The 113,597-nt window shown below is 72.1% G+C and carries 97 protein-coding genes and 6 pseudogenes (1 of these 103 running past the window's edge); 55 read left to right on the plus strand and 48 right to left on the minus strand.

All coding sequences use genetic code 11. From position 1 onward, the window contains the following. Window positions 1-494: the 5' portion of an ATP-binding protein gene (locus AB0E85_RS10920; RefSeq protein ID WP_361925044.1), read on the minus strand. It extends 13 nt beyond the left edge of the window; 494 of the gene's 507 nt are visible here — the first part of the coding sequence; it begins with the start codon at window positions 492-494; its stop codon lies beyond the left edge, outside the window. 218 nt (window positions 495-712) lie between these two features. On the opposite strand from AB0E85_RS10920, the gene AB0E85_RS10925 reads away from it, so the two are divergent. Then, window positions 713-1,468 carry an enoyl-CoA hydratase/isomerase family protein gene (locus AB0E85_RS10925; protein WP_361924824.1) on the plus strand — a complete coding sequence of 252 codons (756 nt, stop codon included), beginning with the start codon at window positions 713-715 and terminating at the stop codon, window positions 1,466-1,468. On the opposite strand, the gene AB0E85_RS10930 is transcribed toward AB0E85_RS10925, so the two are convergent. Continuing rightward, a complete protein-coding gene (locus AB0E85_RS10930; protein WP_361924826.1) occupies window positions 1,455-2,090 on the minus strand; it encodes a DJ-1/PfpI family protein in 636 nt (211 codons plus the stop codon). The genes AB0E85_RS10925 and AB0E85_RS10930 overlap by 14 nt on opposite strands. 32 nt (window positions 2,091-2,122) lie before the next feature. Beyond that, entirely contained in the window at window positions 2,123-3,082 is a 960-nt protein-coding gene (locus AB0E85_RS10935) for a GlxA family transcriptional regulator (protein ID WP_361924829.1), read from the minus strand. Between the two features lie 114 nt (window positions 3,083-3,196). Between AB0E85_RS10935 and AB0E85_RS10940 the strand changes: the two genes are divergently transcribed. The 4 genes from AB0E85_RS10940 (at window position 3,197) to AB0E85_RS10955 (ending at window position 7,424) form a co-directional block, all read left to right on the plus strand. Then, a complete protein-coding gene (locus tag AB0E85_RS10940) occupies window positions 3,197-4,072 on the plus strand; it encodes a hypothetical protein (RefSeq protein ID WP_361924831.1) in 876 nt (291 codons plus the stop codon). Window positions 4,073-4,138: 66 nt separating this feature from the next. Then, entirely contained in the window at window positions 4,139-4,270 is a 132-nt protein-coding gene (locus AB0E85_RS10945) for an LPFR motif small protein (RefSeq protein ID WP_252100478.1), read from the plus strand. A 99-nt stretch (window positions 4,271-4,369) separates the two neighbouring features. Then, window positions 4,370-6,763, plus strand: coding sequence for a Tex family protein (locus AB0E85_RS10950; protein WP_361924834.1), 2,394 nt, complete (start codon window positions 4,370-4,372; stop codon window positions 6,761-6,763). A 112-nt stretch (window positions 6,764-6,875) separates the two neighbouring features. Then, a complete protein-coding gene (locus AB0E85_RS10955) occupies window positions 6,876-7,424 on the plus strand; it encodes a putative glycolipid-binding domain-containing protein (RefSeq protein ID WP_361924836.1) in 549 nt (182 codons plus the stop codon). On the opposite strand, the gene AB0E85_RS10960 is transcribed toward AB0E85_RS10955, so the two are convergent. After that, window positions 7,421-9,061, minus strand: a complete 1,641-nt coding sequence (locus AB0E85_RS10960; protein WP_361924838.1) for an ABC-F family ATP-binding cassette domain-containing protein — start codon at window positions 9,059-9,061, stop codon at window positions 7,421-7,423. The genes AB0E85_RS10955 and AB0E85_RS10960 overlap by 4 nt on opposite strands. Before the next feature lie 29 nt (window positions 9,062-9,090). Beyond that, window positions 9,091-10,113, minus strand: coding sequence for an oxidoreductase (locus AB0E85_RS10965; RefSeq protein ID WP_361924840.1), 1,023 nt, complete (start codon window positions 10,111-10,113; stop codon window positions 9,091-9,093). A gap of 66 nt (window positions 10,114-10,179) precedes the next feature. Between AB0E85_RS10965 and AB0E85_RS10970 the strand changes: the two genes are divergently transcribed. After that, the gene (locus tag AB0E85_RS10970) at window positions 10,180-11,130 is read left to right on the plus strand and encodes an FAD-dependent oxidoreductase (protein WP_361924842.1); all 951 of its coding nucleotides are present in this window, start codon (window positions 10,180-10,182) and stop codon (window positions 11,128-11,130) included. Window positions 11,131-11,199: 69 nt separating this feature from the next. On the opposite strand, the gene AB0E85_RS10975 is transcribed toward AB0E85_RS10970, so the two are convergent. The 3 genes from AB0E85_RS10975 to AB0E85_RS10985 form a co-directional block, all read right to left on the minus strand. Next, a complete protein-coding gene (locus tag AB0E85_RS10975) occupies window positions 11,200-12,924 on the minus strand; it encodes a BCCT family transporter (RefSeq protein ID WP_361924845.1) in 1,725 nt (574 codons plus the stop codon). A gap of 85 nt (window positions 12,925-13,009) precedes the next feature. Continuing rightward, window positions 13,010-14,284: a M14 family metallocarboxypeptidase gene (locus AB0E85_RS10980; RefSeq protein ID WP_361924847.1), complete on the minus strand. Its 1,275-nt coding sequence runs from the start codon at window positions 14,282-14,284 to the stop codon at window positions 13,010-13,012. Further along, complete coding sequence (locus tag AB0E85_RS10985; RefSeq protein WP_361924849.1) at window positions 14,281-16,263, minus strand: Xaa-Pro dipeptidyl-peptidase; 1,983 nt, start codon at window positions 16,261-16,263, stop codon at window positions 14,281-14,283. The genes AB0E85_RS10980 and AB0E85_RS10985 overlap by 4 nt, the downstream gene beginning before the upstream one ends. 250 nt (window positions 16,264-16,513) lie before the next feature. On the opposite strand from AB0E85_RS10985, the gene AB0E85_RS10990 reads away from it, so the two are divergent. Together AB0E85_RS10990 and AB0E85_RS10995 are read left to right on the plus strand one after the other, a co-directional pair. Continuing rightward, entirely contained in the window at window positions 16,514-18,052 is a 1,539-nt protein-coding gene (locus AB0E85_RS10990; protein WP_361924851.1) for a M1 family metallopeptidase, read from the plus strand. A 647-nt stretch (window positions 18,053-18,699) separates the two neighbouring features. Further along, window positions 18,700-19,587, plus strand: coding sequence for an arginase family protein (locus AB0E85_RS10995; RefSeq protein ID WP_361924853.1), 888 nt, complete (start codon window positions 18,700-18,702; stop codon window positions 19,585-19,587). Window positions 19,588-19,666: 79 nt separating this feature from the next. On the opposite strand, the gene AB0E85_RS11000 is transcribed toward AB0E85_RS10995, so the two are convergent. Beyond that, complete coding sequence (locus AB0E85_RS11000; protein WP_361924855.1) at window positions 19,667-21,133, minus strand: amino acid permease; 1,467 nt, start codon at window positions 21,131-21,133, stop codon at window positions 19,667-19,669. Window positions 21,134-21,351: 218 nt separating this feature from the next. Here AB0E85_RS11000 and AB0E85_RS11005 point away from each other — a divergent pair, with 218 nt between their 5' ends. Continuing rightward, complete coding sequence (locus tag AB0E85_RS11005) at window positions 21,352-22,077, plus strand: MerR family transcriptional regulator (RefSeq protein ID WP_361924857.1); 726 nt, start codon at window positions 21,352-21,354, stop codon at window positions 22,075-22,077. On the opposite strand, the gene AB0E85_RS11010 is transcribed toward AB0E85_RS11005, so the two are convergent. From AB0E85_RS11010 to AB0E85_RS11025, 4 genes are all read right to left on the minus strand, one after another. Then, window positions 22,063-24,258, minus strand: a complete 2,196-nt coding sequence (locus tag AB0E85_RS11010) for a 3-hydroxyacyl-CoA dehydrogenase NAD-binding domain-containing protein (protein ID WP_361924859.1) — start codon at window positions 24,256-24,258, stop codon at window positions 22,063-22,065. The genes AB0E85_RS11005 and AB0E85_RS11010 overlap by 15 nt on opposite strands. Before the next feature lie 34 nt (window positions 24,259-24,292). Beyond that, on the minus strand, window positions 24,293-25,507 hold the full coding sequence (locus AB0E85_RS11015) for an acetyl-CoA C-acetyltransferase (protein WP_361924861.1): 1,215 nt from the start codon (window positions 25,505-25,507) through the stop codon (window positions 24,293-24,295). Window positions 25,508-25,518: 11 nt separating this feature from the next. Continuing rightward, window positions 25,519-26,664: a CaiB/BaiF CoA-transferase family protein gene (locus AB0E85_RS11020; protein ID WP_361924863.1), complete on the minus strand. Its 1,146-nt coding sequence runs from the start codon at window positions 26,662-26,664 to the stop codon at window positions 25,519-25,521. A gap of 110 nt (window positions 26,665-26,774) precedes the next feature. Then, window positions 26,775-27,155, minus strand: coding sequence for an MmcQ/YjbR family DNA-binding protein (locus tag AB0E85_RS11025; protein WP_361924865.1), 381 nt, complete (start codon window positions 27,153-27,155; stop codon window positions 26,775-26,777). A gap of 91 nt (window positions 27,156-27,246) precedes the next feature. Here AB0E85_RS11025 and AB0E85_RS11030 point away from each other — a divergent pair, with 91 nt between their 5' ends. Next, window positions 27,247-28,425 (plus strand): saccharopine dehydrogenase NADP-binding domain-containing protein, encoded by a 1,179-nt coding sequence (locus tag AB0E85_RS11030; RefSeq protein WP_361924867.1) that lies wholly within the window; start codon window positions 27,247-27,249, stop codon window positions 28,423-28,425. 15 nt (window positions 28,426-28,440) lie between these two features. On the opposite strand, the gene AB0E85_RS11035 is transcribed toward AB0E85_RS11030, so the two are convergent. Next, entirely contained in the window at window positions 28,441-28,587 is a 147-nt protein-coding gene (locus AB0E85_RS11035) for a hypothetical protein (RefSeq protein ID WP_361924869.1), read from the minus strand. Window positions 28,588-28,769: 182 nt separating this feature from the next. On the opposite strand from AB0E85_RS11035, the gene AB0E85_RS11040 reads away from it, so the two are divergent. Beyond that, window positions 28,770-28,964 (plus strand): hypothetical protein, encoded by a 195-nt coding sequence (locus AB0E85_RS11040; protein WP_361924871.1) that lies wholly within the window; start codon window positions 28,770-28,772, stop codon window positions 28,962-28,964. On the opposite strand, the gene AB0E85_RS11045 is transcribed toward AB0E85_RS11040, so the two are convergent. Then, window positions 28,952-29,644, minus strand: coding sequence for an endonuclease V (locus AB0E85_RS11045; RefSeq protein WP_361924874.1), 693 nt, complete (start codon window positions 29,642-29,644; stop codon window positions 28,952-28,954). The genes AB0E85_RS11040 and AB0E85_RS11045 overlap by 13 nt on opposite strands. 62 nt (window positions 29,645-29,706) lie before the next feature. Here AB0E85_RS11045 and AB0E85_RS11050 point away from each other — a divergent pair, with 62 nt between their 5' ends. Beyond that, window positions 29,707-30,000: a YciI family protein gene (locus AB0E85_RS11050; RefSeq protein ID WP_361924876.1), complete on the plus strand. Its 294-nt coding sequence runs from the start codon at window positions 29,707-29,709 to the stop codon at window positions 29,998-30,000. A 10-nt stretch (window positions 30,001-30,010) separates the two neighbouring features. On the opposite strand, the gene AB0E85_RS11055 is transcribed toward AB0E85_RS11050, so the two are convergent. Both AB0E85_RS11055 and AB0E85_RS11060 read right to left on the minus strand, forming a co-directional pair. After that, complete coding sequence (locus tag AB0E85_RS11055; RefSeq protein WP_361924878.1) at window positions 30,011-30,334, minus strand: plasmid stabilization protein; 324 nt, start codon at window positions 30,332-30,334, stop codon at window positions 30,011-30,013. Window positions 30,335-30,404: 70 nt separating this feature from the next. After that, window positions 30,405-31,499 carry an oxidoreductase gene (locus AB0E85_RS11060; protein ID WP_361924880.1) on the minus strand — a complete coding sequence of 365 codons (1,095 nt, stop codon included), beginning with the start codon at window positions 31,497-31,499 and terminating at the stop codon, window positions 30,405-30,407. 258 nt (window positions 31,500-31,757) lie between these two features. Here AB0E85_RS11060 and AB0E85_RS11065 point away from each other — a divergent pair, with 258 nt between their 5' ends. Continuing rightward, window positions 31,758-32,174 (plus strand): SsgA family sporulation/cell division regulator, encoded by a 417-nt coding sequence (locus AB0E85_RS11065; RefSeq protein ID WP_031135075.1) that lies wholly within the window; start codon window positions 31,758-31,760, stop codon window positions 32,172-32,174. A gap of 326 nt (window positions 32,175-32,500) precedes the next feature. Here the strand turns inward: AB0E85_RS11065 and AB0E85_RS11070 are convergent, their stop codons facing one another. Continuing rightward, the gene (locus tag AB0E85_RS11070; protein ID WP_361924883.1) at window positions 32,501-33,145 is read right to left on the minus strand and encodes a GPP34 family phosphoprotein; all 645 of its coding nucleotides are present in this window, start codon (window positions 33,143-33,145) and stop codon (window positions 32,501-32,503) included. A 307-nt stretch (window positions 33,146-33,452) separates the two neighbouring features. On the opposite strand from AB0E85_RS11070, the gene AB0E85_RS11075 reads away from it, so the two are divergent. From AB0E85_RS11075 to AB0E85_RS11090, 4 genes are all read left to right on the plus strand, one after another. Beyond that, window positions 33,453-35,078: an ABC-F family ATP-binding cassette domain-containing protein gene (locus AB0E85_RS11075; protein WP_361924885.1), complete on the plus strand. Its 1,626-nt coding sequence runs from the start codon at window positions 33,453-33,455 to the stop codon at window positions 35,076-35,078. 10 nt (window positions 35,079-35,088) lie between these two features. Further along, window positions 35,089-37,368 carry an excinuclease ABC subunit UvrA gene (locus tag AB0E85_RS11080; protein ID WP_361924887.1) on the plus strand — a complete coding sequence of 760 codons (2,280 nt, stop codon included), beginning with the start codon at window positions 35,089-35,091 and terminating at the stop codon, window positions 37,366-37,368. A gap of 224 nt (window positions 37,369-37,592) precedes the next feature. Next, a complete protein-coding gene (ddaH, locus tag AB0E85_RS11085) occupies window positions 37,593-38,369 on the plus strand; it encodes a dimethylargininase (RefSeq protein ID WP_361924889.1) in 777 nt (258 codons plus the stop codon). A gap of 191 nt (window positions 38,370-38,560) precedes the next feature. Next, window positions 38,561-39,538 carry an acyl-ACP desaturase gene (locus tag AB0E85_RS11090; RefSeq protein WP_361924891.1) on the plus strand — a complete coding sequence of 326 codons (978 nt, stop codon included), beginning with the start codon at window positions 38,561-38,563 and terminating at the stop codon, window positions 39,536-39,538. A 105-nt stretch (window positions 39,539-39,643) separates the two neighbouring features. Here AB0E85_RS11090 and AB0E85_RS11095 read toward each other — a convergent pair whose 3' ends face one another. Continuing rightward, entirely contained in the window at window positions 39,644-39,889 is a 246-nt protein-coding gene (locus AB0E85_RS11095) for a WhiB family transcriptional regulator (RefSeq protein WP_180989751.1), read from the minus strand. A 224-nt stretch (window positions 39,890-40,113) separates the two neighbouring features. On the opposite strand from AB0E85_RS11095, the gene AB0E85_RS11100 reads away from it, so the two are divergent. Next, window positions 40,114-40,899 carry a VOC family protein gene (locus tag AB0E85_RS11100; RefSeq protein WP_361924894.1) on the plus strand — a complete coding sequence of 262 codons (786 nt, stop codon included), beginning with the start codon at window positions 40,114-40,116 and terminating at the stop codon, window positions 40,897-40,899. Between the two features lie 345 nt (window positions 40,900-41,244). Here AB0E85_RS11100 and AB0E85_RS11105 read toward each other — a convergent pair whose 3' ends face one another. Further along, window positions 41,245-42,282, minus strand: a complete 1,038-nt coding sequence (locus tag AB0E85_RS11105; protein ID WP_361924895.1) for a LacI family DNA-binding transcriptional regulator — start codon at window positions 42,280-42,282, stop codon at window positions 41,245-41,247. A gap of 94 nt (window positions 42,283-42,376) precedes the next feature. Further along, window positions 42,377-43,420, minus strand: coding sequence for a multicopper oxidase domain-containing protein (locus AB0E85_RS11110; RefSeq protein ID WP_361924897.1), 1,044 nt, complete (start codon window positions 43,418-43,420; stop codon window positions 42,377-42,379). A 189-nt stretch (window positions 43,421-43,609) separates the two neighbouring features. Between AB0E85_RS11110 and AB0E85_RS11115 the strand changes: the two genes are divergently transcribed. Both AB0E85_RS11115 and AB0E85_RS11120 read left to right on the plus strand, forming a co-directional pair. After that, complete coding sequence (locus AB0E85_RS11115) at window positions 43,610-46,090, plus strand: ThuA domain-containing protein (protein WP_361924899.1); 2,481 nt, start codon at window positions 43,610-43,612, stop codon at window positions 46,088-46,090. 44 nt (window positions 46,091-46,134) lie between these two features. Beyond that, on the plus strand, window positions 46,135-48,279 hold the full coding sequence (locus AB0E85_RS11120; protein WP_361925046.1) for a family 16 glycoside hydrolase: 2,145 nt from the start codon (window positions 46,135-46,137) through the stop codon (window positions 48,277-48,279). Here AB0E85_RS11120 and ligD read toward each other — a convergent pair. Next, window positions 48,266-49,297 (minus strand): non-homologous end-joining DNA ligase, encoded by a 1,032-nt coding sequence (ligD, locus tag AB0E85_RS11125; protein WP_361924901.1) that lies wholly within the window; start codon window positions 49,295-49,297, stop codon window positions 48,266-48,268. The genes AB0E85_RS11120 and ligD overlap by 14 nt on opposite strands. 73 nt (window positions 49,298-49,370) lie before the next feature. Here ligD and AB0E85_RS11130 point away from each other — a divergent pair, with 73 nt between their 5' ends. Beyond that, a complete protein-coding gene (locus AB0E85_RS11130) occupies window positions 49,371-50,435 on the plus strand; it encodes an ATP-dependent DNA ligase (RefSeq protein ID WP_361924903.1) in 1,065 nt (354 codons plus the stop codon). Window positions 50,436-50,447: 12 nt separating this feature from the next. Here the strand turns inward: AB0E85_RS11130 and AB0E85_RS11135 are convergent, their stop codons facing one another. Then, window positions 50,448-51,638, minus strand: a complete 1,191-nt coding sequence (locus AB0E85_RS11135; RefSeq protein WP_361924905.1) for a zinc-dependent alcohol dehydrogenase — start codon at window positions 51,636-51,638, stop codon at window positions 50,448-50,450. A 205-nt stretch (window positions 51,639-51,843) separates the two neighbouring features. Between AB0E85_RS11135 and AB0E85_RS11140 the strand changes: the two genes are divergently transcribed. Further along, complete coding sequence (locus tag AB0E85_RS11140) at window positions 51,844-52,824, plus strand: DUF3048 domain-containing protein (RefSeq protein WP_361924907.1); 981 nt, start codon at window positions 51,844-51,846, stop codon at window positions 52,822-52,824. 22 nt (window positions 52,825-52,846) lie between these two features. On the opposite strand, the gene AB0E85_RS11145 is transcribed toward AB0E85_RS11140, so the two are convergent. Continuing rightward, window positions 52,847-53,311 carry a MarR family transcriptional regulator gene (locus AB0E85_RS11145; protein ID WP_184852193.1) on the minus strand — a complete coding sequence of 155 codons (465 nt, stop codon included), beginning with the start codon at window positions 53,309-53,311 and terminating at the stop codon, window positions 52,847-52,849. 206 nt (window positions 53,312-53,517) lie between these two features. Here AB0E85_RS11145 and AB0E85_RS11150 point away from each other — a divergent pair, with 206 nt between their 5' ends. The 8 genes from AB0E85_RS11150 to AB0E85_RS11185 all read left to right on the plus strand — a co-directional run bounded on the left by AB0E85_RS11150 (window position 53,518) and on the right by AB0E85_RS11185 (window position 60,863). Beyond that, window positions 53,518-54,273: a CoA transferase subunit A gene (locus tag AB0E85_RS11150; RefSeq protein ID WP_033307676.1), complete on the plus strand. Its 756-nt coding sequence runs from the start codon at window positions 53,518-53,520 to the stop codon at window positions 54,271-54,273. Beyond that, complete coding sequence (locus AB0E85_RS11155) at window positions 54,273-54,917, plus strand: CoA transferase subunit B (protein ID WP_361924910.1); 645 nt, start codon at window positions 54,273-54,275, stop codon at window positions 54,915-54,917. Before AB0E85_RS11150 ends, AB0E85_RS11155 begins: the two co-directional genes overlap by 1 nt. Further along, the gene (locus AB0E85_RS11160) at window positions 54,914-56,116 is read left to right on the plus strand and encodes a thiolase family protein (protein WP_361924912.1); all 1,203 of its coding nucleotides are present in this window, start codon (window positions 54,914-54,916) and stop codon (window positions 56,114-56,116) included. The genes AB0E85_RS11155 and AB0E85_RS11160 overlap by 4 nt, the downstream gene beginning before the upstream one ends. An 87-nt stretch (window positions 56,117-56,203) precedes the next feature. After that, complete coding sequence (gene pcaH / locus AB0E85_RS11165) at window positions 56,204-56,977, plus strand: protocatechuate 3,4-dioxygenase subunit beta (protein WP_361924914.1); 774 nt, start codon at window positions 56,204-56,206, stop codon at window positions 56,975-56,977. Window positions 56,978-56,983: 6 nt separating this feature from the next. Next, window positions 56,984-57,589, plus strand: a complete 606-nt coding sequence (gene pcaG, locus AB0E85_RS11170; protein WP_361924917.1) for a protocatechuate 3,4-dioxygenase subunit alpha — start codon at window positions 56,984-56,986, stop codon at window positions 57,587-57,589. After that, a complete protein-coding gene (pcaB, locus tag AB0E85_RS11175) occupies window positions 57,586-58,878 on the plus strand; it encodes a 3-carboxy-cis,cis-muconate cycloisomerase (RefSeq protein WP_361924919.1) in 1,293 nt (430 codons plus the stop codon). Before pcaG ends, pcaB begins: the two co-directional genes overlap by 4 nt. After that, entirely contained in the window at window positions 58,875-59,993 is a 1,119-nt protein-coding gene (pcaD, locus tag AB0E85_RS11180; RefSeq protein ID WP_361924921.1) for a 3-oxoadipate enol-lactonase, read from the plus strand. Before pcaB ends, pcaD begins: the two co-directional genes overlap by 4 nt. A gap of 78 nt (window positions 59,994-60,071) precedes the next feature. Next, on the plus strand, window positions 60,072-60,863 hold the full coding sequence (locus AB0E85_RS11185) for an SDR family NAD(P)-dependent oxidoreductase (protein ID WP_361924923.1): 792 nt from the start codon (window positions 60,072-60,074) through the stop codon (window positions 60,861-60,863). 1 nt (window position 60,864) lies between these two features. On the opposite strand, the gene AB0E85_RS11190 is transcribed toward AB0E85_RS11185, so the two are convergent. Further along, window positions 60,865-63,549: an AAA family ATPase gene (locus AB0E85_RS11190; protein WP_361924925.1), complete on the minus strand. Its 2,685-nt coding sequence runs from the start codon at window positions 63,547-63,549 to the stop codon at window positions 60,865-60,867. A gap of 333 nt (window positions 63,550-63,882) precedes the next feature. Between AB0E85_RS11190 and AB0E85_RS11195 the strand changes: the two are divergent. After that, window positions 63,883-63,999 (plus strand): annotated as a pseudogene (locus AB0E85_RS11195) (DUF2510 domain-containing protein); the annotation flags it as partial. 588 nt (window positions 64,000-64,587) lie between these two features. Then, window positions 64,588-65,400: pseudogene (locus AB0E85_RS11200) on the plus strand (hypothetical protein); the annotation flags it as partial. 156 nt (window positions 65,401-65,556) lie between these two features. Here the strand turns inward: AB0E85_RS11200 and AB0E85_RS11205 are convergent. After that, the gene (locus AB0E85_RS11205; RefSeq protein WP_361924927.1) at window positions 65,557-66,165 is read right to left on the minus strand and encodes a TetR/AcrR family transcriptional regulator; all 609 of its coding nucleotides are present in this window, start codon (window positions 66,163-66,165) and stop codon (window positions 65,557-65,559) included. Window positions 66,166-66,332: 167 nt separating this feature from the next. Between AB0E85_RS11205 and AB0E85_RS11210 the strand changes: the two genes are divergently transcribed. Both AB0E85_RS11210 and AB0E85_RS11215 read left to right on the plus strand, forming a co-directional pair. After that, entirely contained in the window at window positions 66,333-67,175 is an 843-nt protein-coding gene (locus AB0E85_RS11210; protein WP_361924929.1) for a phosphatase PAP2 family protein, read from the plus strand. After that, window positions 67,172-68,123 (plus strand): annotated as a pseudogene (locus AB0E85_RS11215) (hypothetical protein). Before AB0E85_RS11210 ends, AB0E85_RS11215 begins: the two are co-directional and overlap by 4 nt. Here AB0E85_RS11215 and AB0E85_RS11220 read toward each other — a convergent pair. Beyond that, a complete protein-coding gene (locus tag AB0E85_RS11220) occupies window positions 68,113-70,164 on the minus strand; it encodes a phosphocholine-specific phospholipase C (RefSeq protein WP_361924931.1) in 2,052 nt (683 codons plus the stop codon). The pseudogene AB0E85_RS11215 and the gene AB0E85_RS11220 overlap by 11 nt on opposite strands. A 168-nt stretch (window positions 70,165-70,332) precedes the next feature. Between AB0E85_RS11220 and AB0E85_RS11225 the strand changes: the two genes are divergently transcribed. Next, window positions 70,333-71,616: an MFS transporter gene (locus AB0E85_RS11225; protein WP_361924933.1), complete on the plus strand. Its 1,284-nt coding sequence runs from the start codon at window positions 70,333-70,335 to the stop codon at window positions 71,614-71,616. Here AB0E85_RS11225 and AB0E85_RS11230 read toward each other — a convergent pair. The 3 genes and pseudogenes from AB0E85_RS11230 to AB0E85_RS11240 form a co-directional block, all read right to left on the minus strand. After that, window positions 71,595-72,458, minus strand: a complete 864-nt coding sequence (locus AB0E85_RS11230) for a hypothetical protein (RefSeq protein ID WP_361924935.1) — start codon at window positions 72,456-72,458, stop codon at window positions 71,595-71,597. The two genes, AB0E85_RS11225 and AB0E85_RS11230, sit on opposite strands and share 22 nt — an antisense overlap. 311 nt (window positions 72,459-72,769) lie before the next feature. Next, window positions 72,770-73,021, minus strand: a pseudogene (locus tag AB0E85_RS11235) (peptidoglycan-binding protein); the annotation flags it as partial. A 36-nt stretch (window positions 73,022-73,057) separates the two neighbouring features. Next, a pseudogene (locus tag AB0E85_RS11240) lies at window positions 73,058-73,363 on the minus strand (LysM domain-containing protein); the annotation flags it as partial. Between AB0E85_RS11240 and AB0E85_RS11245 the strand changes: the two are divergent. From AB0E85_RS11245 to AB0E85_RS11275, 7 genes are all read left to right on the plus strand, one after another. Beyond that, a complete protein-coding gene (locus AB0E85_RS11245) occupies window positions 73,362-74,432 on the plus strand; it encodes an aromatic ring-hydroxylating dioxygenase subunit alpha (protein WP_361924937.1) in 1,071 nt (356 codons plus the stop codon). The pseudogene AB0E85_RS11240 and the gene AB0E85_RS11245 sit on opposite strands and share 2 nt — an antisense overlap. Continuing rightward, window positions 74,429-74,611, plus strand: coding sequence for a hypothetical protein (locus AB0E85_RS11250; RefSeq protein WP_033307662.1), 183 nt, complete (start codon window positions 74,429-74,431; stop codon window positions 74,609-74,611). The genes AB0E85_RS11245 and AB0E85_RS11250 overlap by 4 nt, the downstream gene beginning before the upstream one ends. Beyond that, a complete protein-coding gene (locus AB0E85_RS11255) occupies window positions 74,608-75,543 on the plus strand; it encodes a PDR/VanB family oxidoreductase (RefSeq protein WP_361924940.1) in 936 nt (311 codons plus the stop codon). The genes AB0E85_RS11250 and AB0E85_RS11255 overlap by 4 nt, the downstream gene beginning before the upstream one ends. A 142-nt stretch (window positions 75,544-75,685) precedes the next feature. Next, entirely contained in the window at window positions 75,686-76,654 is a 969-nt protein-coding gene (locus tag AB0E85_RS11260) for an ABC transporter substrate-binding protein (protein WP_361924942.1), read from the plus strand. Next, window positions 76,651-77,424: an ABC transporter permease gene (locus tag AB0E85_RS11265; protein ID WP_361924945.1), complete on the plus strand. Its 774-nt coding sequence runs from the start codon at window positions 76,651-76,653 to the stop codon at window positions 77,422-77,424. The genes AB0E85_RS11260 and AB0E85_RS11265 overlap by 4 nt, the downstream gene beginning before the upstream one ends. Before the next feature lie 23 nt (window positions 77,425-77,447). Next, window positions 77,448-78,239, plus strand: coding sequence for an ABC transporter permease subunit (locus AB0E85_RS11270; RefSeq protein ID WP_361924947.1), 792 nt, complete (start codon window positions 77,448-77,450; stop codon window positions 78,237-78,239). Window positions 78,240-78,259: 20 nt separating this feature from the next. Beyond that, window positions 78,260-79,030 carry an ABC transporter ATP-binding protein gene (locus AB0E85_RS11275; RefSeq protein ID WP_361924949.1) on the plus strand — a complete coding sequence of 257 codons (771 nt, stop codon included), beginning with the start codon at window positions 78,260-78,262 and terminating at the stop codon, window positions 79,028-79,030. Window positions 79,031-79,049: 19 nt separating this feature from the next. Here AB0E85_RS11275 and AB0E85_RS11280 read toward each other — a convergent pair whose 3' ends face one another. The 7 genes from AB0E85_RS11280 to AB0E85_RS11310 form a co-directional block, all read right to left on the minus strand. Next, a complete protein-coding gene (locus AB0E85_RS11280) occupies window positions 79,050-79,721 on the minus strand; it encodes a GntR family transcriptional regulator (protein WP_361924951.1) in 672 nt (223 codons plus the stop codon). 38 nt (window positions 79,722-79,759) lie between these two features. After that, a complete protein-coding gene (locus tag AB0E85_RS11285) occupies window positions 79,760-80,761 on the minus strand; it encodes a proline racemase family protein (RefSeq protein WP_361924953.1) in 1,002 nt (333 codons plus the stop codon). A 5-nt stretch (window positions 80,762-80,766) separates the two neighbouring features. Next, on the minus strand, window positions 80,767-81,657 hold the full coding sequence (locus tag AB0E85_RS11290) for a dihydrodipicolinate synthase family protein (RefSeq protein WP_361924955.1): 891 nt from the start codon (window positions 81,655-81,657) through the stop codon (window positions 80,767-80,769). Further along, the gene (locus tag AB0E85_RS11295; RefSeq protein ID WP_361924957.1) at window positions 81,654-83,018 is read right to left on the minus strand and encodes an NAD(P)/FAD-dependent oxidoreductase; all 1,365 of its coding nucleotides are present in this window, start codon (window positions 83,016-83,018) and stop codon (window positions 81,654-81,656) included. Before AB0E85_RS11295 ends, AB0E85_RS11290 begins: the two co-directional genes overlap by 4 nt. Further along, window positions 83,008-83,349 (minus strand): (2Fe-2S)-binding protein, encoded by a 342-nt coding sequence (locus tag AB0E85_RS11300; RefSeq protein WP_361924959.1) that lies wholly within the window; start codon window positions 83,347-83,349, stop codon window positions 83,008-83,010. The genes AB0E85_RS11295 and AB0E85_RS11300 overlap by 11 nt, the downstream gene beginning before the upstream one ends. After that, window positions 83,346-84,509 carry an FAD-binding oxidoreductase gene (locus tag AB0E85_RS11305; RefSeq protein WP_361924961.1) on the minus strand — a complete coding sequence of 388 codons (1,164 nt, stop codon included), beginning with the start codon at window positions 84,507-84,509 and terminating at the stop codon, window positions 83,346-83,348. The genes AB0E85_RS11300 and AB0E85_RS11305 overlap by 4 nt, the downstream gene beginning before the upstream one ends. 71 nt (window positions 84,510-84,580) lie before the next feature. Continuing rightward, window positions 84,581-85,240, minus strand: coding sequence for a hypothetical protein (locus AB0E85_RS11310; protein WP_361924963.1), 660 nt, complete (start codon window positions 85,238-85,240; stop codon window positions 84,581-84,583). 238 nt (window positions 85,241-85,478) lie between these two features. On the opposite strand from AB0E85_RS11310, the gene AB0E85_RS11315 reads away from it, so the two are divergent. The 3 genes from AB0E85_RS11315 to AB0E85_RS11325 all read left to right on the plus strand — a co-directional run bounded on the left by AB0E85_RS11315 (window position 85,479) and on the right by AB0E85_RS11325 (window position 87,088). Next, complete coding sequence (locus tag AB0E85_RS11315) at window positions 85,479-86,138, plus strand: helix-turn-helix transcriptional regulator (protein ID WP_361924965.1); 660 nt, start codon at window positions 85,479-85,481, stop codon at window positions 86,136-86,138. 32 nt (window positions 86,139-86,170) lie between these two features. Then, window positions 86,171-86,701, plus strand: a complete 531-nt coding sequence (locus AB0E85_RS11320; RefSeq protein ID WP_102912969.1) for a toxin-antitoxin system, toxin component — start codon at window positions 86,171-86,173, stop codon at window positions 86,699-86,701. A gap of 162 nt (window positions 86,702-86,863) precedes the next feature. Next, on the plus strand, window positions 86,864-87,088 hold the full coding sequence (locus AB0E85_RS11325; RefSeq protein ID WP_361924967.1) for a hypothetical protein: 225 nt from the start codon (window positions 86,864-86,866) through the stop codon (window positions 87,086-87,088). Window positions 87,089-87,689: 601 nt separating this feature from the next. Here the strand turns inward: AB0E85_RS11325 and AB0E85_RS11330 are convergent. Further along, on the minus strand, window positions 87,690-88,346 hold the full coding sequence (locus AB0E85_RS11330) for a 4'-phosphopantetheinyl transferase superfamily protein (protein ID WP_361924969.1): 657 nt from the start codon (window positions 88,344-88,346) through the stop codon (window positions 87,690-87,692). Continuing rightward, on the minus strand, window positions 88,343-89,203 hold the full coding sequence (locus tag AB0E85_RS11335; protein ID WP_361924971.1) for a metallophosphoesterase: 861 nt from the start codon (window positions 89,201-89,203) through the stop codon (window positions 88,343-88,345). The genes AB0E85_RS11330 and AB0E85_RS11335 overlap by 4 nt, the downstream gene beginning before the upstream one ends. Before the next feature lie 257 nt (window positions 89,204-89,460). Between AB0E85_RS11335 and AB0E85_RS11340 the strand changes: the two genes are divergently transcribed. After that, a complete protein-coding gene (locus AB0E85_RS11340; protein WP_361924973.1) occupies window positions 89,461-90,597 on the plus strand; it encodes an ATP-grasp domain-containing protein in 1,137 nt (378 codons plus the stop codon). Window positions 90,598-90,601: 4 nt separating this feature from the next. Here AB0E85_RS11340 and AB0E85_RS11345 read toward each other — a convergent pair whose 3' ends face one another. From AB0E85_RS11345 to AB0E85_RS11365, 5 genes and pseudogenes are all read right to left on the minus strand, one after another. Beyond that, window positions 90,602-91,165 carry a cupin domain-containing protein gene (locus AB0E85_RS11345; RefSeq protein WP_361924975.1) on the minus strand — a complete coding sequence of 188 codons (564 nt, stop codon included), beginning with the start codon at window positions 91,163-91,165 and terminating at the stop codon, window positions 90,602-90,604. Between the two features lie 187 nt (window positions 91,166-91,352). After that, window positions 91,353-91,484: pseudogene (locus AB0E85_RS11350) on the minus strand (alpha-L-fucosidase); the annotation flags it as partial. 4 nt (window positions 91,485-91,488) lie between these two features. Beyond that, on the minus strand, window positions 91,489-94,530 hold the full coding sequence (locus AB0E85_RS11355; protein ID WP_361924977.1) for a glycoside hydrolase family 38 C-terminal domain-containing protein: 3,042 nt from the start codon (window positions 94,528-94,530) through the stop codon (window positions 91,489-91,491). 70 nt (window positions 94,531-94,600) lie between these two features. Then, window positions 94,601-95,941: a 6-phospho-beta-glucosidase gene (locus tag AB0E85_RS11360; RefSeq protein WP_361924979.1), complete on the minus strand. Its 1,341-nt coding sequence runs from the start codon at window positions 95,939-95,941 to the stop codon at window positions 94,601-94,603. Window positions 95,942-96,131: 190 nt separating this feature from the next. Beyond that, window positions 96,132-96,896, minus strand: coding sequence for a DeoR/GlpR family DNA-binding transcription regulator (locus tag AB0E85_RS11365; RefSeq protein WP_361925048.1), 765 nt, complete (start codon window positions 96,894-96,896; stop codon window positions 96,132-96,134). Between the two features lie 149 nt (window positions 96,897-97,045). Here AB0E85_RS11365 and AB0E85_RS11370 point away from each other — a divergent pair, with 149 nt between their 5' ends. The 9 genes from AB0E85_RS11370 (at window position 97,046) to AB0E85_RS11410 (ending at window position 109,727) form a co-directional block, all read left to right on the plus strand. Continuing rightward, window positions 97,046-98,098, plus strand: a complete 1,053-nt coding sequence (locus AB0E85_RS11370) for a carbohydrate kinase family protein (protein ID WP_361924981.1) — start codon at window positions 97,046-97,048, stop codon at window positions 98,096-98,098. A gap of 46 nt (window positions 98,099-98,144) precedes the next feature. After that, window positions 98,145-99,422 (plus strand): extracellular solute-binding protein, encoded by a 1,278-nt coding sequence (locus tag AB0E85_RS11375; RefSeq protein ID WP_361924983.1) that lies wholly within the window; start codon window positions 98,145-98,147, stop codon window positions 99,420-99,422. A gap of 124 nt (window positions 99,423-99,546) precedes the next feature. Beyond that, complete coding sequence (locus tag AB0E85_RS11380; protein ID WP_361925050.1) at window positions 99,547-100,431, plus strand: sugar ABC transporter permease; 885 nt, start codon at window positions 99,547-99,549, stop codon at window positions 100,429-100,431. Continuing rightward, the gene (locus tag AB0E85_RS11385; protein WP_361924985.1) at window positions 100,428-101,276 is read left to right on the plus strand and encodes a carbohydrate ABC transporter permease; all 849 of its coding nucleotides are present in this window, start codon (window positions 100,428-100,430) and stop codon (window positions 101,274-101,276) included. The genes AB0E85_RS11380 and AB0E85_RS11385 overlap by 4 nt, the downstream gene beginning before the upstream one ends. Before the next feature lie 161 nt (window positions 101,277-101,437). Further along, window positions 101,438-102,307, plus strand: coding sequence for an alkaline phosphatase family protein (locus AB0E85_RS11390; RefSeq protein ID WP_361925052.1), 870 nt, complete (start codon window positions 101,438-101,440; stop codon window positions 102,305-102,307). Next, window positions 102,304-105,237, plus strand: a complete 2,934-nt coding sequence (locus AB0E85_RS11395; protein ID WP_361924987.1) for a glycoside hydrolase family 2 TIM barrel-domain containing protein — start codon at window positions 102,304-102,306, stop codon at window positions 105,235-105,237. Before AB0E85_RS11390 ends, AB0E85_RS11395 begins: the two co-directional genes overlap by 4 nt. Before the next feature lie 47 nt (window positions 105,238-105,284). Beyond that, complete coding sequence (locus tag AB0E85_RS11400) at window positions 105,285-107,120, plus strand: LamG-like jellyroll fold domain-containing protein (protein WP_361924989.1); 1,836 nt, start codon at window positions 105,285-105,287, stop codon at window positions 107,118-107,120. 25 nt (window positions 107,121-107,145) lie between these two features. Further along, the gene (locus AB0E85_RS11405; RefSeq protein WP_361924991.1) at window positions 107,146-108,846 is read left to right on the plus strand and encodes a PHP domain-containing protein; all 1,701 of its coding nucleotides are present in this window, start codon (window positions 107,146-107,148) and stop codon (window positions 108,844-108,846) included. 53 nt (window positions 108,847-108,899) lie between these two features. Continuing rightward, window positions 108,900-109,727 (plus strand): PaaX family transcriptional regulator C-terminal domain-containing protein, encoded by an 828-nt coding sequence (locus tag AB0E85_RS11410; protein WP_361924993.1) that lies wholly within the window; start codon window positions 108,900-108,902, stop codon window positions 109,725-109,727. Here the strand turns inward: AB0E85_RS11410 and AB0E85_RS11415 are convergent. The 4 genes from AB0E85_RS11415 to AB0E85_RS11430 are packed head-to-tail and all read right to left on the minus strand — an operon-like array spanning window position 109,718 to window position 113,499. Then, window positions 109,718-110,173: a MaoC family dehydratase gene (locus tag AB0E85_RS11415; protein WP_361924995.1), complete on the minus strand. Its 456-nt coding sequence runs from the start codon at window positions 110,171-110,173 to the stop codon at window positions 109,718-109,720. The two genes, AB0E85_RS11410 and AB0E85_RS11415, sit on opposite strands and share 10 nt — an antisense overlap. Then, entirely contained in the window at window positions 110,170-111,684 is a 1,515-nt protein-coding gene (locus AB0E85_RS11420) for a long-chain fatty acid--CoA ligase (protein ID WP_361924997.1), read from the minus strand. The genes AB0E85_RS11415 and AB0E85_RS11420 overlap by 4 nt, the downstream gene beginning before the upstream one ends. Window positions 111,685-111,694: 10 nt before the next feature. Then, complete coding sequence (locus AB0E85_RS11425; RefSeq protein WP_361924999.1) at window positions 111,695-112,570, minus strand: amidohydrolase family protein; 876 nt, start codon at window positions 112,568-112,570, stop codon at window positions 111,695-111,697. An 11-nt stretch (window positions 112,571-112,581) separates the two neighbouring features. Beyond that, the gene (locus tag AB0E85_RS11430) at window positions 112,582-113,499 is read right to left on the minus strand and encodes an SDR family oxidoreductase (RefSeq protein WP_361925001.1); all 918 of its coding nucleotides are present in this window, start codon (window positions 113,497-113,499) and stop codon (window positions 112,582-112,584) included. Window positions 113,500-113,597: the final 98 nt, after the last annotated feature.

The following is a 113,597-nucleotide window of genomic DNA, read 5'->3' on the forward strand; positions in this document are numbered from 1 at the left end:
GCGGGTTTGAGCGGCAGGGCGGCCCAGATCACCTTGCCGCCGCTCGCGGTGTACTCGACCTCGCACACGCCGCCCGCCTCCCGGGTGACCTCGCGCACCAGGAGCAGTCCGCGGCCCCCGGTCCGGCCGTGGTCGGCCTCCAGGGCCGTGGGGCGGTACGGGTGGTTGTCCTCCACGGACACCCGGAGCCACTCGGCACCCACGGCCAGCTCGACGGCGATCGTCGGTGACAGCACCGCCGCGTGCTTGACGGCGTTGGTCACCAGCTCCGAGACGATCAGCAGCAGTCCCTGGGCCAGGTCGTCGGGTACCGGTACGCCCTGACGCAGCAGCAGGTCCCGTACGGCGTGCCGCGCCTGCGGGACGGAGGCGTCGACCGCCGGTGCGGTGAACCGCCAGACCCCTTCGTACGGCAGCGGATCCGCGGGCCCTGGACCGAGGGGCGCCGCGCCGCCCTCTGGGCGCGGACCGAACCCACGCCCGTCGTCGTCCATCGTCCGGTCGCCACCCTCGCGCTCGATTGTCGCCACACCCCGAGTGTTGGTAACGATGCGCCTCGGACCCCGGGACTGAACAGAAGTCAGCAACTATCGAGCGCTTCTGACCGTTGGCGTATGACACGGTCAGTTGTGGGACTGGTCCTGTCCCTGTTGTGCCGTCTCGGCGAACTATTCGGGTTGTACGGGTTTGGCATCCGGATAGCATCCGGCGCATGGAGCCGCAGCTGGAGCACCGCGTGACCGATTCGGTCGCGACGGTCGTCATACGCCATCCCGAGAAGCGCAACGCCATGACGGCCGCGATGTGGCGCTCCCTTCCCGTCCTGCTGGAGGAGCTCGCGGGGAAACCGGATGTACGGGCGCTGGTGCTCACCGGTGAGGGCGGCACGTTCTGCGCCGGGGCCGACATCTCGACGCTGCGGGGCTCGCCCGAGCAGGCGCAGGGGCTGGCCGTGCGGGCCGAGGAGGCGCTGGCCGCGTTCCCGAAGCCGACCCTGGCCGCGATCCGGGGCCACTGCGTGGGCGGCGGGTCGCAGCTGGCGGCGGCCTGTGATCTGCGGTTCGCCGAGCAGGGGGCGCTGTTCGGGGTGACGCCGGCCAAGCTCGGCATCGTCTACCCGGCCTCCTCGACCCGGCGGCTGGTGTCCCTGGTGGGGCCGGCCACCGCCAAGTACCTGCTGTTCTCCGGTGAGCTGATCGCGGCGGAGCGTGCGCTGCGCAGCGGGCTCGTCGACGAGGTGCTGCCCGAGGGCGAACTCGGCGAGCGGGTCGCCGAGTTCACCCGGGTCCTGGTGGCGCGTTCGCAGCTGACCCAGGCGGCGGCCAAGGAGTTCGCGGACGGGCGTACGGACCGGGACGAGCACTGGGCCGGGCAGGCCCGCGCGAGCGGCGACACCGCCGAGGGTGTCGCCGCGTTCCTGGAGCGCCGGCAGCCGCGGTTCGGCTGGAGCGTGCCTACGTCAGGGTGAGGTCGAGGTCCGACCGGAGCAGCTCGACGAGGTGCGCGGGGGCCTTCTCGGGTGACCCGGCGTCGTAGGGCGGCTGCGGGTCGTACTCGGTGGCGAGCTGGACGAGCCGGGCGTGGTCGTCTCCGGCGATCCGGCCGAGGAGCGTCAGGCCCATGTCGATGCCGGAGGAGACGCCGGCGGCGGTGACGTACTTGCCGTCGGTGACGACCCGTTCGCCCGTCGGCTCGGCGCCGTGGCGCTCCAGCTCCTCCAGGGCCAGCCAGTGGGACGTCGCCCGGCGTCCCTTGAGGAGTCCGGCGGCGGCGAGCAGCAGGGAGCCGGTGCACACGGACGTCGTCCAGGTGCTGGTCACGTCGGCCGTGCGCAGCCAGGTGAGCAGGGGGCCGTCGGCGGCCAGCGGGAGGGGGCCCGGGCCGCCGGGGACCACGATGATGTCGGGGCGGGGTACGTCGGCCAGGGCCCGGTCGGCGGTGAGCGCGAGGTTTCCGGAGTCGTTCCGCACGGGGCCGGCCTGCTCGGCGACGAAGACGGTCTCCGCGCCGGGCACCCGGCCGAGCGTCTCGTAGGGTCCGACGGCGTCGAGGGCGGTGAAGCGGTCGTAGAGGACGATGGCGATCTGCACGGGGTCCCTTCGGTCGGCTGGTGTCGATGCGTTCAGGCTGTGGTGGCGGGGCGGAAGCGGCGGCGGTACTCGGCCGGGGGCGTCCCCAGGGTTCTGACGAAGGCACGGCGCATGGACTCGGGCGTGCCGTAGCCGCTGGTGCGGGCGATCTCCTCGATGCCGTCGGCGGTGTCCTCCAGCAGGCGCCGGGCGTGTTCGAGGCGGACGCGGTCCACGTAGCGGCCCGGTGTCATGCCGGTCTCGGCGCGGAAGGCGCGGGCGAAGTGACGGGGCGAGAGGCGGGCGCGGGCGGCGAGGGTGTCGACGCAGAGGTCCGCGTCCGGGTGGTCGGAGATCCAGCGCTGGACGTCCCGAAGGGGCTCGCGCTGTGCGGTCTGGGCGGCGAGCTGGGCGCTGAACTGGGCCTGGTTGCCGGGGCGGCGCAGGAACACCACCAGGTGGCGGGCGATGGTCAGGGCGGCGTCCCGGCCCAGGTCCTCCTCGACCAGGGCGAGGGCGAGGTCGATGCCGGCGGTGACACCGGCCGAGGTGGTGATGTGCCCGTCGCGCACGAAGACGGGGTCGGGGTCGATCTCGACGGCCGGGTGCTCGCGGGCGAGCCGGTCGCAGTAGGCCCAGTGGGTCGTGGCGCGGCGGCCGTCCAGCAGGCCCGCCGCTGCCAGCACGGCCGCGCCGGTGCACACGGAGACCAGGCGGCCGGCACGCGGGCCCCGCTCACGCACCCAGGCCACCAGACGCGGGTCGGGCCGCAGGCTGCCCGTTCCGCCGGGGACGAGGAGGATGTCCGGGTCAGCCGCGGTGGTCAGGGACCCGTCGGGGACGAGGGTCAGGCCGCTGGTGGTCCGCACGGGCGCGCCGTCCAGGGACGCCGTGCGGATCTCGTACGCGCCCGGGGCGAGCAGCTCCGCGCCCGCGAAGACCTCCACGGGCCCGGTGACGTCGAGACTCTGAAGGCCGTCGAAGAGGACGGCGAGAACCGTGCGCTGGACCATGGTGTCGATTCTTGGCGGGAGCCCAGTAAGGCGGCAAGGACGAGTACCCCACCTTTCCTGCCACGGGGCGCCGGGGCATGGAGGACATACCAAGCGGTTGGTAACCTGCCGGGCATGACGACTGCCGCCCTGGAGCCGCGCGCCGGCCGACGCTGCCACAACATGCTCAACTCCCTGCACGCGACCCACTACTTCTCGCCCGACCTCGGGCGGGAGCTGGGCGCCGTCGGGGTCACCGACCCGCGTGCCGTGAACTTCGCCGTGCGGGCCGCCGCCCTCGGACCCGTCGGGGCCGGGGCCGTCACGGCGGCCTTCTACAACTACAAGTACGAGCTCGTGGCCCGGCACGTGCCGGCGGTGTGGGAGACCGCCGCGCCCGGGCAGGTCCTGGCGGCACGCGCGCGTGCGGTCGACGCGACGCTGCGCCGTCTGCTCGGCGAGGAGGCCGTGGCATCTGCGGAGATGACCGAGGCCGGACGGCTCGCGCTGCGCGCCGCCGAGGCCTGCTCGCGCGAGGCCCGCCCGCTGTACGCCGCCCACGCCGATCTGCCCGTCCCCGAGGAGCCGCACCTCGCCTACTGGCACGCGGCGACCCTGCTGCGCGAGCACCGGGGCGACGGGCACCTGGCCGCCCTGATGTCCGCGGGGCTGGACGGGCTGGAGGCGATGGTGACCCACACGGCGACGGGCAAGGGCATGCACCCGAAGTGGGTGTGCGCCACCCGGGGATGGAGCCGGCAGGAGTGGGAGGCGGCGGTGGAACGGCTGCGCGGGCGGGGGCTGCTGACGGCGTCCGGCGAGCTCACCGACCGGGGCGTCGCGCTGCGGCGGGACATCGAGGAGGAGACGGACCGCTTGGACCGCGCCCCGTACGAGCACCTCGGCCCGGAGGGCGTGGCCCGGCTGACCGAGCTGGGCGGGGTGTTCGCGCACGCCGCACTCGTGGCCGGGGCGTTCCCCGCGGACCTGATCGGAAAGGGTGACGCATAGTGACGCGCTGGTGAGGTACCCGCTCTCCACCGGCCGGCGCGGCCGGGAGTGAGAAAGGGGATTTCCGTGTTCCGTGCTATCGCAGACGTGCTGCGCCAGATCGGCGGGGCCATCGCCACCGTCGTCACGCTGCCCTTCCGGGCACTTGCCCGGCTCTTCGGTGGGGCCTCGTCCTCCACCCGCAGCCGCAGGGCCTGACCGGAATCCCGACCTGCCGGGTGCCGCCCTGATCCCCGGGTGTCCGTGTCACCTGCCACAATTGCCGCGCAACCTCAGCGGAGAAGGCGGTACGGGATCGTGACGACACCCGGGTCCATCGGGTCCATCAGCACAGTGTCCATCGAAGGCAGGATCGCCGAGGAGCTCGGCGTACGGGAGCGGCAGGTCAGGGCCGCCGTGGAACTGCTCGACGGCGGTTCCACGGTGCCCTTCATCGCCCGCTACCGCAAAGAAGCGACCGAGATGCTCGACGACGCGCAGCTGCGCACCGTCGAGGAGCGGCTGCGCTATCTGCGGGAGCTGGAGGAGCGGCGGACGGCCATCCTGGAATCGGTGCGCGAGCAGGGCAAGCTCACCGACGAACTGGAGGCGAGCATCCGGGGCGCCGAGACGAAGGCACGCCTGGAGGACATCTACCTGCCGTACAAGCCCAAGCGGCGCACCAAGGCGCAGATCGCCCGTGAGGCCGGCCTCGAACCGCTGGCGGAGGGCCTGCTCGGCGACCCGGGTGTCGAGCCCCTCGCCGCGGCCGCCGCGTTCGTCGACGCGGACAAGGGCGTGGCCGATCCGCAGGCCGCCCTCGACGGCGCCCGGGCGATCCTCACCGAGCGCTTCTCGGAGGACGCCGACCTGATCGGTGAACTGCGCGAGCGCATGTGGGTGCGCGGGCGGCTGGCCGCCAAGGTACGGGACGGCAAGGAGGAGGCGGGCGCGAAGTTCGCCGACTACTTCGACTTCGCCGAGCCCTTCACCGAGCTCCCCTCGCACCGCGTCCTGGCGATGCTGCGCGGGGAGAAGGAGGAGGTTCTCGACCTCGTCCTGGAACCCGAGGAGCAGACGGACGGGCCCTCCTCGTACGAGGGGATCGTCGCCCACAAGTTCGGGATCGCCGACCGGGGCCGCCCCGGCGACAAGTGGCTGAAGGACACCGTCCGCTGGGCGTGGCGCACCCGCATCCTCGTCCACCTCGGCATCGACCTCAGGCTGCGGCTGCGCACGGCCGCCGAGGACGAGGCGGTGCGGGTGTTCGCGGCCAACCTGCGCGACCTGCTGCTCGCCGCCCCGGCGGGCACGCGCGCGACGCTGGGCCTGGACCCCGGTTTCCGTACGGGTGTGAAGGTCGCCGTCGTCGACGCCACCGGCAAGGTCGTCGCCACGGACGTCATCCACCCGCACGTCCCGGCCAACCGCTGGGACGAGGCCATCGCCAAGCTGGCCCGGCTCGCGAAGGAGCACGCGGTCGAGCTGGTCGCCATCGGCAACGGCACGGCGTCCCGCGAGACCGACAAGCTCGCCGGGGAGCTGATCACCAAGCACCCTGAGCTGAAGCTCACGAAGGTGATGGTGTCCGAGGCCGGCGCGTCCGTGTACTCGGCGTCCGCCTTCGCCTCGCAGGAGCTCCCCGACATGGACGTGTCGCTGCGCGGCGCCGTGTCGATCGCCCGCCGGCTCCAGGACCCGCTGGCCGAGCTGGTGAAGATCGACCCGAAGTCCATCGGCGTCGGCCAGTACCAGCACGACCTGTCCGAGGTGAAGCTGTCGCGTTCGCTCGACGCGGTGGTGGAGGACTGTGTGAACGGCGTGGGCGTGGACGTCAACACGGCGTCGGCCCCCCTGCTCGCCCGGGTCTCCGGCATCACCTCCGGGCTCGCCGAGAACATCGTGGCGCACCGGGACCAGAACGGGCCGTTCAAGGCCCGGGGCGAGCTGAAGAAGGTGGCGCGGCTCGGCCCGAAGGCGTACGAGCAGTGCGCGGGCTTCCTGCGGATCCGCGGCGACGACCCGCTGGACGCGTCGAGCGTGCACCCCGAGGCGTACCCGGTGGTGAGGCGCATGGTGAAGAGCACCGGGCAGGAGGTCGCCTCGCTCGTGGGCAACACGGGAGTGCTGCGCTCGCTGAAGCCGCAGGACTTCGTGGACGAGACGTTCGGTCTGCCGACGGTCACGGACATCCTGAAGGAGCTGGAGAAGCCCGGCCGCGACCCGCGCCCGGCCTTCAAGACGGCCTCCTTCAAGGAGGGCGTGGAGAAGATCTCCGACCTGTCGTCCGGGATGGTCCTGGAGGGCGTCGTGACGAACGTCGCGGCGTTCGGGGCGTTCGTGGACATCGGTGTGCACCAGGACGGCCTGGTGCATGTCTCCGCCATGTCGAAGACGTTCGTGAAGGACCCGCGGGACGTCGTGAAGCCCGGCGACATCGTCAAGGTGAAGGTGCTCGACATCGACATTCCGCGCAAGCGGATCTCGCTGACGCTGCGGCTGGAGGACGAGGCGGCCCAGCAGGGGCAGCAGGGCGGTGGCGGTGAGCGCCGGCAGCGAGGTGGGCGTCCGCCGCAGCAGCGGCAGGGCGGGCGTGGTGGTGGCCGCGGCGGTGGTGGCGGTTCGCGTCAGGCGCCGCCGCCTGCCAACAGCGCGATGGCCGATGCGCTGCGCCGCGCCGGGCTGGCGGATCCCAAGGGCGGCAAGCGCTGACGGCTCCGCCGTGGGGGCCGTGGGAGCTGCGGGGCCGTTGTGGCTGGTCGCGCAGCTCCCCGCGCCCCTGGGAAAGAGGCGCTTCGCGCCCTTTCCGTTCTAGGGTTACTGGATGCGTGCCATCACCTGGGAAGTGTCCGGGAGCCAGGGGTTGGAGACCGCCTGGGTCCAGCTCGCAGAAGCCGTGCTGCGGGCGCGCGGGCGGGCCGTCGGTACCGTTCCGGAGCCGTACTGGATCTCGTACGAGGTGGAGACCGCCGAAGGATTCGTGACCAGGCGGTTGACCGTCACGGCGGAAGCCGAGGCAGGGACCCGCACGCTCGATCTGCTCCACGACGGCCAGGGCCGATGGACCGCGAACGGCGAGCCGCTGTCCGATGTCGCCGGTGCGCTCGACTGCGACCTCGGGCTGTGCCCGCTCACCAACACCATGCCGGTGCTGCGGCACGGGCTCCACCAGGCGCCCGGCGAACGGGAGTTCCTGATGGCGTGGGTGTCGGTGCCGGACCTGGTGGTGCGGCCGTCGCGGCAGACCTACACGCATCTCGGGCCCGGGCGGGTCCGCTACTCCTCCGGCGACTTCCACAGCGACCTGGAGTTCGACGAGGAGGGGTACGTCGTCGACTACCCGCAGCTGGCCACGCGCCTGACGGCCCGTTAGCGCTCGGTCACCTTGCCGTCCGCCACCTCCAGGCGGCGGGTGACGTGTACGGCGTCCAGCATGCGCCGGTCGTGGGTGACCAGCAGGAGGGTGCCCTCGTAGGCGTCGAGGGCGGACTCCAGTTGCTCGATGGCGGGCAGGTCGAGGTGGTTGGTCGGCTCGTCGAGGACCAGCAGGTTGACGCCCCGGCCCTGGAGCAGCGCCAGGGCGGCGCGGGTGCGCTCGCCCGGGGAGAGGCTCGCCGCGGGGCGCAGGACGTGGTCCGACTTGAGGCCGAACTTGGCCAGGAGGGTGCGGATCTCGACCGGTTCGGTGTCCGGGACGGCCGCGCGGAAGGCGTCGAGCAGTGACTCCTCGCCGTGGAACAGCTTGCGGGCCTGGTCGACCTCGCCGAGCAGGACGCCCGAACCGAGCGCGGCGTGCCCGGCGTCCAGCGGGACGCGGCCGAGGAGGGCGGCGAGCAGCGTGGACTTGCCGGCGCCGTTCGCGCCCGTCACCGCCACCCGGTCCGCCCAGTCGACCTGTAGGGAGACGGGGCCGAGGACGAAACCGCCGCGGCGCACCTCGGCGTCCCGCAGGGTCGCGACGACGGCGCCCGAGCGCGGGGCCGACGCGATCTCCATGCGCAGCTCCCACTCCTTGCGGGGCTCTTCGACGACCTCCAGGCGCTCGATCATGCGCTGGGTCTGGCGGGCCTTCGCGGCCTGCTTCTCGCTGGCCTCGCTGCGGAACTTGCGGCCGATCTTGTCGTTGTCGTTGCCCGCCTTGCGGCGCGCGTTCTTCACGCCCTTGTCCATCCAGGAGCGCTGCATCTGCGCGCGGTCCTGGAGGGCGTTCTTCTTGTCGGCGTACTCCTCGAACTCGTCGCGGGCGTGCCGGCGGGCGACCTCCCGCTCCTCCAGGTAGGCCTCGTAACCACCGCCGAAGAGGTTGATCTGCCGCTGGGCGAGGTCGAGTTCGAGCACCTTGGTGACGGTGCGGGTGAGGAACTCGCGGTCGTGACTGACGACCACCGTGCCGGCGCGCAGGCCGCTCACGAAACGTTCGAGGCGCTCCAGGCCGTCCAGGTCGAGGTCGTTGGTCGGCTCGTCGAGGAGGAAGACGTCGTAGCGGGACAGCAGCAGGGAAGCGAGACCGGCGCGGGCCGCCTGGCCGCCGGACAGGGACGTCATCGGCTGGTCCAGGCCGACCTTGAGGCCGAGGGTGTCGGCGACCTCCTCGGCGCGTTCGTCGAGGTCGGCGCCGCCGAGACCGAGCCAGCGCTCCAGGCTGGTGGCGTAGGCGTCGTCGGCGCCGGGCGCCCCGTCGACCAGGGCCTGGGTCGCCTCGTCCATGGTGCGCTGCGCCTCGGCGACGCCTGTGCGGCGGGCCAGGAACGCCCGGACGGTCTCGCCGGGCCGGCGGTCCGGCTCCTGCGGGAGGTGGCCGACGGTGGCGGCCGGCGGAGACAGGCGCAGTTCGCCCTGCTCGGGTGCGGTGAGCCCGGCGAGCATCCTGAGCAGGGTGGATTTGCCCGCGCCGTTGGCTCCGACCAGGCCGATCACGTCGCCGGGCGCGACGACCAGGTCGAGTCCGGTGAACAGGGAGCGGTCGCCGTGGCCGGCGGCGAGGTTCTTGGCGACGAGGGTGGCAGTCATCAGAGCGCCGATCCTAACGGCCGGGCCGCTCAGTGGTTCACGGCCGCCACCAGGACGGTCCCGGCGGTGCGGGCCACGACGAACGACCGCCCCCGGACCGTTTTCGCACCTAGGGCGACGCGGTGGCGGCCCGCTTCGAGGACGCCGTCGAAGACCGCGTGGGTGTGGGTACGGGAGAGCCGGTCGAGGCGGTAGGCGGTGAGGGTGACGCGGCAGGCGGAGGTGACCTCGACGTCCGCACCGCCGTCGGCGACGGTGAGGCCGGTGAGACGGCGGCGGTCGGCCGGGCTGCGGTCCAGGGCGTGTTCGATCTGGGCGACGAGGAGCGGGACGATCGGGGCGAGGCCGTCGACGTGGGCGACCGGGACCCCGGCGCGCTCGAACGCACGGCGGACGGCGGCCCGTTCCCGCTCGCCGGCCGCGTGGCCGAAGGCGACGGCGCCGTAGCCGCGGAGTTCGTCCGGGGGTACGCCGTCGGCGTCATGGGCGATGTCGGCGCCGACACCGATGGTGCGCAGGGCCGCGGCGAGTTTGGCGAGAACGGCGACGCGGGCGCCGATCAGCAGCACGCGGCGCTTGGGGTCGGGCGCGGAGCCGTCCAGCAGGGAGCCCAGCGCCGTGCGGTACTCGGCGCCGCGGAACCGGAACGGGCCGATGCCGTGGTAGCCGTTGAGCTCCAGATCGGCGTGCTGGTCGGTCTGCCAGGCGAAGTCCCGCCAGATGAAGTCCTCGCCGTCGCGTCGGATGACCGCGGTGACGGCTCCGCAGGCCAGGTCCTCGCACTCGGGACAGCCGTAGACGACGTAACGGCCGCCGGGCAACGGGGCCTCGCTCTCCAGGAGCAGGCTGCGGACCTGCGCGGTGAAGATCGCGGGAGGGACGTCGGAGGCGAGCGGGGAGACCGCGTCGAGGTCGGAGAGCTGGAACAGCAGCGGGCGTCCGTCGACGATGAAGTCCACGAAATCCCGGTGGACCTGGTAACCACCGTCGTTGAGGACTCCCCCGGCCCGCATCGCGGGAGCCAGGCCGAAGGTCGCGTACTCGGCACACATGCTGTGAGTATCCCCACACTGCGCGTGATGTGAGCACGGCATGACACATTCCGCTACGGTCCGGGCATGGCAAGTGAGTCGAGTGGCGAGATCGTGGTGGTCGGTGGCGGGGTGGTCGGGCTGACGACGGCCCTGGCCCTCGCCGAGCGCGGGCGGCGGGTGCGGATCTGGACGCGGGATCCCGTCGAGGCGACCACCTCCGCCGTTGCGGGCGCGTTGTGGTGGCCGTACCGGATCGAGCCGGTCGCGACGGCGCGGAGGTGGGCGCTGCGGTCGCTGGAGGTGTACGAGGAGCTGGCCGCGCGGGGCGAGCCTGCCGGCGTACGCATGGTCGAAGGGGTACAGGGCGAGACCCGCCTCGACGAGGCCGACGCATGGCTGGCGGGGCGGGTGCCGGGGCTGCGGGCGGCCACGGCCGGCGAATACGCGGGCACGGGGCTGTGGGTGCGGCTGCCGCTGATCGACATGCCGGTCCATCTGCGATGGCTGCGGGAGCGGTTCGTCGCGGCGGGGGGTGTGGTCGAGACGCACGCGGTGTCCGGGTTCGCGGAGGTGGACGCGGACGTCGTGGTCAACTGCACGGGACTCGCCGCGCGGGAGCTCGTGCCGGACCCCTCCGTGCGGCCGGTACGGGGGCAGCTGGTCGTCGTGGAGAACCCGGGGATCGACACCTGGATGGTCTCGAGCGACGCGGCCGGGGAGCACGCGTACCTGTTCCCGCAGCCGGGCGGGCTCGTGCTCGGCGGCACCTCCGAGGACGACGCGTGGTCGCTGGAACCCGACCCCGCGACGGCCGAGGCGATCGTCCGCCGCTGTGCGGCGCTCAGGCCGGAGATCGCCGGGGCCCGCGTCCTGGAGCACCGGGTCGGTCTGCGGCCCACCCGGCCGGCGGTCCGGCTGGAGCGGGACACCCTGCCGGACGGGCGGCTCCTGGTGCACAACTACGGCCACGGCGGTGGGGGCGTCACCGTGGCCTGGGGGTGCGCGGAGGAGGCGGCCCGGCTGGTGGCCGGCTGAGCGCGACCCCAGGGGAACGGCAAGGGCGGCCCGGGTCGTGGGACCCGGACCGCCCGCTGCCTTTCGGGATCAGTGCTTGCCGATCGGGTCGCCCTCCACGTCCGGGCCGCGGCCCGGGCCGACGCGGAACTCGAACTCGCCGTCGTACTTCTTGTGTCCCTCCATGACGGCCATCTCGACGGCCTCGGAGCCCATCTGCTCACGCACGATCACCGGGTCACGGCGAAGGTCGCGCATCAGGGCGACACACATGAAGATCATCACGATGACGAACGGGGCCGCCGCGAGGATCGTGAGGTTCTGGAGTCCGGTCAGGGCGTCGCCCTGCCCGCTGCCGACGAGCAGCATGATCGCGGCCACCGCGCCGGTGACCACGCCCCAGAACACCACCACGAAGCGGCCGGGTTCGAGGGCGCCCTTCTGCGACAGGGTGCCCATGACGATCGAGGCCGCGTCGGCGCCGGAGACGAAGAAGATGCCGACGAGGATCATCACGAGCAGGCTCGTGGCGGTGGCGATGGGGAACTGCTGGAGCACGCCGAAGAGCTGGCCCTCCGGAGTCGCCTCCTTGGCGAGCTGCCCCTCCTCCTGCATCTTCATCGCCGAGCCGCCGAAGATCGCGAACCAGATCAGGCTGACCGTGCTGGGCACGAGGATGACGCCGCCGACGAACTGGCGGATCGTGCGGCCGCGGCTGATGCGGGCGATGAACATGCCGACGAACGGCGTCCAGGAGATCCACCACGCCCAGTAGAAGACGGTCCAGCTGCCCAGCCAGGCGGCGACGCCCTCGCCGCCGCTCGCCTCGGTCCGGCCGGCCAGCTGGGGCAGGTCGCCGAGGTAGGCGAAGACGGAGGTGGGCAGCAGGTCGAGGACGATGATGGTGGGGCCCGCCACGAACACGAACAGGGCGAGCACCAGCGCCAGCACCATGTTGGTGTTGGACAGCCACTGGATGCCCTTCTCCACACCGGAGATCGCGGACGCGACGAAGGCCAGGGTCAGCACCGCGATGATCGTGACGAGCAGCCCGGTGCTCACCTTGTCCATCCACTTCAGCTCCTGCACACCGGAGCCGATCTGGAGCGCGCCGAGCCCCAGGGATGCGGCGGAGCCGAAGACGGTCGCGATGATCGCGAGGATGTCGATGGCCCGGCCGATGCCGCCGTTGGCGTTCTTCTTGCCGATCAGCGGGGTGAAGACGGCGCTGATGGTCTGGCGGCGCCGCCTGCGGAAGGTGCTGTAGGCGATGGCGAGGCCCACCACCGCGTAGATCGCCCAGGGGTGGAGCGTCCAGTGGAACAGGGTGGTGGCCATGGCCGTCTCCATGCGATCGCCGGAGTCGGCCGGATCGGATCCCGGCGGGGGCGTGCCGTAGTGGGACAGCGGCTCGCTCACGCCGTAGAACATCAAGCCGATGCCCATGCCCGCGCTGAACATCATCGCGACCCAGGACACCGTGCGGAACTCGGGTTCCTCACCCTCCGCGCCGAGGTGGATACGGCCGTAGCGGCTGATCGCGAGCCAGAGGGCGAAGACCACGAAGCCGGAGGCGGCGAGCATGAACGCCCAGCCGCCGTTGTGCATCAGGCCGCTGAGCATGCTGGTGGAGACGTCTTCCAGCGAGTCGGTCGCCGCGGCGCCCCAGACCACGAAGGCGAGGGTGAGCACCGCCGTGACGCCGAAGACGATGCGGTCGGTCTGCGGCCGGTCCTGTCCGGGCAGGCCCGCTTCCGACCCCGGCAGCGCGGCTCCGCTTGGGGAGTCCTTCTCGCTTGGTCGTTCTTGCGTCACAGGCGGCACCTTTCATGTGGGAAAGCAGGGGAGAACCCAGGTCCTCCGTAACGCTGCTACCACGTGTGGCGGAATTTCACCCCTCTCAACATGCGTTTTCGGATGAACCTCCGGTCAGGTGGTACTCGGCCCGGTCGTCGAGCAGCAGCGGCACCAGCGCCCGCATGGGCTGGCGCAGGGGAACGAGCACGCCTTGCCGGTCTTTGCGCACGCGCACGCCGTGCAGGGACAGTTCGTCGCCCACCTCGGCGTACTGGGCGGCGGTGAGCCGGTAGCCGCAGGGTGGGTTCTGGATGGTTTCGACCGGTTCGGGCGGGTCGTTGTTGGCGCCGCCGACGTAGACCGGCCCGGTGTCGGTGTAACCGGCGAGCCGGGCCCCGGTCGTCGCCGTCTCGATCCTGCCGCGGCGCTGGTCGGCGTAGTCGAACAGGCCCTCCAGGGCGTCGAGCTGGGAGGTGACCCGGCGGCGGTTGTTCAGCGCCTCGTCCGCCTTCTCCGCGTCGGTGAGCGGGTCCACACGGCTCTCGATGAGCAGCCCCACGGAGTGCTTCACACCGGACATGTTGCGCAGAATGCGCTCCTGTCCGTCACCGGCGACCTGTCTGACCGGCTCACCGGTCTCCGGGTCGGTCCAGATGCCGTAGGTGCCGGTCGAGTGGCCGGCCAGCCGGGCGGCGGGCCGGACGTACGCCCCCGACAGGGTCCTCGCCTCGTCGTGGACGGCCTCGTGGGTGTTGAGGTTGCGCGGCCACAGGTCGAAGAGGTCCTTGTCGTAGTAGGGCGGGGTGGCGCCGTACTCGTGCAGGTCGTAGACGACGTCGGGGCGCTGGTCGCGGATGAGGGCGGCCAGGGCGCGCCCCTCGGCGGTCTTCAGGGCGAGGTGGTCGCGATTGATGTCGACACCGTCGCCGTTGCCCCGGGTGTTCAGGGCCCGGCCGTCCGGGTTGGCGGTGGGCACGACCAGGACCGTCGTGCGGTCCAGGAAGCGCCGGGTGCGGCTGTCCCGGGCGAGGGCGAGGTCACGGACGGTGGTCAGGCAGGCCTCGCGGCCGGAGGGTTCGTCGCCGTGCTGGCTGCACACGAGCAGCACCTTGCTCTGGCTCGGGCGGGTGCCGATGCGCACCAGCTGGAGCGGGCGGTCCTGCTTCGTCGAGCCGAAACGGGTCAGGGAGACACGGCCGCTGGAGCGGTCGACCGCCTTGAGGAAGTCCTGCTCCTCGGGCAGCGTGGTCCAGCGGGCACCGTTCGACTGTTCGAAGCCGGTGCGCGGCGGGGAGTCCGGGGCCGCCTGAGCCGGTGCGGCGATCAGGGAGGCCGTGAGAGCGGCTGCGGTCAGGACGAGGGCGCCGGCGCGGGTCACCGGGTCTCCCCCGGGACGCGGTGCGTGGTGCGCGGCTCCCGGACGCCGTCCAGGAGCGTGGCGTCGGGGGCGGCGAACGAGGTCCCCGCGGTGGCGCGGGCGAAGGCGGTGGCTCCGCCGGCGAACGGGACGCGCGCCGAGGTACGGGAGAGGTCGAGCGTGAGCTTCGGCTTGTCGGCCGGAGGGTCGATGAGGTCCTTGTCCGTGCCCGCGACGATCAGCGCCAGGCGGTGGCCCTTCGGGACGACGTGGTCGGTGGCCGCCAGGTCGACGGTGATCGTGTACCGCTTGCCCGGGGTGAGCGGGGAGCCCTTGTGGTCGGAGGCGTGGTTGCCGAGGTCGGCCCAGCCGCGGCTGACGACGGTGTAGTCGACGTCGGCGGTCTTCGCCTTCGTCTCCTTGAAGCACGGGCTGTCGCCGGTGGTGGCGGCGCCCCAGCAGGTGCGGTCGGCGAGGGTGGTGATGCCTTCGCCGGCGTCGGCGTAGTCGCGGATGGTGGCGGGGCCGATGTCCACGAGGACGGCGGAGAGGTGGGCCGTCGGGGTGGAGGGCGTCGCGGTCACGGTGACCTCGGAGGAGCCGGACAGGCGCAGGTCACGGGTGAGCGGTCCGGTGACGAACCCGGCCTTCTCCGGTGTCGGCCGGTCGATCCGGGCGGCCCAGTCGGTCTCGCTCAGCTTCGGGTCGTCGGTGAAGCTCTCGGTGCCGCGGCCGCGCTGAAGGCCGAGGGTTCCGACGCCGGCCTGGGCTCCGAGGCCGGGGCGCAGGGTGGCGGCCCGGGTGCCGCTCGGCGGCCAGACGCGGGAGGTGTCCCACCGGTCGGGCGCGCGTTCGATGTCGGCCATGGGCTCACGGTCGATGCCGTTGTCGATGCCCATGAGTTCGTGGTCGAACCAGCGGTGCAGCGTCTTGACCCAGGCGCCGCGCCGGAAGTCGAAGGGGTCGACGTGCCCGGTCTGGGACAGCCAGATCTTGCGCTCGACGCCGTTCTTCGCGAGGGCGTCCCACCACGGGCCTACGTGCTTCATGCGGACGTTGAGGTCCTGCATGCCGTGGACGAGGAAGACGCTGGCCTTGACCTTGCGCGCGGCCTTGACGTAGTCGCGCTCGGTCCACAGCGGGGTCCGGTCGCCGGTGCGCGGGGCGCCGTCGGTGAGCTTCTGCTGGACGGCTGCGCACTTGGCACGGGCGTCGGGGCTGTTGACGTAGTCCGACAGCCACGCGGGGCCGGAGTCGTAGAGGGGGGCGCCCTGCTGGAAGTAGTAGTCGTACCAGGAGGAGATGGCGCTGATGGGGACGATGGTCTTCAGGCCCCTGACACCGGTGGCGGCCACGCCGTTGGCGATGGTGCCGTCCCAGCTCTTGCCGATCATGCCGGTGCGGCCGTTGGTCCAGCCGGCCTGGGCGCGGGTGGCGCCCGTGCGGCTCGTGTAGGCCTTGGCGCGGCCGTTCAGCCAGTCGACGACGGCCTTGGCGGACTGGACGTCGGAGCGGCCGCCGACGTCGACGCAGCCGTCGGAGCGATTGGTTCCGGCCAGGTCGACGCCGACGAAGGCGTAGCCGCGCGGGACGAAGTAGTTGTCGTAGTACAGCGGCATCTGTGCGACACGGCCCTGCGCGTCGTACGTCTTCTTCTGGCTCTCGTTGCCGCGCCCGCAGCAGGAGTAGTACGGGCTGGCGTCCATGATGACGGGGACCCTGCGGCCCTGTCGGGCGGCTTCCCGGGGGCGGACGATGTCGACGGCGACCCGGTCGGTCTTTCCGTCCCGGTCGCCGTCGAGCCCGGTGTCCACCCAGACGGCCTCGCGGACGGCGTTCTCGTAGGAGTAGACGGGTTCGCTGCCGCTCGGGACGGCCGGTGCGGCCGGTGCGGCCGGTGCGGCCTGTACGGCGGCCGGGGTGATCAGGGTGGCCAAGAGGGCGGCCGTGGCCGCCGTCGCGAGCGGTCTCCAGGTCGTGAAGCGCGTGCGTTTCGGCATGCGCCGGACGGTACATCGGTGAACTCCCGTGCAGAAGAGGGCAGCTGACGGACCGGCGTGTCCCGGGGGGCCTTCGGGGCGGGTGTCTCATGTCGGCCGAATGGCGATCGTGTGACAGCGGGGGCCATGGACATGATCAGGGGCACAGGGAGTCAATAGGCTCCGGACAGACCCCGGACAGACCCCGGACAGACCACTGACAGAGACAGACCCCTGACAGACCTCGGCACCCTACGACTTGGAGCCTTGCGTGCACCGCAGAATCATCGCGCCGGGAGCCCTGGCAGCGACCGTTCTCCTGCTGGCGATCCCGGCATCGGCCGCGCCCCACTCCCCCGGCGCGCCGGGCATCGGCGACCCCTACTACCCGGATCACGGCAACGGCGGCTACGACGTCTCCCACTACGACCTCCGGCTGAAGTACCAGCCGGCCTCGGACGAACTGGAGGGCACGGCGACCCTCGTCGCCCGCGCCACGCAGGACCTGTCGAGCTTCAACCTGGACTTCCTGCTGGACGTCGGCGAGGTGCGCGTCAACGGAGTGAAGGCCTCGTTCCGGACCTCGGGCGAGCAGGAGCTGGAGATCACGCCGAAGACCCCGCTGACGAAGGGCGCGCCCGTCACGGTCGTCGTGCGCTACCGCGGAGTGCCGTCGTCGAAGCAGGCCCACGGCTTCACGAGCTGGCACCGCACCCCGGACGGGGGTGTCGCGGCGAACGAGCCCGAGGCTGCCGCCTGGTGGTTCCCGAGCAACGACCACCCGCTCGACAAGGCGACCTACGACGTGTCCGTGCTGGTCCCGGACGGCACCCAGGCCATCTCCAACGGCACGCTCCAGTCGACGAGTTCGAAACTCGGCTGGACCCGCTGGAACTGGCGGTCCGACAAGCCGCAGGCCACGTACCTCGCCACGCTCGCGGTCGGGAAGTTCGACATCACGACCGGCACGACCGAGGGCGGCATACCGGTCCTCAACGCCTACAGCAAGGATCTCGGCGCCCATGCCGGAGCGGCGCGGGCGAGCCTCGAACGGACCGGGGAGATCGCGGACTGGCTCGCCGGGTACTTCGGGCCGTACCCGTACAACGCGCTCGGCGGGTACGTGCCGAACACCCGTACCGGGTACGCCCTGGAGACGCAGACCCGGCCGTTCTACAGCCCTCGGCAGTTCGCGAACGGGTCCAACGTGTCCGTCGTCGTCCATGAGCTGGCCCACCAGTGGTACGGCGACGAGGTGTCGCTCAAGCGCTGGAAGGACATCTGGATCAACGAGGGCTTCGCGCGGTACGCGCAGTGGCTGTGGTCCGAACACGAGGGCGAGGGCACGGCGCAGGAACTCGCCGACTACGTGTACGCCTCCCATCCGGCCGACGACCCGTTCTGGACGGTGAAGCCCGGGGATCCGGGCCCGGAGAACCAGTTCGACATCGCGGTCTACGACCGTGGCGCACTGGCCGTCCAGGCACTGCGCAACAAGATCGGCGACGAGGCCTTCTTCACGGTCCTCAAGGGCTGGCCGACGAAGTACGCCCACGGCAACGCGTCGGTGGCGGACTTCCAGCGGTACGCGGAGGAGGTGTCGGGCAAGCCGCTGGCCGCGCTGTTCGACACGTGGCTGTTCCAGCCGTCGAAGCCGGGGGTGCCGGCGGCTCGGGCCGCGGCGGTGGCCAAGGGGGCGAAGGGAGCGAAGGGCGTTTCCCAGCCCAGGTCGTGGAAGCGGATCGCTGCGACGAACGGGGTGCACTGGCACGGGGAGCACGGGCACGGGCACGGGGCAGAGCGCCGCTGAGGGGCCTCGGGCTTCGCCGAGGGTTGAGGTACATGGGGTGACCGTGCCAGGCGGGTTCGGGGGCCGGGCAGGGCGGGATCCGCTCCGGGGAGGGCAGGGCCGGTCCGCTCCGGGCAAGGCCGGTCCGCTCCGATCAGGGCGGTCCGCTCCGGGAGGAAGCGAGGCCGGTCCGCTCCGGGCAGAGCGGTCCGCTTCGGACAGGGCGGCCCGCTCCGGACAAGGCCGGTCCGCTCCGGGCAGAGCGGTCCGCTTCGGACAGGGCGGCCCGCTCCGGGCAGGGCGGTCCGCTCCCGACGGGGCGGTCCGCTCCGGGGGGGGGGCGGTCCGCTCCGGGGGGGGGAGCAGGGCCGGTCCGCTCCGGACAAAGGGCGGTCCGCTCCGGGCAAGCGGTCCGCTCCGGGCAGGCCGGTCCGCTCCCGGCAGGCCGGTCCGCGCGGAGCGGCGACCGTCCGAACGGGCCACTCGGCAGCCGACAGCACGCCGCTCGGGCGGAACAAACCCGGCGCGGCGCGGCGACGCCCCGCTGCGCCGGGTCGCCCCCGGGGCAGCCAGGCACCACGCGTCCTGCCGCCCCGGGGTCTACGGTTGAGCCCACGCACCGGGCGCGTCCGCCCGGCGGCGTTGCCGGGCTGAACGAGGAGCCGGACGTGCGGAACGTGGCGATCGTCGAGGCACCGTCCGTGCTCGGGCTGCGCCCCACCGGTGTCGAGGAGCTGCCGGCGGCGCTCCTCGGGGCCGGGCTGGCCGAAGGGCTCGGGGCGGTGCGCGCGGGCCGGGTCGGACCGCCGCCGTACGAGCCGGAGCGGGACCCGGAGACGGGGCTCCTCAACCCGGGCGGCATCGCCGCGTACTCCGGCACGCTGGCCGACGCGGTGGGTGGCGTCCTCGACGGGGGCCGGTTCCCCGTGGTGCTCGGCGGGGACTGCAGCGTGCTGCTCGGCGCGCTGCTGGCCCTGCGCCGGCGCGACCGGCACGGCCTGCTCTTCCTCGACGGGCACAGCGACTTCTACCAGCCATCGGCGGAGCCGGCCGGTGAGGTGGCCTCCATGGAGCTGGCCCTGGCCACCGGGCGTGGCCCGCGCGTGCTGGCCGACCTGGAGGGCCGGGGCCCGCTCGTGCGGGACGTGGACGTCGTCGCCCTGGGGTTCCGGGACGCGGAGGAGTCCGCGTCGTACGGGATGCAGCCGCTGCCGTCCGCGCTGCACGCGATGGAGCTGCACACCGTGCGCGCCCTGGGAGCGGCCGAGGCGGCCCGGCGTGCCGTCCGGCTGCTGACCGGTGACGGCTCGGGCGCCGGGTACTGGGTCCATCTCGACGTGGACGTCCTGGACGACACGGTCATGCCCGCCGTCGACTACCGGCAGCCGGACGGCCTGACCTGGCAGGAGCTGGAGACCGTCGTGCGCACGGCGCTGGCCGGCGGCGGGGCGGTGGGCCTCACCGTCGCGATCTTCAACCCCCGCCTGGACCCGGACGGCACCATCGCGCAGCACCTCGTCGACTGCCTGGTGCGCGCCTTCGACAGCCAGGGGTGAGCGGGGCGGGTTCGTGCCCGGGTCTCGCTCCCCGTGCGGGACAAAGCCCCTGCCCCGGCTCCGGACAGGGGCCCGTCCGCTACTTCGTCAGCTGCGAAAGCTCCTGGTCCGCCGTCCGGGACACCCGGCGGCGGATGCCGAACCAGCCCGCGACGAGCATGACCGCGATCAGCGGGATCAGCAGGAGGGTCTTGCGGCCGACCGCGGGGTCGTTCCACATCATGCCGAGGCAGGCCAGCAGGAAGACGATCGTGGTGATCTCCGTGACCGGGCTGAAGGGGAGGCGGAAGGACGGGCGGGTGACCTGGCCGTCCCTGGCACGGCGGACGAAGACCAGATGGCAGACCATGATGATCACCCAGGTGCTGATGATGCCGAGGGAGGCGACGTTCAGCACGATCTCGAAGGCCTGGGCCGGCACGAGGAAGTTCAGGCCGACGCCGAGCACACACACCCCACAGGTCAGCAGGATGCCGCCGTAGGGCACCTGGCTGCGGTTCATGCGGGCGGTGAACTTCGGCGCGGAGCCGGCCATCGCCATGGAGCGCAGGATGCGGCCCGTGGAGTACAGGCCGGAGTTGAGGGAGGACATCGCGGCCGTGAGGACCACCAGGTTCATCACGTCGCCCGCGGCCGGGACACCGATCTTCGACAGCACCGTGACGAAGGGGCTCTGGTCGGCCGAGTAGACCGAACCGGGCAGCAGCAGGGCCAGCAGGACGACCGAGCCGACGTAGAAGAGGCCCACCCGCCACATGATCGAGTTCACCGCGCGCGGGACGACCTTCTCCGGCTCGGCGGTCTCGCCCGCGGCGACACCGACCAGCTCCAGCGCGGCGTACGCGAAGATCACGCCCTGCATGACCAGGACGACTGGCATCACGCCGTGCGGGAAGACGCCGCCGTTGTCGGTGATGACGCCGAGGCCCGGCGTGCCACCGCCGACCTTCTGCTGCGTGACGAGCAGGAAGATGCCGATGAGCATGAAGCCGACGAGCGTGGCGACCTTGATGATCGAGAACCAGAACTCCATCTCGCCGAAGATCTTCACCGAGATCAGGTTCACCGCCAGGACGACCGCGAGGGCGACCAGCGCGAGCACCCACTGCGGAATGTCCGTGAACAGGCTCCAGTAGTGCGTGTAGAGCGCGATCGCGGTGATGTCGGCGATGCCGGTGGTCGACCAGTTGAGGAAGTACATCCAGCCGGCTACGTAGGCGCCCTTCTCACCGAGGAACTCGCGCGCGTACGACACGAAGGAACCCGAGGACGGGCGGTAGAGCACGAGTTCACCGAGGGCCCGGACCACGAAGAAGGCGAAGACGCCGCAGACCAGGTAGGCGATCGCCAGCGCCGGGCCGGCGTTGTGGAGGCGGCCGCCCGCGCCCAGGAAGAGCCCGGTGCCGATCGCGCCTCCGATGGCGATCATGTTGACGTGGCGGGCCTTGAGGTCCTTGCTGTAGCCGGCGTCGCCCGCGTCCGCGGGCATCTGCGCCGCGTCACTGGGGGATGCGGCTGCTGCCGTGTTCACGGCGTCCTTGCTCACGGTGGATCCACTCTCTGGTGCGCCCGAGCGGGTCGCGCTCGGCTTCCGGACGTACATAAGGTCTGCGCCCTCGGTAAAGGCACAGACCAAGGGGCCACCTTCCCCCACGCTGCGCGACTCACGCGGTGGCATACGTCACAGAGCGCTACTTCTCACACGCGTGTCCCCTGGGTCGCCGGAGGTTTCACAGCACTGGTGAGACAGCGATACTGCTGCACATGACGACGACCGACACCGAGGAGCCGACCCTCACGATCGACGAGCTGGCCGCCCGGGCCGGTGTCACGGTGCGCACGGTCCGCTTCTACGGCACGAAGGGGCTGCTGCCCCCGCCGGTGCTCGGTCCGCGGCGCGTGGGCCACTACGGGCGCGAGCATCTGGCCCGGCTGGCGCTGATCGAGGAGTTGCGGCAACAGGGCATGACGCTGTCCGGCATCGAGCGTTACCTGCGACAGCTGCCGCCGGACCTGAGCGCGCACGACCTCGCCATCCACCGGGCCGTGGTGGCCTCCTGGGCGCCGGAGAGCGTCGAGACGGTCACCCGGGCGGAGCTGGAGCGGCGGGCCGGAGGGCCGCTGGGCGACGAGGACGTGGAGCGGCTCGTCGCGATGGGCGTGGTCCGGCCCGCCGACGGCGGGTACGAGGCCGACCTCGGTCTGCTCCGGCTCGGTGCCGGGCTGCTGGACGTGCCGCTCTCCCAGGAGGCGATCTTCGCGGCGCGCAAGGTGCTCGTCGAGCACGCGCGCGCCGCGGCCCGGGAGCTGTCCCGGCTCTTCCGCGGTGAGGTGGCGGAGCGTGACGCGCGGGACGTGCGGTCCCTGTCGGCACACATGCACCCGCTGGTGGTGCAGGCGCTCCTCACCGCCTTTCAGCGGTCACTGAAGGAAGAGCTGGACGCATGGCTCACCGGGCCTTCGGAGTCCGGCGGGTCAGACGCGGGCTGAGTCGCTGAACCGCTCCCCCTTCTCCGCCTTCTCCACCAGCAGCGCGGGCGGGGCGAAGCGCTCCCCGTACTGCTCGGCGAGTTCCCGGGCGCGTGCCACGAAGCCGGGCAGGCCACCTTCGTAGCCGTTGATGTACTGGAGCACGCCACCGGTCCAGCCCGGGAAGCCGATGCCGAAGATCGAGCCGATATTGGCGTCGGCGACGGAGGTCAGCACGCCCTCCTCCAGCAGCCGGACGGTGTCCAGAGCCTCGGAGAACAGCATGCGCTCCTGCATGTCCCGGAACGGGATCCGATAGCCCGGCTTGGTGTAGTGCTCGCGCAGCCCGGGCCACAGGCCGGTGCGCTTGCCGTCGTCGCCGTAGTCGCCGTAGTCGTAGAAGCCTGCGCCGCCGCTGCGGCCGGTGCGGCCGAACTCGTCGACCATGCGGTCGATCACCGCCTCGGCGGGGTGGGCCGTCCAGGTGCCGCCCGCCTCCTCGACCGCCCGCTTGGACTCGGCCCGGATCTTGCGGGGCAGGGTGAGCGTCAGTTCGTCCATCAGGGACAGCACCTTGGCCGGGTAGCCGGCCTGGGCGGCGGCCTGCTCGACCGAGGCGGGCTCGATGCCCTCGCCGACCATGGCGACGCCCTCGTTGATGAAGTGGCCGATGACGCGGGAGGTGAAGAATCCGCGCGAGTCGTTGACGACGATGGGCGTCTTGTTGATCTGCCGTACCAGGTCGAAGGCGCGGGCCAGGGCCTCCTCGCCGGTGCGCTCGCCCTTGATGATCTCGACCAGCGGCATCTTGTCGACCGGCGAGAAGAAGTGCAGGCCGATGAAGTCGCCCTGACGCTCGACGCCTTCGGCGAGGGCGGTGATGGGCAGGGTGGAGGTGTTGGAGCAGAGCAGCGCGTCGGGCTCCACGACGTGCTGGATCTCCTGGAACACCTTGTGCTTGAGGGAGGTGTCCTCGAAGACGGCCTCGATCACGGCGTCGCAGCCGGCCAGGTCCTGGACCTCGGCGGTGGGGGTGATGCGGGCGAGCAGCGCGTCGGCCTTCTCCTGGGTCGAACGGCCCTTGGCAACCGCCTTGGCGCACAGCTTCTCGGAGTAGCCGTTGCCCTTGAGGGCCGCCTCCAGGGAGACGTCCTTCAGGACGACGTCGATGCCGGCGCGGGCGCAGGAGTAGGCGATGCCGGCGCCCATCATGCCGGCGCCGAGGACGGCGACCTTGCGGACCTGGCGGCGTTCGACGCCCTTGGGGCGGTTCGCGCCGGAGTTGACCGCCTGGAGGTCGAAGAAGAACGCCTGGATCATGTTCTTCGAGGTCTGTCCGGCCGCGAGGTCCACGAAGTAGCGGGCCTCGATGACCTGCGCCGTCTCGAAGTCGACCTGGGAGCCTTCGACGGCGGCGGCGAGGATGTTGCGCGGGGCCGGGTAGGGGGCGCCGTTGGTCTGCTTGCGCAGGCTTGCCGGGAAGGCGGGCAGGTTCGCGGCGAACTTGGGGTTGGCCGGGGTGCCGCCCGGGATCCGGTAGCCCGGCTTGTCCCAGGGCTGCTGGGACTCGGGGTTGGCGTCGATGAAGGCGCGGGCCTTGGCGAGCATGTCCTCGGGGCTGTCGGCCACCTCGTCGACGAGGCCGTTCTCCAGGGCGCGGCGGGGGTTGTACTGGGTGCCCTGGAGGAGGACCTTCAGCAGGGCGTCGGCGATGCCGAGCAGGCGGACGGTGCGGACGACGCCGCCACCGCCGGGGAGCAGGCCGAGGGTGACCTCGGGGCAGCCGATCTTGGAGCCGGGCGCGTCGAGGGCGATGCGGTGGTGGCAGGCCAGGGCGATCTCGTAACCGCCGCCGAGTGCGGCGCCGTTGAGCGCGGCGACGACCGGTTTGCCGAGGGTCTCGATGCGGCGCAGGTTCCGCTTGATGGCCATACCGCCGTCGAACAGCTCCTGGGCCGTCTCGGGCGTGACGCGGATGAGGTCGCGCAGATCGCCGCCGGCGAAGAAGGTCTTCTTGGCGGAGGTGATGATGACGCCCCGGATGGAGTCCTTCTCGGCCTCCAGGCGGTCGGTGACGGCGGCGAGGGAGTCGCGGAACGCCTGGTTCATGGTGTTCGCGGACTGGTTCGGGTCGTCGATGACGAGGGTGACGAGGCCGGTGCGGTCCTGTTCCCAGCGGATGGTGGTGGACTCAGTGCTCATGTGGAGGTGCTCCGTGTGATCCGTCGGGAGGGGGTCAGATGCGCTCGACGATGGTGGCGACGCCCATGCCGCCGCCGACGCACAGCGTGGCGAGGCCGTAGCGCTTGTCCTGGCGCTCCAGTTCGTCGACGAGGGTGCCGAGGATCATCGCGCCGGTGGCGCCGAGGGGGTGGCCGAGCGCGATCGCGCCGCCGTTGACGTTGACCTTGTCCAGGGACAGGCCCATGTCCCTGACGAAGCGCAGCACGACCGCCGCGAACGCCTCGTTGATCTCGACGAGGTCGATGTCGTCGATGGTCAGCCCGGCCTTGGCGAGGGCCTTGCGAGTGGCGGGGGCGGGGCCGGTGAGCATGATGGTCGGCTCGGAGCCGGAGACGGCGGCGGAGACGATCCGGGCGCGGGGCGTGAGGCCGTAGCGCTCGCCGACCTCCCTGGAGCCGATCGCGACGAGCGAGGCGCCGTCGACGATGCCGGAGGAGTTGCCCGCGTGGTGGACGTGGTCGATCTTCTCCACCCAGTGGTACTGCTGGAGCGCGACCGCGTCGAAGCCGCCGAGTTCACCGATGTCCGCGAAGGACGGCTTCAGCTTGGCGAGGGAGTCGGCGGTGGTGCCGGGGCGGGGGAACTCGTCGTGGTCGAGGACGACGAGGCCGCTGCGGTCCTTCACCGGGACGACGGACCTGTCGAAGCGGCCGTCCTTCATGGCGGTGGCGGCCCGCTCCTGGGAGAGGGCCGCGTACTCGTCGACGTCGCGCCGGGAGAAGCCCTCGATGGTGGCGATGAGGTCGGCGCCGATGCCCTGCGGCACGAAGTTGACCTGGAGGTTGGTCATCGGGTCGTTGAACCAGGCGCCGCCGTCGGAGGCCATCGGCACCCGGGACATGGACTCCACGCCGCCCGCGAGGACGAGGTCCTCCCAGCCGGAACGGACCTTGGCGGCGGCCAGGTTGACGGCCTCCAGGCCCGAGGCACAGAAGCGGTTCTCCTGCACACCGGCGACGGTGTCGGGCAGGCCCGCGGCGATGGCGGCGATCCGGGCGATGTCCGAGCCCTGGTCGCCGACGGGGCCGACGACGCCGAGGACGATGTCGTCGACGGCGGCCGGGTCCAGGTCCGGGAACCGGGCGCGGATCTCGTGGATGAGTCCGACGACCAGGTCGATGGGCTTGGTGCCGTGCAGGGCTCCGTTGGCCTTGCCGCGGCCGCGCGGGGTGCGGATCGCGTCGTACACATACGCTTCGGTGCTCACGAGGAGGCCTTTCACTGAGGGGTGCGGGACGACGGGAGCAGCCCGGGGACGTCCCAGTCCCGGGCGACGTCCGCCGTGTCGGCGCCCGGCCTGGCCGGGCCGGTGCGGACGGAGGTCGGGGTCGCGGAGAAGCGGGGGGCCGGGGCGGGCTGGGTGATGCCGCCGTGGTCGGTGAAGGTGCCGCGGGCGGCCAGGTGCGGGTGGTGCGGGGCCTCGCGCAGCGACAGCACGGGCGCCACGCAGGCGTCCGTGCCGTCGAAGACGGCCGTCCACTCGTCCCTGGTACGGCTCTTGAAGCGGGCCGCGACCTCCTCGCGCAGTTCACCCCACAGGGTGATGTCCTTCCGCGCGGCGGCCTGGTCCTCGACACCCAGGAGGGCGAGGAACTCCGCGTAGAACTGCGGCTCCAGGGCGCCGACGGCCATGTACCGGCCGTCGGCCGTCTCGTAGGTGCCGTAGTACGGACAGCCGCCGTCCAGGAGGTTGGCGCCGCGTCGGTCCTGCCAGCCGCCGGCGGCGAGCATGCCGTGGATCATCGTGGAGAGGTGGGCGGTGCCGTCGACGATGGCGGCGTCCACGACCTGGCCGGTTCCGCACGCGCGGGCGTGGTGGAGGGCGGCGAGGACGCCGACGACGAGGTAGAGGGAGCCGCCCGCGTAGTCGCCGAGCAGGTTCGCCGGGACCGCCGGCGGCTCGTCCGGGCGGCCGATCATGCCGAGGGTGCCGGTGGGGGCGATGTAGGCGATGTCGTGCCCGGAGCGCTGGGCGAGCGGGCCGTCCTGGCCCCAGCCGGTCATCCTGCCGTAGACGAGACGGGGATTGCGGGCGTGGCAGTCCCCGGGTCCGACCCCGAGGCGCTCGGCGACGCCGGGGCGGTAGCCCTCGACCAGGATGTCGGCGCGGGCCGCGAGGTCGAGCACCTGTTCCGGGCCGTCGGGGGCCTTGAGGTCGACGACCACCGAGCGCTTGTTGCGGTTGGTGACGTCGCAGGCCGGGTCGATCGCGAGGCCGGGGCCGCCCGGACGGTCCACGCGCACGACGTCGGCGCCGAGGTCGGCCAGGAGCATGGCGGCGAACGGGCCGGGTCCGATGCCGGCCAGCTCGACGACGCGCACGCCGGAGAGCGGGCCGTGTCCTGGCGTCCTTGCCGTGGTCATCCAGCCCCCAGTGCTGTGACACATCTGATGTAACACCAGTGATGCTAAGAACGTGTTCCACTCGGCACAAGCCCTGAACGAGCAAGCGCTTAGCAATCTGCCGGACGAGGTCAGTGCCCGTCCAGCACGACTATCAGCCGCTTCGGGGCGATCACCCGGTAGCTCTCCTCCACCCAGTCGCAGAGCACCTCGGCGGCCGGGGCGCCCTGCTGCTCCAGGGGGACGTACACCCAGCCCGCCTTGCCCAGGCCGTATCCGGCGGGCTCGGCGCCGGGGCAGGCCAGCGCGTGGGCGTGCGCCGTCTCGTCGGTGAGCTTCACCGTCACCCCCAGGGGGTAACTGCCGTCCTGGACCCCGAGGAAGACGAACACCTTCCTGTTGACCTTCGCGACCGACTCGCCCCAGGGGAACTCCTCGACGGCGTCCGGCAGCCCCAGTGCGAACGCGCGCACTTTCTCCCACTTCTTCAGGGCATTCCTGGGCACGGGCATCGTCGTCCTCCGGGCTCGTCGTCGGGCTCCGCACTCCTCACGCTAGCCTCGGCCACCGACAGCGGCACGGGCTGCACGACCGAGGGGTGTCATGAGCAGGCAAAGCAGGACGGACCGTCCGTACGACATCGTGCTCTTCGGAGCGACCAGTTTCGCCGGGGCGCTCACCGCGGAGTATCTGGCGGCCCACGCGCCCGAGGGGCTGCGCTGGGCGATCGCGGGCCGCAACGCCGGGAAGCTGGAGCGACTGCGCGAGCGGCTGCCCGCCGGCACCGGCGTCGGGGTGCTGCGCGCGGACGTCTCCGACCCGGCCTCGCTGCGCGACCTCGCGGAGCACGCGCGCGTGGTGGCCACGACCGTCGGCCCGTACGTGACCCACGGCGAGGAACTCGTCGCCGCCTGCGCTGACGCCGGAACCGACTACCTGGACCTGTGCGGCGAGCCGGAGTTCGTGGACCTGATGTACGTCCGGCACGACGCCCGCGCCCGGGAGACCGGGGCACGGCTGGTGCACGCCGCCGGCTTCGACTCGATCCCGCACGACCTGGGCGTGTACTTCACCGTGCAGCAGCTGCCTCAGGACGTGCCGCTGAGCGTCGAGGGCTTCGTGACCGCCGACGCGGCGTTCTCTGGCGGGACCTTCGCCTCCGCGCTGGGCCAGTTCGCGCGGCAGCGGGAGATGGCGGCCGCGGCCCGGGACCGGCGACGGCACGAACCGCGGCTGGTGGGCCGGCGGACGTCGGCCCCGCTGGGCGGTCCCCGGTTCGCCAAGGAGGTCGGCGCGTGGGCGCTGCCGATGCCGACCATCGATCCGCAGATCGTGCGACGCTCGGCGTCGGCCCTCGACCGGTACGGGCCCGACTTCCGCTACCGGCAGTACGCCGCCGTCCGGCACCTTCCGGTCGCCGTGGGCGGGGTCGCGGCAGTCGGCGCGCTGGTCGCGGCGGCCCAGGTGCCCCCCGCGCGGCGCTGGTTGTCGGACCGGCTGAAGCCGGGGGACGGACCGAGCCCGGAGAAGCGGGCGAAGAGCTGGTTCTCCGTGCGTTTCGTGGGCGAGGGCGGCGGCAAGCGGGTGCACACGGAGGTCTCGGGCGGCGACCCCGGCTACGACGAGACGGCCAAGATGTTCGCCGAGTCCGCGCTGTGCCTGGCCTTCGACGACCTGCCGAAGACGGCGGGCCAGGTCACCACTGCGGCGGCGATGGGCAACGCGCTGATCGACCGGCTGCGCGCGGCGGGCATCCGCTTCCGCGTCGCGTCGGCTCGCTGAGGGCCCGCCGGGGGGCTACAGCGGCCACTCGGCGATGGTGTAGATCATTCCGGCGATCCAGCCGAGCCCGGCCAGCACGGCGAGGATCAGCCCTGCGGTGACGGCCCGTTCGACGGTCTGGGTCGGGCCGGCAACTGGCTTGGGGGCGCGGTGCGTCGTCATGCGCCCCAGCCTGCCGTCGGAGGTGGTGGGCGGGCATCCGTACGGGTACTCAGAGCCGGTACTCAGATCCGGCCGCCCGCCCCACTCGCCCATCTCTCCTCCGGCTTGAGACTTTTCGGCGTTCCGCCTCTGGCGAGCGCTCGAAAAGTGCCAACAAGGAGTTCAATGACACCCTTGAAGGTATGAGATTCCAACTGGAAGTTTCCCTGGACGACGCGGCGTTGACGAAGGACCCGACGGGCGAGCTGGGCCGGATCCTCAGGTACTGGGCCGGCAATCTGCGCCACTACCAGCTCGCCCCCGGGGACGAAGCGGCGATCTACGACTCGGAGTACCGCGAGGTGGGCCGCTGGCGGGTGGACGGTCAGGCCGAGTAGGTCTCCCGGAGCGCCTCACGGCACAACGCGTCCGCCCTCCGGGTGGTCTCCGGGAGGCGGTACGCGGGGGTCAGCGCGAGGGTGTGGGCGCAGGCGTCGTCCAGCGTCACCCGGTGGCCGACGGAGACGAAGACCGGCTTGACCCCGGCCCGGGTGCGCAGGGCCCGACCGACCTCCTCGGAGCCGGCGAGGAGCGCGGAGGTGCTGCCGCGCGGAGTGTCCGGGTCGTCGTAGGTGAAGGTGAACGGGTTCTTGGCGACGCCGATCGTGGGCAGGTCGGTCAGGACGCCGAGGTGGCTGGCGAGGCCGAAGCGGCGGGGGTGGGCGAGGCCGTAGCCGTCGCAGACGACCAGACCGGGCGGGCAGGGCAGGGCGTCGAGGGCGGCGAGGACCGTGGGGATCTCGCGGAAGGCGAGCAGTCCGGGCACGTAGGGGAAGGAGACCCGGCCCACGGCCGTGGCCTCGGCGACGACTTCGAGACTCGACGCGTCCAGCACGACCGCCGCCGCGGCGACGACGTCCCGCTCGTCGTCGTACGCGACGTCGACCCCGGTCACCCGGCCCGATCCTGGCGGCGGCCCCGGCTCGCCGAGGATCACACGGGCCCGCAGTTCGTCCTGGACGGCGCGGGCCTGTTCCTCGGTGGTCGGCCAGTCTTCGGGGATGCGTACGGTCGTCATGGTGGCCCGAGCCTACGGGCTCCCCGGCGGTCGGACAGCGGCCTGGGGATAGGCTCCCGGGCATGTTCGTGCTGGAGCTGACGTACACCGCCCCGCTGGAAGCCGTCGACGCCGTGCTGGAGGAGCATGTGCGCTGGCTCGACGAGCAGTACCGGCGGGGGGTCTTCCTCGCGTCCGGGCGCAAGAACCCCCGCGACGGCGGGGTGATCATCGCCGTCGCGGGGGATCGCGCGCGGATCGAGGAGATCACCGCGCAGGACCCGTTCGTCACCGCGGGCGTGTGCGCGTACCGCGTCACCGAGTTCACGGCGACGAAGACGGCGCCCGCGCTGGAGGCCTACCGGGAGACCCTCTGAGGGATCCGCCTCACTTGCCCAGTGCGCGCTGCAACTGGCTCTTGTTCATACCGGAACGGCCCTCGACGCCCTTGCGCTTGGCCTCCTGGTACAGCTGGTCGTAGGTGGGGCCCTGGGAGCCCTGCCCCGACCGCTGGCCGCCGCGCTTGCCGGAGGACATGTCCTTCGTGGAGGTGCGGCTGGCCGTCTTCGACTCGCCGGAGCGGGCGCGTTCCTTGTTCACCGTCCGCGCGGCGATCTCCTTGGCGCGGCCGGTGCTCTCGCCCCGGTCCTTCGCACTTTCCTTGATGTGCTCGTACTGGCGCTCCCGCTTGGAGCTCGAACCGCGTGGCATTCTCGCTCACTTCCTTTCACGATCAGTGAACGAGTACCCACCCTGCCAACGATCAGGGCACCCCGCATGCTCAGTGCTCCAGGCGGGCAACCCGGCCCTTCTCCCCCGCCGCCCAGCACCCGTGGTCCGGGGTGCAGTCGACGGTGTCGTAGGAGCCGGTGTCGACGGTCCGCCAGGTGCGGCCCCCGTCCGTGGTGAGGTCGGTGCCGGTGGGGCCGACGGCGAGGGCTGCGGTGCGGCTGTGCGGGAGCCAGGCGACGCCGGAGCGGTAGGCGGGCGGGGGTGCGGTGGCCGGTCGCCAGGTGCGGCCGCCGTCGGCGGTGCGGGCGCCGGCGCGCGGCGAGGGTTGGTCGGGCCGGTAGTCGCCGCCGACAGCGAGGGCCCGGGTGCGGTCGCGGAAGGCGAGCGCGAAGACGCCGCGGGCCGGGTCGCCCGCCGGGAGGGGCGTATCGGTGGCCGTCCAGGTGCGCCCCCGGTCGGTGGAGTGCAGCACCCGCGCGCGTGCGGCCCCGCCGGTGGCGAGCCAGACGTCCTTCGGCCCGGACGTCACCAGGCACTGGCCGCTCGCCGCGAACCCGGCCTCGCCCTCCTGCGCGGCCGGCATCCCCCGGTCCGGCAGCACCTTCCAGGTCCGGCCGCCGTCGCCGGTCGACAGGATGCGGAACTTCCCGTCCACCGGGTCGCTCATCGCCAGCCCGTGGCGGTGGTCGAAGAAGGCGAGGCAGTCGTAGAAGGCCTTGGGGTCGGTGTTGCGGAAGGACTCCGTCCAGGTCGCTCCGCCGTCGTCGGTGCGGTAGACCCGGGACGCCTCGCCCTCGCCGATGGCCAGGACCACGGCCCGGCGCGCGTCGAACGCCTCGACGTCCCGGAACTGCAACTCCCCCGCGCCGGGCGGTGAGACGTTCCGCCAGGTCGCCCCGGCGTCGGTGGTGCGCAGGACGGTGCCGCCGGTCCCGGCGACCCAGGCGGTGGTCCGGCTGACCGCGGCGAGGCCCCGGAACCGTGTCTCCGGGGTGCCGGTGTCCTTGAGTTCCCAGTGCGGCACCCGGCGCTCCGGTTCGTGCGCCTGTGCCGGTACGGCGGTCAGGGCTGCCAGTGCCGCCGCGCAGGCCGCCAGCGCGGTCGCCCTGCTGCGTGTTCGTCCCGTCCGTAGCGTGCTCCCCATGCGCCTCATGGCGGGGGAAGCTAGCCCACCGTCCGGGTGCCGTCCAGATGGCCTCACCGGCGCTCGGCGTGGTGCGGGGGTTGCCACAAGTGCCCTTCGGGGCACACGAGGAGAGTCACGTCACTCTGGTGCATGAAGAGCGGTGACAGAGGTCACTCGCATTTCGTGTGCACGGATTGGCTGATTCCGTCGTCTCTTCCCATGCCCGGCCTCATCCGCCCGGGAGTGCCCGTCCAGCCGTCACAAGGGAGCAAGGCGTTGTCCATCGTCATCGAGCAGCCCGTGGAGGCCCGCCTCGTCGCTGCCGCGCCGCGTATGCCGAGCATTCCCGCGACGCTGCACTACGACCGGCGTGATCCTTTCGCCGTCCGCATGACCTTCCCCGCCCCGGCCACGCTGGAGGGCGTCGAGGTCTGCTGGACCTTCTCCCGCGAGCTCCTCGCCGCGGGTCAGAAGAACGCCGAGGGGCACGGCGACGTGCGGGTGCGGCCCTACGGCTACGACCGCACCGTACTGGAGTTCCACGCCCCCGAGGGCACCGCCGTGGTCCACGTCCGCTCCAGCGAGATCCGCCGGTTCCTGGAGGCCACGAGCGAGCTCGTGCCCGTCGGTCTCGAGCACCTCCAGCTGGATCTGGACCACGGTCTCGCCGAGCTGATGCGGGACGCGTGCTGAGCTGACGAGCCGGTGCGAGAGGGAAGTTGACCTCACCGTAGGCGAGTGCGTCGGTCAGCGACCCGTGGATCCGCCGGCCCGGCAGCTCCCGGGCGGCCCGGCGGACGGGTGTCGGTCCGGGCGTTGACGGACGGCGGCATACCCGCCGCGTCGGCCGCCGCACGCGGCGGCGATCCGTTCCGCGGCAGGAATCCGACAAGGTGGGCGGCCGGGCCAAGCCTCCCCACCCCCGCCGATACAGCCGCCGACACAACCGCCGACGAGCCGAGCCCCCGGCACCGGCACGGGCACCGGCGCCGGCACCGGCAGATCATCCCTGGCGGGCGTCAGGGCGAGCCGGCAACCGCCGTCCCGGGCGTCACCGCCGTGCTCAGCTCACGCACGATCCAGCGCAGCCCGGGCGTCGCCGCTCCGGCCCGTTCGGTCAGCTCCTCGGCGCGCCGGGCGGGAGTGCCCTCGCCGCAGAGGCCGGCCGCGGCGGCGAGGACGGCGAGCGCGGCGTCCCGCTCGGAGATCTCCGCGACCGGCAGCGGTCCGCGCAGCACCTGCCGGGTCTCCTCCCGCAGCACCTCCACGGCGGCCGTGCGCTCCAGCGCGTACTCCACGGACGGGAACACGCCGAGGACCCGTCTCTTGCCGGCCCGCAGATATCCCTCGGCCACCAGTTGCTCCCGTACGGCGTCGAGGGTCACCCGCGCCCGCAGCGTCACCCAGGTCCGCCAGGGGTGCGGGCACGACTCGCGGACGAGTTCGAGCAGGCCGTCGAGGACCGCGTCCCCCGTGCCGGTGTCCAGGTCTGCCGGTGTGACGATGCCGTCGTCGTCGGTGAGCAGGCCGCGGCGGGCCAGCTCGACGAGGGCGCCGGCCCGCACCGGTCCGGGCCGGTGGGCGGCGCCTCCGGCCGCCGGCCGCGCGGCGTCCCAGGCCAGCAGGCAAAGCCGGGCGGGCAGCGTGAGCGGGCCGTTGGGCACGGGGCCTCCTGGGGGCGGGAGATCGGGTTTCACGTTAATTCGTTGACAGGCTCAGAGGCCCCTCGTACGGTGTAGAGCGTCCCTGTTGCCGCCGATTGGAGAAGGACGTTGCTCGTCTGAGGTCCTGAGACACCGCGTCACACCCACTGGTGTGCGCTGCGTGCGACCTCGGCGTTCGAGCCGTCCTCCGGTGCAGGGCATTTTTCATGCCCGTGGTGTGCCATGGAGCCTCGCCTCCCCCCCTGGTCGCAGGTGTCTCGACACGCGTTTGCCCCCGACCGCTTCGAGCAACCGCGAGTGAGGCCGCATGTCTACCTCCATCACCGTCACATCCCTCTCGTTCACTTGGCCCGACGGCAGCCCCGTCTTCGAGGACCTGGACGTCGCGTTCGGCCCCGGCCGGACCGGCCTGGTCGGCGTCAACGGGTCCGGAAAATCGACCCTGTTGAGGCTGATCGCCGGTGAACTCGCACCGGCCGACGGCACCATCCGCGTGGCCGGCGAGATCGGCTACCTCCCGCAGAACGTCACGCTCGACACCGCCCTGCGCGTGGACGAGGCCCTCGGCATCGCAGGGCAGCGCGCCGCCCTGCACGCCATCGAGGCCGGCGATGTCTCCGAGACGCACTTCGAGACCGTCGGCGACGACTGGGACGTGGAGGAACGCGCCCTGGCCACCCTCGGTGAACTCGGGCTGGGACACGTCGAGCTGGACCGCACCATCGGCGAGGTGTCGGGCGGCGAGTCGGTGCTGCTGCGTCTGGCCGCCCTGCTGCTGCGCCGCCCGGACGTGCTGCTGCTGGACGAGCCGACCAACAACCTCGACCTGTACGCCCGCAGGCGGCTGTACGCGGCCGTCCAGTCCTGGCCTGGCGTGATGGTCGTCGTCAGCCACGACCGTGAACTGCTGGACCTCGTCGACCAGATCGCCGATCTGCGCTCCGGCGGGATCACCTGGTACGGCGGCAACTACTCCGTCTACGAGGAGGCCCTGGAGAGCGAGCAGGAGGCGGCCGAGCGCATGGTGCGCGTCGCCGAGGCCGACTTCCGCAAACAGAAGCGCGAACTGACCGACGCCCAGGTCAAACTGGCCCGCCGCAAGCGGTACGGGCAGAAGATGTGGGACCAGAAGCGCGAGCCGAAGATCGTCATGGGGGCGCGCAAGCGCGCGGCGCAGGAGTCCGCGGGCAAGCACCGCATCATGCACGAGGAGAAGCTCGCCGAGGCCAAGGAGCGGCTGGACGACGCGGTGGAGGCGGTCCGGGACGACGACGAGATCCGCGTCGACCTGCCGTACACGGCCGTGCCGCCGGGGCGTACCGTCCTCACGCTGCAAGATCTCGGGCTCCGCTACGGCGCCCGGGTGAAGGGCGGCCTGGAGCTGCGCGGCCCCGAGCGGGTCGCGCTGGTCGGGCGCAACGGCGCGGGCAAGACCACGCTGCTGCGCACGATCGCCGGGGACCTCGCCCCGGAGGCGGGCGAGGTGCGGGCGCACGTCCCGCTGCGCTTCCTGCCGCAGCGGCTCGACGTCCTCGACGGCGAGCGGACGGTCGCCGAGAACGTGGCGCGGTTCGCGCCGGGCGCCACCAACAACCGGGTCCGGGCGCGGCTGGCGCGCTTCCTGTTCCGGGGCGCCCGTGCCGACCAGAAGGCGGCGACGCTGTCCGGCGGTGAGCGCTTCCGGGCGGCGCTGGCCGCGCTGATGCTGGCGGAGCCCGCGCCGCAGCTGCTCATGCTGGACGAGCCGACCAACAACCTCGACATGGCGAGCGTCCGGCAGCTCACCACGGCCCTGGAGTCCTACGAGGGGGCGCTGGTCGTGGCCAGTCACGACCTGCCGTTCCTGGAGTCGATCGGCATCACGCGCTGGCTGCTGCTGGAGGAGGGAGAACTGCGGGAAATCACGCCAGAAGCTGTCTGGTTTTCCGCCTAGCGTCGGTGGCATGACCGACTTCGCGCACGATGCCATCACCCTGACCGGAGCACGCGAGAACAACCTCAAGGACGTCACCCTGCGCATCCCGAAAGGCCGGCTGACCGTGTTCACCGGCGTTTCGGGGTCGGGGAAGTCGTCCGTCGTCTTCGACACGATCGCGGTGGAGTCGCAGCGCCAGCTGAACGAGACCTACCCCTGGTTCGTCCGCAACCGGCTGCCCAAGTTCGAGCGGCCGCACGCGGACGGCCTGGAGGATCTCACCCCGGCGATCGTCGTCGACCAGCGGCAGGTCGGCGGCCACTCCCGGTCCACCGTCGGCACCATGACCGACGTCTACTCGGTGATCCGGGTGCTGTTCTCCCGGCACGGCACCCCGAGCGCCGGACCGGCGACGGCGTACTCGTTCAACGACCCGTCGGGCATGTGCCCCGGGTGCGACGGCCTCGGCCGGGCGGTACGACCCGACTGGGACCGCATCCTGGACCCGGACCGTTCCCTCGCCGAGGGGGCGGTCCGCTTCCCGCCGTTCGCCGCCGGTACCTGGCAGGGGCAGACGTACACCAACAGCCCCGACCTCGACCCGGACAAGCCGGTGGGCCGGTTCACGGACGCCGAGCGGGAGTTCCTCCTGCGTGGGCGGCCCGGCAGCAAGGTCGCCGTCAGCGGCACGGGCGGCACCTGGACGACGGAGTACGAAGGGCTGGCCGTCCGCTTCGAACGGCTGTACCTGAAGCGGGACCTGTCGGGCATGAGCCAGAAGACCCAGGAGCTGGTGAGCGCGTTCCTGGTGGAGGGCACCTGCCCGGAGTGCCGCGGAGCACGTCTCAACGCGGCGGCCCTGGCGACCCGGATCAACGGCCGGTCGATCGCCGACTGCGCCCGCATGCAGGTCACCGACCTGATCGCCGTGCTGAGGGAGATCGACGACGCGGTCGCGGGGCCGATCGCCTCGGCTGCCGTGGCCGCGCTGGAGCGCATCGAGGCGATCGGCCTCGGCTACCTCAGCCTCGAACGGGAGACGGCCACGCTCAGCGGAGGGGAGGGGCAGCGGCTGAAGACGGTGCGGCACCTCGGCTCCAGCCTGACCGGCATGACGTACATCTTCGACGAGCCGAGCGTCGGTCTGCACCCGCGTGACGTGGGCCGTCTCGGTGACCTGCTGCTGAGGCTGCGCGACAAGGGCAACACGGTCCTGGTCGTCGAGCACGACCCGGACGTCATCGCGCTGGCCGACCACGTCGTCGACATGGGGCCGGGCGCCGGAGCCGGCGGCGGCACGGTGGTGTTCGAGGGGACACCGGAGGAACTGGCCGTGTCCGGCACGCTCACCGGGCGCTGCCTGCGCACCCGCACGGCGGTCAAGGACGAAGTACGCGAGCCCGTCGGCGAGCTGTGGGTCAAGGGCGCGGACCGGCACAACCTGCGGGACGTGACCGTGCGGTTCCCGGCCGGTGTGCTCACGGCGGTGACCGGCGTCGCGGGGTCGGGGAAGAGCACCCTGGTCCGGGAGTTCACCGCGGCGCACGAGGAGGCCGTGGTCGTCGACCAGTCGTCGATCGGCATCTCGGGCCGCTCCACCCCGGCGACGTACCTGGGGATCATGGACACGGTCCGGAAGATCTTCGCCCGTGAGACGGGGGCAGGTGCGGGCTTGTTCAGCTTCAACTCCGGCGGGGCCTGCGGCACCTGCGAGGGGCGTGGCGTCATCCACACCGACCTCGCCTTCATGGACCCGGTGACGACGACCTGTCACGACTGCGAGGGGCGGCGCTTCAAGGAGGAGGTGCTGCGGCTGACCGTGCGGGGCCGTTCCGTCGCGGACGTCCTCGGGATGACGGCCCAGCAGGCGCTCGGCTTCTTCGACGACACGGGTGTGCGGCGCCGGCTGCGCGCCCTGGCGGACGTCGGACTGACGTACCTCACCCTCGGCCAGCCCCTTTCCACCCTCTCCGGTGGCGAGCGGCAGCGCATCAAGCTGGCCACGCGACTGCACCGGACGGGCGCGGTCTACGTGCTCGACGAGCCGACGACCGGCCTGCACATGGCGGACGTGGAGGGCCTCGTCGCTCTCCTGGACCGGCTGGTCGACGCGGGCAACACGGTCGTCGTCGTCGAGCACAACCTCGACGTGATCGCCCGCGCCGACTGGGTGATCGACCTCGGCCCGGACGGCGGCCGGGCCGGTGGCGAGGTCGTCTTCGAGGGGACACCTCGGCAGCTTCTGGAGGCGCGGGGCTCTTTCACCGGGGAGCACCTGCGGCGGGCGGTGCGGCACCGTCGCCCGTGAGCCGGGGTGCAGGAGGAGGCCGGGCCGGCGGGCCGTGTTCGACGGGGCGGGGGCGGGGTACCCGGCGCCATGATCAGCACTCCCGCCCCTCCGGCCCTCCCCAGGGCTGTCCCCACTCCCGTTCGCCCTGCATGATGGCGGCCGACGCCCGATGGGTTTCCGGTCGATCCCGGAGGCCCCGTCGGTGCGGTCCAGACACGTCCATCCGATACGGAGTCACGCTCGTGCCCAGCAAGAAGGCCCTCGTCCGCCGCCCCAGCCCGCGTCTCGCCGAGGGGCTGGTGACCCACATCGAACGGGAGAAGGTCGACCTCGACCTTGCCGTCGAGCAGTGGGAGGCGTACGTGGAGGCCTTGCGCGCGCACGGCTGGGAGACCATCGAGGTGGACCCGGCCGACGACTGCCCGGACTCGGTCTTCGTCGAGGACACGGTCGTGATGTACCGGAACGTCGCGCTGATCGCCCGCCCGGGCGCCGACCCCCGGCGGGCGGAGACCGCCGGGGTCGAGGAGGCCGTGGCCGGTCTGGGCTGCTCGGTGAACTGGATCTGGGACCCGGGCACGCTGGAGGGCGGCGACGTCCTGAAGATCGGCGACACCGTCTACGTGGGCCGGGGCGGCCGCACCAACGCCGCCGGCGTCCAGCAGCTGCGCGCGGCGTTCGAGCCGCTCGGCGCGCGGGTCGTCTCCGCGCCGGTGAGCAAGGTGCTGCACCTGAAGTCGGCGGTCACGGCGCTGCCGGACGGCACGGTCGTCGGGCACATCCCCAAGATGGACACACCCTCGCTGTTCGCGCGTTTCCTGCCGGTCCCCGAGGAGGCGGGCTCCCACGTCGTCCTGCTCGGCGGCGACAAGCTGCTCATGGCGGCGAGCGCGCCGAAGACCGCCGAGCTGTACACCGACCTCGGGTACGAACCGGTCATCGTGGACATCAGCGAGTTCGAGAAGCTCGAAGGATGTGTGACGTGCCTCTCGGTGCGGCTGCGGGAGCTGTACACCTGACCGGACCCGCAGGTTCCCCCTCCGCCCCCTCGACCTGCACGGTCCGGGGAGTTGACGCGCGTACGAGCGACATCGCTGATCAGCGGCCTTTACAGCACCCTTAACCTACGGCCTCGTAACCTACGGCAACGTAGCCTACGATGCCGTAGGTTCACCGCACACCGCTCATACGTTTGTCCCCTGGAGAGTCCATGACGATCACCACTCCCCACCTCGGCAGCCCGGCCGGCGCCTGGACCGACGCCCAGCTGCTGTACGCCCTGGAGGAAGTGGTCGAGAAGGAACTCAACCGGCATCTGAAGGTCGCCAAGGACTGGATGCCGCACGAGTACGTGCCGTGGAGCGACGCGCGCAACTTCCCCGGTCTCTTCGAGGACGGCGAGGCCTGGGGCAAGGAGCAGTCCAAGGTCACCGAGATCGGCCGCATCGCGCTCGTCGTAAACCTTCTGACCGAGGACAACCTGCCCAGCTACCACCACGAGATCGCCTCCCTCTTCGGCCGGGACGGCGCCTGGGGCACCTGGGTGCACCGCTGGACCGCGGAGGAGGGCCGGCACGGCATCGTGATGCGCGACTACCTGCTCGCCTCGCGCGCGGTGGACCCGGACAAGCTGGAAGAGTTCCGGATGTCCCACATGAGCGAGGGCTTCGAGTCGGACAACCGGCACTCGATGCTGCACTCGGTCGCCTACGTGGCCTTCCAGGAACTCGCTACCCGCGTCTCGCACCGCAACACCGGCCACCAGTCCGGGGACCCGGTCTGCGACCGCATGCTGGCGCGCATCGCCACCGACGAGAACCTGCACATGGTCTTCTACCGGAACCTGCTGAAGGCGGCCTTCGAGCTCGCGCCCGACCTGACGATGATGGCGGTGCGCGACGTCATCGTGAACTTCCGGATGCCCGGCCACGGCATGCCCGGCTTCGAGCGCGCCGCCGCGCAGATGGCGATCGGCGAGATCTACAACATGCGCATCCACCACGACGACGTGCTCCAGCCCGTGCTGCGCTTCCTGAAGATCATGGAGATCGACGGCCTGGGCCCCGAGGGCCGCAAGGCGCAGGAGGAGCTCGGTCTGTTCATGGGCGGTCTGGACTCCGAGGCGTCGAAGTTCGACGAGAAGCTGGCCGCCCGCAAGGCCCGCATGGCCGCCCGGGCCGGCGCCTGACACCGCCCCGCACCCCCGTCACGAGGCCCCGGCCGCCACGAGCGGCCGGGGCCTCGTGCGTAGCGGCAGCGGACGGGACGGGAACCGGGAGGCCCCCCGTGGCCTCTACCGCGACACCCGCCGCAGCTCCAGCCGCTCCTTCTCCGAGAGACCGCCCCAGACACCGAAGCGCTCGTCGTTGTCCAGCGCGTACGCGAGGCAGGCCGCGCGGATCGGGCACATACCGCAGATCCGCTTCGCCTCCCGCACCGAACTGCCCGGTTCGGGGAAGAAGAAGTCCGCCCCCGTCTGCGCGCACAACGCCTCTTGCTGCCATTCGAGTTCGGGCGAGGTGATCGTGTCGATGTGCATGACCGGAAGCGTTGCGGGCAGTGAAAAACATTCGATCAACGCGGGATCAACACGGCGTTCCCAGGCCCCCGGCCGCTTCGATGGTGGCCCGCCGGACCGGCCGGCGCACGGCGGCGCGCGGAAACACCGCACAGCCGCCACGGTCGCGCTCCGGCGGCGGATGTCACCCGGCGGTGAAAGACTCGACAGTGCGGACGACGGGCCCCTGCGCGAGGAGGGCGACGATGCTCACCACCCGTTACGTCACCGGCGCTCCGAACTGGATCGACCTCGGCGCCCCCGACATCGACGGCGCCGCCGCCTTCTACGGCGGGCTGTTCGGCTGGCATTTCCAGCCGGGCGGCCCGGAGGTCGGAGGATACGGCCTGTTCCAGCTCGGCGGCAGGACGGCCGCCGGGGGCATGCAGACCACCGCCGACCAGGGCCCGCCGTCCTGGACGGTGTACTTCCAGGCGCCGGACGCGGACGCCACGGCGCGTGCGGCCGAGCAGGCGCGCGGCTCGGTCGCGGTGCAGCCGATGGACGTCCAGGACCTGGGCCGGATGGCGATCCTCGCCGACCGGGCGGGAGTGACCTTCGGTCTGTGGCAGCCGGGCCGCAACGAGGGCCTGGAGGTGGTCCAGGACCACGGGTCGCTGTGCTGGGTCGAGCTGTACACGGCGGACGTCCCGGCCGCGGCCGCCTTCTACCACTCCGTACTGGGTCTGGAGACCTTCGGCGCCGACTTCGCCGGCGGCACGTACACCACGTTCAGCCCCGCCGGACAGAGCGAGGACGCCATGTTCGGCGGAGTCGTCCCGCTGGCCGACGAACCGTCCGAGGAGGAGGCGTACTGGCTGCCGTACTTCGAGGTCGCCGACACGGACGCCACCGCCGCCAGGGCCAGGGAGCTGGGCGGCACGGTCCGTCTTCCCGCCACGGACCTCCCGTCCGTCGGCCGCCTCGCGAAACTCGCCGACCCTTACGGCGCCCGCTTCGCGGTGATCCGGAGCGAGCCGCGGCAGGGGTGAGACGGGCCCGGTCCCGTCATGAAGAGCAGCGCCTGCCGATGCGGCGCCCGGCATCGCACATCGGCCTCCCGCTGTCCGGCCGGCCCACGCTCACCGCTGCCCCGCGCCACCGCGCCACCGCGCCACCGCGCCACCGCGCCACGACGGACCCTGCCCGCCGGCGCGGGGCTGGCGGCGCAGGGCTGCGAAGCTCGCGAGCCGGGCGCCCGGCTCGCGTCCGTAGCGCCGAGCGCACTTCGGCACAGGGGCTCCCGGGCGCCGGGCCGAGCGCCCCCCGACACCACACACGGGGGCCTTCGCCACGATCAAGACCAGCCGGCGTTAACAAGCTCGTGCTCAATACACCTAGGCCGACCCCCGCCGCACCAGCGTCGTCGGCAGCACCACGCTGGAGGGCGTCGCCCCGACGCCCTCCCGGGGGGCGCCACGGTCGAGGCCGCGCAGCAGCAGGCGGGCCATCAGGCGGCCCATCTCCTCTATGTCCTGACGGACCGTCGTGAGCGGCGGGTCGGTCTGTTCGGCGACGGGGCGCATGTCGTCGAACCCGATCACGGCCACGTCGTCGGGAACGCGGCGGCCCGACTCACGCAGGACGCGCAGCGCCCCGGAGGCCATGAGGTCGTTGGCGGCGAACACCGCGTCCACCTCCGGGCAGCGCTCCAGCAGCTCGCGCATCGCCCGCTCGCCCCCGGCCGGCGTGAAGTCGGCCTCGGCGATCAACTGCGGCTCGGCGTCCACCATGACGTCCCGGTAGCCGTCGAGGCGGTCCGCGGCGGAGGTCTGGTCGAGGGCACCGGTGATGTGCGCGATGCGGGTGCGGCCGAGGCCGGCCAGATGGCGGACGGCGTCGCGGGCACCGCCGCGGTTGTCACTGTCGACGTAGACCACCTCGCGCCGGTCGCCGCTCCAGCCGGGCCGGCCGCCGAAGACGGTCGGGACACCCGCCCGCTGGATCAGCTCCGGCAACGGGTCGTCGAGGTGCAGGGAGAAGACGAGGGCGCCGTCGACATGTCCGCCGGCGAGGTACCTGGCGACCCGGGCGTGGTCGTCCCGGCCCTCCGTGAGCAGCAGCACGAGCTGGTTGTCGTGGGCGGTGAGCTCCTTGCTGATGCCTCGCAGCTGGAGCGCGAAGAAGGGGTCGGCGAAGACGCGGGTCTCCGGTTCGGCGACGACGACCGCGACCGCGTCGTGCCGCCGGGTCACCAGGGAGCGGGCGGCCTGGTTGGGTACGTACCCGAGCTCGTCCACGGCCTTGCGGACCCGCTCCACCAGGATGTCCCGCACCCCGTCGCCGCCGTTGACCACGCGGGACACCGTGGCCCGCGAGACACCGGCCCGGGCGGCCACGGCCTCCAGGGTGGGACGCGGGGCTGTGTCGGTCACTTCGGGGCTCCTCACCTGCGGCTGCGGATCAGGATAGCCCTGGTGACGCAGCGTGGTGAGAGCGCTCTCGCAAGCCGCGTGGAACGGTCGCGCGTCAGTGCTCGTGGCCGCCGACGGCCGGCTCCTCCTCGTGCTCGTGGCCGCTGCCCGCCGGCTCCTCCTCGTGCTCGTGGCCGCCGCCCGCCGGCTCGTCGCCGTGCTCGTGCGGCTCGTAGCCCGGAATGGTCCCGTCCGGCTTCTTCACCAGGAACAGCCCCACCATGCCCATGTCGGAGTGACTCTGCACGTGGCAGTGGTACATCCAGGCGCCCGCGCCGACGCCCTCCCCCGCGATCACCTGGAAGCCGAAGGAGTCCGCCGGTCCCGTGATCTTGTTGTCGATGACCTGGCTGGGGTCCTCGGGGCCGGTCAGCATGCCGGTGCGGTTGTCCGCCCAGCGGTGACCGTGCATGTGGAACGTGTGGTAGAACTCGCCGTGTGTGATCACGATGAACTCGACGCGATCCCCCACCGTGGCCTCGAAGTTCGGACCGGAGTGCGGCGGCTTGTTGTTGATCCGCATGTCGTTGAAGACGACCGTGTGTGTCCGGTCGGGCAGGACGTCGCCCTTGCGGCGGACGATGACAGGGCCGAACAGGCCCTTCTGCAACCCCACCGTGCCGTGCTCGGTGCCGACGACGTGGTCGTGGTAGTGCCAGTAACCCGCGCTGCCCGCCCGCCAGGTGCCGTCCTTGCGGCGGCCGGGGGCGTGGGTGCGCCAGGTGTAGGTGCGGGTGCCGCCCGGTTCGACGTGGCTGCGGTTCATCTTCGTGCCGTCGCTGGTGATTTCGTAGTCCAGGCCGTGGACGTGCAGACTCACCGCCACGTCCATGAGGTTCTCGAACTCGACGTGCAGGGTGTCGCCCTCGTTGAGTTCGATCAGCGGACCCGGGACGGACGCCTTGCCCTTCTCCAGTCCGTAGCCCATCTGCCCGTCGGCCAGCTTCTCGGCGTACAGCTTGATGCGTTTCACCTCGCCCCCGGCGGGCGCCGTCTTCGCCGGTCCGGCGGCGCTCACGGCCTCCGGTGCCACGGACAACGATGTCGCGACGGCCGCGCCGCCCAGCAGGACCCGCCGGTTGAAGCTGCGTCTGTCCATGCGGAACTCCCCACCCTGGTAAGGCATTTACGGAGGCGTACCTGTGATGAACCTGTGCGACGGTACCGGCCGCGCTGCCGTTTATCCACACTCAAGACAAAGTTGGTCCCATCCCGGTCATAGGTATTGGCGTGACGTGCAAAGGGGTTTAGCTTCCTTGGCGGTGTTGCTGTGACCGAGGAGGTGCCCATGCACTTACGAGGGTTGAGCAAGTCAAGACGCGTCTGGGCGGCGTCCGTCGCCGCCGGGGTCGTGACCGCCGGGCTGCTGTCGGGTCCTGCCGCGAACGCGCGCCCTTACCCAGAACCCCCGTTGACAACGATGTCGATCAAGTCGCCGCCGGGCGGCGCGAACGTACGGGTGCTGATCTTCCACGGTTCCGCGGCGGCCGGGGAGGAGTCGCCGGTGGTGAACGCCGGGATCGAGGCCATCGAGGACATCGGCCTGTCGGGCCCGGCGAACCGCCGCTTCAAGGTCCAGGCCACCGGTGACGCCTCGGTGTTCACCGACGGGACCAGGCTCGGCCGTTTCAACGCGATCGTGTTCCTGACCGGCGGGGGCGACGTCCTCGACGCGGAGCAGGAGGCGGGCCTGGAGGCCTACATGGAGGCCGGCGGCGGATTCGTCGGCATTCACGACGCGGCGCGCGCGGAGCCGTACTCGGACTGGTTCACCGGTCTGGTGGGTGCCCGTCCGGCCGCGTCGAGCCCGACGGCCGTGCAGCGGGCGACCGTCGAGGTCGGAGACCGCGGGCACCCCGCCACCAAGAACCTGCCGGTGCAGTGGAAGCGCCCGGACCGGTGGCTGAACTGGGTGAAGAACCCGTCGGGCGACGTGCACACGGTGGCCCGGGTCCGCGAGTCGACGTACCAGCCGGGTTCCGGCTCCAACGGCTGGGACCACCCGGTCAGCTGGTGCCGGGACTACGACGGCGGCCGTTCCTTCTACACGGGCATGGGCGGGACGGTCTCGTCGTACGACGAGACCGACTTCCGTGACCATCTGCACGGTGCGCTGCTGTGGACGACCCGTCTGGAGCAGGCCGACTGCAAGGCCACGATCAACGCCAACTACGCGGCGGAGCGGCTGACCAAGCCCAACCAGCCCGGGCGGAACGACCAGATCGGCGAGCCGCACGGCATGGTCACCGCGCCCGACGGCCGGGTCTTCTACATCGGCCGCGGTGGGGCCGACTCTTCGCAGCCGGTGATCACCGACTGGAACAACCCGGACATCGGCAAGGGCAAGGGCGAGATCCACGTCTACGACCCGAAGACCAAGCAGGTCACCCTGGCCGGTGCGCTCACCGTCTTCGGCAACAAGGGCGGCGGCGACGAGCTGATCAAGGTCGAGGAGGGGCTGCTCGGCATCGAGCTGGACCCGGGGTTCGCACAGAACGGCTGGGTGTATCTGCACTACACGCCGCACGAGCGGATCGACCGCGAGAAGCGGATGGCGGAGCGGCGGGTCTCCCGGTTCACGCTCGACCGGACCACGGACAAGCTGGACCTGTCCAGTGAGAAGGTGCTGCTGAAGTGGCCGGTGCAGATCCACAGCTGCTGCCACGCGGGCGGCGGGATGGCCTGGGACTCCAAGGGCAACCTGTACATCGCCACCGGTGACAACAACTCCAGCGGCTTCAGCGCCGGTTACTCGGGCAACAACCCCGAGCCGAACTACAAGGGCGTCTCCTTCGCCGACGCGCGCCGCACCGCCGGCAACACCAACAACCTCAACGGCAAGATCCTGCGCATCCACCCGGAGCCGGACGGGACGTACACCCTCCCCGAGGGCAACCTGTTCACCGGGAAGGAGACGGCCGAGGGCGGCGGCAAGACGCGCGGCGAGATCTATGTGATGGGCGTGCGCAACCCGGCGCGCATCTCCGTCGACACGTCGACCGACGTCCTCTACGCGGGCTGGGTCGGGCCGGACGCGAGCGCGCCCTCGACGACCTGGGGTCCGGCCAAGTACGACACGTTCGCCGCCATCACGAAGGCGGGCAACCGCGGCTGGCCGTACTGCATGGGCAACAAACAGCCCTACCGGGACCGCAATCTGCCGGACCCGTCCAAGCCGCTGGGCTGGTACGACTGCGACCGCCCGAAGAACGAGTCGCCGAACAACGACGGCCTGGTCAACCTGCCGCCGGTGACCGGCAACAACATCTGGTACTCGCCGTCGGGCGGTGCGCCGGACTACCCGAGGGACGCCAGTGGTGTCCCGTCGTACAAGCCGGCGGAGGCCACGTACCGGCTGCCCTGGCTGAAGGGCGGTGGGCAGGCCGCGATGAACGGGCCGGTGTACCGGTACGGCACGGTGGCGGCGGACAGTGCCGTCAAGTGGCCGGCGTACTGGGACGGCAAGTGGTTCGTCGGTGACTTCTACGACGCCGACCAGCCGCGCCACGCGGTACTCATGGACCCGAAGACGCAAGGCGACGGCGGTCTGCCGGTGCACGCGGAGTCGCTGAAGAAGATCGTGCCGGTCGGCAACGACGGCATCAAGAACCTGATGGACTGGAAGTTCGGTCCGGACGGCGCGCTGTACGTCCTCGACTACGGGCGCGGCTTCTTCACCTCGGACTCCAAGTCGGCCCTGTGGCGGGTCACCTACAAGGGCGGCGGGCCCACCCCGGCCGCCGATCGGCTGGCGAGGGGGAGCGAGTGATCCGGCACCGAAGAGTCTGGGCCGCCCTGCTGGCCGCCCTGCTGATGCTGCTCGGCGTGCAGGCGCTGCCCGCCGCCGGGCAGCCCGGGAAGGAGGCCGCCGACCAGGTGCTCACCTGGACGGCCGGCAACGACATCGACAAGTACCTCTCGGCGCCGAAGACGGCGGTCGCCGGTGCCGCCACGATCGTCTTCGAGAACAGCGCGGCCACCGGCAACACGACGGGCATGCCGCACACGTTGACGTTCGTGACCAGCGATCCCGAGTTCAACGGCGACGTGCAGCTCAACATCCTGGCCAATCCGAACGACGCCCAGGGCGGCAAACACACCGCGCAGGTCACGCTCACGCCCGGCCGGTACTTCTACCACTGCACGATCCCCGGCCACGGCCAGATGCAGGGCATCCTGACGGTGACCGAGGGCAGCGGTGAGGACACCACGGCGCCCGAGGCGTCGGCGCACGTCAGCGGCACGCAGAACACGCAGGGCGCGTACGTCGGTTCGGCGAGCGTGGCGTTGCACGCCACCGACGAGGGCGGCTCCGGCGTCGACCGGATCGAGTACGCGATCGGCGAGGCGGGTGCCTGGCAGCCGTACACCGCGCCGGTCGTCGTCGATCAGGTGGGCAGCCATCAGGTCCGTTACCGGGCGTTCGACAAGGCGGGGAACGTCTCCGCCGAGAAGAGCACCGCGTTCACGGTAGTGGCGCCCCAGTCGGACGACACCACCGCGCCGGAGACCTCGGCGACGGTGAGCGGCGAGCGCAACGCCGAGGGGGCGTACATCGACATGGCGACGGTCACCGTCTCGGCCTCCGACACGGGTTCCGGGGTCAACGCCATCGAGTACGCGGTCGGTTCGGGAGCGTGGCAGCCGTACACGGCGCCCGTGATGGTGCACCAGGTGGGCGACCACACCGTCCGCTACCGCGCCACCGACAAGGCGGGGAACGTGGCGGCGGAGAAGAGCGTGCGGTTCACGGTGGCCGCCGCGCCGCCGCAGGACACCACACCCCCGGTGACGGGTGTTTCGGTGGAGGGCACGAAGAACTCCGCCGGGGCGTACGTCAACAGCGCCCGGGTGACCGTCACGGCGACCGACGCGCACGGTTCGGGCGTCGAGAGGATCGAGTACTCGCTGGACGGCGGGCCCTACCTCGCCTACTCGGCGCCGGTGGTGGTCGACCGGGCGGGTGCGCACACCGTGGCCTACCGGGCGACGGACAAGGCCGGGAACACCGCGGCGGCCCGCACGGTGACCTTCACGGTCGTCTCCGGGCAGGTCCCGGCGCCGGACTGCCCCGAGTACGACGAGCGGCTGACGGTGATCGTCGGGACGGTCGACTCCGGGGTGCGCAACCGGGTGACCGACAACCGGTGCCGGATCGGCGAGCTGATCGAGGACGAGAAGGAGTGGACGTCGCAGGCGCTGTTCCTCAAGCACGTGACGTCCGTTCTCGACGCGCTGCTGGAGGAAGGGGTCATCGACCAGCGGGAGTCCCGGGCGATCCGGAAGGCGGCCCGCGAGTCGGGCATCGGCAAGCCGGGACAGACCGAGGGCTACCGCGCGCTGTTCGACGGCACGGCGGACTCCCTCGCCAAGTGGCAGCAGGTGGGCGGCGGTTCGTTCGGGCTGAACCCGGACGGGACGATCACCTCCAGCACCACGACGCCCGGCATGGGCATGCTGTGGTTCCCGCAGCGCAAGTACGGCGACTTCTCGCTGAAGCTCCAGTGGCGTGACGACGCACCCGGCACCGGCAACGCCAACTCGGGTGTCTTCGTGCGCTTCCCGTGGGTCCACGACCACCCCGAGGAGTCCCGCCCGGAGTGGGTCGCCATCAAGTACGGGCACGAGGTGCAGGTGCTCGACCGGCCCGACGGCGACATGTACAAGACGGGGTCGGTCTACGGCTTCGACCGGGTCGGTCTGGCCGGCGCGGGCGTGACACAGAAGGGCACCTGGAACGACTACGAGATCCGGGTGGAGGGCCAGCACTACTCGGTGCTGCGCAACGGTGTGCTGATCAACGAGTTCGACAACACCGGCGGCCAGGAGTTCAGCCCGCCCCGCTCGGACGACCCGGGCACGGACGGGCGGCGGTTCGCCTCCGGCTACATCGGACTCCAGGTGCACGGCACGACGGACGTCGTCTCGTACCGGGACATCAGGATCAAGGAGCTGTAGGAGGCTCCTTCTCCTTGCGGGCCCTGCTCGGCTGTACCCGTCTGGGCTCCCCCGGCATCTTCGGATACTCGGGCGGGTACGGCAGGTCGCCGAGGCCGTGGTCGTGCTCGTCGCGGCGGGCCAGGTCGAGCAGGGCTTCCAGGGAGTAGCGCTTGTCGTCCATGTCCGCGTGCACGTCGCCGAGTTCGGCGAAGCGCGCGGGCATGGACGCGAGGTCGAAGTCCTGGGGGTGCGCGATGCCGACCTCGTCCCAGCGCAGGGGCGCGGAGACAGGGGCGTGCGGGCGGGGGCGTACGGAGTAGGCGGAGGCGATCGTGCGGTCGCGTGCCGTCTGGTTGTAGTCGATGAAGATGCGCTCGCCGCGCTCCTCCTTCCACCACTTGATGGTCACGTGCTCGGGCATCCGCCGTTCCATCTCCCGGCCGACGGCGATGGCGGCGCGCCGGACCTGGGTGAAGGTCCAGCGCGGTTCGATGGGCACGAAGACGTGCAGGCCCCGCCCTCCCGAGGTCTTGGGGAAGCCGCGCAGGCCGCCGAACTCTTCGAGCACCGACCGCAGTTCGTGGGCCGCTCGGGCGGCGTCGTCGTAGTCGGTGCCGGGCTGCGGGTCGAGGTCGATGCGGAGTTCGTCGGGGTGGTCGACGTCGTCGCGGCGGACCGGCCAGGGGTGGAAGGTGAGGGTGCCGAACTGTGCGGCCCACACCACCGCTCCGGCCTCGGTGGGGCACATCTCGTCGGCGCTGCGGCCGCTGGGGAAGGTGATGTGCGCGGTCGGGATCCAGCCGGGCATGTTCTTCGGCGCCCGCTTCTGGAAGAAGTTCTCCCCGGTCACGCCCTCGGGGTAGCGCTCCAGGGTGGTCGGCCGGTCGCGCAGGGCGCGCAGGATGCCGGGGCCGACGGCGATGTAGTAGCGCGCCAGGTCCAGCTTGGTGAAACCGCGCTCGGGAAAGAACATCTTGTCCGGGCTGGACAGCCGTACCGTCCGGCCGTCCACCTCCAGCTCCACCGCGTCACCCATGCCGCCACGGTAGGCGTCGCCCGCATACCTCGCACATCGGGCACCCGGTGGAATATCGGCGCAGAATCGATCCATGGATCTGCCGGTGATGCCCCCTGTCCTGCCGATGCTCGCCAAGTCCGTGGCGGCGATCCCCGCGGGCATGCAGTACGAGGCGAAGTGGGACGGGTTCCGGGCGATCGTGTTCCGCGACGGGGAAGAGGTCGAGCTGGGCAGCCGTTCCGGTAAGCCTCTGACCAGGTATTTTCCCGAGCTGGTGACGGCTGTGCGGGAGCGGTTGCCGAAGCGGTGCGTGGTGGACGGGGAGATCGTGATCGCGCGGGAGGGACATCTGGACTTCGACGCGCTGACGGAGCGGATCCACCCCGCGGACTCGCGGGTGCGGACGTTGGCCGAACGGACACCGGCTTCGCTCGTCGTGTTCGACCTGCTGGCGCTGGGGGACGCGTCGCTGATGGACGTCCCGCTGACCGAGCGGCGGGAGCGGCTGGCCGCTGAGCTCTCCGGAGTGCGGGCGCCGGTGCACCTCGCCCCGGCGACCACCGACATCGAGGTGGCGCGGCGGTGGTTCGAGGAGTACGAGGGGGCCGGTCTCGACGGTGTCGTCGCCAAGCCGTTGACCGTGCCCTACCGGCCGGATCAGCGTGCCATGTTCAAGGTCAAGCACGAGCGGACGGCGGACGTCGTGGTGGCCGGGTACCGCCTGCACAAGAGCGGCCCGGTCGTGGGTTCGCTGCTGCTCGGGCTGTACGACGACCGGGGCACCCTCCAGCACGTGGGCGTGTCCGCCGCCTTCACGATGAAGCGGCGTGCCGAGCTGGTGGAGGAGCTGGAGCCGCTGCGCCTGGACGACGTGACGGGGCATCCGTGGGCGGCCTGGTCCGAGGAGGCCGCGCACGAGACGGCCCGGCTGCCGGGGGCGCCGAGCCGCTGGTCGGGCCGCAAGGACCTGTCGTGGGTGCCGCTGCGGCCGGACCGGGTGGCCGAGGTGGCGTACGACCACATGGAGAACGGGCAGCGCTTCCGGCACACCGCCCGTTTCCGCCGCTGGCGCCCGGACCGGACCCCCGAGAGCTGCACGTACGCGCAGCTTCAGGAGCCGGTCCGCTACGACCTGGCGGAGATCCTCGGCGGCTAGCCGAAGGCCCGGTCAGGGCTGCATCAGGACCTTGACCGCGCCGTCCTGCTTGCGCTGGAACATCTCGTACGCGTGCGGGGCCTCCGACAGCGACACCCGGTGGGTGGCGAAGTCGTCCACGCCGAGGGGGTCCTCGTCGGTCAGGTAAGGGATGATGTCGTCGCTCCAGCGGCGGACGTTGGCCTGGCCCATCCGCATCTGGATCTGTTTGTCGAACAGGGTGAGCAGCGGGAGCGGGTCCGCCATGCCGCCGTAGACACCGGACAGCGAGATGGTGCCGCCGCGGCGCACCAGGTCGATGGCGGTGTAGAGCGCGGCGAGGCGGTCGATGCTGAAGCGCTCGGCGATCGGGGCGCCGACCTTGCGGGGCAGGATCGCGGCGGCGTTCTGCACCATGCGCGCGGCGGCACTGCCGTGGGCCTCGGTGCCCACCGCGTCGATCACGGCGTCGGGGCCCCGGCCGTCGGTCTGGTCGCGGATCGCCTCGACGAGTTCCTTCTCGTCGTCGAAGGACCGCAGGTCGAAGGTCTCCACGCCCCGTGCCTTCGCCCGGCGCAGCCGCTCCGGAACGAGGTCGACGCCGAACACGCGTCCGGCGCCCTGCACCTGGGCGACGCGGCACGCCATGTCGCCGATGGGCCCGAGGCCGAGTACGGCGACGCTGCCGCCCTGCGGGACGCCGGCGTAGGCGACCGCCTGCCAGGCGGTGGGCAGGACGTCGGAGAGGTAGACGAAACGGTCGTCGGGCGGCCCCTCGGGGACCTTGATCGGGCCGAACTGTGCCTGCGGGACGCGCAGGTACTCGGCCTGTGCGCCCGGCACCGCGCCGTACAGGCGGGTGTAGCCGAACAGGGCGGCGCCCATGCCCTCGCCCTGCACCTGCGTGGTCTCGCACTGCGTGGGCAGGCCGGTCAGGCACATCCAGCAGTTGCCGCAGGCGATCTGGAAGGGCACCACGACCCGGTCCCCCACCTGAAGGTCCGGGACGCCGGCGCCGACCTCCTCGACGATGCCCATGGGTTCATGGCCGAGGATGTCGCCGGGGGTCATGAACGGGGTGAGCACTTCGTACAGGTGCAGGTCGGAGCCGCACAGCCCGGTGGAGGTGATGCGGATGACCGCGTCCGTCGGCTCCTGGATGGTCGGATCGGGCACGTTCTCCACCCGCACGTCACGCTTGCCCTGCCAGGTCACTGCCCTCATCGCCTCGCGCTCCCTCCGTCAGCGTGCGCGTCGGTCGTACGGCGGGGCCCGGGTACCCGGACGACCCGCGCTGAACCTTGAGCCGATCGACGGACGCCACCGAGACACTTCTCTGCCAAGAACAATCAACTATGGCCACTGATGTTCAGATAAGCGCACAATCAAGGCAGATCGAATGACATAAGGCGCGGTGGCGACGGTGGGCATGGGACGAGGGACGCGCGGACGGTGCGCCGCGACGAGGGTGGCGCTGCTGGCCGCCGCGGTGACGGCCGCCCTGACGGCGGGCTGCACGAGCCCGGGCGGACCGGGCGACGACGGACGGGGCGCAGCGGAGGAGTCGGAACGGGGGACGTCCCCCTCGGCGACCGGCCCCTCCGCCCTTGCGGTCAAGATCGACAACGCCGCCGCGGCCCGTCCGCACACGGGCGTCGACGCCGCGGACGTGGTCTACGCCGAGCAGGTCGAGGGCGGGCTGAGCCGGCTGATGGCGGTGTACGCGACCCGGCTGCCGGAGACGGTCGGGCCGGTGCGCAGCGCACGCGAGTCGGATCTGGAACTCCTGCGCCAGTTCGGCCGCCCCACGCTCGCCTTCTCCGGCGCGCAGAAGAAGCTCCTGCCGCTGATCGACAAGGCGCCGCTGCGGGCGGAGACGCCCGGCAACGCCGCCGATGCCTTCTTCCGCGGCACCGGCAGGCCCGCCCCGCACAACCTCTACCTGCGGCCCGGGCGGATCGTGCCCGAGCCCCCCGGCCAGGCCGCCCTGACCACCGGTTTCCGCTACGGCCCGGCACCCGAGGGCGGCACGGCGACGGATTCCCGGACGGTGCGCTACCCGGCGGCCCGTTTCACCTTCACCTGGTCGGACTCCCGCGACCGGTGGCTGGTCGGCATGGACGGCACGCCCGCGACGACGGCCGACGGGAAGCGGATGACGGCCGCGACGGTCGTGGTCCAGTACGTGAAGGTGCGCGAGTCCGCCTTCCAGGACTTCCTCGGCAACAACACGCCGTACACCGAGACGGTCGGCTCGGGCAAGGCGACGGTGCTGCGCGACGGGCGGGCCTGGAACGTGGACTGGAAGCGGGAGAAGGCCACGGACGGCACCTCGTTCACCATCGGCGACGGCGTTCCCGTGAACTTCGCCGAGGGCCAGGTGTGGGTGGTGTACTCCGGGACGCCGTGACGACCCGCTCGGGCCGCACCCGTCAGCGGGGCGCCACCAGGGGCTCCTCGGGATTGCGGAGCCCCTCGGCCGCGTCCGCGACCCGCCGGATGAGATCGAAGAACACCGTCCGCTCGTCGGCGGTGAGCGGCGCGAGGAACACCTGGTTCATCCGGGCGGTGCGCACGGTCAGCCTGCGGTGCGTGCGCTCCCCTTCGTCCGTGAGGTGCAGCAGGGAGCGGCGGCCGTCCTGGGGGTCGCGGACCTTGTCGAGCAGTCCGCGCCGGCTGAGCCGGCTGATCACCTCGGCGATGGTGGACCGGTCGAGCCCCACCCGCTCCCCCACCGTGCGCTGGTCGAGGCCGGGCTCGGCGACGAGGGTGTTGAGGACCGCGAACTGGGGCGAGGTGATCTCCTCGGAGACCATCGCGTTCCACAGCAGGTAGTGGGCCTGCTGGAGCCGCCGGGCCAGGTGCCCGGGGTGGGTGGTGAGGTCCGCGGCCGCCATGTGCACCCCTCGGTCGATTTCGTCGGTGCACTGAACAATACGCATCGCACGGGGCCCTGTCTGCTGCGTGCACAGAGGAGCACAGGCGTATTCTCCGAGGCCTTGACGTCTCTCGGTCCCGATGGCAGCGTGAGGGGCATCTCACAGAAATACTCAGTGCCCTGATTAATTCGGTCGGGTCGCTCGGAAGAGATGGGGCTCCTCGGATGGACAAGGTGGTCGCCACCGCTCTGGAGGCGGTGGCCGACGTGCCGGACGGCGCGTCGCTCGCGGTGGGTGGTTTCGGGCTGAGCGGTGTGCCGAACGTGCTGATCGGGGCGTTGTACGAGCGCGGTGTGGCCGGCCTGTCGGTGGTCTCCAACAACTGCGGAGCGATGGAGTCGGGCCTCGCGGTGCTGCTGGCCGCGGGGAGGATCGCCCGGGTCACGGGCTCCTACATCGGCGCCAACAAGGAGTTCGCCCGGCAGTACCTGGCCGGAGAGCTGGAGGTCGAGCTGATCCCGCAGGGCACGCTGGCCGAGCGGCTGCGGGCCGGCGGCGCCGGGATCCCCGCCTTCTACACCCCGGCCGGCGTCGGCACCCAGGTCGCCGACGGCGGGCTGCCCTGGCGCTACGACGGTGAGGGCGGGGTCGCGCTCGCCTCGCCGCCGAAGGAGGTCAGGGAGTTCGACGGCACGGAGTACGTGCTGGAACGGGGCATCCGCACGGACTTCGCCCTGGTGCGGGCCTGGAAGGGCGACCGGCACGGCAACCTCGTCTTCAACAAGTCCTCCCGCAACTTCAACCCGCTGGCCGCGATGGCCGGGCGGGTCACGGTCGCCGAGGTGGAGGAGCTGGTGGAGCCCGGCGGGATCGACCCGGACGCGGTGCACCTGCCGGGCATCTTCGTGCAGCGGGTGCTGGCGCTCACCCCGGAGCAGGCGGCGGACAAGAAGATCGAGCAGCGGACGGTGAGGTCCTGATGGCCTGGACGCGCGAGGAGATGGCCGCGCGGGCGGCGCGGGAGCTGCGGGACGGCCAGTACGTCAATCTCGGCATCGGCCTGCCGACTCTCATCCCGAACTACCTCCCCGAGGGCGTCGAGGTCGTCCTGGAGTCGGAGAACGGCATCCTGGGCACCGGCCCCTACCCCACCGAGGACGCCGTCGACCCCGACCTGATCAACGCCGGCAAGGAGACGGTGACGGTCCTGCCGGGCGCCTCCTTCTTCGACTCGGCGCTGTCGTTCTCGATGATCCGGGGCGGGCACATCGATGTCGCCGTGCTCGGTGCCATGCAGGTGTCCGAGCGGGGCGACCTGGCCAACTGGGCCGTCCCCGGCAAGCTGATCACCGGCATCGGCGGGGCGATGGACCTGGTGCACGGCGCCCGCACGGTCGTCGTGGTGATGACCCACACCGCCAAGGACGGCTCCCCCAAGATCCTCACCGAGTGCGCCCTGCCGCTGACCGGCAAGGCGTGCGTGAACCGGATCATCACCGACCTCGGCGTCCTCGACGTCACCGACGGCGGCCTCGTCCTGGTCGAGACCGCGCCCGGCGTGACCGCCGAGGAGATCGTCATCCGGACCGACGCCGAACTGACCGTGCCGGAGGGCCTGAGGTGAAGGACGTCTACATCGTCGACGCGGTCCGCACGCCGATCGGCCGCTACAACGGCGCCCTCGCGAGCGTGCGTCCGGACGACCTGGCCGCGCACGCCGTCCGCGAACTCCTCGCCCGCACACCGGAGCTGGACCCGGCCCGGGTCGAGGACGTGTACTTCGGCAACGCCAACGGAGCCGGCGAGGAGAACCGCAACGTCGGCCGGATGGCCGCGCTGCTCGCCGGTCTGCCCACGTCCGTGCCGGGCGTGACGGTCAACCGGCTCTGCGCGTCGGGCCTTGAGGCCGTGATCCAGGCGGCCCGGGCCATCGCCCTCGGCGACGCCTCCATCGCGCTGGCCGGCGGCGTCGAGTCCATGACCCGGGCGCCGTACGTGCTGCCGAAGAGCGACAAGGCCTTCCCGGCCGGGCACACCGAGCTGTACTCGACGACGCTCGGCTGGCGGATGGTCAACCCGCGTATGGAGCCGCAGTGGACGATCCCGCTGGGCGAGTCGGCCGAACTCATCGCGGACAAGCACAGAATCGGCCGGGAGCAGCAGGACGAGTTCGCCCTGCGCAGCCATGAGAAGGCGGCGCGGGCGCAGGCCGAGGGCCTGTTCGACGCCGAGCTGGCGCCCGTGCCGATCCCGCAGCGCAAGGGCGAGCCGGTCGTCCTCTCGGCCGACGAGTGCGTCCGGCCGGATGCCTCCCTGGCGGCGATGGCCAGGCTGAAACCGTCGTTCCGCAGCGAGGGCGGCACGGTGACGGCGGGCAACGCCTCGCCGCTCAACGACGGCGCGGCCGCGCTGCTGCTGGTCGACGAGGAGGGGCTGAGGGCGACGGGCCGCGAGCCGCTCGCCCGGGTCCGTGCGACAGGAGTCTCCGCGACCGACCCGCACTACTTCGGGCTGGCGCCCGTGGCGGCGGTCGACCGGGCGCTGGCCAAGGCGGGCAGGGGCTTCGGCGACTTGTCCGTGCTGGAGTTGAACGAGGCGTTCGCCACTCAGGTCCTGGGGTGTGTGGCCGAGTGGCCCGCGTTCGACCCGTCGATTCTCAATCCGCAGGGCGGAGCGATCGCGCTGGGGCATCCGCTGGGGGCGTCCGGGGCGCGTCTGGCCGGGACGGTGGCCCATCAGCTGGCCCGGCGGGGCCGTGGCGTCGGTGTCGCCACGCTGTGCATCGGCGTGGGTCAAGGGCTTGCGCTTGTTCTGGAACGTTAGGCGTTCGGCTGCGGGCCGTATGTGGCCGGTCGCGCAGTTCCCCGCGCCCCTGATGGGGCACGATCCTCAAGTACCTCAGGGACTCCCATGACTCTCACTCAGCACGACATCGACCAGGAGATCGCGGCCCGGCACGCCGCCTACGAGAAGCGCCTGGCCGACGGCGGGCCCGTCGAGCACCAGCCGCGGCGCGACTACGCCCCGTACCGCTCCTCGGTGCTCCGGCACCCCAAGCAGCCGCCGGTCACGATCGACACCGGCAAGGACCCCGAGCTGGTGGAGCTGTTCTCCCCCGCCTTCGGGGAGCGGGACATCACCGAGATCGACAACGACCTCACCCGGCAGCACGCCGGGGAGCCCATCGGTGAGCGCATCACCGTCTCCGGACGACTGCTGGACCGCGACGGCCGCCCGGTGCGCGGTCAGCTCGTGGAGATCTGGCAGGCCAACTCGGCGGGCCGCTACGCCCACCAGCGCGAGCAGCACGACGCCCCGCTGGACCCCAACTTCACCGGTGTGGGGCGCACGCTCACCGACGACGACGGCCGGTACCACTTCACCACCGTCCAGCCGGGCCCGTACCCGTGGCGCCAGCACGTCAACGCCTGGCGGCCGGCACACATCCACTTCTCACTGTTCGGCACGGCGTTCACCCAGCGGCTCGTGACGCAGATGTACTTCCCGAGCGACCCGCTGTTCCCCTACGACCCGATCATCCAGTCCGTGACGGACGACGCGGCCCGGCAGCGGCTGGTCGCGACGTACGACCACAACCTGTCGGTGCCGGAGTTCTCGATGGGCTACCACTGGGACATCGTGCTGGACGGCCCGCAGGCCACCTGGATCGAAGAAGGGCGCTGACCAGCCATGACGAGGATCGACACCAGCCGGCCGGACAGCGTGCTGCCCACCCCCTCGCACACCGTCGGCCCGTTCTACGGCCACGCCCTGCCGTTCCGCGGCGGCGAGGACATCGCGCCCCTCGGGCACCCGGACACCGTCACCGTGCACGGCTACGTCACCGACGGCGAGGGCAACCCGCTGCCGGACGCCCTGATCGAACTGTGGGGCCCGGACCCCGACGGCAACCTGCCGACGGCCGACGGCTCGATGCGGCGCGACCCGGCCTCGGGCGGCTTCCTCGGGCGCAACGGCGTGGAGTTCACGGGCTGGGGACGGATCCAGACGGACGCGAACGGCCACTGGTACGCGCGGACGCTGCGGCCCGGCGCCCGCGGGCGGAACGCCCCGTACCTCAGCGTGTGCGTCTTCGCGCGCGGGCTGCTCGTGCACCTGTACACCCGGATCTACCTGCCCGGCGACGCGGCGGTGCTCGCCGCCGATCCGCTGCTGTCCGGGCTGGCGGACGCCCGCCGCGACACGCTGGTCGCCGCGGAGGAGGGGGACGGCACGTACCGTTTCGACATCCGCCTTCAGGGCGAAGGCGAGACGGTCTTCCTGGAGTTCCTGTGACATCTCCCCCTGGCGACACCGGCCTGCTCGCCCCCGGGTGGGCCGGTTCGGCGGCCGCAGCGGACACCGGCGACCCCGCGTACCTGCGGGCGCTGCTGGACGCGGAGGCCGCGCTGACCCGCGCGCAGGCCGCCCTGGGGCTCGCCCCGGCGGAGGCGGCGACGGCGGTGACCGAAGCGGCCGGCGGCGCCTTCGACGTGGTCTCCCTGGCCGGGCGGGCCCGGACGGGCGGCAACCCCGTCATCCCGCTGGTCGCGGATCTGACGAAGGCCGTGGGCGACGCGTACGGCCCCTACGTCCACCGGGGCGCGACCAGCCAGGACATCATGGACACGGCGACGATGCTGGTCGCCGCACGCGCCCTCGGTACGGTCCTCACCGACCTCAGCCGTACCGAACAGGCCCTCGCCGGGCTCGCCGCCGAGCACCGCGGCACCGCGATGCCGGGGCGGACCCTCACCCAGCACGCCGTACCGACCACGTTCGGGCTGAAGGCGGCCGGCTGGCGGTCGCTGGTGCTGGACGCGCGCGACCGGGTGAAGGCCGTCCGGGAGTCGCTGCCCGCCCAACTCGGCGGTGCGGCGGGGACGCTGGCGGCCTTCGGGGCGTACGGCGCGAGCGATCCGGCCGGGTTGCCGCAGGCGTACGCCCGGGAACTCGGGCTGCGGGCACCCGATCTGCCCTGGCACACCCTGCGGACGCCGATCGGCGACCTCGCCGGGTGCCTGGCCTTCGCCGCCGGTGCGCTCGGCAAACTCGCCGTGGACGTCCTGACCCTGTCGCGCACCGAGATCGCCGAGGTCCTGGAGGGCAGCGGCGGGGGTTCGTCCGCCATGCCGCACAAGTCCAATCCCGTGCGGTCCACCCTGATCGCCTCCGCCGCGCGGCGGGCACCGCAGCTCGCGGCCACGCTGTACGGGGCCATGGCCGCCGAGGACGAGCGTCCGGCCGGGGCCTGGCACGCCGAGTGGGAGCCGCTGCGGGACCTCCTGCGGCTGGTCGGCGGGGCCGCCCGGGACGCCGCCGAACTGGCCGAGGGACTGCGGGTCAGGCCCGAGGCCATGCGCGAACACCTGGACCTCACCCACGGGTTGATCGTCTCCGAGCGGCTGTCCGCCGAACTGGCCCCGGTGCTGGGCCGCGCCCGCGCCAAGGAACTCCTCACCCGGCTGGCCGCGGAGGGGCGCCCGCTCGCCGAGGCGCCGGAACTGGCGGACGCCGACCTCGACCCGACCCACTACACGGGCTCCGCCGGGGCCCTCACCGACCGTGCCCTGGAGCGACGTTGACCCTCCTGAACCACCGCGCCGAAGGTCCCTCCTCCGCTCCCCCGCTGCTGCTCGGCCCCTCGCTCGGCACGTCGTACGCCCTGTGGGACGCGGTGGCGCCCGAGTTGTCCATCAGCCATCGGGTGGTCCGCTGGGACCTGCCGGGGCACGGCGGTTCGGCGGCCGGCCTCATCAAGGCGGGCGCGACGGTCGCCGACCTCGCCGGGCTGGTGCTGGCGCTCGCCGACTCGCTCGGCATCGAGCGGTTCGCGTACGCGGGCGTGTCGCTGGGCGGGGCCGTGGGGCTGCATCTCGCGGCGCACCATCCGCAGCGCCTGTCGTCGCTGGCCGTGATCTGTTCGTCGGCGCATTTCAACGGTTCCCGGCCGTGGGAGGAGCGGGCCGCGCTGGTGCGGCGGGAGGGGCTCGCCGGGCTGGCGGAGAACGCCGACGCACGCTGGTTCGCCGGTGACTTCACCGTGCCGCGCCTGGTCCGGGACCACCGGGACGCCGACCCGGAGGCGTACGCCGCCTGCTGTGACGCGCTCGCCGCGTTCGACCTGCGGGACCGGCTCACGGAGATCGCTGTGCCGGCCCTGCTGATCGCCGGCCGCGAGGATCCCGCGACGCCGCCCGCGCATCTGCGGGAGATCGCCGACGCCGTGCCGGGCGCGACGCTGGTGGAGCTGCCGGGCGCCTCGCACCTGGCCCCGGCGCAGTGCCCCGAGGCGGTGCTGACGGCCCTGCGCGCCCATTTCGGCCAGGGTGCCTCCCGGGGCATGGCGGTACGGCGGGAGGTGCTCGGGGACACCCACGTCGACCGGGCGCAGGACCGGCAGACACCGTTCACGGCCCGCTTCCAGGACTTCATCTCGCGCTACGCCTGGGGCGAGATCTGGACCGACCCGACCCTCTCGCGCCGCGAGCGCAGCATGATCACCCTCACCGCCCTGGTCGCGCACGGCCACTACGACGAGCTGGCCATGCACGTCCGCGCGGCCCGCAGCAACGGCCTCACCCCGGAGGAGATCGGCGCGGTGCTGCTCCAGACAGCGGTGTACTGCGGGGTACCCGCGGCGAACTCGGCGTTCGCGACGGCTCAGCGGGTGCTGGCGGAGGAGGACGGCACCTCTTGAGGGCCGCAGGGTGACCCTGCCGGGCGCAGGCACGGCCAGGTCTCGCACCCGCCTGGGTCCCGTGCCTACCGTGGAGGCATGTCCACGATGCTGCTCACCGGCGCCACCTCGGGCCTCGGCCGTCACCTCGCGTTCGAGCTGGTCCGTGCCGGGCACACCGTCCTCGCCCACGGCCGGGACGAGGACCGGACGCGGCGGCTCGTCGAGGAGCTGCGGGCCGAGGGCGACGCCGAGGGGTTCGTCGCCGATCTCGCGTCGCTGACACAGGTGCGGGAACTGGCGGCGCAGGTCGGCGGAGCCCGTGCCGAACTGGACGTGCTGATCAACAACGCGGCCCTGGGTGCCGGGCCGCCCGGCTCCGGGCGCGAGGTGAGCGCCGACGGGCACGAACTGCGGCTGGCGGTCAACTACCTGGCGCCGGTGGCGCTGACCGTGGCCCTGCTGCCGGTCCTGCGAGCCGGCGCCCCCGCCCGGGTCGTCAACGTCGGCTCGGCCGGACAGGAGCCGATCGACTTCGCGGACCCGGAACTCACCCGCCGCTACACCGGCCTGTCGGCGTACTGCCGCAGCAAGTTCGCGCTCGCAACCCACACGTTCACCCTCGCCGAGGAGCTCGCCGGCAGCGGCGTCGCGGTGAACGTGCTGCACCCCGCGACCCACATGGACACCGCGATGGTCCGCGAGGGCGGCTTCACGCCCCGGCACACGGTCGCCGACGGCGCACCGGGCGTGATCGCGCTGGCCACCCGGGACCTGGGCTCAGGCCGCTACTTCGACGGCACCCGCGCCGCACGGGCGCACGCAGCGGCGTACGACCCCGAGGTGCGCCGACGTCTCGCCACGGTGACCGACCAGCTGCTCCGCGCCTGACCTACGCCGGGCCGACACCGGCCTTGAGGGCGGCGCGCGCCCGGTCGGCCAGCCCGTCGGCCCCACAGGAGACCGCCAGGTCCAAGCCGCGGTGCAGGTCGGCCGCCGAGCGGGCGGCGATGCCGAACTCGATGCGGGCCGCCGCGTGTTCGTACTGGCAGGGCGAGGCTTCCAGGTAGGTGACCGCCTGGGCGTAGAGCCGGACCGCTCGCTGGCCGGTCTCCAGGTCGGCGGCGCAGCGCAGGGCTTCCCCTATCGCCGTGTCCGTGCCGAAGCGCTCCGCCTGGCGGCGGACGTCGACGGCGAGCCGGGCTGCGCGGGCCGGGTCCTCGGTGCTGAGGGCGCGGGCGAGATCGGCCGCCCAGGGGACGAGCACCGGGTTGTGGTGGCCGCGGGCCGCCGCCGCCTTCTCCGCCGCCTCCAGTTCGTTGATGCCTTCCTTGGTGCGGCCGACGGCCAGCAGCAGCCGGCCGCGCACCGAACGGGGATCGGGCAGCACGATGGTGGACGGGTAGGGCGGGGCGAAGCCGTGCTGCTCGGCGACCTCCCAGGCCTGCTCGACGTGCCCGCGGGCGAGCAGGGTGTCGACGAGGCTACAGGTCGCCGACCAGTACAGGGGCAGGCCGCGGCCGACGCGCTCGGCGAGGCGCAGCGCCTCGCGCAGGGACGCCTCCGCCTCCTTCAGACGGCCTCGCCTGCGGTGGCCGATCCCGACGTAGGCGTGGGCCAGGGCGAGGTGGCCGCCGCTCCAGCCGGCCGTCTCGTAGGCGCGCAGCGCTTCGTTGTAGAGGGTCTCGGCGCGGTCGAGGCGGTCGGTGAAGCCGTAGGCGTTGGCCAGCATCAGCAGCAGCTCGATGCCCCACTCGGTGTCGGTCCAGCCGAGTCCGGGGGCGAGGCGGCCGTTGACGAGGGCGCGGTCGCACAGCTCGGTGACCTCCTCGGCGTTCTCGCCGTGCATGAGGGCGTCGAAGCCGCGCAGGATGAGCAGGGCGCGTTCGGAGTTGTCCCGGCCGGTGCACGGGCGGGCGAGGTCGGCGAGCCGCTGGGACCGGCCGGGTGAGGCGGCCTCGCCGGCGTGCAGCCCCTCCCACATGAACTGCGCGGCCTGGAGCCGCATCCGGTCGGGGCCCGGCTTGAGCCGGGCGGCCTCCGCCTCGACCGTACGGACGGCCTCCTCCAGCTGGTCGTTGTGGAGCAGCGCCTGGGAGAGGCGGAAGACGGCGTCGACCCGCTGGCCGCCGTGCAGGCCGGGCATGCCGAGCGCGGTCCGCAGGTGGCCGATGGTGCGGGCGGGCGCGGTGAGGAAGGTGGCCTCGGCCAGTTCGTACAGCACCTGCGGGTGCGACTCGGGCCGGGGCGGTTCCTTCAGAGCGCGCTCCAGGCAGCGGCGGGCCGCGTCGGGGGCGCCGACGGCGAGGTGCTCTCGGGCGGCCTCGCGCAGCTGCCCGACGAGTTCCTCGTCGTCGTCAGGGTGGACCTCCAGGAGATGGCGGGCCGCGGCCGCGGCGCCGTGTCCCTCGTCGGAGACGATCCGGGCGGCGATGCCGTGCATGGCGGTGCGCAGGGCGTCGGGGATGGAGTTGTAGACGGCGGACGCGATCAGCGGGTGGACGAACTCCAGGTCGCCGTCGGCGCTGCGGCCGGTCGCGGGGTCGGGTGCGGTGAGGATGCGGGCGGTGCGCAGCAGTTCGGCGCAGCGGCGGGCGTCGTCCGGGCGCAGGGTGGCGAGTTTGGCGACCAGGTCGGTGGAGATGCCGGTGCCGAGGATGGCGGCGGCCCAGGCGAACCGGGTGGCGTCGATGCCGAGTTCCTCCAGGCGGGCGACGAGGCCGCCGCCGCGGGCCGAGCGGTTCAGCTCGCGCAGTCCGCCGGCCCGGGCCTCGACCGGTTCGAGTTCGCTGTCCTGTACCCGGGCGAGGAGTTCGACGGTCTCGTAGGGGTTGCCGGCGGTGACGGCCCAGACCTCGCGGCAGAACGCGGCGTCGGCGTGTTCCCCCAGGGAGGCGCGGGTGAGCCCGGCCGTGGCGTCCGGTGTGAGGGCGCTCAGCGTCGTCACGGGGCCGTCCGCGGCGGCGGCGACGGTGTCGAGGTGGCGGGCGCTCGCGCCGGAGACCTCCTCGGGGCGGCGGGTGACGACGACCAGGACGGACATCTCGTCGATGCGCTCGGCGAGCCCCGCGAGCCAGTGCAGGGTCTCCTGGTCCGCCCAGTGGGCGTCGTCGAGCATCAGCACCAGCGGCCAGTCCCGGCGGGCGAGCCGGCGCACGGCCGCGACCAGGCCGTCGCACACGCCCTGCGGGTCGGCCTGCCGGTCGCCGGGTTCCGCGATGCCGAGGGCGGGGCCGGCGATGTCGTACCAGTCGCCGAGGTACTCGCGGGCCTCCTCCGGCAGCATCGACACCAGGGCCGGCTGGAGCAGTTGCCGTACCACGTTGAAGGGGACCGACCTGAGGGTCTCGCCGCCGCGCGCCGACCAGACCGTGCAGCCGCGGGCCTCGGCGATGCGGCGGGTTTCGGCCAGCAGGGCCGTCTTGCCGAGGCCGGCCTCGGCGCGGAAGACCAGCAGTCCGCCGGGCGAGGAACGGTCCGTGCACAGGGTCTCGACCGCCCGTGTGACGGCGGCGATCTCCTCGTCGCGCTCCCACAGGGAAGCCGAGGCGGCGGCCGTGGGCCGTACCTCCGTCATCCCGCTACCTCCCCAAGTCGCCCGAACGACGTACAGATGTCGAGCGTAGCCGTCCGATTGCCCGAGTGGAGGGTGGTCGGGCCACCTCTTGCCGTGACGGGTGACACCGGGTGCGGCCGGGCGACGCGCCTGGCCCGTCACCAGCCGCATTTCGGTCAACGGCGGGCAATGTCACGGGAGGTGACGCCCATTCAGCCAGAGCGGGACGCGGCGTCCGCGACCGCTTCGCCGCTTGCCGCCGTGCCGTGTCGCGGCCCCGGCCCGAACTTCCCTGGAACAGTCGGTTCCGGGTCCTCTCATGCCTCTTTCACCGACGCCTCATACGGTGGGGGCATGACGCAGGAGACTCCTCCCGGGTGGTACCCCGACCCCGGACAGACAAGTGACGGGCCCGCCACCGAGCGCTGGTGGGACGGCAGGGCCTGGACGGACCGCGTCCGCCCGGTACAGCCGCCCGCGAACTGGGGTCCCCCGACCGGGCCGGCGAGCGGTCCGGCCGCCGCCCCCGAGGCGCCGGCCGGGACACCGGAGGTCGGACAGCCGACCGGCGGCGACGCCCACGGAGCCGAGCAGCCGACCGACGGCGACGCCCAGGGCCCCGGACAGTCGACCGGCAGCGACGCCCAGGGCCCCGGACAGTCGACCGGCAGCGAGACCCGGGGCGCCGGGCAGCCGACCGGCAGCGACGCCCAGGGAGCCGAAGCGCGAACCGGCAGCGACGCCCTGGGAGCCGGTGTCCCGGCCGGGCCCGGGACGCCGGCCGGGGCACCGGCCACCGGGCAGCCGACCGGTACCGCGGGGCCGGGATCCGCCGGGCAGCCCGACGGCGTCCGGGGCTCGGAAGCCGCCGGATATCCGGGTGCCGCCGGGCAACCGGGGAGCGGAGCGTATCCAGGTGCCGCCGGGCAACAAGGGATACCGGGGGACGGAACGTACCCGTATCCGGGTGCCGCCGGGCAACCGGGAGCCCACGGACAACCCGGGAGCGGCGTGTATCCCGGGAGCGGCGCCTATCCGGGGGCTGCCGGGTATGCCGCCTACCCCACCGTGCCTCCGAGCGGCCGCGGGCGGCGTCTGCGGATAGCCGCGGCCGTCGCGGCTGCCGTGGTCGTGCTCACCAGCATCGGCGTCGGCGTGTACGCCCTGACGGACGACGGTGGCGGCTCGCCCACGTCGCAGGGGCAGCCCGGCGGGCCGGGCGCGCCCGGGGGCCAGGGCGGGCCGGGCGGGTCCGGGGGCTCCGGGGGCGACGGCGGGTCCGGCGGCGACGGCGGATCCGGCGGGCAGAGCCCGGGGCCCGGGCAGTCCGAGCCGCCGAAGATCAGGAGCGGGTCGGTGACCGACGCGGTGAGCGGGATCAGCCTGCCGATACCGAAGGGCTGGTACGGCCAGCAGGCCCGGGCCGGCGCGCAGGTGACGTCCGACGACTCCTACAAGTGCCCCGGCGACACCTCCTCGACCTGCACCAAGGGCGGCGCCTACTCCGCACCGGCCCTGGCCCTCGGCACCAAGGGCGCCACCGCAGAGGAGATCGCCAAGGCGGACATCGGGAGGAACGCCGAGGAGTCCTACGGCGGCAAGTCCTACGGCGGGATCACCTCGCACGACGTGCTGGAGTCCAAGGCCGTGACCGTGGCCGGGCAGAAGGGCTACCTGGTCCGCTGGAAGGCGGTCACGAGCAAGGGCGCCGACGGCATCGTGGAGTCGCTCGCGTTCCCCTCCCCCGCGAACGCGAAGCTGATGGTCGTCATCCGGTTCGGCGTCGACGCGGGAGAGCAGGAGAGCGTGCTCGACGACATCACCAAGGGCATCAAGCCGGCGACGGGCAGCGGCAACGGTCAGGACGTCTGACCGGGAGCGGACACCCGCACACCGGTCGGCCGGGTGGGGCGCCCCTGCCGCTCACAGGGGAACCCCACCCGGCCGGGGGGTGCGCGCCGCCCCCGTCCCCACGGGTCGGCGCGGTCGGGTCACCGTCCGGTCATCCGGCGGACGGCGGCCCGGGTCTCAGGTCAGGCCCAGCGCCGGCAGCACGGCGGCCTCCACGAACCGGACCAGGTAGTCCGGGTCGGCCCACTCGCCCTCCAGGACGGGCCGCACCCGCAGGACGCCGAGCAGCTGCGCCGGGACGTACTCCAGCGCCGGATGGTCGGCCGGCACCTCTCCGCGCTCGACGCCGCGGCGGATGATCTCCTTCAGCGCCGCGATCTCCGGCTCGACCAGCGTCTCGCGCAGCGCGCGCTGCAACTCCGGATCCTGCCCGGCGGCATGGGCGAGCGCCTGGAGGAGCTTGGTGTCCCGGCCCGACAGCTCGCCGGCCGCCCGGGCCGCCTCCCGCAGGTCCTCGGCGAGGGATCCGGTGTCGATGCAGCGCGTCCTGCGGTGCGAGCGCAGCGCCGCCGCCACCAGCTGGGGCTTGGTCTTCCACTGGCGGTAGAGCGTGGACTTGCTGCACCGGGTGCTGGCGGCGACGCCCTCCATGGTGACGGAGTCGTAGCCGCACTCGCCCAGTTGCTCCAGCACGGCGTCGTAGAACTCCTGCTCACGCTCGGGCGTGATCTTGGAGCGGCGCGTGACACCGACCGGCTCGGGCCGGTCCGCAGCCTGCGACGTCATGGTCGGTGCTCCTGGCTTTCGTCGGGCGGCCGGGACATTCCCGGCCGGTGATGTGTCGTACGTCTATCGATACGGCAGTGTACCGGTACGCGGGCGTATCGGTACACTGCCGTATCGGTACGCTCTCGTACCGATAACAGCGCCACCGTCACCGAAGGGGCCGGGGGATGAATGCCCGCACCGAGCCTGCGCATGCGGGGTCCGACGCGATAGCGCGGCCGCCGCTCGTCCGGGAGCTTCTGCTCGTCGCAGGGCTCTTCCTCGTCTACAAGTTCGGCCGGCAGCTGGCCACGGGCCACACCGGAGAGGCGTTCCGCAACGCGCACCGCGTGTGGGACTTCGAGCGGGCGGTCCATCTGCCCGGCGAGGGGGCGGTGCAGTCCCTGCTGCTGCACGGCGACGGCCTGGTGCACTTCGCGAACACGTACTACGCGACCGTCCACTTCCCGGCCACCGCCGCCTTCCTGGTCTGGCTCTACCTGCGCCGCCCGGTGCATTACGTGTGGGCCCGCCGGGTCCTGGCCGCGGTGACCGCCACCGCCCTGGTACTGCACCTGCTGTTCCCGCTCGCCCCGCCGCGCCTGCTGGCCGCGACCGGCCTGGTCGACACGGCGCGGGTGTACGGGCCGTCGGTATACGGCGATCCCGCGACCGACTCCCTGTCCAACCAGTTCGCCGCGATGCCGTCGCTGCACTTCGGCTGGGCGCTGATGGTGGCCGTCGGACTCATCGTCGCGACCCGCTCGCGATGGCGCTGGCTCTGGCTGGCCCATCCGCTGCTGACGCTGCTGGTGATCGTCGGTACGGCGAACCACTACTGGCTGGACGCGATCGTCGCGGCGGCCCTGCTCGGCCTCGCCCTCGCGGTGATCCTCCCCCGGACTGCGCCCGGGGGGACCCCCGTCCCACTTCGCTCGCCGCACCGCACGGCGACGGCGGCCGACCGGGCGCAGGGCAGTCCCGTACCGGCCCAGCGGGACGAGCAGACACTCGCGGGAGCGGGCCGATGACCGCCGTCCTGATCGCCGTCGCCCTGTCGCTCGTCTCCGCCGTCGCCTACGCGGCCGCCGCGGTCGCCCAGGAACGGCTCGCGTCCCGCTCCCCCGGCGCCGGCACGCTGCGCCTGCTCGGCAGCGGCGCCTGGTGGTGGTCGGTCGGTCTGAACGCGGCGGCCGCGCTGCTGCACGTCGTCGCCCTCCGGTACGGTCCGCTGACCGTCGTCCAGCCGCTCGGCGCGCTCACCCTGGTCGCGGCGGTGCCCATGGGGGCGCGGATGGCGGGACGGCACGTGAGCGCGGTCGAGTGGAAGGGCACCGCGCTGACCCTGCTGGGCCTGGGCGCGATCCTGGTCACGGCGTCCGGGCCGGAGCCGGACGATGTGCTGAGTGTCCCCGAGGCGCTGGCGGTGGCGGGCGCCACCGCGGCCCTCATCGGGGTGCTGTCCCGGGCCGGGCGCCCGGCCCGGACTGCGGCACGCGACCGCGTCCGGGCTGGCCTCCGGTGTCGCCTCGGCCCTTACCCAGACCGTGACCGTGGCCGCCACGGACCGGACCGGCCCGGTGCTGAGCGTCCAGGTGGTCGGCGTCGCGCTGCTCGTGGCGGCCTTCGCCGCCGGCGGACTGCTGCTCTCCCAGACGGCCTACCGCGGCGGCCTGGGCGGACCGCTCGCGATGGTGACGCTGGCCAACCCGCTGGCGGCCGCGGTGATCGGCCTGTCGCTGCTGGGCGAACGCCTCCAGGGCGGCCCCGCGGGCGTCCTGCTCGCGCTCGCCGGGGCGGGCCTGGCCTCCTGGGGCGTGGTGCTGCTCAGCCGGGCGGCGCCCGCGGCGGCCGGCCCGGCCGCCGGCGACCATCCGGTGGCCGCGGTCCTGGCCCTGGAGCCCGGCTCGGCCACGGCCGAACCGGCGCTCGTGCCCCGGCCGCACGATCCGGGGCACCTCACTCCCGCTACGCGGTGATGATCGCCGGGTCGCTCACCCCCGGCCGCCCGTTCTCGACGTGCCCGGCGAACCGCCGCAGGAACGCCTCGTCCCCCTCGGCGGTGACGGTCAGGTCGTACCAGCGGCGGCTGCCGGCGAGGTCGACGGTCCGGCACACCCGGGCGCCCGCGCGGACGGTGACGGTCGAGGGCCGGCCGCCGTAGCCGCTCACGAGGTTCAGGCGGGCCGTGCCGGAGCCCTTGTTGGTGAAGGTCAGCTCGATGTCGTCGCCGGTGTGGCGCGCGGTGACCTCGCAGCCGGCCACCTGGTTCGAGCCCTTGAAGACCCGTACGAAGCCGTTCGGGCCGTGCACGGTCAGGTCGTAGGAGCCCCCGGAGTAGGCCGAGTTCCAGGTGTCGGAGAGCGTCTTGCCGGCCTCGGTGGTGTACATCCAGGGACCGTCGGTGCGGTTGCCCGAGGTGATGTGGAAAGCGCCGCCCGCCTTCGCCCCGGAGGCGAAGGTGAGGGTGAGCTTGCCGGCTGCGGCGTCGACCGAGGCGTCCACGTGGGGGGCGTACCTCAGCGGCCGGGAGCGGCGCAGGCCACGCTCCTGCCGGGGCATGCGCGGGTCGGCGGGCGGCGCCGGCCTGTAATCGGGGTGGCGCTCGCGGTCCTGCGGCTCGTACGCGTCGGTGCCGGGCAGCGGGGCGGGGCGGGCGTCCTTGCGGGAGAAGTCGAACGCGGACGTCAGATCGCCGCAGACGGCCCGGCGCCACGGCGAGATGTTCGTCTCGCGCACACCGAAGCGGCGCTCCATGAACCGCAGGATCGAGGTGTGGTCGAGGGTCTCGGAGCAGACGTAACCGCCCTTGCTCCAGGGCGAGACGACCAGCATCGGCACCCGCGGGCCGAGGCCGTAGGGGCCGGCCGTCTTGCCGGCGCCGCCCGGGAAGAGGTCGAGGGAGACGTCGACGGTGGACAGGCCCCGGGAGGCGTCCTTCGGCGGCAGCGGCGGGACCACGTGGTCGAAGAAGCCGTCGTTCTCGTCGTAGGTGATGAACAGGGCGGTCCTCGACCAGACCTCCGGGTTGGAGGTGAGGGCGTCCAGGACCTGGGCGATGTACCAGGCGCCGTAGTTCGAGGGCCAGTTGGAGTGCTCGGAGAAGGCCTCGGGGGCGGCGATCCAGGAAATCTGGGGCAGCTCGCCGGCCTTGACGTCGGCGCGCAGCAGGTCGAAGTAGCCGTCCCCTGCCTTGGCGTTCGTGCCGGTGCGGGCCTTGTCGTACCAGGGGTCGCCGGGCTGGGCGTTCCGGTACTTGTTGAAGTACAGCAGGGAGTTGTCGCCGTAGTTGCCGCGGTAGGCGTCCTGGATCCACCCCCAGGAGCCCTTCGCGTCGAGGCCGTCGCCGATGTCCTGGTAGATCTTCCAGGAGATGCCGGCCTGCTCCAGGCGCTCGGGGTAGGTCGTCCAGCCGTAGCCGAGCTCGGCGTTGTCCAGGACCGGGCCGCCGCCGCTGCCGTCGTTGCCGGTGTACCCGGACCACATGTAGTAGCGGTTGGGGTCGGTGGAGCCGATGAACGAGCAGTGGTAGGCGTCGCAGACGGTGAAGGAGTCGGCGAGCGCGTAGTGGAACGGGATGTCCTCGCGGGTCAGGTACGCCATGGTCGTCGTGCCCTTGGCGGGCACCCAGCGGTCGTACTTGCCTCCGTTGTAGGCCTGGTGGCCGTCGGGCCAGGAGTGCGGCAGGCCCTCCAGGAACTGCATGCCGAGGTCGTCGGCGTCCGGGTGGAACGGCAGGATCTCCTTGCCGTCCTTCTCCTGGTGCCAGACCGGCTTGCCGTTGTCGAGGGCGACCGGGCGGGGGTCGCCGAAGCCGCGGACGCCTCTCAGGGTGCCGAAGTAGTGGTCGAAGGAACGGTTCTCCTGCATCAGGACGACGATGTGCTCGACGTCCTCGATCGACCCCGTGCGGTGGTTCGCCGGAAGCGCGGCCGCGCGCTGGATGCTGGCGGACAGCGCGCTGAAGGCCGTGGTGGCGCCCGCGAGTTGGAGGAAGCGGCGCCGATTGACTTCGGACATGAAGGACAGACCTCTCATCCTGCTGTGCTGGATGGCCGGAACGTGACGGAATCTGCGCGGAAGGAGTGTTTCAGGGACACCAAACGACAAGGAAGGGGCCGGTGACACTCGTGTGAAAGTCGCCGGTACGCCAGGTGTGCCGGGGCGTTCTCAGGGGAGGGTGGGGGCGTGATAGAGACGCAGACGGCCTCCCCGCCGACACAACGGCCCGTTCGCCAGCTCCTCGCCGCCTCCGTGGGCAACGCGGTGGAGTGGTACGACTGGTACGCCTACACGTTTCTGGCCACCTACATCGCCGACCAGGTCTTCCCGAAGAGCGCGGACAACTCGCTGGTGCCGCTGCTGTCCACGTTCGCGGTGTTCGCGGTCGGCTTCTTCATGCGGCCGGTGGGCGGGCTGCTGATGGGCGCGGTCGCGGACCGGCACGGACGGCGGGCCGCCCTCACGGTCACCATCCTGCTGATGGGCGGCAGCAGCCTGCTCGTCGGGCTCACTCCGACGTACGCCACGGTGGGTGTGCTCGCGCCGGTGATCCTGGTCCTCGCGCGGCTGCTGCAAGGTCTGTCCGTGGGCGGCGAGTTCGCGGCCTCGACCACGTTCCTGGTGGAGTCGGCGGGCCCCGGCCGGCGCGGGCTGTTCTCCAGCTTCCAGTACGTGTCGACGACGGTGGGGCAGCTGGCCGCGTCCGGCATCGCGGCCCTGCTGGTGGGCACGCTGGACGACGGGCAGATGAACGGCTGGGGCTGGCGGGTGCCGTTCGTGCTAGGGGCGGTGCTGAGCCTGGTCGGCTTCTGGATCCGGCAGGGCGCGCAGGAGACCCGCAGCGCCGAGCAGCAGCGGGCGCCGCGCCCGGGCCTGTTCGAGGCGCTGCGCCGGCATCCGCGCGAGTCGCTCCTCATCGGCGGCATCACGGCGGGCGGCACGATCGCGTACTACACGTGGACGTCGTACCTGCCGACGTACGCCGAACTCAACGCCGGCATGGAGAAGTCGGACGCGCTGCTCGCGGGCACGATCTCACTGGGCTTCTTCGCGCTGTTGCAACCGCTCGGCGGCCTGCTCTCGGACCGCTACGGCCGCCGCCCCCTGCTGCTCTTCTTCGGCCTGGGCTTCGCGCTGCTGGCCGTGCCGCTGCTGCACACCCTGCGGGACTCGTTCGCCGTGCTGCTGCTCGTACAGTGCGCGGGCATGGTGCTGCTGACCGGGTTCACCTCGATCAGCGCGGCCGTGAACGCGGAGATCTTCCCACCCCGGGTCCGCGCGGCGGGCATCGGCTTCCCCTACTCCCTGACGGTGGCCCTGTTCGGCGGCACGGCCCCGTACGTGGGCACGTTGTTCAAGGAGCAGGGGCACGCGGGGCTGTTCCCCTGGTACGTCGCGGTGATCTGCCTGGTGTCGTCGGTGGTGTACCTGCGGTTGCCGGAGACGGCTCACGCGCCGCTGCGGCGGTGAGACGGCCCGCCGCCGGGGACCGGTTCGCCGTCTCCGTCGGGCCCGTGCGGTTCGTCGTGCGGGCCCGCGCCGTTGGGCGACCCGGGGGCGGACGCCGGCGGTCCCTCCCGGACGGCGACCCGCTCGGGGTTGATCACGGCGTCGGTGGTCCGGCCCACCTCCGACAGCGTCATCTGGGCCCGGTCGTCGACGAGACGCGTGACCAGGTGCTGTGCGGCGCCGAAGGCCGCGGCCCAGGCGAGGACCTGCGCCCTGCTGTCGAGGTCGCTCAGTCCGGGGACGAAGGCGCCCCGGATCAGCAGCAGCCCGAGGAAGGCGGACAGGGCACCGGTGGGCAGCTTCAGCACCGCCGACGCCAGGGGCAGCATGTACGGGGAGTCGGTGCCCCGGATGCGGCGCAGCGACGCGATGACGGTGAGGGCGGCACCGGCGAGTCCGGCGATCGCCACGGTGAGGATGTCCGTCGCTCCGGCCAGCCTGCTCGGGTCCGTGTCGGCCGGCTGGTTGTGGTACTCGGCGGTGGGGCACACGACGGTGACCGTGCTCCCGGAGCCGCCCTGCGGTGAGAAGCACAAGCTCAGCGAACTGGGCGAGAACCATCCGTAGAGGGCCAGGTTCACCACCCCGATCACCACGAGGACCGTCGCGGCCCAGAGGATGTTGCGCAGGCTGCGGACCCGGGCCAGTTCGTCGTCCAGGCTGCAGTAGGCGGCGTCGAGCGCCCGGCTCATGAGGTCCCGGTCGCTCGCGCTGACGTCGCCGGAGATGATGGGGCGCAGTCGCAGAGCGAGCCGGACCCGCCGCGGGTCGTCCGCGTCCAGATGGTCCTTGACCAGCGCCATGACCTCACTGACGCGGCCCGAGGCTTCTTCGTCGGAAACCAGTTGAATCAACAACACCTCGGCGTTGCGGATATTCGAGCAAACGCCCTCACGGGCAGCCGATCCCGACCACAGTTTCCGCCATCCGAAATCTTCGTCCACGGCCGCGCGGGCCTTTTCCAGATGGCCTCGCATTCCCTCGATGAGCGCCGTCCGGTCGCCCGGCGCCGGTCTGCCGCTCTCGTGTTCCAGCTCGGCTTCGAGATAGGCGATACGGGCCCTGGCCCGTGCGCGCCAGGCGGTCCGCGGCGGCCGGCCCGACGCGATGACACTCACTCGAAGACGGCGGGTACGTGAAGCCTCTCCCAGGACTTCCGGCCCGGCGTGCCGTCCGCGTCGCGGCCTGTGAATCCGAGCTTGCGCTGCCACATCGCGTACGACTTCCGGTCCGCCTCACTCCACTGCGAGTCGGGCCCGGCGGCGTAAGCCGAGCACTCCTCCTCGATGAGCCGGAACCCCATGGCCTCGATGACCGGACTCGTCACCGACGACTGGAAGAAGTCGGCGCCCGGGAACGGCTCGAACTCCCCGTGCTCCTGCGGCGCCCTCACGCGGATGCGCTGACCGGGGTGGATGATGTCCGGATTCTCGATCTGGGGATTCCACTCGAGAATCTGGCCCAGCGTCACACCGTGCCTGGACGCGATCTTGTTGAGATTGTCACCGTGCTTGACCACATAGAACTCAGCTGTATTTGCCATATGTCCAGAATAAGTGAATTCCCCAGGAGGGAAAATCGGGAATCCTGTTGCGCTTTCATTCTTTGACGCGGCAACGGCCCTTCCGTCTGACGGAAGGGCCGTTGCGACGGCTGGAGAGCCGCCCCGACGATGACGGCACGACCACAGACGGGAGCCAGCGCCCATGCCTCACATGACCGCCTTCGCCAGGAACCAGTGGTACGTCGCCGCCTACAGTCACGAGGTCGGGCGGGAGTTGCTCGGCCGGACGATCCTCGGTGAGACGCTCGTGCTCTACCGGACGGAGGAGGACGGCACGCCGGTCGTCCTGCACGACCGGTGTGTGCACCGCCGGTACCCGCTGTCCCAGGCGCCGACGCGCCTGGACGGGGACCGGATCGTGTGCGGCTACCACGGCTTCACGTACGACACGACCGGCACCTGCGTGTACGTGCCGGGGCAGAAACGGGTGCCGCGCACCGCCCGGGTCGCCTCCTACCCGGTCGTCGAACAGGACTCGCTGATCTGGGTGTGGATCGGCGACCCGGCGCTCGCCGACCCGCAGACCATCCCCCGGGCCCGGCACCTTGACTCCCCCGGCTGGGTCACCGTGCGCGGCATGGAGCCCATCGACTGCGACTACGGCCTGCTCGTCGACAACCTCCTGGACCTGTCGCACGAGACGTATCTGCACGGCGGTTACATCGGCACCCCCGAGGTCGCCGAGACGCCGATCACCACCGAGGTCGACGAGGGCGCCGGGATCGTCCGGGTGAGCCGGCACATGGACGACGCCGAGTGCCCGCCCTTCTACGCGAAGTCCACCGGTATCGAGGGCCGCATCACCCGCTGGCAGGACATCGAGTACCACGCTCCGTGCCTGTACCTGCTGCACAGCCGTATCGCCCCGGCCGGAGTGCTGCCCGAGGCGGACGGCAGCGATCCGAACGGCTTCCACACCGAGATCACGTACGCGATCACGCCGTCCGGCGACGGCAAGGTGTACGACTTCTGGGCCGTCTCGCGCGACTGGGCCACGGACGACGCCGAGGTCACCGAGTTCCTGCGCGGGAACAACCACACGGTCGTGATGCAGGACGTGACCGCGCTCAACCTGCTCCAGGAGACGCTCGGCACCGAGCGGACCGGCTACCAGGAGCTGAGCATCAACATCGACACCGGCGGCCTGGCCGCCCGCCGCATCCTCGCCCGGCTGGTCGAGCAGGGCGACAAGCCCGTGGAGAAGGTCCTGTGACGGCTCCGACCGGTGAGATCTACCGCATCGACTGGGTGCCGGGCACCGACGTGCTGCACGGCACGTGCCACTGCGGCCGTGAGCACACCGCGCAGGACCCGGTGGAGATGTGGGAGTGGATGCTCGCCCACCCACAGGGGCACGTGAGCGACGACGAACCGCGAGGGGCCGGCTCATGACCGTGTTCGAGGCCGAACTGATCGTCCAGCGAAGGGAGTTCGCCGCCGAGGGAGTGCTCGCCCTGACCCTGCGTCATCCGCTGGGCGAGCCGCTCCCGGCCTGGGAGCCCGGCGCTCACGTCGACGTGCTGCTCGGCCCCGGCCTGGAACGGCAGTACTCGCTGTGCGGCGACCCGGCGGACCGGTCGGCCTGGCGGATCGCGGTGCTGCGCGAGTCCGCCGGGCGGGGCGGCTCCGCCCATGTGCACGAGCAGCTCGGCGAGGACGCCAAGGTGCGGGTGCGCGGGCCACGGAACAACTTCCGCCTGGAACCCGCCCCTTCCTACCGCTTCGTCGCCGGCGGCATCGGCATCACACCCATCCTGCCGATGCTGGCGGCGGCGGAGGCGGCGGGCGCCGAGTGGACGCTGCTGTACGGCGGGCGCACCCGCGGATCCATGGCGTTCGGCGAGGAACTGGACCGCTACGGGGACCGCGTGACGTTCGCACCGGAGGACGAGACGGGCCTGCTGGACCTGCCCTCGGTGCTGGACGACGTGCCCGACGGCACGCTCGTATACTGCTGCGGCCCCGGGCCGCTGCTGGACGCCGTCGAGGCCCGCTGCCCGTCCGGGGTCCTGCGCGTCGAACGGTTCCAGCCGAAGCAACAGGAGACCGGCGGCGACACCGCGTTCGAGGTGGAACTGGCGCGCAGCGGCAGGACGCTCACCGTCGCGCCGGACGTGTCCGTGCTCGACACCGTGCGCGCCGCCGGGGTGGAGGTCCTGTACTCCTGCACCGAGGGCACCTGCGGCACGTGCGAGACCGACGTCCTCGACGGCGAGCCGGACCACCGCGACTCGGTGCTCACCGACGACGAGCGTGCGGCGGGCGAGACGATGCTCATCTGTGTGTCCCGCTGTCGCGGCGGGCGGCTCGTGCTGGATCTGTGACCCGAAGGTGCTGGTTTCAACAAGCCTTCACCGCACGTGCATTGACCATGGCTCCGGACGGGCTCTAGGTTCCCGCTGAGCACTTCCGCACTGCCTGTGCACAGCCTGTCGGAGCACCTCAGCCGGTCCCACAGGGGGAGCCATGCGTCGCCTGCTCGTCGGCCTGATGGCCTTGTCCGTCCTGGCCTCCGTCACCGCCTGCGGCGCGTCCGACTCCGGCGGGAAGGGTACGGCCGGCCCGTCCGGCGGAACCACCACCGTCAAGGTCGGCGTCGTTCCCGTGCTGGACGTGGCGCCCATCTACCTGGGCGAGAAGCAGGGCTTCTACGCCGATCGCGGCCTCGAACTGGAGCTGGTACCGGCCCAGGGCGGGGCCGCGATCGTGCCCGGAGTCATGTCCGGCCAGTTCCAGTTCGGCTTCAGCAACACCACGTCGCTGCTGGTGGCCCGGTCCAAGAACGTGCCCGTCAAGGCCGTGGCGAACGGTGCCGCCTCGACGGGCAGGGGCGGCGCCGACTTCGCCGCCATCACCGTGGGGAAGGGCTCCCCGCTCACCTCCGCCAAGCAGCTCGAAGGCAAGAAGGCGGCGGTCAACACCCTCAACAACATCTGCGACACCTCGATCAGGGAGTCCGTCCGCAAGGACGGCGGCGACCCCTCGAAGGTGGAGTTCGTCGAGATGCCCTTCGACCGGATGCCGGCCGCGCTGGACGGCGGGCAGGTCGACGCTGCCTGCACCCCGGAGCCCGCCCTGGCCACCGTGAAGGCCGCCGGCGGCAAGGAGATCGCCTCCAACTTCCACGACGTGTCACCGGACCTCACCGTCGCCATGTACTTCACCTCACAGCAGTTCGCCGGCAAGAACCCGGAACTGGTGAAGAAGTTCCAGGAGGCGACCGCCGAGTCGCTGAAGTACGCCGACAGCCACCCGGAGGAGGTCCGGCAGATCCTCACCACCTACACGAAGATCCCCACCGCCCTGCTGGAGAAGCTGACTCTGCCGCGCTATCCGGCCGATCCGGACCGCGCGTCGATCGAGCGGCTGGCGGAACTCGGCGAGCGCGACGGCCTGTTCGAGAAGGCGCCGGATCTGGACGAGCTGCTGCCGTGAGGCGCTCCGACGCGGCCCTCGGCGCGGCCGGGTGCGCGGTGTTCGTCCTCCTCGGCGAGGCGGTGCCGCGGCTCGGCCTGGTCGGCGAGGACCACTTCCCGCCGGCCGGCCGCATCGCCGGCGCGCTCGGCCGTGAACTCTCCGACGTGGCCTTCTGGTCGGCGCTCGGCGACACCCTCACCGGCTGGGCGCTGGGCCTGGCGATCGCGGTGAGCACGGGTGTCGTCGCGGGCGTGGTGATCTCCGTGGTGCCGTATCTGCGCGAGGTGACGGCCTCGACGATCGAGTTCCTGCGGCCCATCCCGTCGGTCGCGCTGATCCCGCTGGCGGTGCTTCTTTACGGCACACAACTGCGCTCGGTCCTGCTCCTGGTCGTGTACGCCGCGTTCTGGCAGGTGCTGATCCAGGTCCTGTACGGCATACGGGACGTCGACCCGGTCGCGGAGGAGACGGCCCGCTCGTACGGCCTGGGCACCTGGGCCCGGATCCGGCACGTGCTGTGGCCGACGGCACTGCCGTACGTCATGACCGGGGTGCGGCTGGCCGCTGCTGTGGCGCTCATCCTCGCCGTCACCGCGGAACTGGTCGTCGGGGCCCCGGGTCTTGGGGCGCGGATCGCGGTGGCGCAGACCTCGCAGGCGGTGCCGGAGATGTACGCGCTGATCGTGGTGACCGGGGTGCTCGGGCTGTTGATCAACGTGGGGGCGAGGGCGGTGGAGCGGCGGGCGCTGGCCTGGCACCAGTCGGTGCGCGGGGAGGTGGCGGTGTGATGGGGGTCCCCCCTGGTCGGGCGATGCCGGGAGCTTGGGGGAGGGTCCTGCTTCGGCTGGTGTTCGCGATCGCCCTGCCCGCGGTGCTGGGGGCCGTCTGGTGGGCGGCGTCAGCCGGCAGCACGAACGTGTACTGGCCACCGCTGCGGACCGTCTTCGGTGTCTTCCCTGACGTGTGGACGGGTGAGCGGCTGCGCGGGGACGTGCTGCCCAGCGTGCTGCGGCTCGCGGCGGGTTACACCGCGGCGGCCCTCGCGGGGGTGGCGCTCGGCACCGTCATCGGCTCCTGGCGGCGGGTGCGGGCGCTGTGCGAGCCGGTGCTGGAGTTCCTGCGGGCGGTGCCTCCGCCGGTCCTGGTGCCGGTCATCATGCTGTTCGCCGGGATCGGCGACACGATGAAGATCGCGGTGATCGCGAGCGGCTGCGTCTGGCCGGTGCTGCTCAACACGGTCGAGGGCGTCCGCGCGGTCGACCCGGTGCTGGCCGAGACGGCCCGCTCGTACGGCATCACGGGCGTGGCCCGGCTGCGGGACGTGGTGCTGCGCTCGGCGAGCCCGCAGATCTTCGCGGGTCTGCGGCAGGCGCTGTCGATCGGGATCATCCTCATGGTGATCAGCGAGATGTTCGCGGCGAGCAACGGCCTGGGCTTCACCATCGTGCAGTTCCAGCGGGGTTTCGCCATCCCCGACATGTGGACCGGGATCCTGCTCCTCGGTCTGCTCGGTTTCCTCCTCTCGGTCCTCTTCGGGCTGGCCGAGCGGCGCGTGCTCGGCTGGTACCACGGCCTGCGCGAGTCCGGCCGGCGGTCCCCGTGAACCTCGCGAAAGGGCGGGTCATGCTCGACGTACAGGGCCTGCACAAGGTCTACGAGGGTTCCGGGCGGCGGACCGAGGCGGTGCGCGACCTGACCTTCGGCGTGGCGGCGGGGGAACTGGTCTGTCTCGTCGGGCCGTCGGGCTGCGGCAAGACCACCCTGCTGAAGTGCGTCGGCGGTCTGCTCGCCCCCACGGCCGGTGAGGTGCGGCTCGCGGGCCGCACGGTGGACGGGCCGCCGCCCGGCATGGCGTTCGTGTTCCAGGAGTACGGCCGCAGCCTGTTCCCGTGGCTGCGGGTCGGGCAGAACGTCGAACTGCCCCTGAAGCAGAAGCGGCTGAGCAGGGAGCGGCGCCGCGCACTGGTGGCGGACGCGCTGGCGTCGGTGGGGCTCGCGGACGCCGCCGGGGCCTACCCGTGGCAGCTGTCGGGCGGTATGCAGCAGCGGGTGGCCATCGCGCGGGCGCTGGCGTACGAGCCCGAGGTGCTGCTGATGGACGAGCCGTTCGCGGCGGTGGACGCCCAGACCCGGGCCGAACTGGAGGACCTCGTCCGGCGGTTGTGGCGGGAGCGCGGGATCACGATCCTGTTCGTCACCCACGACATCGACGAGGCCGTGTACCTCGGCGAGCGGGTGCTCGTGCTGTCGGCCTCCCCCACCGTCGTCCAGGAGCAGCTGACAATCGACCTGCCGGCCGAGCGGGACCAGCTGCACACGCGCGTGGACCCGCGCTTCGCCGCGTTGCGGACCCGGGTGTACGAACAGGTCCAGGCGGCGAAGCACGGCCGTTGAACCGGCGGCGTCCGGCTGGTCAGGGTGCCGCCCACAGGCCCCGTACGTGCCCCAGGTGCCGGGTCATGACAGCCCGTGCGGCCTGCTCGTCGCGGGCGAGCAGCGCGTCCAGGATCTCCAGGTGCTCCTCGGCCGACGCCTCCAGCCGCCCCTGCTCGGCCAGGGCCGTCAGACCGTAGAGCCGGGAGCGGCGTCTGAGGTCGCGTACGACGTCGACGAGGTGGCCGTTCCCGGCGAGGGCCAGCAGGCCGAGGTGGAAGCGCAGGTCGGCCTCGACGTAGGCGATGAGGTCACCGGCCGCGGCGGAGGTGACGATCTCCCGGGCGACCGGGCGGAGCGCTTCCAGGGCCACCGGGTCGGCCGTGCGGGCCAGCTCCGCCGTGGTGGGGATCTCGATCAGCGCCCGGATGTGGGTGTACTCGTCGAGCTGCCGCTCGGACACGGCGGTGACCCGGAAGCCCTTGTTGGGCACGGTGTCGACGAGTCCCTCCTTGGCCAGGTCGAGCATGGCCTCGCGCACGGGCGTGGCGGACACGCCGAAGCGGCCGGCGAGGCCGGGTGCCGAGTAGACCTCGCCGGGCCGCAGTTCACCCGCGATCAGGGCGGCGCGCAGCGCGTCGGCGACCCGTTCCCGGTGGCTGGGCTTCCTGCTGCCGAGCACGGGCAGGGCGGGGGTGTGCTGCGCGGCCATGACGGTCGGGGTTCCTCTCTGGTGCGCTGACAGGGTGGCTACAGGACGAATCCCGCCGGGAACGGGTCCTCGGGGTCCAGCAGGTACTGGGCGGTGCCGGTGATCCAGGCGCGGCCGGTGAAGCTGGGCAGCACGGCCGGGTGGCCGGCGATCTCGGTCGTGCCGAGCAGGCGGCCGGTGAAGCGGGTTCCGATGAAGGACTCGTTCACGAACTCGGTGTGCAGCGGGAGTTCGCCGCGTGCGTGCAGCTGTGCCATGCGGGCGCTGGTACCGGTGCCGCAGGGCGAGCGGTCGAACCAGCCGGGGTGGATGGCCATGGCGTGCCGGGAGTGGCGGGCGGTCGAGCCGGGGGCGGCCAGGTAGACGTGGTGGAGGCCGTGGATGGAGGGGTCCAGCGGGTGGACGGGCGGGCCCTCGGCGTTGACGGCGGCCATGAGGGACAGGCCGGCCGCGAGGATCTCGTCCTTGCGGGACCGGTCGAAGGGCAGGCCGAACCGCTCCAGCGGCAGGATGGCGTAGAAGTTGCCGCCGAAGGCAAGGTCGTACGTCACCGTCCGGCCGTCGGCGAGGGTCGCCTCGCGGTCGAGGCCGAGGACGAAGGAGGGCACGTTCCGCAGGGTGACCGACGTGGCTGCCCCGTCCTCGACGGCCACCTCGGCGACGACCGGGCCCGCCGGGGTGTCGAGCCGGATGGTGGTGACCGGCTCCACGACCTCGACCATGCCCGTCTCGACGAGGACGGTCGCCACGCCGATGGTGCCGTGTCCGCACATGGGCAGATAGCCGGATACCTCGATGTAGAGGACGCCCCAGTCGCAGTCGGGCCGGGTCGGGGGCTGGAGGATCGCGCCGCTCATGGCGGAGTGGCCGCGCGGTTCGTTCATCAGCAACTGCTTGACGTCGTCGCGGTGTTCGCGGAACCACAGCCGCCGTTCGTTCATGGTGGCGCCGGGGACGGTACCGATGCCGCCGGTGATCACGCGGGTCGGCATGCCCTCGGTGTGCGAGTCGACGGCGTGCAGGGCGAGTCTGCTGCGCATGGTCCTCAGCCCAGTCCGGCCGCGAGGGCCTTCTCCGTGGCGGCGCGGACCGCCGCCTCCTGCCCGGGCAGCAGCGCGGCGCGGGGCGGGCGGCAGGGCCCGCCGTGGCGGCCGGCGATGTCCATGGACAGCTTGATGGCCTGGACGAACTCCACCTGGGAGTCCCAGCGCAGCAGCGGGTGCAGTTGCCTGTACAGAGGCAGGGCCGTGCCGAGGTCGCCGACGGCGGCGGCGCGGTACAGCTCGGCGCAGGAGCGGGGCAGCGCGTTCGGGTAGCCCGCCACCCAGCCCTTGGCGCCGGCGACGGCCAGCTCCAGCAGGACGTCGTCCGCGCCGATGAGGAGGTCCAGTTCGGGGGCGAGTTCGGCGATCCGGTAAGCACGGCGGACGTCGCCCGAGAACTCCTTCACGCCGCGGATGTACCCCTCGCCGTGCAGCCGGGCGAGCAGCTCGGGCACGAGGTCGACCTTGGTGTCGATGGGGTTGTTGTACGCGACGACCGGCAGCCCCGACCGTGCGACCTCGGCGTAGTGGGCGAGGACGGAGCGCTCGTCGGCGCGGTAGGCGTTCGGCGGCAGCAGCATCACCGCGCGGCAGCCGGCCTCGCCGGCCTGCTCGGCCCAGCGCCGGGCCTCGGCGGACCCGTACGCGGCGACGCCGGGCATCACCCGCTCCCCGCCGATGGCGGCGACGGCCGTCTCGACGACGCGGGCCCGCTCCTCGGGGGTGAGCACCTGGTACTCGCCGAGGGAGCCGTTGGGCACGACGCCGTCGCAGCCGTTCCCGACGAGCCAGGCGCAGTGCTCGGCGTACCTGTCGTAGTCGACGGAGAGGTCGTCGTTCAGCGGGAGCGCGGTGGCGACGAGGACGCCGCGCCAGGGGTGGTGGTCGGTCATGACAGTCCCTCCTGGGGGTGTTGCCGGGCGAGGACGCCGAGCGGTACGGGACGGGCGAACGGACGCTTGGCCGGGGTGGGCGCGCAGCCGGCGAGCCCGGCGATCGCGGTGCCGCACATCCGGCCCTGGCACCAGCCCATTCCGGCCCGGGTGAGCAGCTTCACGGTGCGTTCGTCGCCCGCCCCGAGGTCCAGGGCCTCGCGCACGGCCCCGGCGGTGATCTCCTCGCAGCGGCAGACGACGGTGTCGTCGGTGATCTGCTCGGTCCAGTGCGCGGGGAGCGCGTAGGCGGAGTCGAGGGCGGCCGCGGACCGCCGGAGCGCCGTACGGGCCTTGAGGGCGGCGGGAGCGGGACCGGGGGCGGTGCCGTGCAGGTGGGCGGCGACGGAGCAGCCCGCGATGTGCCCCTCGGCCAGGGAGAGGGCGGCGCCGCCGATGCCGGTGGCCTCGCCGGCCGCCCACACGCCGGGCACGTCCGTGCGCTGCTCGGTGTCGACGGCCACGGCGAGCCCGTCGAGGCGGCAGCCGAGGCTCTCGGCGAGGTCGGTGTGCGGGAGCATGCCGTGCCCCGCGGCGAGGGTGTCGCAGGGCAGGTGCCGTTCGGTGCCGGGCCCGACGTGCCCGTCGGTGTCGAGGGCGGCGACGGTGACACCGGTCAGCCGGTCGTCGCCGTGGGCCCGGACGACGGTGTGCCGGGTGAGGACCGGGACGCGGTGGCGCAGCAGCCCGGCGGCGTGTCCGGCGCCCTCGGCGAGCCTGCCCGCCAGGGCGGGGGCGTGCCTGGCGAGACGCCGGGCGCCGGTGGACTCCACGAGTGCGGCGACCTCGACGCCTGCTGCCGCGAGCCCGGTCGCCACGGGCAGCAGCAGCGGCCCGGTGCCGGCCACCACCGCTCGGCGCCCCGGCACCACGAGCCCGCCCTTGAGCATGGCCTGGGCTCCCCCGGCCGTGACGACGCCCGGGAGCGTCCAGCCGGGGAAGGGCAGCACCTGCTCGTGGCCGCCGGTGGCCAGGAGCACGGTGGCGGCGGACACCTCGACGGACTCCTCCTGCTCCGGCCCGAGCAGGGCGTGCACGGTGAAGCCGTCCGGCGTGCGCTCCACGCACCACACGTGGTGGTCCGTCAGGACGCGTACGGCACTGGCGGCGAGGCCGTCGCGCAGCCGCTCCCAGGTCGGCCACCCGTGGTGCAGCGCCTCGGGTTTCCTGGCGCCGAGGCCTGCGGCGGGCTGCCGGTAGAACTGCCCGCCGGGCTGCGTCGCGGCGTCGAGGACGGTGACCCGTACGCCGCGCGCGGAGGCCGCCAGGGCGGCGGCGAGGCCGGCCGGTCCGGCCCCGATCACGGCGAGGTCAGTCCGCACGGCGCGCCTCCTCGTGCCCCGTCCCGTCCCCGGTCTCCCCGTGGCCGGTGCCCTCCTGCGTGCCGATCTCGTCCCCCGGCCGCACCGGCACCAGGCAGGCCCGTTGGTTGGGGCGGCCGTTGACGGTCACCAGGCAGTCGAAGCAGACGCCGATCCCGCAGAACACCCCGCGCGGACGGCCCTCACGCCGGGTGTCACGCCACGAGGTCACCCCTGCCGCCCACAGCACGGCGGCGACCGTCTGCCCGGGCAGCGCCTGGACCGGCCGCCCGTCGAACGTGACCGTGAACGCGGGGCCGGGCCTGGCCCCGGCAAGTTCCAGCGGGTTCACTCGGCCTCCTCCGTGAAGCGGGTGAAGCGGTCGGGCCGGAACGGGCCGAGGTCCAGATCGGGCGTGCGCCCTGTCAACGCCTGGGCGATCAGATGCCCGGTGCCGGTGGCGAGCCCGATGCCGGCGCCCTCGTGCCCGCAGGCGTGGAAGAGCCCGGGCGCCCGCGGGTCGGGGCCGACCGCGGGCAGGTGGTCCGGCAGATACGGCCGGAAGCCGGCGTACGTCCGCATCGCCCTCACTCCGGCGAGGAACGGGAAGAGCCCGGTCGCCCCGGCCGCGAGCGCGCGCACCGCCGGGAGCGACAGCGACCGGTCGAAGCCGACCCGTTCGCGGCTGGCGCCGATGAGGACCGGCCCGGCCGGGGTGCCCTCCACGACCGGGGAGGTATGCAGCGCCGCGGAGTCGCTCGCCACGTCGGCCACGTAGTCGGCGGCGTACACCTTGTGCCGGATGCGCGGCGGCAGCGGTTCGGTGACCAGGACGAAACCCCGCCGGGGCAGCACCGGCAGCGAGACTCCGGCGCGGGCCGCGACCTCACCGCCCCAGGTGCCGGCCGCGTTGACGACCGCGGGGGCGTGGAGGTCGCCCCGGTCCGTCCGCACGCCGCGCACCGCGCCGCCCGGGCCGCGCAGGACCCCGGTCGCCTCCCGGCCGGTGAGCACCCGGGCCTTCGAGGCGCGCAGCAGGTGCGCCGCCGCGAGGGCGGGCATCACCTGCGCGTCCTGCGGGTAGTGCATGCCGCCCGCGAGGCCGGGGGCCAGGTACGGCTCCAGGTCGGCGAGCCGGTCGGGCGGCACCGGGACGGCCTCGACCCCGGCCGCCCGTTGCCCTGCGGCGAGCTTCTCCAGCCCGGCCAGGGCCCGGTCCGTGCCGGCGACGACGACACCGCCCTTGGCCTCGTACTCGACGGCCTCGCCCAGCCCCTCGCGGGCCAGTGCGGCCCACAGCCGGGCGGACAGCAGGGCCAGTTCGAGCTCCGGACCGGGTTCCTTGTCGGAGACGAGGAGGTTCCCCTCCCCCGCTCCGGTCGTACCTCCGGCCACCGGGCCCCGGTCCACCACGACGGTGTCCAGGCCCGCGCGGGCCGCGTACAGGGCGGTGGCGGCGCCGACGACACCGGCTCCCACCACCACGACATCGCAGGTCAGCGACTCGCTCACGTCAGTACTATGTCACACACCACAGGGTCTGGGAATGGTGCGGCGCCGGCCGGCCGACCGCGCGGGAGCGGTCAGTCGGCCACGGGGACGACCCTCAGGTGGGAGGCGGTGCGGCGCGTGCGGCGCTCCCTGGTCGCGGAGCGGCGCGCCTCGCGCAGGACGAACGTGAGCCGGGCGCAGCCCAGTTCCTCCAGCGTCCTGGACGTCTCGATGACGATCCGGCATTCGGTGGAGCCCCGGCGCGGGTCCGGGTGGAGCAGCGGCCGTACGGCGCCGTCCTGCTCGACGGCGTCCTCGCCGACCGCGCGGATCCAGTGCGGCAGGCCGTGCCGGTAGGCGGCCTCCATGATCGGGTCCTGGGCGATGTCGCGGCGGATGGCCTGGAGGCCGTGGTCCGGGCCGTGATTCTCCACGGTCCGTGCGAAGTGCGCGAGCATCGGCAGGCACCAGCTCGCCTCGTGGTCGCCGAGCACCGCGGGGGCGTCGGGGTGGAAGAGCACGAACCGGAGGAAGTTGTCGCCCGGCATGGCCGTCGGATGCGGGCCGGCCTCACGGAAAAGTGACCGGAAGGCGCTGTTGGTCAGCACCACGTCCCAGGAGTGGTCGACGACGAGCGCGGGGAAGGAGACACCTTCCAGGAGCCCGGCGTAGTCCTCCAGGTAGGCCTGGGCCTCGGGAGTCTCGTGGACGGGCCGCGGTGCCGGCCGCCGCCCTCCTGCCTGATATGCCATCGGGAGGTCACCCCTCTTGCCTGTGCGGCCTTGACGCGGCGCCCCGATCCTGCTGCCCCGGGCTGAGGCGTGTCAACTATCGTGGCATTTCATGCCTGTTGACGGCTGAAATTGGCCACAGTTGTGGCGAGACCTGGATGTGAGTTCGAAGCACCGGCTACGCTCCGGGAAGTTCACGCCGGGGTAGGTCACGGCATCCACTTGTGAGAAGCCTGTGAGATACGTAGGAGATCTGTCGGTGAAGGGTGGCTTCGTCGAGGGTCCGGGCGCCACGCCGACGGCCGTGCTACCGGCCGTCGTGTCCCGTGTCGGCGCGCTCGCCGACCGCCTCGGCGTGCCGCACGCCGAGGTCTTCGACATCGGCCGGCTGTCCGTCGCCTCGGGAGTCCCCGACCCCGTCGTCAAAGCCCTGCTCAGTGGCCGGCCGGCGGGCGAACCCGACGTGCAGGCCCGGTTCCTGCAACGCCTGGACCTGCTGCGCCGGACCCGGCTCAAGCCCAACGGCCGCAAGTACACCCAGCAGGAGATCGCAGACGGTGCGGGCATGTCCCGCCAGCAGGCCGGCGCCCTAATCAACGGCGACCGGCGACCGACCATGGAGCACTGCGACGCCCTCCAGCGGTTCTTCCGGGTGCACGCCGGCTTCCTGACGGCCGAGGACCCCGAGGCGCTGCTGAGCGCCCTCCAGCACACCGAGCAGGAGCTGCTGCAAAAGCTCGCCGACCGCGAGCGGCAGGCGGCCGCGGCGGCGGACGACCCGCTGGAGCGGCTGCTACAGGACCACGGCGTGCGCGGCATCGCCTGGCGGGCCGCGCAACTGCCCACCGACCAGCACCGCGACAAGGTCGCGGAGTGGCTGGACATGCTCCTGGAGAGCGTCAAGCGGCCCGAGTCGTGACCGTGGGGAGAACTGTGGGCATCGGTAAGGAAATGCGCCGTCTGTGCGGCGAGCTGGTCGCGGAGCTGACCCTCCCCGCGCCGGCTCGCCCCGAGGAGCTGTACGCCGCCCTGTGCGACGGCATGAGCAGACGCCGCGGCCGCCCCGTCCGCTTCCGAACGGCCGCGTTCCCGCCCGGGACGGCCAGCGGGCTCTGGCTGGACATGGCCGAGCAGGATCTCGTCGTGATCGAGGAACGCACCGCTCCCGAGCACCAGTTGGTGATCCTGGGCCACGAGCTGTGGCACATGAAGGCCGGGCACTGCTCCCACCACGTCGAGGGCGCCGCCGTCGCGGCCCGGCTGCTCGACGACGGCGCCGACCTCCAGGCGACCGTGCTGAAGGTCGCCGCGCGCACCCGTTTCGACCTCGACGACGAGAAGGAGGCCGAGAGCTTCGGCCTGCTGCTCGCCAGCAAGTGCCGGGCCTGGCTCGCCGGTTCGTCGTCGCGGGGGCCGGTGCAGCGGGATCATCTGGCGGGGCGGATCGAGGCGTCGCTGGGGTATCGCGGACCGCAGGGCTGACGGCCGTCCAGCGCTTCCGCCTCCGCCGAGCGGGCGAACCGGAGGACTGCGGGGCCGGATTGTCAGTGGTGGGCGGCAAGCTGGAGGGGCGCCACCGCTGTGCGGGGCGTGCGCGCCGCGAGGGCGCGGGACCGACGACGCCGACACGGGGAGAGCCGACCGATGCCCACCGCCGTTCTGACCGATCGCGAACGCACCGCCGTCCAGGCCTATCTGCGGCTGCTGCACACCGTCCGGGCCGCCTTCGACGTGGAGGGAGGCCCGCCGCTGGTCCCGCCCACGGTGCTCGCCGAGGCGGAACAGGCCTTGGAACAGGCCGGACTGACCGGCAACGAGGAGGCGTTCTTCCGCCTCCTGGAAAGCTGGTGCCCGGAGCCGAGCCCCTGACCTGCGCACCGGGAGCGGGCTCCGCCTTCGAGGCGGACACGCCGGGCGGCAGACTCGAAGCCGGGCCCGCGCTCCCGCGCAGGGCCCGGACCGCGGGCCGGCCGCAAGGCCCGGACGCCGGCGGACGCCCCAGGCCGCACGCCGCGAGCGGGCCCCGACGCACGCTGAGGTGTCCTGTCCGCCCCCTGGAAGCCGGCCCCGGGGCGGACGGCCCGGCCGCGGACCGCACACCGGCGGACGACCCTGGCCGCAGGCCGGAAGCGGCCCCGGCGGCCGACCGAGCAGCCCAGGCCGCGGCGTAAAGCCCGGGCGAGCCCGACAGGCAAGCCGGGCGCCTGCGGAGGCGGGACCGCGCACCGACGGGCAGCCCGGCCGCAGGACAAAAGCGCCCCCGGCGGCCAGCCGAGCAGCCCAGGCCGCGGCGTAAAGCCCGGGCCAAGCCCAACAGGCAAGCCAGGCGCCTGCGGAGGCGGGACCGCGCACCGACGGGCAGCCCGGCCGCAGGACGGAGACCGGTCCCGGGCGGCCGTGGCCGCCCGGTCGGGTTTTCGGGACGGAAGGAGGCTCCGCCCTGGAGTTGGGAGGAGTGCCGCGATGCGGGTCAGGTGAGGGGTACCGCTATCGCCGTCACGATCAGGCCCCGCCCCGTCGTCCAGCGGCCGTCGAAGTGGCCGACGCGGCGGGTGCCCACCCGTGGGCCGGGGACGAGCAGCGTCGCGCGGAAGGTGCCGTCGGCGGTGAATTCGATGTCGGCCTCCATGAAGTCCAGCCACTTCCCGGTGAGGGGGAACCACGCCTTGTAGACGGACTCCTTGGCGCTGAACAGCAGCCGGTCCCAGTGGATGTCGGGGCGTTCGGCCGCGAGCCCGCGCAGCCGGTCCGCCTCGGCCGGCAGGGACACGGACGGCAGGACGCCCTCGGGCAGCGGGCCGTGGGTCTCGGCGTCGATGCCGAGGGACGCGAGGTCGGTGGTGCGGACCAGGGCGGCTGCGCAATAGTCGTCGCAGTGGGTCATGCTGCCGGCCAGCCCGGCCGGCCAGCGGGGGGCGCCGCGTTCCCCGGGCAGGATCGGCTGCGGCGGCACGCCGAGCTTCTCCATGGCGCGGCGGGCGCAGGAGCGCACGGCGGCGAACTCCCTGCGCCGCTTGGCGACCGCCCGGGTCAGGAGGGCCTCCTCCTCGGGGAACGGAGTGTCCGCGTCCTCGTGGCCGTAGGCCTCCACGGCGACCACGGTCTCCGGCAGCAGTTCCTCGATCACAGCTCCTCGCCCTCTCTCGGCAGGACGCGCCGCAGCCGCCCCGGCGGCCCGGGCCGCTTGCTCCACTCGCGCGGATAGCCCACCGACACCTCCTCGAAGCGCACGCCCTCGTGCCAGGTGGTGCGGGGGATGTGCAGATGGCCGTAGACCATCGCGTGCACGCGGAACCTCCGGTGCCAGTCGGCTGTCAGGTCCGTGCCGCACCACATGGCGAACTCGGGGTGCCACAGGACGTCCATCGGATGTCGGTGCAGCGGGTAGTGGTTGACGGGGATCACCGGCAGGTCGCCGGGGAGTCCGGCGAGTCGGCGTTCGGTCTCGGCGACCCGGGCCCGGCACCAGGCCTCCCGGCTCGGGTAGGGGTCGGGGTGCAGCAGGTACTCGTCGGTGCACACGATCCCGGTCCCGTGCGCGTACTCCAGGCCCTGCTCCTTGGTCGTGCAGCCGGCCGGCAGGAACGAGTAGTCGTACAGGAGGAACAGTGGGGCGACGGCGACCGGCCCTCCGGGTCCATCCCACACGGGGTAGGGGTCCTCGGGTGTCGTCACGCCGAGTTCGCGGCACATCTCGACCAGGTACTCGTACCGGGCGACGCCGCGCAGGGTGACGGCGTCGCCCGGATGGGTCCACAGCTCGTGGTTGCCGGGCACCCACACGACCTTGCGGAAGCGGGCCGCGAGCGTCTTCAGGGTCCAGCGGATGTCCGCCACCGTCTCCGCGACGTCCCCGGCGACGAGCAGCCAGTCGTCGTCCGTCCCGGGGCGCATGTCCTCGACCAGGGCGCGGTTCTCCGGGTATCCGATGTGCAGATCGCTGATGGCCAGCAGTTGTGCGGCGCCACCGGCCGTCGACGTCACCTCTCGCCCCCTCCGCGCGCACCCGGACGTCACCAAGAGATCACATCCGCGCGAGGGGGAGCAAGAGCGGCCAGGGGCCGTGGCCGGAGAATTCCTTCACACGCGCGTTGCACGACGAGGGCTGCCGAAGCCGTATGATCTGGCCCAACACCACCGCTACGAACTTCCCTTTCACAGGGGCGGTTTGGTGTCCCTCCCTTTTCTTGCCCGGGCACGGGTTGCTCAGCCCTGCCCGCGAACCCTGAAAGGCGGCCTGCATGGTCTCTCGCGTACGCGTCTGGCTCAACCGCACGTACGCGGAGAACGTGTTCTTCATGGATCAGCTGCGGAGAAATCCCAGCGACCGGGCCGTCGAGATCCACGCCACCCACGGCGACCCCGACTCCCCGGTGCTGGCCGCAGCCGACACCGCCGAGCTGGAGCCCGAGAACCTGTCCCCCGCCGGGTACGTCGAGTACGCGCTCGACCAGTGCGCGCGGCGCGGCATCGACGTGTTCGTGCCCCGGCTGCACCAGTCGGCGATCGTGGCGCACCGCGCCGAGTTCGAGGCGGCCGGCACCGCGGTGCTGGCGCCGCCGCCCGAGGCCGTGGCCGTCTTCCACGACAAGGTGATCGCCTACGAGGCGGTCCAGGCGATCGGCGTGCCGGTGCCGCCGTGGTACCGGGTCCGCTCGGAGGACGAACTCGTCGCCGCTGTGGAGGCGTTGGAGGCCGGCGGGCACAAGGCGTGCTTCAAGCCGGCGTCCGGGGCCGGCGGGGTGGGCTTCCGGGTGATCACGCGTACGCCCTTCTCGCTGATGCAGCTGAGCGGTTTCCCGAGCCCGTACGTGCCGCTGGACCTGGTGCTGGAGGCGCTGCGGCAGGCGGAGGAGCCGGTCGACTGGCTGGTGATGCCGCGTCTGGAGCAGCCCGAGGTGTCGGTGGACTGCCTGACCGGTCCGGACGACCGGGTCCGGCTCGCGGTCGGCCGCACCAAGAACGGCCGCCGCCGGGGCTTCACCCTGCACGAGCAGTGGCTCGACCCGGCCCGGCGGATCGCCGAGGGCTTCGGTCTGCACTACCTGTCGAACATCCAGTTCCGGATGTTCGGCGACCGGCCGGTCCTCATGGACGTCAACACCCGCCCGGCCGGCGGGCTGCACCAGCTGTCGCTGTGCGGGGTCAACGCCCCGTGGGCCGCCGTGCAGCTGGCGCTCGGCGAGGACCCGGGTGACATGGTGCCGCCGTTCCTGGGCCAGGACTACACGGTGGTGTCGGGACCGCGCCCGCTGCGGCCGGTGTCGCTTCCGCAGCAGCGGCCGGAAGCGGCGGAACCACTGCCCGCGGTGCACGCGCCCACGGCCGCCGAACCGGTCGGCTCCGTCGGAGCGGCGGCCCAGGCGCTGCCCCTCTGAGGCCTCAGGCCCTGGCCGCGAGCGCCTCGCGCCAGACGGGGCTGTCGACGTAGTGGTTGTCGAAGCGTTCGGAGGAGTCCCTGATCTCCTGCGGGTCGGCCTCGCCGCGCATCACCCGGCCCAGCAGCCGCAGATAGTCGAAGCGCCCCGCGCCCGGGGTGAAGACGAACAGCACGTCGGCCGTCGCACCGGGCGCGGCGGCGAAGGCGTGCGGGGTGTGCGGCGGTACGAGGAGGAAGTCGCCGGCCCGCAGCACGGTGATCTCCTCGCCCACCAGCACCTGGAGCGCTCCGTCGATCACGTAGAACATCTCGGACGCCTCGGTGTGCAGATGGGCGGGCGCGCCGGCCGCACCCTCAGCGAACGTCGACCGGTAGGCGGTGAGCCGCCCGCCGGTGTTCCCGGAGTCGGCGAGCAGGGTCATCACACTGCTGGGGTCGCGCGTCGTCTCGGCCTCGGCGGCGCGGGTGAGGACCGGCGCGAAGCCGCTGCTGTTTCCCCTTTCGTTCTGCGTCGTCTCGTTCTGCGCCGTCTCGTTCTGCGTCGTCTCGTTCTGCGTCGTCGTCATGCCATCGACTCTAGGGAGCCGGGCGACCCACGACAGGGGGCATTCCGGCGCCGGAATCGTGGGTCAATCTGGCGATATCAGAAGCGGCCCCCGCCCCTCGGTACAGCTCCAATTCTCCTTCCAGTTCGACGGCCAGCACGGTGGCGTGCGGGTCGAGGTCCGAAGCCGTCGGGGGCTTGATCCTGCGGGACATGTAACGGTCGTGCGGCACGATGTCGTCGTAGAACGACCAGGACTCCTGGACGCCGTCGACGGCGTAGATGCCCCAGTGCACGAAGATGCCGAGCTCGGCGTCCTCGAACCACGGCTGCACGGCCATGAGGTCAGCTCCTGCGCAGCCGGAGGGTGAGGATCTGGAAGGGCCGCAGCGTGACGGCGACGGTGCCGTCGGTGATCTCCGCCTCCTCCAGCGGTCGCTCCAGCAGGTCGGTGACCTGGGCTCCGGCCAGCGGGAAGCCGGTGCGCAGGGTACCGGTGGCCCGGCCGCCCCGGGACTCGTAGAGCCGTACGACGACGTCGCCGGAGGCGTCGTCGGCGAGCTTGACCGCCTCCACGGTCACGCCCTCGCCCTCCACGGAGACCACCGGTCCGGGGGCGCCTGCCGCGTCGGCCACCCGGAGCGGCAGGTTGAGGGAGTAACCCTCGGCGACGGCGTCCTCGATGGTCGCGCCGGGCAGGAGCGCGTAGGTGAAGCGGTGGCGGCCCTGGTCGGCCTCGGGGTCCGGGATGCGCGGGGCGCGGACCAGGCTGAGGCGGACGGTGGTGGTGGTGCCGCCGTCCTCGCGGACCGTGCGGGAGACGTCGTGGCCGTAGGTGGAGTCGTTGATGACGGCGACGCCGTAGCCGGGTTCGCCGAGGTGCACCCAGCGGTGGCCGGAGACCTCGAAGCGGGCCGCCTCCCAGCTGGTGTTGGTGTGAGTGGGGCGCTGGATGTGACCGAACTGGATCTCGGCGGAGGAGTGCGGGGCGCGGATGTCGACCGGGAAGCCCGCCTTGAGGATCTTCTCGGTCTCGTGCCAGTCGATGTCCGTCTCGATGTCGATCCGGGGGCTGCCGGCGCGGACGCTGATCGTCTGGGTGATCGTGGAGCCCTTGCCGAAGGCCCGCTCGACGCGGATGGCGCCGATCAGCGGATCCTGCTCGACGACCGTGACGGACGAGGCGTCGAGCAGGTCCGTGTAGCGGTTCTTGTAGTGCTTGTCGATGTCCCAGGCGTCCCAGTAGTTGGGCAGGTCAGTGTGCAGGCGGAGCAGGTTGCCGGGCTCGGCGAGGACCTCGCGGCCGGCACGCAGGTCACGGACGGACGACAGGGTGCCGTCCTCGGCGACCTCCACGCGGACCAGTCCGTTGTCGAGGACCAGGCCGTTCACCGTGACGGCCTGCGGGGGCGCCGCGTCGGCGAGGGGCGCGGAGCCGCCGGCGGGCACCTCCACGTACACCGGTGCGCCGTCGGTGGTGCGGACCACTTCGGCGCGGTCGTAGGGGCTGGTGTTGAAGGCGCGGGGTTCGCCGGTGCCGAGCGCGGCCACCGCCTCGGCGGTCAGGGCGTGCAGCTCCCGCGCGACGCGGGCGTACTCGGCCTCGGCCTCGCGGTGCACCCAGGCGATGGACGAGCCGGGCAGGATGTCGTGGAACTGGTGCAGCAGCACGGTCTTCCAGAGCCGGTCCAGCTGCTCGTGCGGGTAGGCGTAGCCCGGCGCGTGCAGGGCGGCCGTGGTCGCCCAGAGTTCGGCCTCGCGCAGGAGGTGCTCGGAGCGGCGGTTGCCCTGCTTGGTGCGGGCCTGGGAGGTGTAGGTGGCGCGGTGCAGCTCCAGGTAGAGCTCGCCGACCCACACCGGCGCGTCGGGGTACTCCTCCCTGGCCTTGGCGAAGAACTCGTCGGGGTGTTCGACGACGACCTTGGCGGAGCCCTCCAGGTCCGCCAGCCGGCGGGCGCGTTCCATGATCTCGCGGGTGGGGCCGCCACCGCCGTCGCCCCAGCCGAAGGGGGCCAGGGAGCGGGAGGCGCCGCCCTTCTCCGAGTAGTTGCGGACCGCGCGGGACATCTCCACGCCGCTGAAGCGGGCGTTGTAGGTGTCGACCGGCGGGAAGTGGGTGAAGATGCGGGTGCCGTCGATGCCCTCCCACCAGAAGGTGTGGTGGGGGAACTTGTTGGTCTGGTTCCAGGAGATCTTCTGGGTGAGGAACCACTCGTTGCCGGCGAGCTTGGCGATCTGCGGGTAGGCCGCGTTGTAGCCGAAGGAGTCCGGCAGCCACACGCCCTTGGTCTCGATGCCGAAGTGGTCCATGAAGAACCGCTTGCCGTGGATGAACTGGCGGGCGACGGCCTCGCCGCCGGGCAGGTTGCCGTCGGACTCGACCCACATGCCGCCGACCGGCGCCCACTGGCCGTTCTTCACCGACTCCTGGATGCGGGCCCACACCTTGGGGTAGTGGTCGCGGACCCACTCGTACTGCTGGGCCTGGGAGCAGGCGAAGATGAAGTCGTCGTACTCGTCGGCGAGCGAGGTGACGTTCGAGAAGGTGCGGGACGTCTTGCGCTTGGTCTCGCGGATCGGCCAGAGCCAGGCGGAGTCGATGTGGGCGTGACCGACGCCGGAGATCGTGTGCGCGCTGGCGTGTGCGGGCTTGGACAGCGCCGGCTTGAGCGCCTCGCGCACGGCGGCGGCCGAGCCGGAGACGTCGTCCAGGTCGAGCAGGTCCATGGCCCGGTCGAGGGCGTGGGCGATCTCGTGCCGGCGCGGGTCGTGCTCGCCGAGCTCCAGCATCAGCTCGCGCAGCACCTGGACGTCGAGGTCGAGGTGCCAGACCTCCTCGTCGAGGATCGCGATGTCGGCGCTGCGGAAGGTGTAGAGGGGCTTGTCGCCCGCGGTGAGCTTGTCACCGAGGGGCGTGGGCCTGGAGAAGTCGTCCGCGAGGATGTCCGGGTTGGAGGCGGCCTCGACCAGGTAGTCGACCGTCTCGCCGCCCCGGGCGGGGTTGGCGATCGCCACGTACTGGTTGAGCGGGTTGACGGCCTTCAGCGGGGTGCCGTCGGTGAGGTGGACGAGGGCCTCGGCCTGGTTGCCGGGCCAGTCGCCGACGAAGCCGAGGTCGATGACGGCCTCGACGCGCTTTCCGGCCCACTCGGCGGGCACCCGTCCGCGCATGCGGAACCAGGTGGTGCCCCAGGGCGGGCCCCACGGGGTGCCCATCGTGAACGGCTCGTAGGAGGCGGCGGCGGCTTCCTCGAACGGGACCGGCTCCCCGGGGGCCTGCCAGGCCTCCACCTCGAAGGGGACGGTGGCCGCGTAGACCGCGGACTTGATGCGCTGGTCGTGAAGGCGCTGCACGCGCTCCTCGATGCGGCGGCTTTCGTCGTGCATGGGATGTCTCCAGGAAGCGGAAAGAGCGAGCAGGCGGGAAGCAGCGGGGAAAGCGCTTACCGATCGGCGTTCACCTAAGGTACGCCAACCCCGGGTGGACGTCGGTGTAGCCCTCGACCAGCCTGCGGGCCACGTTGACGGAGTCGACGAGCGGGTGCAGGGCGAAGGCCTTCACGGCCGTCGCGCGGGAGCCGGAGCCGGCGGCGGCCAGCACCTCGCGCTCGACCGCCTTGACCGCGCAGACCAGGCCGGTGGCGTGGTCGGGCAGCGGGTCGACGGTGACGGGGTGGGCTCCGTTGGCGTCGACGAGGCAGGGCACCTCGATGACGGCTTCCGCGTCCAGGACGGACAGCGTGCGCCGGTTGCGGACGTTGAGGATCAGGGTGGTGCGCTCGTCCCGGGCGATCGCCCGCATCAGGGCGAGGGCCACCTTCTCGTAGCCGCCGGACAGGTCGTCCTCGTCGCGTTCGCCGGCGCCCGCGGTCTCGCGGTTCTCGGCCATGTACGTGGCCTCCCGCTCGGCGCGGGTGCGGTCCCAGACCTTCAGGGCGGGGGCGTGCGGGTTCTGCATCTCGGCGTAGAAGCGGGCCTGCTGGTCGTGCAGGAACGCGCCGCGGGTCTTCTCGGCCTGCTGGTAGGCGCGGACGGCCTCGCGGTTGAAGTAGTAGTAGTGCAGGTACTCGTTCGGGATCGCGCCCAGGGAGCGCAGCCAGTCGGGGCCGAAGAGCTTGCCCTCCTCGAAGGAGCCGAGCAGGTCGGGGTCGGCGAGCAGCCGCGGCAGTTCGTCGCGGCCGGCGACGCGCAGGCCGCGCACCCAGCCGAGGTGGTTGAGGCCGACGTAGTCGATCCACGCCTCCGCCGGGTTCTTGACGCCGAGCACCCGGGCGATACGGCGGCCGAGGCCGACCGGGGAGTCGCAGATGCCGATGACCCGGTCGCCGAGGTGGCGGGACATGGCCTCGGTGACCAGTCCGGCCGGGTTGGTGAAGTTGATGACCCAGGCGTCGGGGGCGAGCCGGGCCACCCGCTGCGCGATGTCGACGGCGACCGGGACCGTGCGCAGGCCGTAGGCGATGCCGCCCGCGCCCACCGTCTCCTGGCCCAGCACGCCCTCGGCCAGGGCCACGCGTTCGTCGTTCGCGCGCCCCTCCAGGCCGCCGACGCGGATCGCGGAGAACACGAAGTCGGCGCCCCGCAGGGCCTCGTCGAGGTCGGTGGTGGCGGTCACCCCGGGAGCGTCGGCCACCCCGGCCGCCTGTTCGGCGAGGACACGGGTCACCGCCGACAGCCGCCCGGCGTCCAGGTCGTGCAGGACGACCTGGGTCACCCGGCCCTCGGCATGGTCCTGGAGGAGCGCTCCGTACACCAGCGGCACGCGGAAACCTCCGCCGCCCAGAATCGTCAGCTTCACCGGGTTCCTCCGATACGGCGGGCCGCGTGCGGCATGTGGCGGGGACCGGACACGCGCCACCTCCTTGAGCTTGCTTCAGGACCCCGGGCCGGTGCCGGCCCGGCTGGTGCCGAGGGTGGGGGATCTTGCCGTGCACCGGACGGCGGGGCGGCCTGAGCCGGCGGTCCGCCCGCCTCGGCCGGGGGAGGGTTCACGCCTGCCCCTTTCCCGCCACGACCACCTCGACGCCCGCCTCCTGGAAGGAGGCCCGCGTCGCGGCGTCGACCGGCTCGTTCGTCACCACCGCGTCCAGTTCCTCGGGACCGCAGACCTTCGCCATGCCGTGCCCCGGGAACTTGGCCGCGTCGGCGAGCAGCACCACCTTCTCGCCGGCCTTGATCATGGCGCGCTTGACCGGCACCTCCACGACCGTCGTGTCCATGACCTGCCCGCCGGGCCGCACCCCGCTGGTGCCGAGGAAGAGCCAGTCGGCGTGCAGCTGGCGCAGGTTGTCCTCGGTGAGGAAGCCGACCAGGGAGCGGTACTCGCGGCGGACCATGCCGCCGAGCAGGACCAGCTCGATGCCCTCGTCGTCGGCGAGCTCCTCGTAGACCACCAGGTTGCTGGTGATCACGGTGAGGCGGCGGCCGTGCAGCTGCCGGGCCAGGCGGTAGGCCGTCGTCCCGATGTCCAGCAGAACCGACTGGCCGTCCCTGATCATCGCGGCGGCCCGTTCGGCTATGGCGTCCTTCTCACTGACGCGCACCTCGGCGACCTCGGCGAAGGGCTGGTCGCCCTCCTCCACGACGGCGCCGCCGTGCACGCGCGTGAGCAGTCCGTCTTCTTCCAGTTTGACCAGGTCACGCCTGATAGTGGCGGGACTCACCCCCAGCTGCTCCGAGAGGTCGGTCACGGCCGCGGGCCCGCCGGCGCGCAGGGCCCGCAGGATGAGTTGGTGTCGTCGTTCTGCCAGCACGGCGTGCACATTACTCGTCATCTCCAATCATCGCCATGCTTATTTCTGCTCGGGTATTGACCAATCTCGCTGAGCGGCGCACGATTCCGGTCACCGAAATGAAGAGTTTTGACGATCTCCGTTGAAGCCGTGAGCGAGAGGACAGATCCGTGGACGGTGACCGGCCCGATGTGCTGCTGACCGGGCTGCTCTTCTACGACCTCGTCCTCACCGGGCTCGGCAAACCGCCGACGCCGGGCGAGGAGATCTGGACCCGGGGCATGGGCTGCGGCCCGGGCGGCATCGCCAACCTCGCGGTGGCCGCCTCCCGCTTCGGCCTCACGACCTCTCTGGCCACGGTGTTCGGCGACGACTTCTACGGCGCGTACTGCCGGGACGTCCTGTGCGGCCAGGAAGGCGTCGACCTCTCGCTCTCCCGTACGGCGGACGGCTGGCCGACCCCGGTCACCGTCTCCGTCGCCCACGGCCACGACCGGGCCCTGCTCACCCACGGCCAGGAGCCGCCGTACTCGCAGGACGTGCTGATGGGCGACCCGCCCGACGCGCGGACCGCCCTGGTGCACATCGAGGCCCGGCCGCGCGCATGGCTGGCCAAGGCCGCGGCGAACGGCACGCAGATCTACGCCGACGTCGGCTGGGACCCCTCACAGCAGTGGTCGACGACCCTCCTGGACCAGCTGGCCCTGTGCCACGCCTTCCTCCCGAACGAGACCGAGGCGATGGCCTACACCCGCACCGACAGCGCGATGGCCGCGCTCGGCACGCTCTCGGAGCTGGTGCCGGTCGCCGTGGTGACCCGGGGCGGGGACGGCGCCATCGCCGTCGACCAGATCACCGGCGAGTACGCGGAGGTCCCGGCCCTGGACACCGACGTCCTGGACGCGACCGGCGCCGGGGACGTCTTCGGCGCGAGCTTCGTCGCGGCGTCCCTGGGCGGCTGGCCGCTGGCGGAACGGCTGCGGTTCGCGGTGCTCGCGGCCGGGCTGTCCGTCCGGCACCACGGCGGCGCCCTCGCGGCCCCCGGCTGGCACGGCGTCGAACGCTGGTGGCGTTCCCTGAGCGACCCCGGGCTGCGCCGCGCCTACGGCTTCCTGGCCGACCGCATCCCGGCCGATCCCGGGCCGCCCGTGCACCACGCCCCCGTCACCCCGCCCGCCCCTCACACCCCCGTCGGTCCGCGCGCCTGCGAAGGGCCGCACTGACCCTCCCGCCCCTCTCCACGTCGAACAGGAACAACAGGAGTGCCCCGTGGATCTTTCTCGTAGAGGCTTCCTCCAGGCCGCCGCGTTCACCGCGGCCGCCTCCGGTCTGACCGTCGCCTGCGGCGGCGGATCCGGCTCGGCCGGCAGCAAGAACGGCAAGAACCTCACCTTGTGGTACTGGGGAGGAGCGCTCAGCGACAAGGTGGTCGCGGAGGCGAAGACCCACTTCGGCAAGGAGGTGAAGCTGACCGTCGCCTCGATCGGCGGCGACTTCAAGTCGAAGCTCGTCACGACCCTCTCGGCGGGCACCTCGGTGCCCGACATCACCGGCATCAAGGGCGAGGACATGGCGTCCTTCCTGCCCAACGCGAATCGCTTCCTCGACCTGAACGACCTGGGCTTCAAGGAGATCTCGTCCCAGTACCTGGACTGGAAGACCAAGCTCGCCCGGACCGAGGACGGCAAGCAGATCGGTTTCCCGATCGACATCGGTCCCACCGCGCTCTTCTACCGCGCGGACCAGTTCGACAAGGCCGGGCTGCCCACCGACCCCGACAAGGTCGCAGCCGAGGCCGGGAGCTGGGAGGACTACTTCGCCCTCGGCGTCGAGCTGCGCAAGAAGCTGCCCGGCACCTACCTGGTCAACAACATCAGCTCGGTCTTCACCATGGCGGTCGGGCAGGGCACCGAGCGGTTCATCGACAGGGACAACCGCTTCATAGGCGACCAGGACCACATCCGCAAGGCGTGGACCACGGCGGTCCGCCCCTACACCCTCGGTCTCGACGCCAAGATCAATGACAACACCTGGAACGCCGCCATCGGCAAGAACCTGACCACCGAACTCGGCGCGGCCTGGCACGCGCTGGACATCGAGCAGGCGGCTCCGGACACCAAGGGCAAGTGGCGGGTCTGCGCGATGCCCGGCGGACCGGCCAACCAGGGCGGCTCCTACCTGGCCCTGCCCAAGCAGTGCCGCAACCCCGAAGAGGCGTTCAAGATCATCAGCTGGATCCTCAGCCCGGAGAACGACGCCCGCGGCTTCGCCGACGCCGCCATCTTCCCCGCCGCGCCCACCGCGTACTCCATGCCGGCCATGACGGGCGGCGACCCGTTCTTCGGCGGACAGAAGGTCATCGAGGTGTTCGGCCCGGCCGCCAAGGCCATCCCGGCCGCCTACGAAGCACCCGCCGACGCCGCCGTCATGGCGCCTTACATGACAGCGCTGACCAGCATCGAGGCCAAGGGCACGAAGCCCGAGGACGCCTGGCAGGACGCGGTCGGGCAGGCCAGGCAGATCGCCCGGCGACAGGGGGTGAAGTGAGGTGACGTCACCTCCGGTCACCGGCCCCGCCGCGGTGCCCCGGCGCCACGGCGGGCCGGGCCCGGCCCGCTTCCGCCCGCGGCGTACACCGCCCGCGGGCACGGTACGGCCCAGGCGTCGCGGGGTGCTGTCCCACTGGCGGCAATACCTGGCGATCTCGCCCTTCTTCCTGATCTTCGGCGCCTTCTCGTTCTTCCCGGTCTTCTACTCGCTGTACCTCGCCTTCCAGCGCTGGGACGGCATGGGCACCATGCAGTTCGTGGGTCTGGACCAGTTCCGGTTCCTTCTGGACGACCCGGTCTTCTGGATGTCGATCCGCAACACGCTGGTGATCTGGGTCCTGTCCACCGTGCCCACGCTGTTCGGCGCCCTGGTGCTGGCGACGCTGCTGCATTCGGTGCGGCGTTTCAAGGGCTTCTACCGCATCGCCCTCTACATACCGAACGTGACGTCGATCGTCGCCGTGTCGATCTTCTTCGGCGCGGTGTTCAGCAACAACTTCGGCCTGGTCAACGCGATCCTGGGCACGGTCGGCATCGCACCCGTGCCGTGGCTGAGCAATCCGTGGCTGATCAAACTGGTCATCGCGCTGCTGATGACCTGGATGTGGACCGGCTACAACATGATCATCTATCTGGCCGGTCTCCAGGCCATTCCCACGCAGATCTACGAGGCGGCCAGGCTGGACGGCGCCGGACCCGTCCGCACGTTCTTCCAGATCACCATGCCGATCATGCGGCCGATCATCCTGTTCACCGTCGTCATCTCGACCATCAACGGCCTCCAGAGCTTCAGCGAACCCCAGGTCCTGTTCGGCAGCAACGCCGCCAACCCGAACCTCGGCGGTCCCGGCCAGGCGGGCCTGACCACGCTGCTGTACTTCTACCAGTCGGCGTTCGTCAACAACGACTACGGCTACGGCGCCGCCATCGTGTGGGCCTTCTTCGTACTGATCCTGGTGCTGGTCCTCATCAACTGGCGCCTCGTGCAGCGCGGGAGGAAGTCATGACCGCAGTGGTCAAGAGGCGGTCACGGCGCCCCAAGGGCCTGACCGCGCACCTCGTGCTCGGTCTGGCCGTGCTGGTCTCGGTCTTCCCGTTCGTGTGGACGATCGTCATGGCGACCAACACGACCCAGGACATCTACAAGAGCCCGCCCAAGCTGACCTTCGGTTCCCACCTGCTGGAGAACGTCCGGCACGTGCTCGGCACCATCGACTTCTTCGGGTCGATGCTCAACACGATCGTCGTCGCGTCCGTCACCACCGTCCTGGTCCTGTTCGTCGACTCCCTGGCGGCCTTCGCCTTCGCCAAGTTCGACTTCCCCGGACGCAAGGTGCTGTTCGCGCTGCTGGTGGGGTTCATGATGCTGCCGCTCCAGCTGGCCGTCCTGCCGCAGTTCATCCTCATGTCCGACATCGGCTGGGTCGGCACGCTCAAGGCGCTGGTGCTGCCCGCCCTCGCCAACGCCTTCGGCATCTTCTGGCTGCGCCAGTACATCGCGAACGGAGTGCCGGACGAACTCCTCGACGCCGCGCGCATCGACGGCGCCGGCTTCTTCCGCCAGTACTGGAACATCGTGCTGCCGATGATCAGGCCCGCGCTGTCCTTCCTCGCCATCTACGCCTTCGTCGGTGCCTGGAACGACTACATCTGGCCTCTCGTCGTGCTCACCGACCCCGGCCACCTCACCCTTCAGGTGACGCTCGCCCAGCTCCACGTCGGCCACACCACCGACTACAGCATGGTCATGGCCGGTGTGCTCATGGCGTCCGTACCGCTGGTCGTGGTCTTCACGATCTTCGCCCGCGGGTTCATATCGGGTGCCACGGAGGGGGCGGTGCAGGGCAGTTGACGCGCCTCGAAGGGGCGCGGGGGACGGCGCGACCGGCCACCGCGGGAGCGCAGCCGGAGAACCGGCGGTCGGTCCCGAGCTCGTAGCAGTCACACAAGAGAGGCACCCCCGTGACGGAGGTCAACTCCGAGGCCCGACGCCCCAAGGTCCTCGTCGTCGGCATGGACGGCCTGCGCTACGACCGGCTGACCCGCTCGCCGGCCAACGCCCCGGTGCTGCACGCCCTGATGGCCGCAGGCGCCGTCGGCACGAGCCTGCTGCCCTACGGCCGGGCCGACGACGAGCCTTCGACCGGCGTGGCCTACACCGACTCCGGGCCCGGCTGGTCGAGCATCCTCACCGGCGTGTGGCCCGACCGCCACGGGGTCACCGGCAACGACTTCAAAGGCGCCGACTACGCCCGCTACCCCGACTTCCTGACCCGCGCCGCCCGCGCCCGGCCCGGGCTGCGCACGGCGGCCGCGGTGTCCTGGCCGGCCCTTGTCCGGCGCGGCACCCTCGGCCGGACCATCGGCCGCCGTGTACGCCACAACGGTGAACGCAGGGGCTACGAAACCGCGGACCGCCGCGTCACCCGCACCGCCCTGCGCTGGCTCACCAAGTCCGACCCGGACGTCCTGTTCGTGTACCTCGGCGCCACCGACGAAGCCGGCCACGCCACGGGGCCCCTCTCCCCCGCCTACGACCGGGCCCTCCTCGGCCAGGACGCCCACCTCGGGCGGCTGCTGGAGGCGATCGACGCCCGGCGTGCGGTTCCCGGGCGCCCCGAGGAGCACTGGACCGTGCTGGTCACCACCGACCACGGGCACCTCGACGCCGGTGGCCACGGCGGAGACTCGCGTGCCGAACGGGAGGTCTTCGTCCTCCTCACCGAGCCCGGCGGACCTGCGGGCACCCGGCTCGACACGCCCCGCCTCATCGACATCGCCCCCACCGTCCTGAACCGTCTCGGCATCCCCCTCGACCCCGCCTGGGGCCTACAGGGCCGCGTCCTGCCCGGGCGCGCCGCACCGACTCCGGAGTGGTCATGAACGACGCACACCCCGACCCCCTGATCGCCCTGCGCCCCTGGCGGGCACCCGAGCTGACCTCCTGGGGCCGGCTGCCGATGAACGCCGTCGACCGGCGCCCCGGCGCCGTCCCGCTCGACGGCGACTGGCGCTTCCAGCTGCTGCCCGCGCCGGACGCCCCGCCCGGGGAGGTCTGGTCGTCGTCGTACGTACCCGGCGTGTGGACCCTCCAGGGCACGGACGATCTTCCGCAGTACCTGAACATCCGCATGCCGTTCACCGAGTTCCCGCCGGAGGTGCCCGCCGCCAACCCGACCGGGGTCTACGAGCGGGCGGTCGACGTGCCCGCCGAGTGGGCCGGGCGGCGGATCGTGCTCCAGGTCGGGGCCGCCGAGAGCGTGCTGCTGGTGCACGTGGACGGGCGGCCCGTCGGGATCTCCAAGGACTCGCACCTGGCCGCCGAGTTCGACCTCACACCGGTGGTGCGCCCCGGGGAGCGGGCCACCGTGCGCCTGACCGTGGTGAAGTGGTCGGACGCCTCCCACATCGAGGACCAGGACCAGTGGTGGCACGGCGGGATCACCCGCTCGGTGCTGCTGTACGCCACCGACCCGCTGCATCTCGCGGACGTCACCGTGCGGGCCCGGCGGGACGGCGACCTGCTGGTGGAGTGCCGGGTGCGGGACGCGGGCGGGGCGCTGCCCGAGGGCTGGTACGTCAGCGGGGAGCTGGACGGGCAGCTGCTCAGCCAGGACGCCGAGTTCGACCGGGCCAACGCCGAGGACGAGCGCGTCTCCGACTTCCTGGGCGAGGCCCGGCTGCGCACCGCCGTGCCTCAGGTGCGCACCTGGAACGCCGAGACGCCCGAGCTGTACGGCCTGACCGTCCGTCTGCACCGCGCCGACGGCACCGTCGCCGACACCTCCGGGCACCGCGTCGGCTTCCGCGACGTCGAGATCGTCGGCCGGGACCTGCTGGTCAACGGCGAGCGGGTGTTCATCCGGGGGGTGAACCGGCACGACTTCCATCCGCTGACGGGGCGCACGGTGTCGTACGACGACATGCGCGCCGACCTCGTCCTGCTGAAGCGCTTCGGCTTCAACGCGATCCGCACCGCGCACTACCCGAACGACCCGGCCCTGTACGACCTGGCGGACGAACTCGGTTTCTACGTCGTAGACGAGGCCGACATCGAGTCCCACGACCACGCGCACGAGATCGCCGACGACCCGCGCTACCTGAACGCCTTCGTGGACCGGGTCTCACGGATGGTGCTGCGGGACAAGAACCACCCCTCCGTCATCATCTGGTCCCTGGGCAACGAGTCCGACTACGGGGCCAACCACGACGCGGCGGCGGGGTGGGTGCGCCGGCACGACCCGACCCGGCCGGTGCAGTACGAGGGCGCGGCCAAGCGCGGCTGGGCGGATCCGGACCTGGCCTCCGACATCGCCTGCCCCATGTACGCGCCGCTGGAGGAGTGCCTGGCGCACGCCGTGTCCGGCACCCAGACCAAGCCGCTCATCCAGTGCGAGTACTCGCACGCCATGGGCAACAGCAACGGCACGCTGGCGGACCATTGGGCGGCCATCGAGGCCACCCCGGGTCTTCAGGGCGGGTTCATCTGGGAGTTCTGGGACCACGGCATCCTCCAGCGTGTGAACGACGGCAGACCGGCCGGGCGTGGGGGCGCCGGGCTCCATGACAACGGTGTCGCCGCGCCCGGGCACCGCTGGGCCTACGGCGGCGACTTCGGGGAGACGGACCACGACGGCGCCTTCATCGCCGACGGTGTCGTCTTCCCCGACCGGACCCCCAAGCCCGTGATGTTCGAGCACCGGGAGATCGCCGCGCCGGTGCGCATCGACCGCTTCCGGCACGAGAGCGTCGTGCTGGGCAACCACCAGCACTTCCGTGGCCTGGACTGGCTGTCCGGCGAGTGGGAGCTGTCCCTCGCCGACGGCACCACCCTGACGGCTCCCGCCGAGCTGCCCGGTATCGGGCCGGGTGAGACGGCCGCGGTGCCGCTGCCGTTCGACCTGCCCGCGCAGGGCGGCGAGGCGTGGCTGACGCTGCGGGTCACGACGGCCGGGGACGAGCCGTGGGCACCGCGGGGCACGGTCGTGTGCCTGCCTCAGGTGCGGCTGCGGGCGGCTCCCCCGCCGGTGCACACCCGGGTCCCGGACGGTCCGGTCGAGGTCGACGACGAGGGGCTGCTCGTCCATCCGCTGCTGACGGCCGCTCCCGTGCTGTCGCTGTGGAGGGCACCGACCGACAACGACGAACTGGGCGGCATGGCGGCCCGCTGGCGACACTGGGGGCTTCAGGCGCCCGCCCGCAAGATCGTCTCCGTACGGCGTGAGCCGGGCCGGGTGACCGTGGTGTCCGACCACGTCTGCGCGGGCGGGACCGTCCGGCACGAACAGGTGCTGACGGCCATGGACGGCGCTCTGATCGTGGACGAGAGCGCCGAACTGCCCGAGGCGCTGCACGACGTGGCCCGGGTGGGGACGGTGTTCGAGACGGTCCCCGGGCTGAACCTGCTGGAGTGGTTCGGGCAGGGCCCCTGGGAGTCGTATCCGGACCGGGCCGCCGGCGCGCCCGTGGGCCACCATTCCCTTCCGGTCGACGAGCTGTTCACGCCCTATCTGCGGCCGCAGGAGAGCGGCGGGCGGCACGGCGTGCGGCGGTTCACGCTGTCCGCGCCGGACGCCACCGGGCTCGCGGTGCGGCTGGACCGGCCCCGCCAGGTCTCCGTGAACCGGTATCGCGCGGCCGGACTCGCCGCCGTCGCGCACCATGACGAACTGGTGCCGCGGGCCGGGTGCGTGGTGCACATCGACGCGGCGCACCGCGGGCTCGGCACGGCGTCGTGCGGACCCGACACCTTCGCTTCCCACCTCGTCGCGGCAGGAGTCCATCGCTGGAGCTGGACACTGCGCGTTCTCTGAGTTCTCCCCCTCCCGATCACCCGTCCCCGTCACCTCCTGGAGCACCCGTGTGCCTTTCGCATGACCACGACCCGGGCGAGGCGCCCCAGGCCGGTGCCGCGCGGCGCGGCTTCCTCCGCGCCACAGCGCTGCTCGGCGTGACCGCAGCCGCCGTCACCGCGCTGCCGGCCGTCACCGCCGAGGCGGCGACCGCGGCGTGGCGGCCCGACCCCGACAGCCGCCGCTTCACGCTCGCGGTGATGCCGGACACGCAGTACCTCTTCGACGGGCCGAGCATCGACAAGGCGCCGGTCGAGGCTTCGCTGCGGTATCTGCTGGAACACGGCAGGGAGGAGAACATCGTCTTCCTGTCCCACCTCGGCGACCTCACGCAGAACGGCGCGACGGAGGAGTTCGCGGCGATCGGCGAGGCGTTCCGGCTGCTGGACCGGCGCGGCGTCGGCTACAGCGTCCTGGCCGGCAACCACGACGTGAAGTCGTCCACGACCGACCAGCGCGGCGCGACGCCGTACCTGGACGCCTTCGGGCCGAAGCGGTTCGCGGGGCAGCGGACGTTCGGCGGGGCCTCGGCCGACGGCTACAACACCTTCCACCTGTTCACCGCGGGCGGCCGCGAGTGGCTGGTCCTGGCGCTGGACTGGCGGCTGTCGCCGCAGGGTTACGCATGGGCGAAGGGCGTCCTGGCGAAGCACCCGAAGACGCCGGTGATCCTCACGACGCACGAACTGGTCGTGGCGGACGACACGTTGTCGGAGTACGGGCAGCAGCTGTGGGACCGGCTGATCGAGGACCACGACCAGATCTTCCTGGCGCTCGGCGGGCACTACTGGCCCGCCGGCCGCGCGCTACGGAAGAACGCGGCCGGGCACGACGTCCACCTGCATCTGACGAACTACCAGAACCGGTACTTCGGCGGCGCGGCCATGATCCGTCTGTACCGGTTCGACCTGGACCGCGGGGTCATCGACGTGGAGACGCTCTCCCCCTGGATCCTCGGCCGGGCCGCGAAGGGGCTCAACGAGCTGGAGCGGCAGGAGATGGAACTGAGCGGCGAGGCCGACCGGTTCTCCGTCGAGATCGACTTCGACCAGCGCTTCGCCGGATTCGCGCCCGTGCCCGCCCGTGCGGCCCGGCCCGCCTCGAAGATGCTCGTCCCGGGGACGATGGCGTACTGGCGCTTCGACAGGCCGGTGGACGGCACGGGCGGCACGGTGCGTGATCTGTCCGGGCGGGGCAACGACCTCTCCCTCGTCCCGGTCGGGGGCGGCGCGCTGGGCTGGTCGGCCGACCACCACCCCGACCAGCCGGGCCACGGCAGCCTGGAGTTCCAGGGGTTCAAGTCCCCTCTGAAGGGCGCCTACCTGCGCACGGTCGACGGCGCCCCGCTGAGCCGGGCCACCTTCGAGGACGGTTACACCATCGAGGCGTTCTACCGGCTGCCCGCCGACTGGGACCCGGATCACAACGCCTGGTCGGGTCTGGTCTCCCGCACGGGCACGGGCGGCGCCGCCGGGAAGACCGCCGACGATCCGGACGAGCCGCTGGCCACGCTGTCGCTGTCCAACGACCGGGAGCCGCAGTGGGCGATGCGCCCGCTCAACCAGCAGGGCATCGCCACCAACTGGGGCCAGGAGACGCCGCTGGAGACGTGGTGGCACCTCGCGGTCGTCAACGACGGCCGGCACACCACGTTGTACGTAGAGGGCTGCCCGGTGCTGCGCAACCCCAAGGCCTCCTCCGTCGGCATCACCTCCGTCGGGCTGCCGTGGCTGCTGGGCGGCTACGAGTACGGAGGGAAGATCGACCAGATCTTCCACGGCCGGCTCGGCGACGTCCGGATCGTCGCCAGGGCGCTGCCCGTCACCTCTTTCATGAATCACTGACCTCACAGAACGCCGAGGATCCGTCATGACCGAGCAGCAACTGCCCGCCTGGGCCGACCCGTCCGTCTCCGCCACCGCCCTCGATCCGCAGGGTGTGTCCCGCCGCGGGCTCCTGCGCCGCGCGGGCCTGTTCGGCGCCGCGTTCGCCCTGGGCTCGGCGGCGACGCCGGCTCTGGCCGACGGCCGCCGGCCGGGCGGCGAGGACCCGCGCCTCGTCTACCTCGCCGGCGACCACCACGTCCACTCCGTGTACAGCCATGACGCCAAGTACACCTTCTCCCAGCTGGCCGCCGCGGGCGCCGAGTACGGCCTGGACTGGATGGTGTTCACCGAGCACTCCAACTTCGGGCACGCCGACTTCGGGGCCGCGCTGGAGCACCGGGAGATCCTCGACGCGCGGGCACAGAACCCGCGGCAGCTGATCTTCCAGGGCCTGGAGTGGTACATCCCGGCGGCCGAGCACTGCACGGTGTTCACCGCGCCCGGTCCGCACGAGGTCGACGTGCTGACCCGATTCGAGCGCGCCTACGACGGCAAACTCCTCGCCTACGACAAGGGCGGCGCCACCGACGCGGACACCGCCCGCAACGAGGCGCACGCCGTCAAGGCACTCAAGTGGCTTGACGCGCAGCGGCGTTCGGGCTACGTCGACGACGTGCTGGTGCTCGCCAACCATCCGATGCGCCTGGGCATCGACTCCCCGCACGAGATGCGCAACTGGCGGGACGCGGCGCCCGAGATCATGATCGGCATGGAGGGCGCGCCCGGCGCCCAGGGCGCGGCCATCCCCGGCTGGCGCGGGGCGAACTCCATCCGCGGCGAGTACGAGAACAAGCCGTCCGCACAGTCCTGGCCCGGCTATCCGGCGGACGCCTATCTGACCTACGGCGGCTTCGACTGGGCGACGGCGACCGTGGGCGGGCTGTGGGACTCGATGCTGGCCGAGGGCCGGCTGTTCTCGGTCACCACCAACTCCGACGCCCACCGGATCGTCTTCGACACCTGGAAGAACGGCGACTGGCAGCCCGGACAGACCTTCGACAGCACCGGCAGGCTGCCCGACCCCGTGAACACCGGCACCCCGCAGCCGGGCAGCGACTTCTGGCCCGGCCAGTTCAGCCGGACCCACGTGGGCGTGACCCTCCCCCACTACCTGAACGGTGTGGGCGGTGCCCCCATCGGCTACCGCGCGGTGATGGCGGGGATGCGGGCGGGCCGGGTGTGGCTGGACCACGGGCATCTGCTCGACGGGCTGGAGGTACGCCTGATCCGGGACGGCGACCGGGGCCGGGGCGTGACGCTCGGCGGCCGGCTGCGGGTGCGCAAGGGCGAGAAGCTCACCCTGAACGTCACGGTGACGACCTCCTCCCGGCCCAACCCGCAGGGCACCCTGCCCGAGTTGGCGCATGTCGACGTCATCCGCGGCGCGGTGCGCGGCCCGGTCGCCGACCGCGACACCTGGAAGGCCCCGGACACCCGGGTCGTCCGGACGCACGACGTCTCCGGCCGCACGGGCACCTACACCCTGCGCATTCCGCTGACCGCCGGCGAGGAGTCCTTCTACGTCCGGCTGCGCGGCAGCGACGGCAACCGGAACGGCACCGGGTACCTCGGTGCCTCGGTCGATCCGCGCGGGCCGGTCCCGCACGCGCCCGGGGACGGTGACCCGTGGGCGGACACCTGGTTCTACTCGAACCCCGTGTTCGTCGACGTCGAGGGGGCCTGACCGCCGGGTACCAGCAGGTCACGGACTGATCGGGCGGAGGTACCGTGGGCCGCGTGACCGGTGAAGAGTCGCTGCGGCCCCAGTCCCTCATGCTGACGTTCCTGGGCGACCAGGTGCTCGGCCGTGACGTGTGCGTGTACTCGGGCAGCGTCATCGACGTGTTCGCCCGTGCCGGGATCGGCGAGCAGGCCACCCGCTCCACACTGACCCGCATGGTGGGCCGTGACCTGCTGCGCCGCCAGCGCGAGGGCCGCCGCATGTACTTCGGGCTCACCGAGCGCTCGGAGGCGGTGCTGCGCGACGGCGCGCAGCGGATCTGGCAGACGGGTGCCGTCAACCGGCGGTGGGACGGCACCTGGACGCTGCTCGGCTTCTCCCTGCCGGAGTCCTGGCAGCGCCAGCGCCACGACCTGCGGTCCCAGCTGACCTGGAGCGGCTTCGGTCCGCTCTTCAACGGTTTGTGGATCGCCCCGGGCGAGGTCGACGTGTCGGCCCTGGTGGCCGAGCTAGGTCTGTCCGCCCACGTCAAGGTCTTCCGGGCGCACGCGGACACCGGCACGGACATCGGCCGGATGATCGAGGAGACCTGGGAGCTGTCCGAACTGGCCGAGCGCTACGAGGGGTTCGCGGGGCGCTGGCAGCACTGGGAGGACGACCTGCCGGACGCCGACGACGCCCTCGTGCTGCGCCTGCGCCTCCAGACGGAGTGGCTCCAGATCGTCCGCCGCGACCCACGGCTGCCGGTCGAGCACCTGCCCGCCGACTGGCCGGCCGAACCGGCCGAGAAGACGTTCCGGACCGTGCACGAGCGCCTCTCCCCCCTCGCCCACGAGGCGTCGAAACACCTTCTGGACCTGGTGCCGGCGCGGCCTCAGGCGTAGAAGCGCGACAGGCTCATCAGCACCGCCGCCGGCTTCGTGGCCCCCTCGATCTCGATGGCGCCCTCGACAGTGATCTGCACACCGCCCGGCACGTCCTCGGCCTCGGCGAGTTTCGCCGTCAGGCGGATGCGGGAGCCCACCTTCACGGGGGACGGGAAACGCACCTTGTTGAGGCCGTAGTTGACCTTCGTGGTCACGCCTTGGACGTCCAGCAGCTCGGTGAACAGGGGGATGAACAGGGAGAGCGTGAGGTAGCCGTGTGCGATGGGCGCGCCGAAGGGGCCGTCCTTGGCTCGCTCGGGGTCCACGTGGATCCACTGGTGGTCGCCCGTGGCGTCGGCGAAGGTGTTGATGCGCTCCTGGGTCACCTCGATCCACTCGCTGGTGCCGAGGTCGCTGCCGGCGAGCTTCTTGAGTTCGTCGAGGCCGTTGACGGTGAGGCTCATGCGGATCCTTCCTGGGTGCCGTAGCGCGTACGGACACGGGACTTGAGGAGTTTCCCGGAGGCGGTGCGCGGGAGTTCGTCCGCGAGGACCACCGACTTCGGGATCTTGTACTTGGCGAGGCGGCCGGCGAGGGACGCGAGCACCTCGTCGGGGTCGAGGCCGGCGCCCTCGCGGGGCACGACGACCGCGCGCGGCACCTCGCCCCACTTGTCGTCCGGCACCCCGATCACCGCGCACTCGACGATGTCCGGGTGGGCGAGGAGCTGGTCCTCGATCTCGGCGGGGTAGATGTTCTCGCCGCCGGAGATGATCATGTCCTTGATGCGGTCGACGATGTGGACGTAGCCGTCCTCGTCGATCCGGGCCGCGTCGCCGCTGCGGAACCAGCCGTCCGCGAAGGACGCGGCCGTCTCCTCGGGCAGCCCCCAGTAGCCGGGCATGACGTGCGGGCCGCGCACCACGACCTCGCCCACCTCGCCGACGCCGGCCGGTGACAGGTCGGGCCGGACGACGCGGACGTCGCTGAAGAAGTGGGGAACACCCGCCGATCCCGCCTTGCTCACGGCGTGCTCGGCGTCCAGGAACAGCGTGCCGGGGGCGGCCTCGGTCATGCCGTAGCCCTGGAGGAAGGTCAGTCCGCGTTCCTGGTAGGCGGCGATGAGCGGGGTGGGGACCGGGGAGCCGCCGCAGGTGAGGATGCGGAGCGAGGAGAGGTCCGCGTCCGGCCAGCGCGGGTGTCTGGCCACCTGGTCGAACATCGTGGGCACGCCGAACATGAAGGTGATCCGGTGCCGTTCGATGAGGTCGAAGGTGGCGTCCGGGTCGAAGGCGTGGACCAGGACGCAGGTGCCGCCCTTCAGCAGGACCGGCAGGGTCAGCATGTTCAGGCCCGCCGTGTGGAACAGCGGGGCGGAGACCAGGGCGCGTTCGTCGGCGATCAGGTCGGTGTCGACGAGGACGTTGACGGCGTTCCAGGTGAGGTTGCCGTGGGTGAGCATGGCGCCCTTGGGGCGGCCGGTCGTGCCCGAGGTGTACATGATGATGCAGGTGTCGTCGGCGCCGACCGGTTCGTCGATCGGCTCAGCGGGCGCCTCGGCGACGGCCGCCTCGTACTCGCCGCCGACCTCCAGGTAGACGCGGACGTCGGTGCTGCCGGGCAGGCCCGCTACCAGTCCGGCGTAGGAGGGGCCGTAGACGAGGGCACGGGCGCCGGAGTCGGCGAGCTGGTAGGCGATCTCGGGTCCGGCGAGGCGGATGTTGAGAGGGACGAAGACCGCGCCGAGCGTGCCGGCCGCGAACAGGGTCTCCAGGTAGGAGGGGTGGTTCGGGCCGAGGTAGGCGATGCGGTCGCCGCGGCGCACGCCCCGGGCGCGCAGGGCGTGGGCCAGGCGGGTGGTGCGGGTGTGGAGCGTGCCGTAGTCGGTGGCGTCCTCGCCGTGGATCAGGGCGGTGCGGTGCGGGGTCTTGCGGGCCCGGCGTGCGGGCCATGACCCCAGTCCCTCGTTGCGCATGTCACGCCCCTTACGGTTTCGTCAGCCCGAGCAGGCGGGCGGCGTTCTCCTTGAGGATCTTCGGCCGGACCTCGTCCTTGATCGTCAGCTTGCCGAAGTCGGCGAGCCAGCGGTCGGGGGTGAGGACGGGGAAGTCGGAGCCGAAGAGGACCTTGTCCTTGAGCAGGGTGTTCGCGTACTGCACGAGCTGCGGCGGGAAGTACTTCGGCGACCAGCCGGACAGGTCGATGTGGACGCCCGGCTTGTGCGTGGCGACGGCCAGGGCCTCGTCCTGCCAGGGGAAGGACGGGTGGGCCAGGATGATCTTCAGGTGGGGGAAGTCGGCCGCCACGTCGTCCACGTGGAGGGGGTTGGAGTACTTCAGCCGGATCCCGCCCCCGCCGGGGACGCCGGCGCCGATGCCCGTCTGGCCGGTGTGGAAGAGGGCGATCGTGCCCGTCTCCTCGATCACCTCGTACAGCTCGTACGCCACCGAGCGGTCGTTGGGGAAGAAGCCCTGGATGCTGGGGTGGAACTTGAAGCCCTTCACCCCGTACTCCTCGACCAGCCGCCTCGCCTGCCTGACGCCCGCCTTGCCCCGGAAGGGGTCGATGGAGGCGAAGGGGATGAGGACGTCGGCGTTGGCGGCGGCCGCCTCGGCGACCTCCTCGTTCGGGACGGGCGGGGTTCCGGTGGCGGACTCGGCGTCCACCGTGAAGATCACGGCGGCCATGTTCCGCTCCCGGTAGTACGCCGCCGTCTCTTCCAGGGTCGGCTTCCGCTTGCCCTCGACCTTGAAGTAGGTGGAGGAGGCGTCGTGCAGGTCGTCGTCCAGGGAGGAGTGGCCCTTGGAGGACACCTCGGCGTGCGTGTGGACGTCGATCGCGACCAGGTCGTCGACGTTCATCGAGGGGTCCATCACGCCTCCGGGAACTTCGGCGCCGGGATGCCGACCGACTGGAGCTCGGCACCGACCGAGGTGGGCCAGGCGTCGGCGAGAGCGGCGGGGGTCCAGCCGCCGTCGGCGTAGGCCGCCCTGATCTCCTGCGGATGCGACCAGAGTGCCACCTTGTCGCCGCCGATGCCGATGGCCTGGCCGGTGACGCCCCGGGCGGCCTGAGAAGCCAGGAAGGGGACCAGGGCCGCGCAGTCCTCGGGAGTGCCGAAGCCCTCGCCCTTGCGCAGGAAGTCCGGCAGCGGCTCACCGCCGCGCATGGCCTCGACGTACGGGGCGAAGGCCGGGATCGTCTCGGTCATCGCGGTGGCCGCGACCGGCACGATCGCGTTGACCGTGATGCCCGCGCGGCCCAGCTCCATCGACCAGGTGCGGGCCATCGCCGCGATGCCGGCCTTGGCGGCGGCGTAGTTCGTCTGGCCGAAGTTGCCGCGCTGCCCGGCCGGGGAGCCGACCAGGATCAGCGAGCCGCCCTCGCCCTGCTCGCGCATCCGGACGGCGGCGGCGCGGGCGCAGGTGAAGGTGCCCTTGAGGTGGGTGGTGATCACCGCGTCGAAGTCCTCGTCGGTCATCTTCCACAGGACCTTGTCGCGCAGGATGCCCGCGTTGGTGACGAGGACGTCCAGTCGGCCGAACTCCTCGACCGCGCGGTTCACCAGCCGCTCGGCGGCCTCGGTGGTGCCGACCGGGACGACCTCGGCGACGGCCTTGCCGCCCGCTTCCGCGATGGACTTCACGGCCGCCTCGGCCACGGCCTCGTCGACGTCGTTGACGACCACGGACGCGCCGTGGGCGGCCAGGGCGTGGGCATAGGCGAGGCCGAGGCCCCGGCCGCTGCCGGTGACGACGGCGGCCTTGCCGGTGAGATCGATGCTGGGCACGGGCGGGTCCCTTCACGAGCTGATGCGGGTGGTGCGGCTTCGAGATCGAAGCTAAGAGCAATAATTGTTGACGTCAATAGTTGTTGGAGACCTGCGGG

The sequence above is a fragment of the Streptomyces sp. NPDC029044 genome, assembly GCF_040637495.1.
GTDB lineage: Bacteria > Actinomycetota > Actinomycetes > Streptomycetales > Streptomycetaceae > Streptomyces.

Bases quoted from the DNA above. Each gene is read 5' to 3' on its own strand.
- AB0E85_RS10925 (WP_361924824.1), top strand. From the start codon at position 713: ATGGAGCCGCAGCTGGAGCACCGCGTGACCGATTCGGTCGCGACGGTC.
- AB0E85_RS10935 (WP_361924829.1), bottom strand. From the start codon at position 3,082: ATGGTCCAGCGCACGGTTCTCGCCGTCCTCTTCGACGGCCTTCAGAGT.
- AB0E85_RS10940 (WP_361924831.1), top strand. From the start codon at position 3,197: ATGACGACTGCCGCCCTGGAGCCGCGCGCCGGCCGACGCTGCCACAAC.
- AB0E85_RS10955 (WP_361924836.1), top strand. From the start codon at position 6,876: ATGCGTGCCATCACCTGGGAAGTGTCCGGGAGCCAGGGGTTGGAGACC.
- AB0E85_RS10960 (WP_361924838.1), bottom strand. From the start codon at position 9,061: ATGACTGCCACCCTCGTCGCCAAGAACCTCGCCGCCGGCCACGGCGAC.
- AB0E85_RS10965 (WP_361924840.1), bottom strand. From the start codon at position 10,113: ATGTGTGCCGAGTACGCGACCTTCGGCCTGGCTCCCGCGATGCGGGCC.
- AB0E85_RS10970 (WP_361924842.1), top strand. From the start codon at position 10,180: ATGGCAAGTGAGTCGAGTGGCGAGATCGTGGTGGTCGGTGGCGGGGTG.
- AB0E85_RS10985 (WP_361924849.1), bottom strand. From the start codon at position 16,263: ATGCCGAAACGCACGCGCTTCACGACCTGGAGACCGCTCGCGACGGCG.
- AB0E85_RS11005 (WP_361924857.1), top strand. From the start codon at position 21,352: ATGACGACGACCGACACCGAGGAGCCGACCCTCACGATCGACGAGCTG.
- AB0E85_RS11010 (WP_361924859.1), bottom strand. From the start codon at position 24,258: ATGAGCACTGAGTCCACCACCATCCGCTGGGAACAGGACCGCACCGGC.
- AB0E85_RS11020 (WP_361924863.1), bottom strand. From the start codon at position 26,664: ATGACCACGGCAAGGACGCCAGGACACGGCCCGCTCTCCGGCGTGCGC.
- AB0E85_RS11025 (WP_361924865.1), bottom strand. From the start codon at position 27,155: ATGCCCGTGCCCAGGAATGCCCTGAAGAAGTGGGAGAAAGTGCGCGCG.
- AB0E85_RS11030 (WP_361924867.1), top strand. From the start codon at position 27,247: ATGAGCAGGCAAAGCAGGACGGACCGTCCGTACGACATCGTGCTCTTC.
- AB0E85_RS11035 (WP_361924869.1), bottom strand. From the start codon at position 28,587: ATGACGACGCACCGCGCCCCCAAGCCAGTTGCCGGCCCGACCCAGACC.
- AB0E85_RS11040 (WP_361924871.1), top strand. From the start codon at position 28,770: ATGAGATTCCAACTGGAAGTTTCCCTGGACGACGCGGCGTTGACGAAG.
- AB0E85_RS11045 (WP_361924874.1), bottom strand. From the start codon at position 29,644: ATGACGACCGTACGCATCCCCGAAGACTGGCCGACCACCGAGGAACAG.
- AB0E85_RS11050 (WP_361924876.1), top strand. From the start codon at position 29,707: ATGTTCGTGCTGGAGCTGACGTACACCGCCCCGCTGGAAGCCGTCGAC.
- AB0E85_RS11055 (WP_361924878.1), bottom strand. From the start codon at position 30,334: ATGCCACGCGGTTCGAGCTCCAAGCGGGAGCGCCAGTACGAGCACATC.
- AB0E85_RS11060 (WP_361924880.1), bottom strand. From the start codon at position 31,499: ATGGGGAGCACGCTACGGACGGGACGAACACGCAGCAGGGCGACCGCG.
- AB0E85_RS11075 (WP_361924885.1), top strand. From the start codon at position 33,453: ATGTCTACCTCCATCACCGTCACATCCCTCTCGTTCACTTGGCCCGAC.
- AB0E85_RS11080 (WP_361924887.1), top strand. From the start codon at position 35,089: ATGACCGACTTCGCGCACGATGCCATCACCCTGACCGGAGCACGCGAG.
- AB0E85_RS11090 (WP_361924891.1), top strand. From the start codon at position 38,561: ATGACGATCACCACTCCCCACCTCGGCAGCCCGGCCGGCGCCTGGACC.
- AB0E85_RS11095 (WP_180989751.1), bottom strand. From the start codon at position 39,889: ATGCACATCGACACGATCACCTCGCCCGAACTCGAATGGCAGCAAGAG.
- AB0E85_RS11100 (WP_361924894.1), top strand. From the start codon at position 40,114: ATGCTCACCACCCGTTACGTCACCGGCGCTCCGAACTGGATCGACCTC.
- AB0E85_RS11110 (WP_361924897.1), bottom strand. From the start codon at position 43,420: ATGGACAGACGCAGCTTCAACCGGCGGGTCCTGCTGGGCGGCGCGGCC.
- AB0E85_RS11115 (WP_361924899.1), top strand. From the start codon at position 43,610: ATGCACTTACGAGGGTTGAGCAAGTCAAGACGCGTCTGGGCGGCGTCC.
- AB0E85_RS11120 (WP_361925046.1), top strand. From the start codon at position 46,135: ATGCTGCTCGGCGTGCAGGCGCTGCCCGCCGCCGGGCAGCCCGGGAAG.
- ligD (WP_361924901.1), bottom strand. From the start codon at position 49,297: ATGGGTGACGCGGTGGAGCTGGAGGTGGACGGCCGGACGGTACGGCTG.
- AB0E85_RS11130 (WP_361924903.1), top strand. From the start codon at position 49,371: ATGGATCTGCCGGTGATGCCCCCTGTCCTGCCGATGCTCGCCAAGTCC.
- AB0E85_RS11135 (WP_361924905.1), bottom strand. From the start codon at position 51,638: ATGAGGGCAGTGACCTGGCAGGGCAAGCGTGACGTGCGGGTGGAGAAC.
- AB0E85_RS11140 (WP_361924907.1), top strand. From the start codon at position 51,844: ATGGGACGAGGGACGCGCGGACGGTGCGCCGCGACGAGGGTGGCGCTG.
- AB0E85_RS11145 (WP_184852193.1), bottom strand. From the start codon at position 53,311: ATGGCGGCCGCGGACCTCACCACCCACCCCGGGCACCTGGCCCGGCGG.
- AB0E85_RS11150 (WP_033307676.1), top strand. From the start codon at position 53,518: ATGGACAAGGTGGTCGCCACCGCTCTGGAGGCGGTGGCCGACGTGCCG.
- AB0E85_RS11155 (WP_361924910.1), top strand. From the start codon at position 54,273: ATGGCCTGGACGCGCGAGGAGATGGCCGCGCGGGCGGCGCGGGAGCTG.
- pcaH (WP_361924914.1), top strand. From the start codon at position 56,204: ATGACTCTCACTCAGCACGACATCGACCAGGAGATCGCGGCCCGGCAC.
- pcaG (WP_361924917.1), top strand. From the start codon at position 56,984: ATGACGAGGATCGACACCAGCCGGCCGGACAGCGTGCTGCCCACCCCC.
- AB0E85_RS11185 (WP_361924923.1), top strand. From the start codon at position 60,072: ATGTCCACGATGCTGCTCACCGGCGCCACCTCGGGCCTCGGCCGTCAC.
- AB0E85_RS11190 (WP_361924925.1), bottom strand. From the start codon at position 63,549: ATGACGGAGGTACGGCCCACGGCCGCCGCCTCGGCTTCCCTGTGGGAG.
- AB0E85_RS11205 (WP_361924927.1), bottom strand. From the start codon at position 66,165: ATGACGTCGCAGGCTGCGGACCGGCCCGAGCCGGTCGGTGTCACGCGC.
- AB0E85_RS11210 (WP_361924929.1), top strand. From the start codon at position 66,333: ATGAATGCCCGCACCGAGCCTGCGCATGCGGGGTCCGACGCGATAGCG.
- AB0E85_RS11220 (WP_361924931.1), bottom strand. From the start codon at position 70,164: ATGTCCGAAGTCAATCGGCGCCGCTTCCTCCAACTCGCGGGCGCCACC.
- AB0E85_RS11230 (WP_361924935.1), bottom strand. From the start codon at position 72,458: ATGGCGCTGGTCAAGGACCATCTGGACGCGGACGACCCGCGGCGGGTC.
- AB0E85_RS11245 (WP_361924937.1), top strand. From the start codon at position 73,362: ATGCCTCACATGACCGCCTTCGCCAGGAACCAGTGGTACGTCGCCGCC.
- AB0E85_RS11255 (WP_361924940.1), top strand. From the start codon at position 74,608: ATGACCGTGTTCGAGGCCGAACTGATCGTCCAGCGAAGGGAGTTCGCC.
- AB0E85_RS11260 (WP_361924942.1), top strand. From the start codon at position 75,686: ATGCGTCGCCTGCTCGTCGGCCTGATGGCCTTGTCCGTCCTGGCCTCC.
- AB0E85_RS11270 (WP_361924947.1), top strand. From the start codon at position 77,448: ATGCCGGGAGCTTGGGGGAGGGTCCTGCTTCGGCTGGTGTTCGCGATC.
- AB0E85_RS11275 (WP_361924949.1), top strand. From the start codon at position 78,260: ATGCTCGACGTACAGGGCCTGCACAAGGTCTACGAGGGTTCCGGGCGG.
- AB0E85_RS11280 (WP_361924951.1), bottom strand. From the start codon at position 79,721: ATGGCCGCGCAGCACACCCCCGCCCTGCCCGTGCTCGGCAGCAGGAAG.
- AB0E85_RS11285 (WP_361924953.1), bottom strand. From the start codon at position 80,761: ATGCGCAGCAGACTCGCCCTGCACGCCGTCGACTCGCACACCGAGGGC.
- AB0E85_RS11290 (WP_361924955.1), bottom strand. From the start codon at position 81,657: ATGACCGACCACCACCCCTGGCGCGGCGTCCTCGTCGCCACCGCGCTC.
- AB0E85_RS11310 (WP_361924963.1), bottom strand. From the start codon at position 85,240: ATGGCATATCAGGCAGGAGGGCGGCGGCCGGCACCGCGGCCCGTCCAC.
- AB0E85_RS11320 (WP_102912969.1), top strand. From the start codon at position 86,171: ATGCGCCGTCTGTGCGGCGAGCTGGTCGCGGAGCTGACCCTCCCCGCG.
- AB0E85_RS11325 (WP_361924967.1), top strand. From the start codon at position 86,864: ATGCCCACCGCCGTTCTGACCGATCGCGAACGCACCGCCGTCCAGGCC.
- AB0E85_RS11340 (WP_361924973.1), top strand. From the start codon at position 89,461: ATGGTCTCTCGCGTACGCGTCTGGCTCAACCGCACGTACGCGGAGAAC.
- AB0E85_RS11345 (WP_361924975.1), bottom strand. From the start codon at position 91,165: ATGACGACGACGCAGAACGAGACGACGCAGAACGAGACGGCGCAGAAC.
- AB0E85_RS11355 (WP_361924977.1), bottom strand. From the start codon at position 94,530: ATGCACGACGAAAGCCGCCGCATCGAGGAGCGCGTGCAGCGCCTTCAC.
- AB0E85_RS11385 (WP_361924985.1), top strand. From the start codon at position 100,428: ATGACCGCAGTGGTCAAGAGGCGGTCACGGCGCCCCAAGGGCCTGACC.
- AB0E85_RS11390 (WP_361925052.1), top strand. From the start codon at position 101,438: ATGGACGGCCTGCGCTACGACCGGCTGACCCGCTCGCCGGCCAACGCC.
- AB0E85_RS11395 (WP_361924987.1), top strand. From the start codon at position 102,304: ATGAACGACGCACACCCCGACCCCCTGATCGCCCTGCGCCCCTGGCGG.
- AB0E85_RS11405 (WP_361924991.1), top strand. From the start codon at position 107,146: ATGACCGAGCAGCAACTGCCCGCCTGGGCCGACCCGTCCGTCTCCGCC.
- AB0E85_RS11415 (WP_361924995.1), bottom strand. From the start codon at position 110,173: ATGAGCCTCACCGTCAACGGCCTCGACGAACTCAAGAAGCTCGCCGGC.
- AB0E85_RS11420 (WP_361924997.1), bottom strand. From the start codon at position 111,684: ATGCGCAACGAGGGACTGGGGTCATGGCCCGCACGCCGGGCCCGCAAG.
- AB0E85_RS11425 (WP_361924999.1), bottom strand. From the start codon at position 112,570: ATGAACGTCGACGACCTGGTCGCGATCGACGTCCACACGCACGCCGAG.